This window comes from Desulfobacula sp. (genome assembly GCF_030145145.1).
Taxonomy (GTDB): Bacteria; Desulfobacterota; Desulfobacteria; order Desulfobacterales; family Desulfobacteraceae; genus Desulfobacula.
This window is the reverse complement of the sequence record NZ_JAQYWD010000022.1, coordinates 1-105,610: the sequence shown is the minus strand read 5'-3', so window position 1 is coordinate 105,610 and position 105,610 is coordinate 1. Positions and strand designations below refer to the sequence as shown.

At 42.6% G+C, this 105,610-nt stretch carries 91 protein-coding genes and 2 tRNA genes; 62 read left to right on the top strand and 31 right to left on the bottom strand.

Annotated elements, in window-relative coordinates:
* Positions 1 to 176: 176 nt before the first annotated feature.
* From rpoN to kdsA, 6 genes are read right to left on the bottom strand one after another with little or no spacing between them, the layout of a single operon-like run.
* Positions 177 to 1,463, bottom strand: coding sequence for an RNA polymerase factor sigma-54 (gene rpoN, locus Q1Q15_RS13995; protein ID WP_300461026.1), 1,287 nt, complete (start codon positions 1,461 to 1,463; stop codon positions 177 to 179).
* Between the two features lies 1 nt (position 1,464).
* Entirely contained in the window at positions 1,465 to 2,187 is a 723-nt protein-coding gene (gene lptB / locus Q1Q15_RS13990; RefSeq protein WP_300461023.1) for an LPS export ABC transporter ATP-binding protein, read from the bottom strand.
* Positions 2,187 to 2,738, bottom strand: coding sequence for an LptA/OstA family protein (locus tag Q1Q15_RS13985; RefSeq protein WP_300461021.1), 552 nt, complete (start codon positions 2,736 to 2,738; stop codon positions 2,187 to 2,189). The genes lptB and Q1Q15_RS13985 overlap by 1 nt, the downstream gene beginning before the upstream one ends.
* On the bottom strand, positions 2,716 to 3,324 hold the full coding sequence (lptC, locus tag Q1Q15_RS13980; RefSeq protein ID WP_300461018.1) for an LPS export ABC transporter periplasmic protein LptC: 609 nt from the start codon (positions 3,322 to 3,324) through the stop codon (positions 2,716 to 2,718). Before lptC ends, Q1Q15_RS13985 begins: the two co-directional genes overlap by 23 nt.
* Positions 3,291 to 3,806 (bottom strand): HAD hydrolase family protein, encoded by a 516-nt coding sequence (locus Q1Q15_RS13975; RefSeq protein WP_300461016.1) that lies wholly within the window; start codon positions 3,804 to 3,806, stop codon positions 3,291 to 3,293. The genes lptC and Q1Q15_RS13975 overlap by 34 nt, the downstream gene beginning before the upstream one ends.
* A 5-nt stretch (positions 3,807 to 3,811) precedes the next feature.
* Positions 3,812 to 4,624: a 3-deoxy-8-phosphooctulonate synthase gene (gene kdsA, locus Q1Q15_RS13970; RefSeq protein WP_300461013.1), complete on the bottom strand. Its 813-nt coding sequence runs from the start codon at positions 4,622 to 4,624 to the stop codon at positions 3,812 to 3,814.
* A gap of 156 nt (positions 4,625 to 4,780) precedes the next feature.
* Here kdsA and Q1Q15_RS13965 point away from each other — a divergent pair, with 156 nt between their 5' ends.
* From Q1Q15_RS13965 to glf, 9 genes are all read left to right on the top strand, one after another.
* The gene (locus Q1Q15_RS13965) at positions 4,781 to 6,154 is read left to right on the top strand and encodes a M23 family metallopeptidase (protein ID WP_300461010.1); all 1,374 of its coding nucleotides are present in this window, start codon (positions 4,781 to 4,783) and stop codon (positions 6,152 to 6,154) included.
* 45 nt (positions 6,155 to 6,199) lie between these two features.
* Positions 6,200 to 7,363 carry a homocysteine biosynthesis protein gene (locus Q1Q15_RS13960; RefSeq protein ID WP_300461008.1) on the top strand — a complete coding sequence of 388 codons (1,164 nt, stop codon included), beginning with the start codon at positions 6,200 to 6,202 and terminating at the stop codon, positions 7,361 to 7,363.
* 21 nt (positions 7,364 to 7,384) lie between these two features.
* Positions 7,385 to 8,008: a signal peptidase I gene (gene lepB, locus Q1Q15_RS13955; RefSeq protein WP_300461005.1), complete on the top strand. Its 624-nt coding sequence runs from the start codon at positions 7,385 to 7,387 to the stop codon at positions 8,006 to 8,008.
* A 9-nt stretch (positions 8,009 to 8,017) separates the two neighbouring features.
* The gene (locus Q1Q15_RS13950) at positions 8,018 to 8,956 is read left to right on the top strand and encodes an aspartate carbamoyltransferase catalytic subunit (protein WP_300461003.1); all 939 of its coding nucleotides are present in this window, start codon (positions 8,018 to 8,020) and stop codon (positions 8,954 to 8,956) included.
* Complete coding sequence (locus Q1Q15_RS13945; RefSeq protein ID WP_300461000.1) at positions 8,940 to 10,217, top strand: dihydroorotase; 1,278 nt, start codon at positions 8,940 to 8,942, stop codon at positions 10,215 to 10,217. The genes Q1Q15_RS13950 and Q1Q15_RS13945 overlap by 17 nt, the downstream gene beginning before the upstream one ends.
* Before the next feature lie 24 nt (positions 10,218 to 10,241).
* Positions 10,242 to 11,639, top strand: coding sequence for a sigma-54 dependent transcriptional regulator (locus Q1Q15_RS13940; protein ID WP_300460997.1), 1,398 nt, complete (start codon positions 10,242 to 10,244; stop codon positions 11,637 to 11,639).
* A gap of 448 nt (positions 11,640 to 12,087) precedes the next feature.
* Entirely contained in the window at positions 12,088 to 13,038 is a 951-nt protein-coding gene (locus tag Q1Q15_RS13935) for a glycosyltransferase family 9 protein (protein ID WP_300460994.1), read from the top strand.
* Positions 13,031 to 13,915, top strand: a complete 885-nt coding sequence (locus Q1Q15_RS13930; protein ID WP_300460990.1) for a glycosyltransferase — start codon at positions 13,031 to 13,033, stop codon at positions 13,913 to 13,915. Before Q1Q15_RS13935 ends, Q1Q15_RS13930 begins: the two co-directional genes overlap by 8 nt.
* On the top strand, positions 13,912 to 15,018 hold the full coding sequence (gene glf / locus Q1Q15_RS13925; protein ID WP_300460987.1) for a UDP-galactopyranose mutase: 1,107 nt from the start codon (positions 13,912 to 13,914) through the stop codon (positions 15,016 to 15,018). The genes Q1Q15_RS13930 and glf overlap by 4 nt, the downstream gene beginning before the upstream one ends.
* Positions 15,019 to 15,027: 9 nt before the next feature.
* On the opposite strand, the gene Q1Q15_RS13920 is transcribed toward glf, so the two are convergent.
* From Q1Q15_RS13920 to Q1Q15_RS13885, 8 genes are all read right to left on the bottom strand, one after another.
* Positions 15,028 to 16,425, bottom strand: coding sequence for a glycosyltransferase family 2 protein (locus Q1Q15_RS13920; RefSeq protein WP_300460985.1), 1,398 nt, complete (start codon positions 16,423 to 16,425; stop codon positions 15,028 to 15,030).
* 2 nt (positions 16,426 to 16,427) lie between these two features.
* Positions 16,428 to 17,339, bottom strand: a complete 912-nt coding sequence (locus Q1Q15_RS13915; RefSeq protein ID WP_300460982.1) for a sulfotransferase — start codon at positions 17,337 to 17,339, stop codon at positions 16,428 to 16,430.
* Positions 17,339 to 18,373 (bottom strand): hypothetical protein, encoded by a 1,035-nt coding sequence (locus Q1Q15_RS13910; protein ID WP_300460979.1) that lies wholly within the window; start codon positions 18,371 to 18,373, stop codon positions 17,339 to 17,341. Before Q1Q15_RS13910 ends, Q1Q15_RS13915 begins: the two co-directional genes overlap by 1 nt.
* Positions 18,374 to 18,460: 87 nt before the next feature.
* Positions 18,461 to 19,864, bottom strand: a complete 1,404-nt coding sequence (locus tag Q1Q15_RS13905; protein WP_300460977.1) for a glycosyltransferase family 2 protein — start codon at positions 19,862 to 19,864, stop codon at positions 18,461 to 18,463.
* A gap of 83 nt (positions 19,865 to 19,947) precedes the next feature.
* Positions 19,948 to 20,667, bottom strand: a complete 720-nt coding sequence (locus Q1Q15_RS13900; RefSeq protein WP_300460974.1) for an ABC transporter ATP-binding protein — start codon at positions 20,665 to 20,667, stop codon at positions 19,948 to 19,950.
* Positions 20,657 to 21,430 carry an ABC transporter permease gene (locus Q1Q15_RS13895; protein ID WP_300460971.1) on the bottom strand — a complete coding sequence of 258 codons (774 nt, stop codon included), beginning with the start codon at positions 21,428 to 21,430 and terminating at the stop codon, positions 20,657 to 20,659. Before Q1Q15_RS13895 ends, Q1Q15_RS13900 begins: the two co-directional genes overlap by 11 nt.
* A gap of 148 nt (positions 21,431 to 21,578) precedes the next feature.
* On the bottom strand, positions 21,579 to 21,824 hold the full coding sequence (locus Q1Q15_RS13890) for a hypothetical protein (RefSeq protein WP_300460969.1): 246 nt from the start codon (positions 21,822 to 21,824) through the stop codon (positions 21,579 to 21,581).
* A gap of 399 nt (positions 21,825 to 22,223) precedes the next feature.
* Positions 22,224 to 23,093: a UbiA prenyltransferase family protein gene (locus Q1Q15_RS13885; protein ID WP_300460966.1), complete on the bottom strand. Its 870-nt coding sequence runs from the start codon at positions 23,091 to 23,093 to the stop codon at positions 22,224 to 22,226.
* A 408-nt stretch (positions 23,094 to 23,501) separates the two neighbouring features.
* On the opposite strand from Q1Q15_RS13885, the gene Q1Q15_RS13880 reads away from it, so the two are divergent.
* The 30 genes from Q1Q15_RS13880 to Q1Q15_RS13735 all read left to right on the top strand — a co-directional run bounded on the left by Q1Q15_RS13880 (position 23,502) and on the right by Q1Q15_RS13735 (position 54,801).
* The gene (locus tag Q1Q15_RS13880; RefSeq protein ID WP_300460963.1) at positions 23,502 to 23,720 is read left to right on the top strand and encodes a prepilin-type N-terminal cleavage/methylation domain-containing protein; all 219 of its coding nucleotides are present in this window, start codon (positions 23,502 to 23,504) and stop codon (positions 23,718 to 23,720) included.
* 53 nt (positions 23,721 to 23,773) lie between these two features.
* The gene (locus Q1Q15_RS13875) at positions 23,774 to 24,157 is read left to right on the top strand and encodes a hypothetical protein (protein WP_300460961.1); all 384 of its coding nucleotides are present in this window, start codon (positions 23,774 to 23,776) and stop codon (positions 24,155 to 24,157) included.
* A 93-nt stretch (positions 24,158 to 24,250) separates the two neighbouring features.
* The gene (locus tag Q1Q15_RS13870; RefSeq protein WP_300460958.1) at positions 24,251 to 24,979 is read left to right on the top strand and encodes an ABC transporter ATP-binding protein; all 729 of its coding nucleotides are present in this window, start codon (positions 24,251 to 24,253) and stop codon (positions 24,977 to 24,979) included.
* A gap of 1 nt (position 24,980) precedes the next feature.
* On the top strand, positions 24,981 to 25,796 hold the full coding sequence (locus Q1Q15_RS13865) for an ABC transporter permease subunit (protein WP_300460956.1): 816 nt from the start codon (positions 24,981 to 24,983) through the stop codon (positions 25,794 to 25,796).
* Complete coding sequence (locus Q1Q15_RS13860) at positions 25,793 to 26,647, top strand: hypothetical protein (protein WP_300460954.1); 855 nt, start codon at positions 25,793 to 25,795, stop codon at positions 26,645 to 26,647. The genes Q1Q15_RS13865 and Q1Q15_RS13860 overlap by 4 nt, the downstream gene beginning before the upstream one ends.
* Before the next feature lie 792 nt (positions 26,648 to 27,439).
* The gene (locus tag Q1Q15_RS13855) at positions 27,440 to 28,453 is read left to right on the top strand and encodes a hypothetical protein (RefSeq protein WP_300460951.1); all 1,014 of its coding nucleotides are present in this window, start codon (positions 27,440 to 27,442) and stop codon (positions 28,451 to 28,453) included.
* A gap of 558 nt (positions 28,454 to 29,011) precedes the next feature.
* Entirely contained in the window at positions 29,012 to 29,443 is a 432-nt protein-coding gene (gene pilV / locus Q1Q15_RS13850; protein ID WP_300461030.1) for a type IV pilus modification protein PilV, read from the top strand.
* A gap of 72 nt (positions 29,444 to 29,515) precedes the next feature.
* On the top strand, positions 29,516 to 30,040 hold the full coding sequence (locus Q1Q15_RS13845) for a pilus assembly PilX N-terminal domain-containing protein (RefSeq protein WP_300460948.1): 525 nt from the start codon (positions 29,516 to 29,518) through the stop codon (positions 30,038 to 30,040).
* A gap of 67 nt (positions 30,041 to 30,107) precedes the next feature.
* The gene (locus Q1Q15_RS13840; RefSeq protein WP_300460945.1) at positions 30,108 to 35,204 is read left to right on the top strand and encodes a PilC/PilY family type IV pilus protein; all 5,097 of its coding nucleotides are present in this window, start codon (positions 30,108 to 30,110) and stop codon (positions 35,202 to 35,204) included.
* 364 nt (positions 35,205 to 35,568) lie between these two features.
* The gene (locus Q1Q15_RS13835; RefSeq protein ID WP_300460942.1) at positions 35,569 to 36,099 is read left to right on the top strand and encodes a GspH/FimT family pseudopilin; all 531 of its coding nucleotides are present in this window, start codon (positions 35,569 to 35,571) and stop codon (positions 36,097 to 36,099) included.
* A gap of 33 nt (positions 36,100 to 36,132) precedes the next feature.
* A complete protein-coding gene (locus tag Q1Q15_RS13830) occupies positions 36,133 to 36,807 on the top strand; it encodes a prepilin-type N-terminal cleavage/methylation domain-containing protein (RefSeq protein WP_300460940.1) in 675 nt (224 codons plus the stop codon).
* Positions 36,808 to 36,809: 2 nt separating this feature from the next.
* Complete coding sequence (locus tag Q1Q15_RS13825; RefSeq protein ID WP_300460937.1) at positions 36,810 to 37,259, top strand: prepilin-type N-terminal cleavage/methylation domain-containing protein; 450 nt, start codon at positions 36,810 to 36,812, stop codon at positions 37,257 to 37,259.
* Position 37,260: 1 nt separating this feature from the next.
* A complete protein-coding gene (locus Q1Q15_RS13820) occupies positions 37,261 to 37,779 on the top strand; it encodes a pilus assembly PilX N-terminal domain-containing protein (RefSeq protein ID WP_300460935.1) in 519 nt (172 codons plus the stop codon).
* A gap of 38 nt (positions 37,780 to 37,817) precedes the next feature.
* Complete coding sequence (locus tag Q1Q15_RS13815; protein ID WP_300460933.1) at positions 37,818 to 41,462, top strand: PilC/PilY family type IV pilus protein; 3,645 nt, start codon at positions 37,818 to 37,820, stop codon at positions 41,460 to 41,462.
* A 116-nt stretch (positions 41,463 to 41,578) separates the two neighbouring features.
* On the top strand, positions 41,579 to 42,082 hold the full coding sequence (locus Q1Q15_RS13810; protein WP_300460930.1) for a hypothetical protein: 504 nt from the start codon (positions 41,579 to 41,581) through the stop codon (positions 42,080 to 42,082).
* A complete protein-coding gene (coaBC, locus tag Q1Q15_RS13805; protein ID WP_300460927.1) occupies positions 42,082 to 43,281 on the top strand; it encodes a bifunctional phosphopantothenoylcysteine decarboxylase/phosphopantothenate--cysteine ligase CoaBC in 1,200 nt (399 codons plus the stop codon). Before Q1Q15_RS13810 ends, coaBC begins: the two co-directional genes overlap by 1 nt.
* A gap of 17 nt (positions 43,282 to 43,298) precedes the next feature.
* Positions 43,299 to 43,874 carry a uracil-DNA glycosylase gene (locus Q1Q15_RS13800; RefSeq protein WP_300460926.1) on the top strand — a complete coding sequence of 192 codons (576 nt, stop codon included), beginning with the start codon at positions 43,299 to 43,301 and terminating at the stop codon, positions 43,872 to 43,874.
* On the top strand, positions 43,864 to 44,760 hold the full coding sequence (locus Q1Q15_RS13795) for a tyrosine recombinase XerC (RefSeq protein ID WP_300460924.1): 897 nt from the start codon (positions 43,864 to 43,866) through the stop codon (positions 44,758 to 44,760). Before Q1Q15_RS13800 ends, Q1Q15_RS13795 begins: the two co-directional genes overlap by 11 nt.
* Positions 44,761 to 44,778: 18 nt before the next feature.
* Positions 44,779 to 45,321 carry an ATP-dependent protease subunit HslV gene (hslV, locus tag Q1Q15_RS13790; protein ID WP_300460921.1) on the top strand — a complete coding sequence of 181 codons (543 nt, stop codon included), beginning with the start codon at positions 44,779 to 44,781 and terminating at the stop codon, positions 45,319 to 45,321.
* Positions 45,322 to 45,362: 41 nt separating this feature from the next.
* A complete protein-coding gene (gene hslU / locus Q1Q15_RS13785; protein ID WP_300460918.1) occupies positions 45,363 to 46,736 on the top strand; it encodes an ATP-dependent protease ATPase subunit HslU in 1,374 nt (457 codons plus the stop codon).
* Positions 46,733 to 47,611: an acetylglutamate kinase gene (gene argB / locus Q1Q15_RS13780; protein WP_300460915.1), complete on the top strand. Its 879-nt coding sequence runs from the start codon at positions 46,733 to 46,735 to the stop codon at positions 47,609 to 47,611. Before hslU ends, argB begins: the two co-directional genes overlap by 4 nt.
* Before the next feature lie 45 nt (positions 47,612 to 47,656).
* Complete coding sequence (locus Q1Q15_RS13775; RefSeq protein ID WP_300460913.1) at positions 47,657 to 48,829, top strand: aspartate aminotransferase family protein; 1,173 nt, start codon at positions 47,657 to 47,659, stop codon at positions 48,827 to 48,829.
* Positions 48,830 to 48,843: 14 nt separating this feature from the next.
* Positions 48,844 to 49,761 carry an ornithine carbamoyltransferase gene (gene argF / locus Q1Q15_RS13770; protein ID WP_300460910.1) on the top strand — a complete coding sequence of 306 codons (918 nt, stop codon included), beginning with the start codon at positions 48,844 to 48,846 and terminating at the stop codon, positions 49,759 to 49,761.
* Positions 49,762 to 49,783: 22 nt separating this feature from the next.
* Entirely contained in the window at positions 49,784 to 51,211 is a 1,428-nt protein-coding gene (gene argH, locus Q1Q15_RS13765) for an argininosuccinate lyase (protein WP_300460907.1), read from the top strand.
* Positions 51,208 to 51,639: a hypothetical protein gene (locus Q1Q15_RS13760; RefSeq protein WP_300460904.1), complete on the top strand. Its 432-nt coding sequence runs from the start codon at positions 51,208 to 51,210 to the stop codon at positions 51,637 to 51,639. Before argH ends, Q1Q15_RS13760 begins: the two co-directional genes overlap by 4 nt.
* 1 nt (position 51,640) lies before the next feature.
* Positions 51,641 to 52,150 carry a 2-amino-4-hydroxy-6-hydroxymethyldihydropteridine diphosphokinase gene (gene folK, locus Q1Q15_RS13755; RefSeq protein ID WP_300460902.1) on the top strand — a complete coding sequence of 170 codons (510 nt, stop codon included), beginning with the start codon at positions 51,641 to 51,643 and terminating at the stop codon, positions 52,148 to 52,150.
* A 1-nt stretch (position 52,151) separates the two neighbouring features.
* Complete coding sequence (gene fsa / locus Q1Q15_RS13750) at positions 52,152 to 52,796, top strand: fructose-6-phosphate aldolase (protein WP_300460900.1); 645 nt, start codon at positions 52,152 to 52,154, stop codon at positions 52,794 to 52,796.
* Between the two features lie 89 nt (positions 52,797 to 52,885).
* Positions 52,886 to 52,960, top strand: a tRNA-Gly gene (locus Q1Q15_RS13745).
* Between the two features lie 8 nt (positions 52,961 to 52,968).
* Positions 52,969 to 53,043: transfer RNA gene (locus Q1Q15_RS13740), tRNA-Cys, on the top strand.
* A gap of 561 nt (positions 53,044 to 53,604) precedes the next feature.
* On the top strand, positions 53,605 to 54,801 hold the full coding sequence (locus Q1Q15_RS13735) for an NADH:flavin oxidoreductase (RefSeq protein ID WP_300460898.1): 1,197 nt from the start codon (positions 53,605 to 53,607) through the stop codon (positions 54,799 to 54,801).
* Between the two features lie 323 nt (positions 54,802 to 55,124).
* On the opposite strand, the gene Q1Q15_RS13730 is transcribed toward Q1Q15_RS13735, so the two are convergent.
* A complete protein-coding gene (locus Q1Q15_RS13730) occupies positions 55,125 to 55,598 on the bottom strand; it encodes a tetratricopeptide repeat protein (protein WP_300460897.1) in 474 nt (157 codons plus the stop codon).
* Between the two features lie 559 nt (positions 55,599 to 56,157).
* On the opposite strand from Q1Q15_RS13730, the gene Q1Q15_RS13725 reads away from it, so the two are divergent.
* From Q1Q15_RS13725 to Q1Q15_RS13700, 6 genes are all read left to right on the top strand, one after another.
* A complete protein-coding gene (locus Q1Q15_RS13725) occupies positions 56,158 to 57,222 on the top strand; it encodes an NUDIX domain-containing protein (RefSeq protein ID WP_300460895.1) in 1,065 nt (354 codons plus the stop codon).
* Between the two features lie 836 nt (positions 57,223 to 58,058).
* The gene (locus Q1Q15_RS13720) at positions 58,059 to 59,045 is read left to right on the top strand and encodes a thiamine pyrophosphate-dependent dehydrogenase E1 component subunit alpha (RefSeq protein WP_300460893.1); all 987 of its coding nucleotides are present in this window, start codon (positions 58,059 to 58,061) and stop codon (positions 59,043 to 59,045) included.
* A 13-nt stretch (positions 59,046 to 59,058) separates the two neighbouring features.
* The gene (locus Q1Q15_RS13715) at positions 59,059 to 60,042 is read left to right on the top strand and encodes an alpha-ketoacid dehydrogenase subunit beta (RefSeq protein WP_300460891.1); all 984 of its coding nucleotides are present in this window, start codon (positions 59,059 to 59,061) and stop codon (positions 60,040 to 60,042) included.
* A gap of 53 nt (positions 60,043 to 60,095) precedes the next feature.
* Complete coding sequence (locus Q1Q15_RS13710; protein ID WP_300460889.1) at positions 60,096 to 60,344, top strand: metalloregulator ArsR/SmtB family transcription factor; 249 nt, start codon at positions 60,096 to 60,098, stop codon at positions 60,342 to 60,344.
* Positions 60,345 to 60,499: 155 nt separating this feature from the next.
* The gene (locus tag Q1Q15_RS13705; protein WP_300460886.1) at positions 60,500 to 61,582 is read left to right on the top strand and encodes a DUF4405 domain-containing protein; all 1,083 of its coding nucleotides are present in this window, start codon (positions 60,500 to 60,502) and stop codon (positions 61,580 to 61,582) included.
* Between the two features lie 303 nt (positions 61,583 to 61,885).
* Positions 61,886 to 62,290 carry a hypothetical protein gene (locus Q1Q15_RS13700; protein ID WP_300460884.1) on the top strand — a complete coding sequence of 135 codons (405 nt, stop codon included), beginning with the start codon at positions 61,886 to 61,888 and terminating at the stop codon, positions 62,288 to 62,290.
* A 72-nt stretch (positions 62,291 to 62,362) separates the two neighbouring features.
* Here Q1Q15_RS13700 and Q1Q15_RS13695 read toward each other — a convergent pair whose 3' ends face one another.
* Positions 62,363 to 62,548 (bottom strand): DUF2892 domain-containing protein, encoded by a 186-nt coding sequence (locus tag Q1Q15_RS13695; protein WP_300460882.1) that lies wholly within the window; start codon positions 62,546 to 62,548, stop codon positions 62,363 to 62,365.
* A 193-nt stretch (positions 62,549 to 62,741) separates the two neighbouring features.
* Between Q1Q15_RS13695 and Q1Q15_RS13690 the strand changes: the two genes are divergently transcribed.
* The 8 genes from Q1Q15_RS13690 to dnaE all read left to right on the top strand — a co-directional run bounded on the left by Q1Q15_RS13690 (position 62,742) and on the right by dnaE (position 74,901).
* Positions 62,742 to 63,605, top strand: a complete 864-nt coding sequence (locus tag Q1Q15_RS13690) for an aldo/keto reductase (RefSeq protein WP_300460879.1) — start codon at positions 62,742 to 62,744, stop codon at positions 63,603 to 63,605.
* 408 nt (positions 63,606 to 64,013) lie between these two features.
* Positions 64,014 to 64,406 carry a universal stress protein gene (locus Q1Q15_RS13685; protein WP_300460878.1) on the top strand — a complete coding sequence of 131 codons (393 nt, stop codon included), beginning with the start codon at positions 64,014 to 64,016 and terminating at the stop codon, positions 64,404 to 64,406.
* 88 nt (positions 64,407 to 64,494) lie between these two features.
* Positions 64,495 to 65,424 (top strand): metalloregulator ArsR/SmtB family transcription factor, encoded by a 930-nt coding sequence (locus tag Q1Q15_RS13680; protein ID WP_300460876.1) that lies wholly within the window; start codon positions 64,495 to 64,497, stop codon positions 65,422 to 65,424.
* On the top strand, positions 65,424 to 66,848 hold the full coding sequence (locus Q1Q15_RS13675; protein WP_300460874.1) for a mannose-1-phosphate guanylyltransferase/mannose-6-phosphate isomerase: 1,425 nt from the start codon (positions 65,424 to 65,426) through the stop codon (positions 66,846 to 66,848). The genes Q1Q15_RS13680 and Q1Q15_RS13675 overlap by 1 nt, the downstream gene beginning before the upstream one ends.
* A 98-nt stretch (positions 66,849 to 66,946) precedes the next feature.
* Positions 66,947 to 67,474, top strand: coding sequence for a YqgE/AlgH family protein (locus tag Q1Q15_RS13670; protein ID WP_300460871.1), 528 nt, complete (start codon positions 66,947 to 66,949; stop codon positions 67,472 to 67,474).
* Between the two features lie 60 nt (positions 67,475 to 67,534).
* On the top strand, positions 67,535 to 69,757 hold the full coding sequence (locus Q1Q15_RS13665) for a dynamin family protein (RefSeq protein ID WP_300460870.1): 2,223 nt from the start codon (positions 67,535 to 67,537) through the stop codon (positions 69,755 to 69,757).
* A 153-nt stretch (positions 69,758 to 69,910) separates the two neighbouring features.
* Positions 69,911 to 71,380: an IMP dehydrogenase gene (guaB, locus tag Q1Q15_RS13660; protein WP_300460867.1), complete on the top strand. Its 1,470-nt coding sequence runs from the start codon at positions 69,911 to 69,913 to the stop codon at positions 71,378 to 71,380.
* 5 nt (positions 71,381 to 71,385) lie between these two features.
* Positions 71,386 to 74,901, top strand: a complete 3,516-nt coding sequence (dnaE, locus tag Q1Q15_RS13655; protein WP_300460864.1) for a DNA polymerase III subunit alpha — start codon at positions 71,386 to 71,388, stop codon at positions 74,899 to 74,901.
* Between the two features lie 3 nt (positions 74,902 to 74,904).
* Here the strand turns inward: dnaE and Q1Q15_RS13650 are convergent, their stop codons facing one another.
* Positions 74,905 to 75,483 (bottom strand): BON domain-containing protein, encoded by a 579-nt coding sequence (locus Q1Q15_RS13650; protein WP_300460861.1) that lies wholly within the window; start codon positions 75,481 to 75,483, stop codon positions 74,905 to 74,907.
* Positions 75,484 to 75,496: 13 nt separating this feature from the next.
* Positions 75,497 to 75,754: a hypothetical protein gene (locus Q1Q15_RS13645; RefSeq protein ID WP_300460858.1), complete on the bottom strand. Its 258-nt coding sequence runs from the start codon at positions 75,752 to 75,754 to the stop codon at positions 75,497 to 75,499.
* A gap of 108 nt (positions 75,755 to 75,862) precedes the next feature.
* Here Q1Q15_RS13645 and Q1Q15_RS13640 point away from each other — a divergent pair, with 108 nt between their 5' ends.
* On the top strand, positions 75,863 to 76,627 hold the full coding sequence (locus tag Q1Q15_RS13640) for a TerB family tellurite resistance protein (RefSeq protein ID WP_300460856.1): 765 nt from the start codon (positions 75,863 to 75,865) through the stop codon (positions 76,625 to 76,627).
* 13 nt (positions 76,628 to 76,640) lie between these two features.
* Here the strand turns inward: Q1Q15_RS13640 and Q1Q15_RS13635 are convergent, their stop codons facing one another.
* The 4 genes from Q1Q15_RS13635 to Q1Q15_RS13620 are packed head-to-tail and all read right to left on the bottom strand — an operon-like array spanning position 76,641 to position 80,524.
* Positions 76,641 to 77,705: a 4Fe-4S binding protein gene (locus Q1Q15_RS13635; protein WP_300460853.1), complete on the bottom strand. Its 1,065-nt coding sequence runs from the start codon at positions 77,703 to 77,705 to the stop codon at positions 76,641 to 76,643.
* A gap of 19 nt (positions 77,706 to 77,724) precedes the next feature.
* Positions 77,725 to 79,053: a tRNA (N(6)-L-threonylcarbamoyladenosine(37)-C(2))-methylthiotransferase MtaB gene (gene mtaB / locus Q1Q15_RS13630; RefSeq protein WP_300460850.1), complete on the bottom strand. Its 1,329-nt coding sequence runs from the start codon at positions 79,051 to 79,053 to the stop codon at positions 77,725 to 77,727.
* Complete coding sequence (gene mnmA / locus Q1Q15_RS13625) at positions 79,050 to 80,093, bottom strand: tRNA 2-thiouridine(34) synthase MnmA (RefSeq protein WP_300460848.1); 1,044 nt, start codon at positions 80,091 to 80,093, stop codon at positions 79,050 to 79,052. Before mnmA ends, mtaB begins: the two co-directional genes overlap by 4 nt.
* On the bottom strand, positions 80,090 to 80,524 hold the full coding sequence (locus Q1Q15_RS13620; protein ID WP_300460845.1) for a 4Fe-4S binding protein: 435 nt from the start codon (positions 80,522 to 80,524) through the stop codon (positions 80,090 to 80,092). Before Q1Q15_RS13620 ends, mnmA begins: the two co-directional genes overlap by 4 nt.
* A gap of 152 nt (positions 80,525 to 80,676) precedes the next feature.
* Here Q1Q15_RS13620 and Q1Q15_RS13615 point away from each other — a divergent pair, with 152 nt between their 5' ends.
* Entirely contained in the window at positions 80,677 to 82,839 is a 2,163-nt protein-coding gene (locus Q1Q15_RS13615) for an alpha/beta fold hydrolase (protein WP_300460842.1), read from the top strand.
* Positions 82,840 to 82,920: 81 nt separating this feature from the next.
* On the opposite strand, the gene Q1Q15_RS13610 is transcribed toward Q1Q15_RS13615, so the two are convergent.
* Together Q1Q15_RS13610 and fusA are read right to left on the bottom strand one after the other, a co-directional pair.
* The gene (locus Q1Q15_RS13610; protein ID WP_300460839.1) at positions 82,921 to 83,613 is read right to left on the bottom strand and encodes a hypothetical protein; all 693 of its coding nucleotides are present in this window, start codon (positions 83,611 to 83,613) and stop codon (positions 82,921 to 82,923) included.
* A 29-nt stretch (positions 83,614 to 83,642) separates the two neighbouring features.
* Positions 83,643 to 85,721, bottom strand: a complete 2,079-nt coding sequence (fusA, locus tag Q1Q15_RS13605) for an elongation factor G (protein WP_300460836.1) — start codon at positions 85,719 to 85,721, stop codon at positions 83,643 to 83,645.
* Positions 85,722 to 86,018: 297 nt separating this feature from the next.
* Here fusA and rsmG point away from each other — a divergent pair, with 297 nt between their 5' ends.
* The 4 genes from rsmG to Q1Q15_RS13585 all read left to right on the top strand — a co-directional run bounded on the left by rsmG (position 86,019) and on the right by Q1Q15_RS13585 (position 91,385).
* Entirely contained in the window at positions 86,019 to 86,585 is a 567-nt protein-coding gene (gene rsmG, locus Q1Q15_RS13600; RefSeq protein WP_300460834.1) for a 16S rRNA (guanine(527)-N(7))-methyltransferase RsmG, read from the top strand.
* A 143-nt stretch (positions 86,586 to 86,728) separates the two neighbouring features.
* Positions 86,729 to 87,166: a FecR domain-containing protein gene (locus Q1Q15_RS13595; protein WP_300460832.1), complete on the top strand. Its 438-nt coding sequence runs from the start codon at positions 86,729 to 86,731 to the stop codon at positions 87,164 to 87,166.
* 12 nt (positions 87,167 to 87,178) lie between these two features.
* Entirely contained in the window at positions 87,179 to 87,769 is a 591-nt protein-coding gene (locus Q1Q15_RS13590; protein WP_300460829.1) for an OmpA family protein, read from the top strand.
* A gap of 13 nt (positions 87,770 to 87,782) precedes the next feature.
* On the top strand, positions 87,783 to 91,385 hold the full coding sequence (locus tag Q1Q15_RS13585) for a CHASE2 domain-containing protein (protein ID WP_363320975.1): 3,603 nt from the start codon (positions 87,783 to 87,785) through the stop codon (positions 91,383 to 91,385).
* A 112-nt stretch (positions 91,386 to 91,497) separates the two neighbouring features.
* Here Q1Q15_RS13585 and Q1Q15_RS13580 read toward each other — a convergent pair whose 3' ends face one another.
* Complete coding sequence (locus Q1Q15_RS13580) at positions 91,498 to 92,586, bottom strand: (Fe-S)-binding protein (RefSeq protein WP_300460826.1); 1,089 nt, start codon at positions 92,584 to 92,586, stop codon at positions 91,498 to 91,500.
* Between the two features lie 177 nt (positions 92,587 to 92,763).
* On the opposite strand from Q1Q15_RS13580, the gene Q1Q15_RS13575 reads away from it, so the two are divergent.
* Together Q1Q15_RS13575 and Q1Q15_RS13570 are read left to right on the top strand one after the other, a co-directional pair.
* Positions 92,764 to 93,243 (top strand): YbhB/YbcL family Raf kinase inhibitor-like protein, encoded by a 480-nt coding sequence (locus Q1Q15_RS13575; RefSeq protein ID WP_300460824.1) that lies wholly within the window; start codon positions 92,764 to 92,766, stop codon positions 93,241 to 93,243.
* A 202-nt stretch (positions 93,244 to 93,445) separates the two neighbouring features.
* Entirely contained in the window at positions 93,446 to 94,915 is a 1,470-nt protein-coding gene (locus Q1Q15_RS13570) for a hypothetical protein (protein WP_300460821.1), read from the top strand.
* Here Q1Q15_RS13570 and Q1Q15_RS13565 read toward each other — a convergent pair.
* The 4 genes from Q1Q15_RS13565 to Q1Q15_RS13550 form a co-directional block, all read right to left on the bottom strand.
* Positions 94,902 to 97,505, bottom strand: coding sequence for a hypothetical protein (locus Q1Q15_RS13565; RefSeq protein ID WP_300460818.1), 2,604 nt, complete (start codon positions 97,503 to 97,505; stop codon positions 94,902 to 94,904). The genes Q1Q15_RS13570 and Q1Q15_RS13565 overlap by 14 nt on opposite strands.
* Positions 97,506 to 97,678: 173 nt before the next feature.
* Positions 97,679 to 98,797 carry an ISAs1 family transposase gene (locus tag Q1Q15_RS13560; RefSeq protein ID WP_300461027.1) on the bottom strand — a complete coding sequence of 373 codons (1,119 nt, stop codon included), beginning with the start codon at positions 98,795 to 98,797 and terminating at the stop codon, positions 97,679 to 97,681.
* Positions 98,798 to 99,118: 321 nt separating this feature from the next.
* On the bottom strand, positions 99,119 to 99,604 hold the full coding sequence (locus Q1Q15_RS13555; RefSeq protein ID WP_300460816.1) for a cyclic nucleotide-binding domain-containing protein: 486 nt from the start codon (positions 99,602 to 99,604) through the stop codon (positions 99,119 to 99,121).
* 234 nt (positions 99,605 to 99,838) lie between these two features.
* Positions 99,839 to 100,942, bottom strand: a complete 1,104-nt coding sequence (locus Q1Q15_RS13550; protein WP_300460813.1) for an NAD(P)-binding domain-containing protein — start codon at positions 100,940 to 100,942, stop codon at positions 99,839 to 99,841.
* 268 nt (positions 100,943 to 101,210) lie between these two features.
* On the opposite strand from Q1Q15_RS13550, the gene Q1Q15_RS13545 reads away from it, so the two are divergent.
* The gene (locus Q1Q15_RS13545; RefSeq protein ID WP_300460810.1) at positions 101,211 to 102,878 is read left to right on the top strand and encodes an FAD-binding protein; all 1,668 of its coding nucleotides are present in this window, start codon (positions 101,211 to 101,213) and stop codon (positions 102,876 to 102,878) included.
* 41 nt (positions 102,879 to 102,919) lie between these two features.
* On the opposite strand, the gene Q1Q15_RS13540 is transcribed toward Q1Q15_RS13545, so the two are convergent.
* Together Q1Q15_RS13540 and Q1Q15_RS13535 are read right to left on the bottom strand one after the other, a co-directional pair.
* Complete coding sequence (locus Q1Q15_RS13540) at positions 102,920 to 104,032, bottom strand: PrpF domain-containing protein (RefSeq protein WP_300460807.1); 1,113 nt, start codon at positions 104,030 to 104,032, stop codon at positions 102,920 to 102,922.
* Positions 104,033 to 104,295: 263 nt separating this feature from the next.
* Positions 104,296 to 105,135 (bottom strand): adenylate/guanylate cyclase domain-containing protein, encoded by an 840-nt coding sequence (locus Q1Q15_RS13535; protein ID WP_300460804.1) that lies wholly within the window; start codon positions 105,133 to 105,135, stop codon positions 104,296 to 104,298.
* Positions 105,136 to 105,610 lie beyond the last annotated feature (475 nt).

Genomic DNA, 105,610 nt, shown 5'->3' with positions numbered 1-105,610 from the left:
TTTGATCGAGAGCGCGATCGATGCCATCCATGAGGCTCTTCATACACTTCGACACACCTGAGCACTGGTGACAGAGCCAACCGGGTGTCTCTTCAGCGATCTAGGGCGCACGGCGGAGTTCCGCTCCACTCATCAAGTCGAGGACGACGGGCGACTGACCTCTTCGCCCGACTGCTCTAGGAGCCTTCCTGCACGCTGGCCGAGGCGATATCTTCGCCAAATACCCGTTTGATGGAGCTGTTGAAGAAATATTTGAGTTCGTAGATGCCCTGGGGGGTGTGGGCGTATTTGTTGGTTGTCACACGACTGATAGTGGATTCATGCATTTCAATATCTTCTGCGATATCCTTTAGGATCAATGGTCTTAAATAGGCAATCCCTTTATCAAAAAAATCTTTCTGGAATTTAAGGATACTTTCCATGACAAGGTAAATGGTTTTTTGACGTTGGTGAATACTTTTTATCAACCAGGATGCAGACTGCATTTTTTCATTGAGGTAATTTTTTGCATCTTTTGAAATTTTACGGCCATTGGTAATGGCATTCTTATAAAATTGGTTGATTTTAAGTTTGGGCAGTCCATCATCATTCATAACAATTTTAAAATCGTCGCCCTGCTTATAAACATATATATCAGGTGTGATATAGGCAGGTTCATCCGTAGAAAATTTTCGACCGGGCTTGGGCTCAAGATATTGAATAATTTTTACCGCTGCCCGGACATCATCCAGCGATATTTTCAATGCCTTGGCAATTTTTTTGGTATTTCTATTTTCAATATTTTTTAAATGGTTATTGATGATTTCAGTTATGATGGGATTATCAATACCCAGTTGCTGAGACTGTATTAAAAGGGTCTCCCGAAGATCTCTGGCACAAACCCCAGGGGGATCAAACGTTTGAAGTATGGAAAGAATGTCTTCCACCCGTTCTATTTCAGATCCGGACGTTTTGGCGATCTCGTCAAGATCACTGCACAAATACCCATCCCGGTTCAGATTGCCAATAATGATATGCCCTGTTCTCTCTTCTTCTTCACTGAGGCCATAGAGCATTAACTGCCATTTCAGATGGTCCTGCAGTGTTTTCTTTTCTGAAGTAAAGGCTTCATAGTTGGGGGCTTCTGTGTTTTCGGATTCCGTATAGACCCTTCCTGTGGAATTATATTCATTAATGTAATTTTCCCAGTCCATATCCGTTCTTACTTTTTCTTCAATCGTGACTTCTTTTACGGGGACTTCTTTTTCCGGGGAAGGGGTGTCACTTTCCAGGGCGGTGATATTTTTATCAGACAGCTCTTCTACCCCGGCTTCTTCCAGGGCAGGGTTTTGTTCCATTTCCTGTTGAATCATCTCAGCAAGCTCCAGGCGAGACAATTGGAGTAGCTTGATGGCCTGTTGAAGCTGAGGTGTCATAACCAGCTGCTGCGTCAAAATTAAACTTTGTTGTAGTCCAAGTTCCATATTAGAGTTTGAAATTTTCTCCCAGATAGATTTTTTTAGCTATTTTGCTTGAAATGATTTCATCAGGGTTTCCTGATTCAATAACTTTGCCTTGGTTCACAATATACGCATTATCACAAACCCCTAAGGTTTCTCTCACATTATGATCTGATATTAAAACGCCTATTCCCTTTTTAGTCAACTGATAAATTATTTGCTGAATATCAATGACAGCTAAAGGGTCAATGCCTGCAAAGGGTTCATCCAGAAGAATAAACAAGGGATCTGTGGCAAGGACTCTTGAAATTTCAAGCCGCCGCCGTTCTCCTCCGGAAAGGGAGGCCGCCCGTTGGCCCGCAAGGCGGACAATGCCCAGCTCTTTCATCAGATCCATGGCCTTTTGTTCAATATCAATTCCTCGTTGGGGTAATACTTCAAGTATGGCGGTGATATTTTGTTTTACCGTCAGTTTTTTGAAAATACTTGATTCCTGGGGAAGGTAGCCAACCCCTTTTCGTGCCCGGATATACATGGGATAGTGCGTGATATCATCCCCATCAATCAGAACGGCACCGCTATCGGGTTTGATCAATCCCACCGTCATATAAAAGGTGGTTGTTTTTCCCGCTCCGTTTGGTCCTAAAAGGCCTGTTACTTGTCCTTGTTTCACTGTCAGACCGACATGATCGACAACGGTTTTGCTGCCATATGTTTTTACAAGATTTTTTAATACCAGTTGTGTCATTATTGTTTGTCAGTGATATTATCTTCAGGATTAAAAAAGGCTTCAACTCTTTTGGTACCGTCACTTTCCACTACGACCTTGTCGTTTTCTCTAAAAAGGGTAATCTTTTTCCCGATTACAAAACTGGATCCTGTTATCAATTTTGGCGCATTGCCGGTGAGAACCAATACCCTGTCCCGGGTTGTATAAACGGCTTTGTCGGCAATTGCGTTTCGCTTACCAGCAGTGTATTTAACATTTCCGGTTGAAACAATTTTTTTTACATTGTTTTGCGTCCCGGTGTTTTTACCCCCATCCATAAAATAAATTTTAATGGAATCAGCATAAACAATAGAATCACCGCTTGTGGCCTTGACATGCCCAATGAACTCAACCATGGCGGTGTCTTTTTGTGCCACCATTTTATCGGAGACAACATGAACCTGATCGTTTTTGGAAGGGGGGGGGGGCTGGGAACAAACCACTGATATTCGACAAAACGGTTCAGCCCCAACCAGCAGAAAAGCAATAAGAAAAACAACCCAGTTTTTATTGAACATCAAATTTTTCACTGAAATTTCCCCTGACATGCCCCTTTAAAATGGTATAATTGTCATTGAGTCTGGTGGTCATTGAATCCGCTTCAATGACAGAGTTTCCTTTCTCAAGTGTTACATGCGTATCAGAATATATTATATGTTCTTTTTTATTATAATGCAACTTATCAGTTCTCAGGACAGAAGTTTCATAGGTTACCACGACCGTATCCGAAAAGATCATATCATGGGTTTTGGTATGGAGAATGCCTTCCCTGGACGTCAGCTGAATCTTTTGATTGTCTCGTGTAAAAAAAATGATGGAAACATCAATGAGGACCGCCTTGTCTTCATTTTTTAAGAGCGTGGCAGAAGTGGCTTTCAACGCCCACTCTGTTATCCCGTTTTTTTTCGAGATCTGGTTTAACACATTCAATTTCAAGGCGGCGTTGCTATCTATTTTAACATCATTCATTTGAACAGGTATTGAGAAGAAGGTGTCAAAATAAAAAAAACCGCTGATGATGACAATCATCAATACCAGCAACCCGATCAAGGGATACCTCAGTTTTTGGCTTAAAGAAGATGTCATGACAGGTAGCGATGAAGGATCTTGTCCCATAGGCCTTTTGCTTTCAAAATACGCTCACAGATTTCCCTGACCGCTCCCTGACCCCCTTTCCGGCATGTGATAATGTCAGCATGATCTTGAACGTCTTGACAGGCGTCTGCCACACAAAAAGAGATACCGACCCGTTTCATGACCGGAAGATCAATCAGATCGTCTCCGACAAAAGCGATTCGTTCAGCGGGTGTTCCTGTTTGGGTGGTAATGGTGTCAAGGGCTTTGGATTTGTCACGTATACCGGAAAACAATAAGGTTATTCCAAGGTTTTTACACCGGTATTCCAAGGCCTTTGATGTTCGACCGGAAATGATGCCGACCCCAATGCCTTCATCCATTAACAACCTTAATCCTAAGCCATCCCGTGAATGAAAACTTTTTATCTGTTCTCCTGAGTCTGAATAGGTGATGCGCCCATCTGTTAATACGCCATCCACATCCAGCAGCAAGAGGTCTATGGTTTCAATCTGAGGTTCCATAGGACTTATCCCACCGCTTTTTTAACAGAGACAAGGGTGGATAAAAGTACTTCCATAGCGTTCAATGGCAATGAGTTCGGCCCGTCACACAGGGCTTTTTCGGGGTCCGGATGGGTTTCAACGAACAATCCATCAGCCCCTGCAGCAATGGCGGCCTTAGATAAGGTTGGCACAAACTGTCGTTCTCCGGCAGAAGAATCCATGGCCCCGCCCGGGAGCTGAACACTGTGGGTCGCATCAAAGACAATGGGGGCACCCAATGCCTTAATAATGGGGATGGCCCGAAAATCCACCACAAGGTTATTATAGCCAAAGCAGGACCCTCTTTCCGTAATACAGATGTTTGGATTGCCGGATTCTTTGGCCTTGTTCAAGATATTGCGGCATTCCAGGGGGGATAAAAATTGTCCTTTTTTGATGTTGACGGGTTTGTCGGTATGACAGGCTGCCAGGATTAAGTCCGTCTGCCGGCACAAAAAGGCCGGTATTTGGATGACATCCAGAACGTTTGCCGCTTTTTCAGCCTGGTCTGGTAAATGAATGTCTGAAATAACCCGGACCCCCAGTTCCTTTTTAATCGTGTTAAGAATCCTTAAGCCCTCATCAAACCCCGGTCCCCGGAAAGAGTGAATGGATGTCCGGTTGGCTTTGTCAAAGGAGGCTTTGAAGATAAAGGGAATATCCAGCCGGCGGGTGATTTTTTTCAAATGGCTGGCCACCAGAAAAGTGGTGTCATAATTTTCAATAACACAAGGGCCTGCTATCAAAAAAAATTTGGGATCAGGTCCATCAATCAAATTAAAAAAAAAGTTGTTCATACGTCTGTCCTAAATAATTGGGTTTGAGGCTAAATACTATTTTGAGCTCCCTAAAGTCAAGAATGGAAAATTGCTTGATAAGTTCGACCATAGCTGCTATTTTACTGTCAATTTGTATAATCTTATACTAACTTCCTGAAAAGATAGGTATTATTGATGAAAAGAGGTGTGGTTTTAGTTCTGTTTCTCATTGTTTTCCTTCCCATTGCCTGGGTGCTGTTTAATAAATTTGAAAATCAAGAACCGGTGGTTGATATTCAAATACCATCGTTATATTTGAAAAAATCCTATGAGATGTCTGTTCATGTGACAGATCGGGAAACCGGCCTTCGCAAAATCATGGTATCCATCATGCAGCAGGGCCGAGAAAAGGTTTTGCTTGAAAAAAAATATGCATCTTCCCGCTTTTTAGGGGTACTTTCAGATTCAAAAATAACACAGGACAATTTTATCATACCGGTTCAGTTTTGGAAATATGGAATGACAGATGGTGAGGCCGTCTTCCGAATAATGGTGTCTGATTTTTCATGGCGCGGGTGGAACAAGGGCAATATTTCATATACGGAAAAAAAGGTGATCATTGATTCAATTCCACCCAAGGTCATCGTCTTAACCAAACGGCATAATGTAGAAAGAGGCGGTGCCGGTATTGTCATGTATCGGTTGTTTGAGGAAAATGTAAAAAGTGGTGTCAAAGTAGGGGATAATTTTTTTCCAGGTCATCCGGGGTTGTTTGAGGATCAACAGATCCATACGGCTTTTTTCGCGTTAAGCCACCGCCAGGGCCCGGGCAGCCAGATCGCTGTCATTGCTGAAGATATGGCTGGAAACATAACCCAAAGAGGATTCCATCATTATATTCGGGATAAAAATTTTAAAACAGATGTCTTAAATATTTCTGATCGTTTTCTCAAACGAAAGATGCCGGATTTTGATATTGGAGACAGGAGTGAATCTTTCCAGACGGGGAAAACGCCATTACTGAATAAATTTTTATACATCAACGGTGAACTCAGGACGAAGAACGTTGAAACCATCTTGAAGGTACCCCAAAAAACAGAAAATAAAAAATATTGGGACGGCATATTTTTAAGATTAAAGGGTTCGGCAAGAAGGGCAGGATTTGCTGATCGAAGAATATATAAACATAACGGCCAAGAGATCGACCGGGCGGTTCATATGGGGGTTGATCTGGCGTCAACGGCCAATGCATCCGTAAAGGCTGCCAATTCCGGCAGGGTAATTTTAACACAATTTGTCGGCATATTTGGCAATACCGTGATAATTGATCACGGATTCGGGCTTTGCAGTCTCTATGCCCATTTAAATCAGATTTCCGTAAATGAAGGCGATCTGGTTGAAAAAGGCGATAATATTGGTGCCACCGGATTAACAGGGCTTGCCGGCGGCGATCATCTGCATTTTTCAATGATTGTTCATAATGTTTTTGTCAATCCTGTGGAATGGTGGGATGGTACATGGATTAAAAATAACATTACATCAAAAATTGATTTTGTAAGGGGACAATAAGGGGGCAGTTGTTAAATCTGTCCCCACAACAGAATAAGGGTGATTATGAGTGAATATAAAGTGAACAAAACGATTGAACAGATAAATAAAAAAATTGCAGCCGGCGAGGCAGTGGTCGTGACGGCAGAAGAGATTATTGAGATTGCGAAAAAAGAGGGGATTGTTGAAGCCGCAAAAAAAGTGGATGTGGTCACCACCGGAACCTTTGCCCCCATGTGTTCTTCCGGGGCGTTCATCAATATCGGCCAGTCCAGACCCCTGGTTCGAACCACAAAAACCTGGTTCAATAATGTAGAGGCATACTCAGGGCTGGCAGCAGTGGACTGTTATCTGGGGGCCACCCAGACCTGTGAAGATGACCCGTTAAACAAACGTCATCCTGGTGAATTCAATTATGGGGGAGGGCACGTGATCCAGGACCTGGTTGCCGGAAAGCAAGTGCATATCCGGGCTGAAAGTTATGGTACGGATTGTTACCCCAATCGGAAAATTGAAAAACTGGTTACCTTAAAAGACTTGCCCAATGCCATGTTGTGTAATCCTCGAAACGCCTATCAAAATTATAATTGTGCCATTAACAAATCCAACAAAATTAAATATACCTATATGGGAACATTAAAATCGGACATGGGGAATGCCAATTATTCAACATCCGGCGAGCTTAGCCCGTTATTAAATGACCCGTATTTAAAAACCATTGGTGTGGGCACCCGGATTTTTCTGGGGGGCGCCCAGGGCTATGTCACATGGACCGGTACCCAGCATAAACATCAAGTTGAAAGAGGATTGAACGGCGTACCTGTTACACCGGCCGGAACCCTTTCCGTGATGGGGGATTTAAAAGAAATGTCACCCGATTGGCTTGTGGGGCAAAGTATTCGAGGTTATGGTGTCTCGTTGTCCGTTGGTTTGGGCATTCCCATTCCGATTTTAAACGAAGAGATCCTTAAATTCACATCGGTTTCAGATGAAGACATTTTCACCCAGATCATTGATTATGGGTATGATTATCCGGAAGGCATTTCAAAATCCTACGGTCAGGTCAGCTATGCTGAACTGAAAAGTGGTTCCATCATGGTCAAGGGCAGAAAAATTTCCACCGTCCCTTTATCCTCCATGGTAAAGGCAAGAAAAATAGCTGATCTCTTGAAAAAATCCATCCAGAAGGCAAAATTCTTTTTAGGTCAACCCCAGCACATGTTCTATTAGATGAAGCGATAAGGATATAAAATGGCAGAAAAAAAACCCAAGAGTTCTTTGCGGGAAAATATAGAGGCAATCGTCATAGCGATTATTATTGCCATGTTTATCAGAACATTTATCGTTCAAGCATTTAAGATCCCCTCCGGTTCCATGCTGGAAACGCTTCAAATCGGAGATCAGATTCTGGTCAATAAATTTATCTACGGGGTAAAAATTCCGTTTACGGATGGGAAAACATTGATTCCGGTTAAAGATCCTCAAAAGGGGGATATCGTTGTATTCAAGTACCCTGAAGATCCTTCCAAGGATTTCATCAAGCGCGTGATAGCCGTTGGAGGGGATACCTTGGAAATCATCAATAAAAAATTGTATGTAAATGACACGTTGGTTGAAGGTGAGCCGTATGCGGTTTATAAAACCAACCAAGTATACCCTGGAATGGTCAGTCCCCGGGATAATCTGAGAAAAATTACCGTGCCGGATAACAATCTATTTGTCATGGGAGATAACCGTGACAACAGCCATGACAGCAGATTCTGGGGGTTTGTTGACCTAAAGGCCGTCAAAGGTAAAGCCTTTATCATTTACTGGTCATGGAACAAGAACAAATTCGGGGTCAGGTGGAACAGAATCGGTGATATATTACTATAAGGGTGCCATATGCGGTTTGCAAAAAAAGATATTCTTGATATCGAATCTTTAGAACCCCATGAAATTTCAATGATTCTCGATACAGCCCAGGGGATGAAGGAGATTTCAGAACGACCTGTAAAAAAAGTCCCCACTTTAAGAGGCAAAACCATTGTCCTTTTTTTCCAGGAGCCTTCAACAAGAACCAAGCTTTCCTTTGACACGGCAGCCAAACGGCTTTCTGCAGACAGTCTTTCCCTTTCTAAGAGTTCCTCCAGTATTGTCAAAGGTGAGACGCTGATAGATACCGCTAAAAACCTTGAAGCCATGAAGCCGGATATTATTGTGCTACGTCACCCGTCTTCGGGGGCGCCTCACTTAATTGCAAAACGCGTCAATGCGTCGGTGATTAATGCGGGGGATGGCATCCATGCACACCCCTCCCAGGCGTTGCTGGACATGATGAGTGTCAGGGAAAGAAAAGGGAAAATTGAGGGGTTAAAGGTGTCCATTATCGGTGATATTGCCCACTCAAGAGTGGCACGCTCCGATATTACAGGATTTTTAAAAATGGGCGCTGCTGTTTCCATCTGTGCACCGGGAACCATGATTCCCAAGGGTATAGAACGGTCTGGATGCACTGTATCCCCCACCATGGAGACCTGTATTGATGGGGCCGATGTCATCATGATGCTCAGGATTCAAAAAGAAAGACAGGGCAGCATCCTTTTCCCTACGGAAAGGGAATATGCCACCTTGTTCGGACTGAACAAGGCCCGGCTGAAGCTGGCAAATAAAGAGGTCATCGTCATGCATCCCGGGCCAATGAACCGGGGGGTTGAAATATCCAGTGAGGTGGCAGATGCTGATAATTCCATTATTCTGGAGCAGGTCACCAATGGTGTGGCCCTGCGGATGGCATTATTTTACCTGTTAGCAGGAGGGGGCAGACATGCTGATGCGCATTAAAGGAGCACGGGTTGTTGATCCGGGAAATATAGATGGTAAAAAAGATATCATCATTAATGATCACCTGATAGATGCTGTTGTGGATCCGGAAAATGTCCGGACGGCAGCAGATATGGAGACCATAGATGCCCGGGGCATGATCGTGGTGCCCGGGTTGATCGATATCCATGTTCATTTGAGAGAGCCTGGGCACGAATATAAAGAAACCATTGAAACAGGACTTTTGGCAGCGGCCAGAGGGGGCTTTACAGCGGTCTGCGCCATGCCCAATACACTGCCTGTGAACGATAATCGTCAGGTAACACAGTTTATTCTCCAGCGTGCAAAGGAACTGGGGCTTTCAAAAGTATATCCGGCCGGGGCCATCACCCAGGGATCCATGGGGCAAGCCCTTGCGGAAATATATGACATGAAACAGGCCGGGATTGTTGCCGTCACCGATGATGGCAAGCCGGTTGAAAATTCAAACCTGATGCGGCGGGCCCTGGAGTATTGCAAAGGTCTGGAGATGCCGATTTTTGTCCATGCTGAAGACGTCAGCATGGCCGATGGCGGGTCCATGAACGAAGGTCCTTTTGCGACATCCTGGGGCATAAAAGGCATCCCCAACGCGGCTGAAAGTATTATGGTTGTCAGAGACATTGCACTGTCAGAACTCACCGGCGCATCAGTTCATTTTTGTCATATCAGTACCAGAGAGTCTGTGGAAGCCATCCGGCAGGCAAAGAAAAGAGGGGTGAACATCACCTGCGAAACAGCGCCGCATTATTTTACGTTAACCGATGCGGATGTAAAAGACTACAATACCAATTTTAAAATGAATCCGCCGTTACGTTCCGAGGAAGACAGACAGGCCATTATTCACGGGCTTGCAGACGGTACAATTGATTTAATTGCATCGGACCACGCCCCTCACAGCGTGGTGGAAAAAGATGTTGAATTTGACAGGGCCGCTTTTGGTATTGTGGGATTGGAAACCTCTTTGCCCCTGTCATTAAAACTGGTTCAGGACGGCGTTTTGACTTTGACAGAACTGGTCAATAAAATGGCAAAACACCCCGCAAAAATAATCGGTATGAACAACGATATCAAACCGGGGAATACAGCAGATTTGACCCTTATCGATCCTGAAGATACCTATGAAATTGACCCTGAAACATTTCGATCCAAAAGCCGCAACACCCCCTTTTCCGGGATGAAGATCAAGGGCAGTACTTTTTTAACCATGGTCGATGGCAGGGTTGTCTATCAACGGGATTAAACCTTAACGATTAAAAAGCGTGGTATGATGAACAAAACACCCAGTATTCTTGTTGTTGACGATGAAACAAGCATGTGCGAGTTTCTTGATGTGTTATTATCCAAACAAGGCTATAAGGTATCAGATGCTAAAAATGGCAAACAGGCCCTGAAAAAGATTGAAAAAAATGATTATGACCTTGTCTTGTCTGATATTCGGCTGGGTGACATCACGGGCCTGGACGTTTTACGGGGTGCAAAAAAGAAAAATCCGAATACCGTTGTTATCATGATATCGGCTTACTCAACCACAGAGATTGCGGTTGAGGCCATGAATGAAGGGGCTTATGATTTTGTCCCCAAACCCTTTGATAATAATGAGCTTAAACATACCATCCAAAGGGCGCTGGAACTCAAGACCCTGGATCATGAAAAAGAGAGTACCTCATCAGAGCTTCAGAGTAGTATACACTTCAACCGGATTATCGGGAAAAGTCCGGGAATGCAGGCCATTTATAAACGGATTGAACAAATCAGCCCCACAAAAACCAATGTGTTGATCACCGGGGAAAGCGGTACAGGAAAGGAATTGATTGCAAGAGCCATTCATGAGAATTCCAACAGAGGGGATCAGCCGTTTGTGGTGGTCAATTGCGGGGGGATTCCGGATACGCTAATAGAAAGTGAATTCTTCGGACATGTCAAGGGGTCTTTTACCGGAGCCGTCAGTGACAAGAAAGGATTGTTTGAAGCCGCCAATCATGGGACCATTTTTCTGGATGAGATCGGCGAATTGACCCCTATTCTGCAGGTCAAGCTCTTGCGGGCGGTCCAGGAAACCTCTTTTAAACCCGTGGGGGGGACAAAAGAAATCGATGTGGATGTGAGAATTATCTCCGCCACCAATAAAAAGCTCGAGCAGGAGGTCATTGAAGGAAATTTCCGGGAAGATCTTTTCTTTAGATTGAATGTGATTCCCATTAAGGTCCCCCCGTTAAAGGATAGAAAAGGGGATGTGGAACTGCTGGCCAAGCATTTTGCTGAAAAATATTCTCAAAAAATGGGAAAGGCTTTTGTGAAGCTGTCTTCCTATGCCATCGATTTTTTGAATAAATATAGTTTTCCCGGTAATGTCAGGGAACTTGAGAATTTAATCGAACGGAGTGTGGCCCTTTCTTCCACCAATATTATCCTTCCGGAAAGTCTGACCATCTCCATGCACAAAAAACGCAGATGGGTTGAGGGTATTGATGGGAGACGCTTTGATCTGAATGAAGTGGAACAAGGGGTTGATCTGGATGAGATTATTTCCACCATAGAGCGGGCCTATCTTAAAAAAGCCATGGAACTGGCCGGCGGTAATAAAAGCAAGGCTGCGGATTATTTGAATCTAAGCCTGCGGTCCATGCGCTACCGCCTGGATAAAATTGAGCCTGTTGACTGATTTAGGACCGCAGATGAAATAAGGTGAGCAGAAATTGCTTTTTGTTTTTACCCAAATAGTGAATCGATTATATCGCTATAAGGAGTTGTTTTTCATCCTTATCTGGCGGGGACTGTTAATCCGTTACAAGCTGCCGTCATCGGTGTTTTATGGGCGGCACGGATTCAACCGTTAACTATGATGTTCCTCTTTGTTTTCGTGTTTTTAGACGACCTAGCTCAGACCCCATCAAAACCCGTTGATCTGACTGGCAACCCATGCTGACCTTTTTGATTTTCTTATTATTTTTAACCATAGTGATTTATGAAATATGGAAAAAACGATCTTTTTGATCAAAAAAGTTGACCAGTTAATCGGCCCTTTTTTATTAAAGGTGTTGCCTCAACAACCTCAGAAAAAAATAAACCTTCCAATCAAGGGAAGAGTTCTGGTCATCCGACCGGGAGGTATGGGTGATGCCTTGCTGTTGTTACCAGCGCTCAAAGAGCTTTTCATCCAGAGCGAAATAAGCTTGGACATATTGTGTGAACCCAGGAATGCCAATATTTTTAAAAACTTGGCATTTGTAAACAATATCTACTCCTACCACAATCCTTTGTCTCTATTTTTTGTCTTGCTCAAGCCTTACACTGTAGTCATTGATACGGAACAGTTCCACTTTTTATCTGCTATCATTACTCGATTGTTTAAGACAAAGATCAAAGTCGGATTCAAAACAAATGGCCGGGAAAAAAGCTATACTCGATCTGTGGATTATCATCAGGACATGTATGAAGCAAAAATGTTCTGGCGTCTTTTTTCTTGTGTGGCTGATTTTAAAACACCCTTTAAATTTCACACCGATTATTTTAAAACCGAACCTGTTCCTGGAAAGATACATGACTTGGAGAACAAACTTGTATGCCTTTTTACAGGTGCAAGCATTAAAGAACGGCTATGGCCTGAAAAACGATGGGCTCAAACAATTGACTGGCTTCAAGAAAATAATTATACTCCAGTGCTCATTGGCGGACAAACAGAAATCAAACAATGTAAAAACATTACAAATAAATGCAAAAAGCCACTTTTAAATTTTTGCGGTAGACTTTCTATCGCTCAGACCGTGCAATTATTTAAAAAAACGCAGTTTTTAATCAGTACAGATTCAGGGATTCTTCATCTTGGTGTCATCTGTAATATTCCCACCATAAGTCTTTTTGGACCCGGTATCGCTAAAAAATGGGCCCCAAAAGAGAAAAAGCATATTGTCATTAATAAAAATATTTCGTGCAGCCCATGCACTCTTTTCGGCACCACACTGCCCTGCCCGAATGCCAGAGCATGCCTGCTTCAAATTACACCATTGGATATCACCGAAGGAATCAGCCAATTGTTTAAAAGAGCACAAAATTATGCGTGACACCATTCTAAAATCAATACTAAAAAAGCCACCAAAAGGAGATCTTTTTGATTTCAAAAAAAATCAGGTGGCCTTGAGCTGTGTATTCATATTTTATAAACGATATGACCTGATGGAGACGATTCTTCATAACCTCAATTCCCAGTGTTTCCCCAAAAACAGTTTCCAGGTCGTTATAGTTGAAGACCGGGGCGGTTCAATTCAGGGTGATGCCCTGTCAGGCAAATTCTCTGACTTGAACATCGAGTACTATGCACCGGATCACGGATGGGGGAAAATGGGTTTTATGCGCAACTTCGGCCTTTCAAAAGCCCGGGGTGAAATCATTTTATTTCTCGATGATGATACCGTCATTGGTGACACAAAATTTTTAAAAACACTTTGCTGCAAATTTGATCAAGACCCATCTATTGATGGAATCATGCCAAAGGGACAGGCCTCTTTTGCCCTTATAAAGGGCCAATATTTTTTTCACGATCCGTTTTTTTTCACCAACCGCTGCATGGCATATCGTAAAAAGTGTCTTGAGGCACTCAATGGTTTTGATTCAAATTTTGTGGGTCAGGAAGATGTTGAACTGGCCATCCGGTTCATTGCAACCGGCAAAAAAGCAATTAAGGCAAAAGATTTGATATACTACCACCCACCTCTGGTATATACTGACACCGCAAAAGGATATGCAGTTGGTGCATCTTTTGCATCATCAAAATATAGTTTGATAATAAAATGGTTGTTGTTCATCAACGGCATCCGATGGCTGCCGCTTTATTTCTCACCCGTTTTAAAACACAAATTTATGGCACGGTTTGCTTTGGGTTTTTTCAAAGGGTTTATCTTTAAATTATTTAATAAAAAAACAAGGGTGATCTATCATTGAAATCATTTGATGTCCTAATTATAGGTGCTGGTATCACCGGCATAACGGCTGCCAGTATCCTGGCAAGGGAAAAAAACTTACGTGTTTTGATCGATGAAAAACGAACCCATATTGGCGGCAACTGTTATGATTGTATTAACAAAGACGGTCTGTTAATACACTTATACGGCCCGCATATTTTTCATACCCAGCATAAAAGTGTCTGGGACTACCTGTCCCAATTCACAAACTGGATAGATTATATTCATCATGTTAAAGCTTTTGTTGATAAAAAACACATTTCTTTTCCTATCAATATCAATACGTTTGAACAACTATTCAACAAAACCTTTACCCGGAATGACGTAATTTCTTACCTGGAAAAAGAAAAAATTGATTTGCTTAAAATAGAAAATGCTGAAGACATGGTTATTTCACGCATGGGAAAAACTATTTATAACAAATTTTTTAAAAATTATACTCGCAAACAATGGGGAATGGATGCCAGGCAACTAGCACCTGAAATTACGGCACGAATCCCGATACGTTTCAACCGGGATGACACATTTTTTACAGACCCCTATCAAGGGATACCGGAAAATGGTTATACAGCTATGTTCAAACGCATGCTCGATCACCCGAACATTAAACTGATTACCGGGAAGACTTTTCAGGATATTCAAAAGACTATAAATTTTAAAGCATTGATTTTCACGGGGCCTATCGATGAGTTTTTTAATTACCAGAACGGAGCTCTTCCATACCGGGGTATTCATTTTGATTTTAAAACCTATGATCAGGAATATTATCTGCCTGTAGCGGTTGTCAATTATCCCAACGACCATGAGTACACTCGTGCAACAGAATTCAAGCACATGACTCAGCAAAAGCATCCAAAAACCAGCCTGTGCTATGAATATCCGGCTGATTCAGGATCTGATCAAGTGTCACCCTTACCGTCATACCCTATACTGACACCGGAATCCATCTGTAGGTATAAGGCATATCAAGATGCTGCACATCAATTGACCGACACTTTGTTCATGGGGAGGCTTGGCAAATTTCAGTACCTGAACATGGATATCTGTGTCAAACAGGTCATGGATGAATTAAATGCATTTTAATAAAAGGCTTCACTTTTTCCCACTCTTGTAAACCAGACTTTGATAATAAATATACGGGAAAACCAAGATGGAAAAAATTTCTCCTAGCAGGTTTGAACCAATAATTCGGTGACATTTCAAGCGACCTAATCGAATGACAGAAAATAATCGGGTTTGCTCATCATAAAACATAACTTTTGGTGCTGCATAGATAAACGGTGTTGGAAGTGCTGCTGCCACAACATCAAATTTTTTCTTATGAAGCTTTGCCAACTGCTCTAACAAATAACTGACCCGACTGAGCATTCTATTATCAATCAAAGTTTTTGAATACTCCTTAAAATAATTTTTTCTGTCCCGGGTAATGATAATATGCATAGATGCGCCAGGATATCTAATTTTAATATCACTTAATAAATTCATGCTGTTTTGATAGCTTGTTCCGATAAGGGGGATTAATATTTTTTCTGGATTCAAGAGGTATAAATGTTCGTCTTCAGAAAACCTTTTTTTCTTCCCATTACAATACTCTTGTATTTTCCCCCATCTGGAAAAATAAAAATCTTGAACTGCCTGTTTAATAAGGCCCGCTTTTAACCTATGCGCATGGAACCTGTAAAAAAAATAAAGTTTGAGATAAAACCTGAGACTGTTATAAAAAAGTATGATTCGTTTATTATCGGGCACATGCTTTGAGTAAAACAAAAATGCATTTCGAATGCCATAATAATAATTGCTTAAATCCCCTCTATCCCGCTCAGTAAAAGAGCCATGGAAGACTATGGATTGGCAGACAGCAACAACCCGGTATCCATTTTTTATAAAATACTGCCCCCAGTCCATGTCATCCCAGCATAAAAAAAAACGATCATCCATCAGGCCGGTTATTTTTAATGCACTGATTCTGACCAAGGCGGAACAGATCGCCACATAATCCACATCAATAATGCCATTTAAATTTTCAGTAGAGTTCCGGTTGACTGGTACCACACCCATCATATCCCACCGAACATTTGCACCCGTTTCAACGGTTACCTCTGGTTGATCGATGTCCTGGATCCTTGATCCGGCAATACCGATACCTTCATCGGCATTCATAATCATCTCAAGTTCATTTAAGGTGTTGTTTGTAACTCTGATATCATTATCCAACAGCCAGATATATTCATATCGTTCTTTCTGGATGATATGAAACAGGCCGGAATTAAAACCACCTGTGCCGCCTAAATTTTTTTTATTATGCAAAATTGTAACATCGGGATATGCCTCCTGAATGGCTTTTGCAGAACCATCCGTTGATGCATTGTCAACAACAAAAATATCCGCCCGGCAGTCACTGACATTTTTTATGTCTGCCAGCAGCTTTAAAACTGTTTCCTTTTTATTCCAATTCAGGATAAGGGCAGCCGTCCTCACGGAAGTATTCATTTTTATTTATAAATCCATTGTTCCAAATCTTTACCGATTAGCTGTGACAATTGGTGAATATCCTTTTTAAACGAGCGAGTTAGGCGAATACGTGTATCAAATTCAATATTCCTTTTCTTTTCTGACATATCTTTGAAAAAATTAATCATACCTTCTATTTGGGCGTTTGTAAAAAAAATATTAAACAATGGTTTAGCTGCATTTTTCAATTTATTTGGCCTTACAATCCATTGGTTAATAAACCGGTATTTTGGAACATAACTGCGATGATATACTCTATCCAGATTTGAAGGTAAATATTGATTGTCAATCTCTAAAAAGTCAAAAACATTGCGAACAAACGACGGGCTATCCTTTTTTAAGTCATCAAACAACCCGACAAACACATGTTCAAAATTATCCAGAAAAGCTTTGACCTGACAATAATAACATCCGACTTTCACATGATGCCACATCAAATCAAAATTATTTTTAATTCTAACTTTTTCGTTTGATAGTGCAAACTCAAAACCAGCTGTTTCACGATGATCCCTAACAGTGTGCGAATAACTAGAAAACGCTCTTTCAACCGGGTTCCTTAATAAAATAATAATTTTGGGATTTCCAATATATTTTTTTATAACCGGAATGGATTGATGATAATAATAAAGAGTGTCCGCACTAGCCTCTCCACACAATTGATGATCATCTGCTTCAGAAAATAGGCCTGAGTATTGAGAAAACTCATGAACAGTTTCATCCAAACGAGTATCTCCAGGACCGTTCATTGGAAATTTTATAAACTGGGAAGAAATAAATTTGGGTTCCTTTTTTTCTGGCAAAAAAATTTGTGGATGATTTTTTAAATAACGAAACAATGAAGTTGTCCCGCATTTTGGTGCACCAACGATTAAAAAGTCAGGTCGCTTAGCCATTAGATCATTTCCCAGCTGTCAATCCACTTAAAATACTTAACAATTAAATCATCATCATTTTGCAGGCTCTGCGTAAAATAAGAAAGATGGGATGACACCAACGGCATAAAAATCTGAACATGTTTATTCAATTGATTAGAAAGTTCTGCAGTTAAAAATTTTTCGTCATCCTGACATCTGCTTTTAAGAAATTTTTTAATGCTGTCCTGCTTAAACCCAATAAAATTGATACTGACCCGCGTCCCAATTTTTATATTTACCGGATCAATGACTCTGGCCATATTAATAAAATTTTTACTCTTAGCTAAAAAATAATGATGCAATTTTTCAGACTTTTCCCCCCCATCCCAATAGGCCTCCATGGCAAATCCTGGGATATCGTTATCGCAGGGAAAATAACAGTCACCTATATCATGAGGTATCAGTTTGAATTCTTTTTGCTGATAATACGCGCAAACACCATTATTTACTACATTTGATGACACCAAAAAATGAGAGGATTGAGGTTCATTGATTAATTTTATCTGATGTACAAACTGTTTAAAAAGTTCCTTATCTGTTTCAATAAAAACCATATCATCATCTGACTTAATGAAATTTATTTTTCGATAACAGTCTTTTGTGTAAAAACTATATGCCGTTTTATACAACCGGTATGCATAATGCGTGTATTTACCAAAATTAACTGGAGAAAAAACATATATTTTTTTTTCTGGATCGTTAAGAGATTTCACCCAGTTAAAATCAGAAATATTTCTTGAAAAATTCCAGATATGGATATAATCAACGCTTTTTTGCTTAAGTAGTTGGTTTAGATAAACCATAGAGGCAGACATCCGGTCCTTTCTTCCAGCAAAAACAAATAAAATTGTACAATCAGCTAGAGTTTCCTTACACAACCAATCTGTATTGGCATAAACTCCAGACAGATCCCAATTAAAAAGAACGCTATAATTTCTTGCCTGTAAATAATGCAAGCGGTACCTTAGATCAACAAACATGCTTCGAACTACTTTCAATATTTTAAAAATCATTTTGATACCATTTTAAATAATTCAAACCGATTATCCCCATATCGCCTCACAATTTTCCAGCTTGAACAGCCCTTTTTTTTGCATTTTTTACCGTCGTATATTCTCTTTTGAAAAATATTTATATTTTACAAAAAACACTATAAAAAAAGGCATTGATAACAGACTTATCAACTCTCCCAATACGGAAGCAGTAATAATTTTGAATAAATATGAAACAAATGCATTTTCTTTTACAAGCATATCCGTATCCGATTCGTATTTATATGAACAACCTCCAACAAATGCATATGGGTTTGTGTCAAAATACACTACTCCATTGAAACCATGAAACAGCAACAGTAAAAATTTTATCGAAAAGGGTATATTGTCATTATGAACGAAATCCAAATATTCTGTTTTAGCCTTAAGGTTGTAATATTGTCTCCTGTCAGGCTGAAGAAGAATCTTCGTCCGACAGTTTTCCGCTATCTGTTCTATAACCAGACGATTAGCTTTGTAGTTTCTACCACAAACCACCAATATTTTTCCTTCTAATTTTCTCACCTTGACCTTTTTTTTCAATTTTTCGGGCCTGACAGGATCAGAATATCTATATTTACAAATATACCATCGATTCATAATAAAATCGCTGATTCCCCTTGTAATATATTTGGCTCTTGCTTTCTTACCAGTAAACAAATTAAAAAATATATTTTTAAATAAAGACCGCAACCTAAAATAAGTATTAATAAACCATTCAAGTGCATTTAAGTGCAAGGCATAAACTAGGAATGGGTTTCGAATACCATAATAATAATAGGTTAAATCTCCCCTATCTCTCTCGGAAAAAGTTGGGTGGCACACCACTGCTCGAGTAGAACAGACAACCCGGTAATTTTTCTTTTTAAATGCCAGCCCCCATTCCATGTCATCCCAAAACAAAAAATATCTTCCGTCCATGAGCCCGACTTCTTTAAGAGCACTAATATTGACCAAGGCCGAACAAACTGCCACATAATCGACATCAATGACCTCATCCAGGGTATTCTTTTTTTGGTTTTTTAAAAAAGGGGATAGTCCTGTACGATATCTTTCGATCAAGCCACCCGCTTCCACTATCATTTCCTTGTTATCAACATCCTTAATAATGCATCCGGCAAGGCCAATTTGTTCATCAGCCTCACAGACCTTAACCAACTCTGAAAGTGTTTGGTCCATAATTTGTGCATCATTGTCTAATAACCAAATATACTTAAAGTTTTTTTTCCCCACATATTTTAGGCCTGTATTAAACCCTCCTGTTCCACCCAGATTGACAAGATTTTTAATAATATGGACATCAGGGAATTTCCGGCCGATAACGTCCACTGTGTCATCGGTTGACGCATTGTCAACAACATGAACTTCAATGTTTTTGTATACAAGCGTTTTTAAGGACTTCAGAAGAGATATAACATTTTTTTTATCATTCCAGGTAACGATTACAACTCCGATTTTCGGTTGATCGTTCATTTAACCACCAAATCCAGCATTTTAATTATAGTTAAAAATTAAGTTATTTTTCATATCTAATGTGTAAACATTCCTTCTAAAATTTAATCGAATATATTCCATTTTATCTTGCCTTTTTCCAGTATCAAAATTTTATCTGCCATACCGGTCAACCTCTTTTTATTATGAGATACGATGAACAGAGTTTTCTTGTTTTTTAGCAGTTTTTGGATAGAGTTTAATGATTTTTCTTGAAATGCCTCATCACCCACTGAAAGAATCTCATCAAACAGGAAAATGTCTGCCTCGCTATGGATGGCAATTGAAAATCCAAGACGTAGTTTCATTCCTGATGAATATTTTTTAACCGGTGTTGAAATAAAATCACTCAACTCAGAATATTCAATGATCCGTTCAATCTTTGATTTTATTTCACCAATCGTCATACCCAGGATTGCCCCGTTCATATAAATATTTTCAATCCCGTTCAGATCAGGATGAAATCCTGCCCCTAATTCTATTAAAGGTGCAATTCGCCCATTAATGGTAATCTTTCCCGTTGTAGGAGAAATTACATTGGCAATGAGTTTAAGCAAAGTGCTTTTGCCTGAACCATTCGGACCATAAAGGCCGATGCTTGATCCTTTTGGAATTTTAAATGAAATCTGATCAAGCGCCCAGAATTCATCCGTTTTCAAACAATCAACATTTTTATTCCGTTTGAAAAACATTACCAGATCATCCCGTAGCAGTCCATGCTGGATTGCACTTTTAGAAAATTTCTTGCTCACTCTATCAAATTTAATGCTCAGATCAGATGACATCTGCAAAAGACCTTTCTAATCGAATAAACAATCGATATGACAAAATAAAAAGAAATAGGACAAAAACCGTTTCAATCATAAACTGCCAGCCGACAATCCCCCGGTTTTCAAGCAATACCCGTCTCAAGTTTTCAACTACGTAGGTTAATGGATTTAAAAATAATATCAATTTAAACTTGATGGGCAACGTATCAATTGAATAAAATACCGGAGTTGCAAAAAACCATAATCTCAATAAAAAAGCAGATGCCAGGCGAACATCTCGATAATAGACATTGATCGTGGCCAAAATCATCCCGACTGATGTGGTGAACAATAGCAATAGTATAGTTAACGGGACCGCCCATAACATATCCATGCTAAATGGAATTCGGTATATCATAATCAGCAGGGCCAGCAATATAAAGGTGATAGTAAAATCGGCCAGAAAAATCATGATTCGAGAGAAAATCAATAATTCTCTGGGAAAATAAATCTTGGTTATTAAGTTCCTATGAGCTACGAAGGAGTCAATAGATGCTGAAATGGAAGAAGAAAAAAAAGTCCAGGGGACCAGTCCGACAAAATAAAATAATGGTTTTGGAATTCCGCCGGTATCTATATTTAAAATAATCCCAAAAACCAAAACAAAAAGTAGCATCATGCTCAAAGGCTGAATAAGTGCCCAGAGGACACCAATAGCTGTCTGCTTATACCGAATTAATAGCTCTCGCCAAATTAAAATATAGAATAAATCTTTATATTTATATAATCGTTTATACATTTTTGGGCTTCACATGAACATTTTTTGTCATAAACAGCACCCCAATGATAAATATTGAAATGATCAATCTCGCTTCACTCAAGGGATTTGATTGTTTCGTTGTTACCATACCTTGTATGGATATCAAATTCTATACCAAAAATTAATTTCACTGCGTGTTTTTTATGGAAACAGCAATTTTAAAGCCAGCTAAACTCGGTATTAAAAAATCAGTTGCTCTTCTTTGGACCGGCCACAATATCAAAGCCATGACGCTGATCGATATTGCAAACCATTTTTCATCCGAGCCATAAAGAATATTATGGCCCTTTTGTTTTAAAAGATTTGCCCAAATCATATCAATTTGATTTTTATATTTTTTAGGGACAATTATTGAAGAATGGGCATCCATCATTCCCCGTTTAACAAATTTTAGTCAGTTCTAAAAATCCTGGCCCTAAGGGCCAGGTCAGAGATAAATCGTTTTGCCTTTCAAATATTGGCGAGGTGTTTCGCTAAAGGTAGCTTTGCCATAACCAAAAAGGCCGGAGGCCTTTCTACGTTGTATGGTTTTCATGAATGTTACCTCTCAAGTGGGCTTTGGTGTTGCGATTTCAAAGCTTGGTACAACATTCATTTTGTTTTTGCATAACGATCTTGCACGCAGTCAGTAAACCATGCCCTCCGGGTCTGATAACCAGTATTTTTTTCAATAATGGCCTATTGGGGTCAGCCCTGTATGTTTTGGGCAATAATTTTAATAAAACCGGACCAATGATGTGGTATAGTTGCTTCATCATTTTTATGTTGTCCATCATGAAGCGTATATAACAATGGTTAGAAACAGAAAAAAGATCAGGGCGGTGAGCAGTAATTGCCTGTCCGAAAAGAAGAGTTTGATGGGATCTGATCCTTTGCCAAGATCGCTCAGAAAAATAAACCTGAAAATGCCATAGGTAGCCGGCAGTACGGAATAAACGACCAGATCGCTATGCTCAACGGCATAAAGCCCATACACAACTAATGTCACACTGCCACACGACCAAAGCATGGGGTTTAGAAAGTTCAATGAATATCCAACCTGGCTTTCCCGATGCTTCTCCGCAATGTCTGTACCAAGCTCTTTAAGCTCATTCACCCGTTTGGCAATGGAAATCATCATGGCAATGAAAAAAACCGTTAAAAACAGCCAACTGGATATGGCTACGCTGCTGACGGCACCTCCTGCAAGGATTCTTAAAACAAACCCAAAAGCAATGGTAAATATTTCAAGAATGATTTTTTTTTTCAAATATAAACTGTAGCTGACCGTAAGGACAAAATAGGCGGCCAGATACAAAATGAATTTACCAGGGAAATTAAAGATCAAAAGCATTGATACCAGGATAAAACATAAGGCGCTTGAAAGAACAATGGCGTCACACCCTGTAACCGCACCGGAGCAAAATGGCCTGTTTTGTTTGTCCGGATGAAACCGGTCTTTTTCTCGATCGATCCAGTCATTTAATATGTACCCCAGACCGGAAATCAGACTGAAAACAATGACACCAAGGCAGGTAATATACAAAGAGGGGTCAATGAGGTTCCCTGAAAAAAACAAGGGTGAAAATAACAGCAAATTTTTGATCCATTGGTGGGGACGTAAGAGTCTAAGGGAAATTCTAAATTTTGATTTAGGGGGCATATCAACGGCATCCATTTTTAATATCAGTTTCTTTTTGAGCGTATTAATGATTTCAAGCCTAATGAAGCGCAAATCTTACCATTATCGTGGGGGTAATAAAATATATTTTTTACATGTGATGAAAACACGGTGATGTGATTTTTCGATAATTGACCAAATTAAAAGGATCATACGACAAATTTTGGTAAAGAATTTCAAAAATTGTATGGAAAGAGTAAGCAGGGGCATTAACTTTTAGAATTTTTTTTTCAAATGGTTTAAAAAAACTTTATTATTCAATAAGTTAAGTTTTATTTTATTTTTTTTTAACAGATGGCACCCTTCTTGAAGTGTAAGTTTGGCAAAGACGAACTTAAACCAAACACTTAAGACGAGAACTAAAACAACCATAAATTAGGAGGTAGAAAAATGTTTAGTTGGCTAAGAAAAAAAAGAAATCAGAAAGGCTTTACCTTGATCGAGCTCATGATTGTTATTGCCATCATTGGTATCCTTGCCGCAATTGCGATCCCCCAGTTTTCCAGTTACCGGGCAAAAAGTTTTAACACGGCATCGGTAAGCGATGTCAGAAATTGCAGAACAGATCTTGAAGCATTTTACGCAGAAGAACAACAATATCCAAATTAATTGATCAGGTCACGATTTGGGTTTATTAAATTTAAAAAAATAGGAGATATATAATGAAGATTTTTAAAATGGCCATGATTTGTGTAAGCATACTGACGTTAAGTTCCACAATGGTTCTTGCCGATGCATCTGTAGCAACGACTACAGGGGGAACAACATTAACAATTGCTGCAAATACTACTACTGGGACAGATGCCTTTAATTTCACACCCTCCCCGAGCACACTGTTAGCGATCGAAACAACACCCTTGGCATTTGCATTAACCAGTGCCAGTACAAAAACAACAACCGATAATGGTGTGATGTATGGTGTTCTGTCCAGCGCCAGCCCTGTCTATGAGCTCGCGCAGGCAGCAGATGGCGCTCTTACAGCACCAACCTCTGCAACAAGTCTTGGTTCGGATTGGAAAGACAAATCCGGAAACACAGCACCATAATTTGGATGCTTGAAAAAATCATTTAACGACAAAAAGCAGATCTGCAATGCGGGTCTGCTTTTTGTTGTTATTTTTATAACTAAAGAATAAACCATGCCTGAAATACGCATAAAAAACATATCCAAAACCTATGTTTCCGAGTTTAAAAGAGAGAAGAAAATCGCGGTTGAAAATTTTTCCCTTACTATTCATTCGGCTGAAAGTTTTGGTATCATCGGCAGGAACGGGGCTGGCAAAAGTACCACCATTAAAATGATCATGGGGTTTATCAAGCCTGACAAAGGAGACATCATTATTGATGATAAAAAGCCTTCTGACCCCGACTCCCGTCTCAATGTGGGATATCTGCCTGAAAACCCTTATTTTTATGATAATCTGTCAGCAGAAGAACTTTTAAAATTTTCAAGTTATACGTCCGGCCTTGATAAAAAAACAGCAGAAAAAAGAATAAATACACTTTTAAATCAGGTTGGCCTTTATGCGGTAAGAAAACAAAGATTGCGTACCTATTCAAAGGGCATGACCCAGCGAGTGGGGATCTGTTTCGCCCTGATTCATGATCCGGATATTATTATCCTGGATGAACCCATGTCAGGTCTAGATCCCTTTGGCAGAAAAATGGTCATTGATCTTATTGAAGATTTAAAAAAAAGGGGAAAGACGATTCTGTTCTGCTCACACATATTAAATGATGTTGAAAGAATATGTGACCGCGTTGCCATAATGGATTCAGGAACGTTGAAAGGTATTTTTACAAAACAACACGTTCTTGAAAATGAGGGCATGGAAAAATTGTTTTTAACCCTTGTCAGGGAAAAATAACATGATCCCAAAAATGGTTTCATTAATTTTTTTATCTTTTAAGGAAGGTGTCAGGGAGCGGGCATTGATCGGCATCGGTCTTTTTTCCTTATTTATGATGGGCAGTGCTTTTGTTGGTGTGAGTCTGTTTATGAGAGACTTACATAAAGTGTCTGTTGATATTAATCTTTCGGCCATCACCTTAGCCGGACTTTTGTTGACTTTTTTTGTTTCAATCAACCTGATATCCAAAGATATTGACAAGCATACCATCTATTGTGTGTTATCAAAGCCCTTTTCAAGAAGTCAATATATATGGGGGAAATACCTTGGCATCATGTTGTTGATCGTTACGGCGTTTTGTATGCTTACCTTATGCAGCAGCGTTAATCTTTTTTTAATCAAATCACAATATGACGTTTATTTTCAAACTTTTTCCTGGCTTGAGTTTTATAAGGCAATCTATTCTGAACTGCTCATGCTTTTTTTGTTAAATGCCATTGTCCTTTTTTTCAGTACAATTACAACCAGTTCCTTTATCACTCTTTTATTCAGCCTTTCCATCTATGTTGCAGGGCAGACAATAGAAGAAGTGGTTTTGTTTTTAAAAACAAGGTCTGCTGCTGATATGGCCTTGTCTGAAACGATAAATACAATTATTGATATCACCCAGTATATCTTACCAAATTTGTCTGTTTTTGATCTTAAAGTACACGCTGCCCATGCGATACCCATATCCTATGGTTATCTTTTTTCTATAACGTGTTACAGCCTTGTTTATTCTGTGGTCCTTCTTTTATCGGCTTCTATAATTTTCAACCGGAGGGAACTGAATTGAAAAAGGTGGTTATTATTCATCTGACGCCTTTTCTTCTTATCTGTTCCATTGTTTTGTGTTTTTTTGTTCAACAGAATCTTTCCGTAAAAAGAGAAAACTTCTTAAAAAGAAGTGACATGGATTATATCCTGCCTTCAAAAGTTACCGGTCTTGCTGCAATGGAATTTAAAGGCATTGTATCTGATTTTCTTTTCTTAAAAGCGTCTACTTTTTTTGGTGGTAAATTCATAAAAAATGAGACGCTCAATGCCAAACACGCTGATTATATATATAATTTTTCAGATGTTATTACGGATCTTGATCCATGGTTCTGGGATGCTTACCTGTTTTCAAATATGTTACTTACATGGGATTTTGGCAAGATTGATCAGGCCAACACCCTCCTTTTTAAGGCAAGAGAGTATAGAACAACTGATTTTAAGGTCCCGTACCATATCGGGTTTAATTATTTTTATTTTTTAAAAGATAATATTAAGGGCTCACAATATATGATGGAGGCGGCAAAGCTGCCTGGAAGTCCGACGTATCTTGCCTCGCTTGCCAGCCGGCTTGCCATGTACCAGAATCAATACAAGCCTGCTATCTTGTTTTTAGAGGATATCCTGAAAAAGACCCGTAACCCGATTTTGGCAAAACAACTTGAGACAAGACTTGAAGCATTAACGGTTATGAACAGTCTTGAAAAAAAAATTGATGCGTTTAAAAAAAAATTCGGGGTTTTTCCAGACCACTTGTCTGATCTCATTAACACGGGGTTGGTTGAATCCATTCCTGATGATCCCTATGGGGGAAAATACATCCTGCTTGAAAATAAAAGGGTGTATACAACCAGCAAGCTGGTTTATAAATAGCCATATCCTGTCTTATCCAGATAGATCACTATAATGTTACAAACGGTTTTTATGGTCATGAAGATAAAAACAGAAGCAGTTAAGAATCAATCCTTCCTCATTGGCCTGTTGTTCATCATGGCCCTGTACTTGCCAGTCAATTATTTTGGTTTTGTGAACATGGATGATATGGAGCATTTTAATGCTTTCCTACGTGAAGATTTTAAATTCGATCTTTTTAAATTGTTTTTTCGTGAGTCAGCAACAAAATATTACAGGCCATTGTTAACCCTTTCCTTTTATCTGGACAGTCAAATCTGGGGATTGTCCATGAAAGGATATCATTTGACCAATTACGTGCTTCATGTCCAAAATTCTATACTGGTTTATTTGATTACTTTACGTCTGTTCAAGCAGGATATGAATGGTAAAATTTATGCAAGTCTTGCCATGGTTCTATTCGGTATCCATCCGCTGACCTGCGAGTCTGTGGCATGGGTCTCGGGACGATCGGACATTGCCGGGGCCTTCTTTTTTCTTTTGGCTGTTAATTTCTATTTTATAAAGAATCCTTTTCGATTTGTATTGACACCCCTGGCTGTTTTTCTGGGAATGCTATGTAAGGAGAACGCCCTGGCAGGTATTCCTATCATCATCCTTATGGATATGCTCATCAATCATACCCATAACTACCCGATCAAAGGGGTTATGAGAAATGCAATGGTTTGGTTCATTGTTATGATCATTCCCCTTTTTATATACTCATTTTTGAGGACAAACGGGTGGGAGAGTTCTGCCTATACCCATGCGTCTTTGACACTGTCTAAAGCGGCAGTTTCTGTCAGCGCTGAAAAAATAAATGCCTTTGAACTTTTCCATATTTTCCCAGCCATTGGGTTTTATCTTAAAAAGATGATTATTCCGTTTCCCCTTAATTTTGCCATATCTAATATCAATACAACAATTTATTCAATCGTATTTTTTTCTTTTTGTCTGTTGAGTATTTATTGGGGTATTAATAAAAAAATTTCTTTCCTGCTCGTGAGTATGATCCTGGTAATCTCTTTTGCGCCTGCCTTACCGATTGCTTTTGGTCATATCGCATGGGTCCCTTTTGCAGAACGATACTTGTATTTATCCGTCAGTCTGGCAGCTATCTGTATGGTTGCTTATGGTCGCAGTGTTGTTCAAAGGGGTCTCATCAGCTCTAAAAAGCAATGGATTGTTTTCTTTGCTATCATCTTTGTTTTTTCTATAGCAACGGTCCAAAGAGAATTTGTGTGGAAAAATAGCCAGAGTCTTTGGGCAGATACCCTAAAACAAAACCCTGACTCCAGCATGGTTTTGTTTAAATACGGCCAGGCTTTTGGTGGTGAAACAGAAATATGGGCCTACCAAAGGGCCATTGCGAATTCAGATAATTTTAAATTTCGAGATGTAACTTTTTTAGGGATTGCCCGCTATGAAAGTGCTGTTCAAAATTATGACAAGGCTATTGAAAATATAGATAAGGCATTGGCAATAAAAAAGAACTTTAATAATCTTTGCCAGGCGGCGGAGATTGTTCTATCAATGAAAGCAGAAGATGAACGCATGGGAAAAGAGTATACAGCCCAGGCGATCAAATATTATCAGATAGCATATACAAAACGCAAAACTGCCTTTGTTTTGTATAAAATTGGGACCCTCATGAATCAAACATGCCAGAAGGCAGAGTCTATGCAAATTCTTGAAAAAGTTAGACACAACCATCCAAATTCAAAATATGCCCTTTATGCTGGAACATTGTTAAAAAAAATGTCATCTTATAAAAACACAGAGAATTAATACAGGTAACTTTTGCTGGATAATTGTATTTCGTCATTCTTGTTGTTATTTCAATGATGCTATTTTAATTTAATCAATCGGGTTCCACTTCATGCTTTTATATTAAAAAAAAATATCATGGATCATTTCCTGGGATGATAATCATACCCATGGGATATTTTTTTCTAACTGCTTCATGTAATTATCAAAAGGTGTTGGTATGAATGACAAGTTTTGTAAAGTCAATGCATCATAATTATAAACAATTTGAATGTAGCTAAATAAAATAATGTTCTGTTTTTATGCGCATGCAAGCAGAGTTGGCTATGGAATTCGATTGCAACTGTTATGGCATAAAGAGCTTTTTTTTTGTGTATTCTTAGAAGAATGATCCAAATATTGCATCATTCTTTCATGGTATAGAGTTTGAGTTGAAACATCATAAGTGCAGGATCTACTATTTTTTTATTTGCCGATAAAGCAAGTTTTTCCTCAGGATTAATGAAATAAATTGTGTTAAAGGTAAGAACCGTATCAGATAACCACAATTAAACGCAGAAACCTGGGATTATAATATTGATGGATATACATTTTTTATTTTTTGATACCGTCCGCCGGGTTTTTAAACGCCGGGTTAACTGTTTTCAAAAATTACACAAAAATCATAAGGGGTTCACAATCATTGAAGTGCTGATTGCCATTGTCATTCTTTCCATCGGTATCCTTGGGATAGCAAAAATGCAGATCACAGCAATAAAGGCCAATAGCAGTGCTATGAAATTCACCAAGGCAACGATTGCGGCTCAGGCCCAGATTGAATCTTTATTGTCAACCTCCTTTGCGAATGTCATAACGGGTGCTGCAACCACTACGGACGGCTATACGGTTGTGTGGCATGTGAGTCCGGATAGTGGTGGGAATACGGCGATTAAAAATGTTAAGGTTGTTGTGACGGATCCTGCAGGTAAAAAAAAAGCGGATATCAGTTTTATCAAAGCGGCTGATATATAATAGTTCCAAAGGGAAAAATCCGTTTTTATCCGGATTTTATCGTTATATACGGTTTGACAAGGGAGATACCATATGGTTGAAAAAAATTTTATTATCGGTAATGAGCAGGGGTCTGCCATCATTTATGCGATATTAATCCTTGCCGTATTAACCATACTGGGCATATCCTCCACAAATACCAGCGACATTGAGTTGAAAATTGTGAGTAATGAAATAATTTATCAACGGAATTTTTATATCGCCGACAGTGCCTGGAAATATGGCGCATACTGGCTGGATGCAAAACCAAAGGCGCCTTCTAAAGTCAACAGCCCTGCAGCAGCCAATCCCACGGATGAAGAAAAAGCGATTGCCGCCATGGTGAGAAATTTCGGTGATGGCGGACAGGACATTTTAAATGATACGTTCCCGGATGGCACAAACGACGGTAACATTGATACCATTCCATATTGGTATAATGTTCAGTATGGAAAAAATGTCATTGTGCCCGGCAGCGGCAAAAATTATCGAAAATTTATTTATATCGTTAAATCCAATGCAAACAAAAAACAGGAAATAGAAGTCAGGGCATCAAAGATTTATAAGATCGGATATTAGCACACCTGTCATGATTTTTTAACCCATTAAATTCCAGGTGATGATCGATAAAACGGAGGTGAAGGTAATGAAAATAATCTGCAGACATAAGATTTTCCGGTTCATTTTGTTAATCGGTCTTTTCCTTATTTTGCCTTTTTATGTGTTTGGCGCGGAGGTGAATGTCAGGGTATCCCATGACAATGATGATGCCGAAGAAAATCTTAACAACGCCTGGAATAAAGGTGATATGATCCTGGACAGTTCAGATCTTGAAATGACATGGGATGATTACGAGAGCAAGCGCCAGGCCATCGGTATCCGTTTTTTAAATATTGCCATCCCCCACGGAGCAGTCATTTCTGATGCCTATATAACGTTTAAAGCAAAAGATACGGAAACCGGTGCCACAGATCTTATCATCAAAGGTGAGGATCGGGATGATGCTGCTCGTTTCAGTGATACCGATTATGACATTACTGGAAGACCTGTTACCGATGCCGTCGTAAACTGGAACAATGTAGATGACTGGAATGACAATGTAGTATATAACACACCTGATCTTGCATCCATAATCCAGGAAATCATCAGCAGGGTCGGCTGGGTATCCGGTAATGATATGGTTTTTGTGATCACAGGGTCCGGTCAAAGAAGGGCGGATTCATTTGATGGTTCCCCGGACAATGCGCCTGAGCTGCATGTAGAATTCACGGAAATACCTACGCCCTATATCCAGGTGAATAAAACACTATTAGACCCCTCTTGTTATGTGGGAAACAATCCGATTCCAGATACGTTTACCATTACCAATACAGGGACGGCTGACTTGAATTACAGCTTGGTCTCAAACAAGGACTGGGTCAGTTTATCTTCCAGCAGCGGCGTGCTGTCTGTCGGTGCAACAACGTCCATTACCGTTAATTATGATGCTTCCGCCAAGATACCGGGTTTTTATGATGCAACACTTACCATAGAGGATACGGGAGCATCCCCCATATCCCCGAATAGTCCTGTGGACATAAATGTGACGTTAGACATCCAGGTTCCCACTGTTGAGGTCAGTGTGTCGGCCAATAGTGATGATGCAGAGGAAAGTGAATCCGGTGGTATGGATCTTTACAGTACTGATCTGGAATTAATTACCGAAGATACGGATCAAATCATCGGCATCCGGTTTCAAAATATTGCCGTTCCCCAGGGTGCCATGATAACGAGAGCGTATATTGAGTTTGATGTGGATGAAGACGTGAATACAAACCCGACAAACCTTGATATACATGCTGAAGCAGCTGACAACCCCGGTACGTTTGCGCAAACAACAAATAATATTTTACAGAGAACAAAGACAGATCAATTCATAGAATGGAATAATCTGACGGATTGGCATACCGGTGAACAGCACCAGACGCCGGATTTGAGTCAGGTGGTTCAGGCAATTGTCGGCAGATCGGGATGGGCAAGTGGGAATGCCATGGTTTTTACTATAACGGGTTCCGGAAAGCGCGTGGCCGAATCCTATGATGGTGATGGTGCGCCGCCGCTGCTGCATATCGAGTATATTGAAAATGGGTTTTCTTATATTTCCGTTGACGATAATAATATTGGTGCCATTTGCTATGAAGGGAACAACGCAGCCCAGGGCAGCTTTTCCGTTACAAATACCGGGGATGCCGCACTGACCTATACCATGGCATTGCATACCGCAGATGGGGGTGACTGGATAGCTGTTGCCGGCCAGGACAGCACAGCCACATTAGATCCTGGAGCGTCTGCTGACCATACCATAACGTTCACAAACACGACCCTTGTCCCGGGCAATTATAATGCCACCATTACCATAATCGGAACAAATACACCCAACAGCCCGTATGAAATTGATGTGGTTTTGACGGTTCTGGCGCCCCCGGAGGGATCCAACTGCGGGAATGTGCCGCTGTATGCCGAAAACCTGGTCAGTCCCGCCATCATGGTATTACTGGATGTTTCCTCCAGCATGACCCGCATGATGAATGTGAGCAGTGATGTAAAGCCCCGTACACCGGATCTAAAGAGCATTGTCCAGGAAATTGTCAATCGGGATGGATGGGCGTGTGAAAATTCAATGGTGTTTATTATCACCGGCACAGGACAACGGACGGCCAGTTCCTATGACGGAAATAGCGGTGGTGCGCCACTGCTGCATGTGGTGTATACCGATGGTATAGATCAGGAAATTAATATCCGGGTATCCCAGGGGAAAGATGATGCCGAGGAAAGCAGTTCAGGCAGTGTGAATACAACAGGAAGCAGCGACCTGGAATTGGTCCATGACGGTTCTGATCAGACCATTGGCATCCGGTTTCAAAATGTATCCATCCCCAAAAATGCCATTATCACTAACGCGTACCTGGAATTTGAAATTGATGAGGCCGGCAGTGCGGTGACAAATTTAACGATCCATGGCCAAAGTCATGACAATCCATCTGAATTTACCGAATCAAACTATAATATTTCAGAACGGACAAAAACGAGTGCATCTGTTGACTGGACAAACGTTGACCCCTGGGAAGCCGGTGCCCAAATGAGCCGGATTGACATTGGAAAGGATGTCATCAGTGAACTTGTAAAGGATCGGGGCATTTCATGGGGGTTTGGCACCTGGAGCGGCAAGACGGAACACGGGTATACGTCGGCCATTGACTATACAAAGATACATGTGGGATGCCGATTTAATGATGATGCCCAGCAGACAGCCCTCCAGGATGCGATTGCTGCTACGGTTGCCCATTACGGGACGCCATTTGATCATTCCATAACAGCGGCAAAACAATATTTTAGTGGTAATAAACCAGACCAGGACGGGGCGGGTGAGTCTTATAATATCGTTGACTGTCAATCCAAATTTTTAATTGATATTACCGATGGCCTGGGTAATGGAACCGTGGCAGATGTTGCAGCAGAAACAAATGCATTATGTGATATAAATGTAAGTCCCATCGCCGTGGGTTTTGGCATTGATAATGCCGTGCAAATAGAAGAGATGGCAAAGGTCAGCAATATACGGGGCAATGCGGTTGCCGATGATGCGTTGCATGCCCTGCATGAGGAAAAAGCCGGTGTGGGGCAGCCATTTCTTGCGAACAACAGAGAGGAGCTGATTAACACCCTCTCAAGCATCACCCAGACCATTAAAACACTTGTGTTTCACGGCTCGGCCCCGGCTCCGACAACATCAGTCGATCAGGGAAATCTTGTGATCCTGGCCAAATTTAATGCAGGCAACTGGACCGGAGAACTGGAGGCATTAAAGCCGGATGCGGTCACCGGGGAATGGGATAATGTCCTGTGGCGGGCAAGCGAAGTACTTCCCGCTTCAAGAAACGTGTATACCATTGATCCGTTGAATGATTCAGATGTTATTGACTATTCAAGTCTAAATCTGACCCATGACAATTATTTTGATTCTGCCAGCGATGGTTATTTTTGTAAGCCATTGGGTTCTTTTATTAACTCTATCCCCGTAATCGTCGGAGATCCAGCTTTTTATTATGATTTTGACGGGTATGGTGACTTTGTGCCGGAACGTTCACCCATGGTCTATATTGGTGCAAATGATGGTGCGCTGCATGCTTTTTCCCTTGAAACCGGAGAAGAAATGTGGTCTTTTGTCCCCCTTAATTTTCACGAGAAACTGAACCGTGCCAATGAGCCGGAATATAATATGTGCAGTGAGGATTATTGCTACCAGACGTTTGTTGATGGTTCCCCACAGGTTGGCGATATCTATGACGGAACGGCGTGGAAAACAATCCTGGTATGTGGTGAACGGGAGGGAGGAGATGCTTATTTTGCGTTGGACGTAACCTATCAAAAGAAGGAAGGGCAGGAAACAGATTATACCGATGCGGTCAAGTATTTGTGGCAGTTCAGAGATACCCATTCAGCCTATCTGTTAGATGGCCTGGACAATGATTCAGACGGTAGCGTCGATGAATCCGATGAGCTTGAATATGATAACCAGCTGGGTGAAACGTGGTCGGATGTGAGTATTGATAGAATTGCAGATGGAGAAAACAATACGCTTTGGGGAATTTTCTTTGGTTCGGGTTATTCTCTGGACAACCAGGCGAATAAGCAGGCATATGTGTATGGCATTGCTGCCAAAGATAAATCCCCAATATGGCATAAAGATGGCACCCATATCAATCGGGTAAAATTGTCAGACACTGAATTGCTCAATGATGTTGCATCTCCCGTCATGACGGCCGATTTTGAAGGGGATTATATTTCAGATTGTTTCTATGTGGGAAATCTTTATGGCACCATGTTCCGCGTTTCGAATATCGGAAATGGTGAAACCCCTGTCATATCAACGGTGTTTGACTTTAACCCCTCTCATTCATCCCCCACCCTAAATCCCATCAGTTCCCGGGCGACCTATGCCTATGGCATTCAAACCGATGCGGAGCCCAATCCCATATGGATCTATTATGGAACCGGTATTTATCAAGAACAAGCGGATAAAACCACCATGAACCAACAGTATTTTTTCGGGCTCAAGGATAATCCTGCACCATCATCCTGCTATGTATATCCCTTTACAACAGGGGCTGCAAACCCTTCAGATCCTGATGTCTGCGGAGACCTGGTTGAGCTGGAAGCAAAATATGCAGCAGGCAATGTAATGCTGGCAGACGGGAGTTTAGAGGAAAGGGAAGTTCGATATATTGCCGATACCTGCGCGGATAACCAGTCGTGGGTCATTAAACTCTATAACGGACAGGTAGATTATAACGGCCCCTCTAATTTACTGGGGAGTGAACGCGTTATCCAGCAGCCTCTGGTAGCAGGGGGAGTCGTCTTTTTTACCACCTATATTCCGGATCCGGATATTTGTGGTGGAAGTGGCAAAACATGGCTTTATGCCGTGGATTATAATTCCGGCTGTGCACCCAATGACGCTGTTTTCGATCTGAATGGCGATGGGAAATTTGATGAGAATGACCGGGTAATCGATCCGGATAATCCGGAGAACCCCTATGTTGTCGTTGCGATTCCCATTGAAGGGGGACCCGGCTCAAAACCCGTACTAGGCCCTGATGATACCTTGTTCATTACCACACCGGTTGGCGGTTTAAAACCCATAAAAGTGAATATACCCGGCCTTAAGGTCAAGGTGATGTCCTGGAGAAATAGAAACAAATAAATCCATCCGGAAAGGTGACAGGATTATATTTCAACAAAATCGAACCACAGGGTTTGTTTTTCATTATCCTTAGTGAGGATCACAAACAGGAAATTTGATTGGTAGCGGTTTTAATTTAGTTGCCAATAAATGTTGCCCGCATTGACATCTTTTGTAAAATAAACCGATTCTAATGAAAAATTAATTGAATGTGTAAGAAGAGATATTTTCCACATTCAGGAGATAAAGAACCTTATTGGTTCAATATTTTGATTTGAAAACCGATTATGGTCAAGCAATTTGATAGGTCTGATTAAAAATAAAATTAACAATTGCATCATTTTTGCATAGAACTATTTCAACTAAAAAGTTTAGGGTCTGTCATATGGAATTAAAAGATAATAAAAAGGTTACATCAGGATTCACGCTGATAGAGGTGATGGTGGTTATTGCAATTGTCGGCATTTTATCAGCGATTGCTGTTCCCGGTATTGTTGCTAAATTGCCGGATTACAGGCTGAGAAGTGCTGCAAGGGATATTGTCTCCTGCCTGCAGGAAGCAAAGATGAGGGCGGTCAAAGAAAATGCCACGGCAGCCATTATTTTTGATGTTGCCAATGATCAATATACGGCTTGGGTCGACAACGGATGGAGCGGCGGGGCTGGAAACTGGTGGCCTGACACCAATGTGGGTGAAATTGTTTTTAAACAGATAACGCTGCCTGCCGGTATTCAATTTTATCAGAACACAACGTTTACGGCCAATACATTTGGGTTTAACAGCCGGGGGATTCCCGCAACCACAGTTGGGACTGTATTTATCAGCAACAATAAATCAAATTATAGAAGTATCATTGTGAGTAGCGCAGGAAATATAAGGGTCCTGAAAAGCAGTGATGGTATAAACTTCAATTGATAAAAATGCGTATTCATAAAGGATAGGATGGCTATGTCTCATAAATATAATGTAAATAACAGGGGGTTTACCCTGGTAGAACTGTTAATAGCCATGACCATTACAACCATTGTTTCGGCTGGGATTTTTTCAGCATATCAAAATCAGCAGAAGGCACAGCTTGCCCAGAAACAAGTCATTGAAATGCAGCAGAACTTAAGGGTGGCTTTATACATAATGACAAGTGACATCAGAATGGCAGGGTATGATCCGGACGGTACAAGCGGGACTGGAATCGTCAGTGCCGGAGATGGGAGTAATGGGTATCCGTTGGCATTTAACTTTTTGGCAGATGATGATAACAGGGATAATGATAATGATTCAACAGTGGATGAACCCGGCGAAATACAATACGTCGCATATGACCTGTACGACGGGTATGGTGATGGAGATACAGACATCGGAAAAAAGGTGAGTGACGCAACCGGTGCGATTCATCAGCCGCTTGCAGAGAATATAAAAACGCTTCAATTTGCATACCTTGATGAAGACGGGGCGATTGTCTCTCTCCCACCCAGCCTTCATCAAGTTGCAGCTTTGGATTTACCAAAGATCAAATCGGTGCAGATAACAATTGAGGCGACAATCGATATCAATGAAACAGATTATGTTAAAGGCAAGAACCGTATTCTGACAACCACGGTTAAATGCAGAAATCTGGGGTTATAGCTGTGAAATATAATAATTTTTTATCCAGGAAGATGTGTCTTCGGTTTTTTAACCGATTGATTCGACCGTGCCGGAAACAGAACCAAAATGATAATGGATTCACCATCATTGAAGTGCTTATCGCCATGGTCATCCTTACCATTGGTATCCTTGGTATCGCAAAGATGCAGATAACCGCCATAAAAGGGAATGCATCCGCCAGAGAACTTACAAATACGGTTGTCCAGACAACCAAACAAATTGAAATGCTTTTGTTGCTGCCCTATGACCATGCAGATTTGGTCGCTGGAACGCATACCGGGATGACCCAGGAGGGGGATACCATTTCATGGGAAGTGTCTGATGACACGCCGGTTAATGGCAATAAAACCATCGCGGTTACAGTGACACCATCGAGTAACTTCTCTGGCCGGAGTTTTACCATGGAACAAATCAAATCAGAGATAAATTAATATGATAAAAGAACATAAAAAAGGGATACTTTTTCCATTACACAACCAAGAGGGATCTGCCATTATTTATGCATTGATTATGCTTGTCCTTCTGACTGTTTTAGGTACTTCTTCCTTAAATACGACTACGGTTGAACAGGCAATCGCCCAAAATCATAAGTCTTATCAATTGGCATTCTATGCTGCTGAAGCGGCAAGGGAATGTGTCCCCCCCAATACTCAATTGTACCATGGCAACAATATTACAACAGGGGCAGGGATTTCATTTCCCATTGCCGATGGATTGGATAATGATGCTGACGGCAATATAGATGAATCCGACGAAGTAAAGGTGATTCTATCTTCATCACAGTCTTTTGAGGGAAGCGTTGATTACGACGGTTCGACTAACCCGCCAAGAGGAACCGGGTATGAGGTGGGGAGCTTTAAGGCACATAGATATACACTTACAGCAAAGGGATATGGGACCCATAAGACTGAACACTCAATTGAATCCGGTTTTTACAGGATTGGATTTTAAGGTCAATACATTTCCACAGATCAGAGAGGAAAAGGAATATGAAGACTTTCACAAGGAATAAACAGCTATATTGCATTTTTTCCCTGTTCTTTTTTGTTTGTTGCAGTGCTGTTTTTGCCGATGATACCTGCATATTCAGTGTAACGTCCAATGAAGTGGGGCCCAATATCGTTCTCCTGCTTGACAATGGTGCAGAAATGGAACAGGTCAAGTGGCATAGTGATTATCAAAATGAAACAGATTACACGCCGGCTGTCGGAAGCGCCTGGGATGTCCTGGATAACATAGATTCCGGGGAAGCCCCTGAAATTTTAAACAATTGGACCCTGGTGCTAACGGATGTTGATGAAATTGATTATAACTTTGAAGAAGGGGCCGATATTGAAGAGCTCACTTCGGGTGCGACTGCCAGCGTTATATATAAAACCTATTCCGGATCTACCCTGGAACTGGAGATTGATTCCATCACAGGCTCATTTACTGTAGGAGAAACGGTTCAAAGGTATAAGAACAAAAATAATATAGCCACGGGAAAAATTGATAGGATTATTGAACCGGATGACTTATCAGGTTTGTCAATTGCCACAGGGGCCAATGGGTTTTTTAATGATAATGGCTATGCTGCAGTTGAACATGGCGGAACCTGGTATCTTGTGAAAATTTTGAGTACCCTGCTGCCGGACATTTATACCAATGGCCTGCAAGCAGACAGTGGAAACACATGGATCATAAACGGGAAAACAATAACATTGCCGGTTCAACCGAATGCGGCAACGGTTACAGATGCAGAGACCGGGTTTGAAATAAAGGATAATGCGACCAGGTTCCGATACTCAAAAAACTATCTGAACTGGCTGTTTTTTGCGGAAGATGAGGGCACGCCGCTTTATTCTGGAAACGGCAGTGACCTTTCCGGAAAAAGTCGATTTTATTATGCAAAGCAAGCCCTCATGTCAGTGGCAAAAATCACAGCCAATAAAGCAAACTTTGGTATTTATAATTTTACATCCACCACGGAAGGCAGTTCCAATGTCCAGCCGCTGGGTGAAGTCGTCTCTACGGTGGACGATACTAACTATGATAACAATATTCTTGATCCGAACTATATAAATAATATAAACAACATGGGAACTGTTGACTATTCCCCACTTGCAGAAGGGCTGGTGAGCATCGGGGAATATTACAATTCTTCATCTTCAGGAATTGATGCAGATTATTATTGCCAGGACCAGTATGTTATTGTTGTCTCTTCAGGTATCCCTTCAAAAGACCAGACCTGGAATGGTACTAAGCTGTGTGAGGAATGCAGTCAACCCACAAGCTTTGGTGATTTGGACAGCGATGATGCCGGGATCGGCGAAGGGAATATCCGGACAGATGAATCAACGTTTTCAATCCCCCTAAACACAGAAGGGTCAACCTGGCTGGATGATGTGTCTCATTTCTTTTACTCAAATGATATGGTCGGTTATGTTGACGGGTTTCAACGGGTTTATACCTACACGGTGGGGGTCATGGCCGGCAGGGAAAGCAACCTTTTTTTGATCAACACCAGTAACAATGGAAACGGGTTTACAAACCTTTATGACACAACAGATGAGAATTATGGTAAATATCATTTCACTGCTGACTCAGCCTCGGGTCTGAGCAGTGCAATCCTTGCTGCCGTCAATGCCATCCTCACCAATACCAGTACGTTTACAGCCCCCGTAGTCCCGGTTACAAGAACGCTTAGCGGAAACCGGATTTACCTGGCCTTGTTCAAACCGGGTGAAGGAAATTTCTGGGAAGGGGATGTCCTGAAATTCGGCATTGATTCAACACTTCAGATTGTAGGTAAAAACGGCCAGGCAGCAACCTACCCCAATGGGGCCCTAAAAGATGATGCCGTTCCCTATTGGTCCACTAAAAACTGGTCAAATGCTGATTTTTCAACATCTGATTGCACGGGGGAAGGGTGTAATTATATAGAAAATTCAGACAGACATATTTATACATATCTGGGAGTGGACAATGATTTGACCCATTATTCAAATGCGTTTGACACCTCAAATACCACCGACCTGACGGCAGATGTCCTGGGAAATCCTGCAGATGGAAGGCCCACCATCATTAATTACATCAGGGGAGGCGATGCGCTTGATGAAGATGGTGACGGGAAGATCGAGGAAAACAGAAACTTGTTTACCGGAGATGTCCTTCACAGTGAACCTGCTGTTTTTGAATATCGGTATGCAAATTCCAGTTCAAAAACCTATGTATTCTTCGGTTCAAATGATGGGATGCTGCATGCGGTATATGATCAATATGACCCTGACGTGACAACGCCTGATGATGAAATTGATTATGGCACGGAAGCATGGGGCTTTATCCCCCCTGATCTGCTGGACCGGTTAAAAGAAATGATTGAAGGGTATGGTCATCAATTTTATGTGGATTCCAGCCCTCAAACCTATTTTATAGATAATAATGCCGATGGCAAGGTTGATGCGGCAGTTGATCAGGTCATTCTTGTCTGCGGCCTTAGAAGTGGCGGAGCCAGTTATTTTGCCCTGGATATCACTGACCCTGATACCCCCGAGTATCTGTGGTCGATTGATAATACCAGTATCACTGAACTGGGGAACACGTATTCCGAGCCTGTTTTCGGAAGGGTTAAAACCAGTGATGTGGATATAACCGGAACAACAGTGATGTTTGTGGGGGGGGGATACAGTTCTGACAATTCCTCAGGAGATGCGGTGATTGTGATTGATGTTTCTGATGGATCTGTGGTTAAGAAGTGGAATACAACGGATGATGCTTCCATGGTCTACAGCATACCCAGTACCGTGAAAACGGTTGATGAGAATGACAATGGATTCGTGGATAAAATTTATGTCGGTGACATGGGTGGACAGGTATGGAGAATTGGCAATTGTGATGCTGCTGATTTTCCGGAATGCAACGAAAATATTCAGAACTGGACGGCCCAGGTGATACTTGAAACGGACAATACCACTTACCAGCAAAAATTCTTTTATCCGCCCAGTGTCACATTGGAAAAAGGGTATGATCTTATCTTTGTTGGGAGTGGTGACAGGGAAGACCCTTGTGCGGATGCGACAACAGATCCGGATACAGATACCATATATAGTTTTATGGATTCACATTCCGCAGTGACGTTAACGAAAGAGGATCTGGTTGATGTGACACTGACAAGTGCTTCACCCCCGGACCTTGACGATGCAACCGGCGATGTGGATACCAATTTGTCGGTGGACAAAGGGTGGTATATTGATCTTGATCCGGATGGTGAAAAAATACTGGCCCGGGGTACGATTTTTTATAAAACATTTTATATTACCTCTTATATTCCCAATGATGACCCGTGTTTACCGGGAGGAGAGGGCAGATTATATGCCTTAAACCATAAAACCGGGGAGCCGGTGTTGTCGTTCTCCGGTGTTGATTCTGACGGAGACAACGTCCCGGATCTGGAACGGTTTAAGTCAATTGGTGGGGGGATTCCTTCAAAGCCTGTCATGGTCATCCATGAAGGCAAACAGAAGCTTTTCATTTCAGTGGGAACGACTCCGGTTGAGGATGGCAGTGATTCCGTTGAAGCCGGTATTGTTGCCATAGATCCCAAGGCACCGCTGAAGAACTTTTTTTATTTGTGGTGGAAAGAATTGTTTAATTGATTTTTTGTGTTCAGACTTCAAATATCAGCAAATCTCAGATTTGACATTTCAAATAAATAGTTTTAGATAAGATGAGTTCTAACGAAAATCAAAATCCGTAGCATGTAGGAGGAAAAATGAAAACAAACTGTAATAACAAATTCAGTTTTAATATCCTGGCACTTGTGTTGCTGGCTTTTTTTATTTCCGGATGTATGGGGAATACAGGTTCAAAAAAACCTGAAGACGGTCGGATTTCAGGCGAACAGGCCACGTCCCAAAAAACCACTGCAAGTTATTATGATTTTGAGGATGTGCTGGTTCCCATGGAGCTTTCAATTGTAAAAAACAGGACGGTTGTGGTGTCCACCCCCGGATTTACCTCGGGCATCCTTACACTCAAGGGTCGGGTAAAGCGACAATCCCTGTTTCATTTTTTCAATAATAATATGCAAAAAGACAATTGGACGATTGTCAGCCAGATCAAGTCTCCCGGTGCCACGATCATGGTTTTTCAAAAACCCTCAAGAACTTCGGTGATTACCATTCGGGAGGAGCAGATGTATACCTATGTTGAGGTGGGGGTGGCCCCAACTGTTTTGGGAGGAACCGGACTTTCCGAGACAAATCTGGTTGAATAATGAGGGTTAAAGATAAACATATCCTTCTGGGAGTTACCGGTGGCATCGCTGCCTATAAGGCAGTTGAGCTGTTGCGGCTGTTAAAGAAAGCCGGCGCCGACGTGACGGTCATCATGACAGACAATGCCCAAAAATTTGTGGGTAAAACAACCTTTGAAGTGTTGTCTGAAAATCAGGTGCTGTCTGATCTGTACTTTGATACGGAATCTTCTGTAAAGCACATTGATCTTGCCACCCGTGCAGATGCGGCTATTATTGCCCCTGCAACGGCAAATACCATTGCAAAGCTTGCCCATGGTATTGCCGATGATGCCCTGTCCACTACATTGCTGGCAGTCACGGCACCGGTGATGATTTGTCCCTCCATGAATACGGATATGTATCAAAACATCCGGGTACAACGGAATCTGGATATTCTTGAAACAGACGGATGGCATATTCTTGATCCGGATGCCGGGGTACTGGCCTGTAAAACAGTGGGTGCCGGACGGCTGCCCGAACCCTGGTTTATTTTTGACAGGGTTGAGGCCATGCTGACCCCAAAAGATTTAACGGGTAAAAAAGTGCTTGTTTCCGCAGGTCCCACGGTTGAAGCCATTGATCCCGTCAGGTTTATCAGCAACCATTCGTCCGGAAAAATGGGATATGCCATTGCCCGGGCAGCAGAAAAAAGAGGCGGGCAGGTGACCCTGGTCTCAGGTCCTGTTGCCCTCGCCCCGCCAGTCAATGTTGAACGGATTGATGTGGAAACCTGTGAACAAATGGCGGATCAAATGCTGGCCAACCTGGAATCCGCCGATATTATCATCAAGGTTGCCGCAGTGGCGGATTATAAACCCCTTGATCCGAAAACCAGCAAAATAAAGAAACAAGACAACACCAAAGACCTTTCCATTGCCATGACGGAAAACCCTGATATTTTAAAGCGCATTGGTCAAAACAAGACAAGTGATCAGTTCCTGGTGGGATTTGCAGCAGAAACCGATGACCTTGAAAAAAATGCCCTGTTAAAAATGGAAAAAAAGAATCTGGATATGATTGCTGCCAATCTGGTGGGATCATCTGATTCCGGATTCAAGGCCGATACCAACAAGGTTAAACTTTTTTTCAGGGATGGGTCCTCATTTGACATCCCTTTAATCGAAAAAGATAAGGTGGCGGATATCCTCATTGATCATGTGATTGAAAAAATGGGATAACCCGGATGAGTTCAGGTATGTCAAATGATCGGGATTCAATCAAGACCGACCTTATAAGCGTGATAAATGATTTCTCCCTTTACCTGTCTGCTCAACGAAAGATGGGCAACACGTCTCTGGGTATTTCTAAACCATCTGAAGCCCTGATCAACAACTGGGGCATGAAAAGCCAACCCCAAACGCCTTTTTTTTTTGAAGGCCCTGAAAATGCATCCATTTTTATCTTAGACAGCGGCACCCGTTTTTTTAAAGGTCCGGGGGGTGAGCTGCTCATTAAAATCCTTGCTGCCATGACCCTGTCTTCTGATGCCGTATTCATCTGCAATGCCGGTGATGCAATAGCCGTACATCAAAAGATAGACATTATTTCTCCCAAAGTGATCATTACCCTTGGCACACAGGCCGGGCAGTTTTTGTTGAAGAACCGTCAGCCCCTGGAACAATTTCGGGGAAGATTCCATGATTATCATGGTATTAAAGTGATGCCGACCTTTCATCCGTCCCTGCTGCTAAAACACCCTGAATATAAACGTCAGGTGTGGGAGGATATGAAGCGTGTGATGGCATATGCAGGACTGAAAGATGGTTCTTGATCGGTTTATTGACACGCTCCTGGCCCAAAAAGGATACTCTGTCCATACCAGTCGTGCCTATCGATCTGATATTTTAGGTTTTATCCGTTTTGTTCTAAACGATGAAAGTTCTGATGCCGCCCTTTGCCAGAAATCGTTTTTACCCCTTGTGAACACCCTGGATACCACTGCCATTAGAAATTATCTTGCCTGCCTTGTAAAATCCGGCAAAACCAAACGGACCATGGCAAGAAAATTATCGTCCCTAAAGGCTTTTTTTGATTATCTGCTCCAATCCGGTCAGATCCGGGTTAATCCGGCAGACACGGTGCCGTTTCCAAAACTGGAAAAAACCATACCCCGATTTTTAAGCGTTGATGATATTTTTTATCTTCTGGATTCGATTAAATCAGACACCTGGTTTGATAAACGAAATTTGGCCATGTTTGAAACGTTTTACTCCACAGGCATGCGGGTATCGGAAATGGAAGGCCTGAATATAGAACATATTGACTTTAAACGCCAAATGATTAGAGTCTTTGGAAAAGGGTCCAAAGAAAGGGTTGTGCCGGTTGGCAAAAGAGCTTTGACTGCGATTGAAGAATACAGAAGATCATTAAAAGAAAATTTTATTCCGGTTTTTGTGAATAAAGTGTTTTCACGATTAAGTTCACGGTCCATCCGGCGGATTCTTGATAAAACAGTCCGGGAGTGCCAACTGAATATCCCGGTTTCTCCCCACACACTGCGTCATTCTTTTGCAACGCACATGCTGGACTCTGGTGCGGATTTAAGGGGGATTCAGGAAATTTTAGGGCATGTCAGTCTTTCAACAACCCAGGTGTATACCCATGTAAGTATGGACAGGTTAATGCAGGTGTATGATAAGTCACATCCAAGAAGCTGAAAACATAAGGCAATGAAAATGAATACAGAAACATTTCACGGGACCACGATTCTGGCAGTACGGCATAAAGATGTCGTCGTTGTTGCAGGCGACGGTCAGGTGACGTTGGGCAGTATTGTTACAAAGCACAAGGCCAGAAAGGTCAGAAGAATCTATAATGATAAGATTGTTACCGGTTTTGCCGGGGCCACCGCAGATGCATTGACCCTGTCTGAAAAACTTGAAAAAAAACTGGAACGGTATAACGGAAGCTTGACACGGGCCTGTGTGGAGCTTGCCCGGGACTGGAGAACGGACAAGTATTTAAGGCGGCTGGAAGCCATGATGATTGCCGCAGATAAGGAGAATACTTATCTTTTGTCCGGCAACGGGGATGTGATTGAACCCGATGACGGGGTGATCAGTATTGGTTCCGGCAGCACAGCGGCCCAGTCTGCAGCAGTTGCCTTGATTGAAAATACCGATCTTGCGACCCGGGTCATTGTAGAAAAAGCCATGAAAATTGCAGCTGATTTGTGTATTTATACCAATCATCATATCACGGTGGAAGAAATAAAATAGCATTGAATGAACAGATTGAATAAACAAGAGAACATATAAAAATGGAAGATTTAAAACCAGGACAGATCGTTACAGAGCTGGATAAATATATCATCGGCCAGAAGGATGCCAAAAAATCAGTTGCCATTGCCCTTAGAAACAGATGGAGAAGACGACAACTGGACAAAGACCTTCAAGAAGAGATCGCCCCTAAAAATATCATTTTAATCGGCCCCACCGGCGTGGGAAAAACCGAGATTGCCCGCAGGCTGGCCAATTTGACGGATTCTCCATTTTATAAGGTGGAAGCCTCAAAATTTACAGAGGTGGGATATGTGGGCCGTGATGTAGAATCCATGATCCGGGATATCGTTGAGCTGACCGTCAATAATCTGAAATCCAGACAACAGGATGCTGTTCAGGAAAAGGCCGCCCGGATGGCTGAAGAAAGACTCCTGGATATTTTGCTGCCGCCGTCTTCACAAACCAGTGCCGGTATATCAAATGATCTGGATATTATTCCAACCGGGCAGGGTGACCAGGAGGGTCAGCCAGCGGGGTCAACCCGGGAAAAGCTGAGAAAAATGCTCCGGTCCGGTAAGCTTGATTCACGAAAGGTTGATCTTGAGGTGGCGGATAAATCTTCGCCCATGGTTGAAATTTTTTCCAATAGCGGCATTGAGGAGATGGGGATCAATGTCAAGGATATGCTGGGAAATCTGATGCCCAAAAATACCAAACGCCGCAAGGTAAAAATCAAAGATGCCATCAAACTGCTGACCCAGGAAGAAGCGGCTCACCTGGTGGACATGGAACAGGTAAAGGCGGATGCCGTTACCATGGTCGAGCAATCCGGGATTATTTTTATTGATGAAATCGATAAAATTGCCGGCAAAGAAAAAAGTTATGGACCGGAAGTGTCAAAGGAAGGCGTTCAAAGAGACCTGCTGCCCATTGTTGAAGGCAGCTCAGTCCCCACAAAATATGGCATCGTAAAAACAGATCATATCCTGTTTATTGCTTCCGGGGCATTCCATGTATCCAAACCATCTGATTTGATCCCGGAACTTCAAGGAAGGTTTCCCATAAGAGTGGAGCTGACCTCCCTGGGCGCCCATGAATTTATACGGATTTTAACAGAACCTAAAAACGCACTGATCCTTCAATACATTGCCCTTTTAAGAACAGAAGGCATTGAAATTGAATTTACCAAAGGTGCCATTGAAAAAATTGCCGATATTGCCGTGACAGTCAATTCCACAACAGAAAATATCGGTGCCAGAAGGCTTCATACCGTTATGGAAAAGTTGTTGGAGGAGATCTTGTTTGCGGCACCGGATATTGAAGAAAAAAAGATTGTCATTGATGCTGCTTTTGTGGAAAAACAATTGATGGGCATCGTTGAAAATGAAGACTTATCAAGGTACATCTTATGAAGAACAGTGTTGCTGACATCCTCATTGAGGCACTCCCCTATATAAAACGATTTTCCGGTAAAACCATTGTGGTGAAATACGGGGGGCATGCCATGGTGGATGAAAACCTGAAAAAAGATTTTGCCAATGACATCACCCTGCTGAAATATATCGGAGTGAATCCGGTTGTGGTCCACGGGGGAGGACCCCAGATCAATAAGGTGCTGGAAGCCATGGGGATCACCTCAACATTCATCCGGGGCATGCGATATACAGATGATGAAACCATGGATGTGGTTGAAATGGTGTTGGGCGGCAAGGTGAACAAAGATATTGTCTCAAGGATTAACCGGCAGGGGGGGAAAGCCGTGGGCTTGACCGGAAAAGACGGTATGCTCATCACGGCAGAGAAGATGACCATCTATTCTCAGGCAGAGGACAACAAACCGCCGGAAATTATTGATCCGGGTATGGTGGGGGATGTCTCCCATATTGATCCTGATATTATTCATACCCTTACTGCCAAAGGATTTATTCCCATTATTGCCCCGGTGGGGGTCGGTAAAAACGGGGAAACCTATAATATCAATGCGGACATTGTTGCCTCTAAGATTGCATCAGCCCTGAATGCAGAACGTCTGATGCTGGTAACCGATGTGGATGGTGTCCTGGATGGGGATAAAAAACTCATCTCTTCTGTGGATGCGTCAACCATTAAACAGATGATCAATGCTGGTGGTATTAAAGGGGGGATGATTCCCAAGGTCGAATGTGCCCTGGATGCACTAAAAAATGGGGTGGAAAAGGTGCATATTATCAATGGGAAACTGCCCCATGCCGTATTGCTTGAGCTGTTTACCGATTCCGGTATCGGTACCCAGGTATTTGTGGAATAATGGTTAACTCCGAACGTTGAGTCGTTAAATAAAAGAGGGATAAACATGGATTCGATTAAGCGAACAGATGATTTTGTATTTCAAACCTATCTGAGACAAGGTAAAGCCTTTGTTAGAGGGGAGGGGACCCGGCTCTGGGATGAGGATGGAAAAGAATATACGGATTTTTTAGCCGGTATTGCGGTGTGCAGCCTGGGACATTGTCATCCGAAAATAACGGAGGCCATCAGCAGACAGGCAGCGAAACTTGTTCATGTGTCCAATCTCTTTTATACCCTTCCCCAGGCAGATCTGGCATCACGGCTGTGTGAGAAAAGCTTTGCCGACAGGGTGTTTTTTGCAAATTCCGGAGCCGAGGCCAATGAAGCCGCCATTAAACTTGCCAGGCGGTATTTTCAGAAAAAAGGAGAAAAACAGCGGTATCATATCATTACCATGCAACAATCCTTCCATGGGCGGACCATGGCCACGTTATCCGCAACAGGCCAGGACAAGATAAAAGACGGATTTTATCCGCTGCTGGATGGGTTTTTACACGTCCCCTTCAATGATATTGATGCGCTGGAAAAGAGAATGGATGAAACCGTGTGTGCGGTGATGCTTGAGCCGGTTCAGGGGGAAGGCGGTATCATTCCGGCTGATAAGCACTATTTAAAGGCCGTCAGAGAGCTTTGCAATCAACGGGAAACCTTGTTGATTTTTGATGAAATTCAATGTGGCATGGGCAGATGCGGTACCCTGTTTGCCCACCAGCTTTACAATGTCACACCGGATATCATGACCCTTGCAAAGGCGCTTGGCAACGGGCTTCCCATTGGTGCCATGCTGGCAACCGAAGCTGCGGCAACTGGGTTTGATTTCGGCAGTCATGCCACGACCTTTGGCGGTACCCCCCTTGCCACGGCAGCTGCCCTGGAAGTCCTCAACATTATCAGTGACACATCATTTTTAGCCGCTGTCCGGGAAAAAGGCCTTTATTTTAAAAGCAGGCTTGAAGCCCTCAAGACCACCCATTCCAGGGTTGTGGATGTCAGGGGAGAAGGGCTTTTGCTTGGATTGGAAGTCGATAAGGATGCCGGTTTTTTTGTTGGGGAATTGATGAAAAAAGGCTTTATAATAAATGGAATTCAGGATAAAGTCCTGAGGTTTGCGCCACCCTTAATCATTGAAACAAAAGAGATTGACAGGCTGGTATCCGCATTGGACAGCCTGTTATAAGTTAGGAGATTGTTTTGAAAAAAGATTTATTATCACTCTTGGATCTTGAAAAAGATGACTTTGAAACTCTTTTTAAACGAGCGATCCAGTTAAAAGAAAGATATGCCAGGGGTATCCTTGATACGTTGTTGACCGGAAAAACGTTGGGATTGATTTTTGACAAGAAATCCACCCGCACAAGGGTGGCTTTTGAAACGGCAATGATACAACTGGGGGGTCATGCCATCTATATGAGCGCCCAGGATACCCAGATATCCAGGAATGAACCGGCCAAGGATACGGCCAGGGTTCTGTCAAGATATATTGACTGCCTGGCCATGAGGACCTTTGATCACGCCCTGGTGGAAGAATTTGCCCAAAGCGCCACCATACCGGTTATTAATGCCCTCACGGATTCTTTTCACCCGTGCCAGATATTGAGTGATATCATGACCATTATCGAATATAAGGGCGGATATAAGGACGTAAAAGTTGCCTGGGTAGGAGATGGGAATAATGTGGTCAATTCATGGATCAATGCAGCAAGTGTCCTGGGATTTGACCTGGTGGTGGCCTGCCCGGAGAATTACCAGGTGAACCCCCGGATTATTGACATGGCATCCCTGGAAGCCAAATCCAATATTGTATTTACAAATGACCCCAAAGATGCGGTAAAAAATGCAGATGTGGTCTACACGGATGTCTGGGCCAGCATGGGGGAAGAAGATGAATTGTCCAAACGGATCATTGCCTTTGAGGGGTTTCAGGTGAACAAGGCGCTTTTGTCCGGGGCAAAGGATGATGTGATGGTGATGCATTGCCTGCCGGCTCACCGGGGGGAAGAAATTTCTGAAGCGGTTCTTGAAGATAAAAACAGCGTGTTCTGGGATCAGGCAGAAAATAAAAGACATATGCACAAAGCCATTCTGGAAAGTTTGATATTGGGCAATTAAAAAAAAGGAAATTCAAGAGGTCATGAGTCAGAGCGGTGGGAATAAAAGTGCTGGAAATCAGAGTGGCGAAAATGAAAAACTGTGGGGGGGAAGATTCTCCCAAAGCACAGATGAACTGGTTGAAAAATTAAATGCCTCCATTGATGTGGACAAACGGCTCTATGACAGTGACATTGAAGGCAGTATCGCCCATTTGAAAATGATGGCCGAGGTGTCCATCATTACCCGGGATGAGGCAGATATCTTGATTAAAGGGTTGGGACAGGTAAAAGCGAGAATTGAAAACAATGAGATGCAATTTTTAGCCAGCCTTGAAGATATTCATATGCACATTGAAAATGAACTGGGAAAGGTCTGTGGGGATGTGGCGCAAAAACTTCATACCGGACGAAGCAGGAATGATCAGATTGCCCTGGATGTCAGGATTTATTTAAAAAAAGAAACCCGTATCATTATTGACTTGTTGGCGGGGTTTCAACGATCCCTTGTCAGAATGGCGCAAAGCCACCCGGATGTGATCATGCCGGGATACACCCATCTTCAACGGGCCCAGCCCGTGCTGTTTGCCCATCATCTGATGGCCTATTATGAAATGGTCAAGCGGGATATCCAGCGATTTGAAGATTGCCTCAAGAGAATTGATGTAATGCCCCTGGGAGCAGCAGCCCTTGCCGGTACCACCTATCCTCTGGATCGTGAATTTACCCGGGAGGTGCTCGCGTTTTCAGCGGTCTCTGATAACAGCATTGATTCCGTGTCAGACAGGGACTTTGTCATGGAGTTTATCTCCCATGCTGCCATTGCCATGATTCATTTTTCCAGACTTTCCGAAGAATTGATTCTCTGGTCTTCTTCTGAGTTCTCATTTATTACCATTTCAGATGCGTTCACCACCGGGTCAAGCATCATGCCCCAGAAAAAGAATCCTGATGTGGCAGAACTGGTAAGGGGAAAAACCGGCAGGGTGGTGGGCAACCTTGTCAGTATTCTCACCCTGATGAAATCATTGCCCATGGCCTATAATAAGGATATGCAGGAAGACAAGGAACCCTTGTTTGATACCGTGGATACGCTCAAGATATGTGCGGATGTGTATACCCGGATGTTTAAAAATATTGAGGTCCATAAAGACAGAATGCTTGATGCCTGCACCCAGGGATTTTTAAATGCAACTGACCTTGCCGATTACCTGGTCTCAAAAGGACTGCCGTTCCGAAAGGCCCATGCGGTTTCCGGGAGAGCCGTTGCCTATGCCGTGAATCAAAAAAAAGAACTCCATGATCTGACCCTGGAAGAATTTAAAGAGTTAAGTGAACTGATAGGGCCGGATGTTTATTCATTTATTACCCTGGATAAAATGATTTCAAGACGAATCTCATACGGGGGAACCAGTTTTGATAATGTTCGACAGGCGGTGAAAAAAGCTGCCGGAGAACTGGGGTTACAATGACACATAAAAGAATCGGCATTAAGATTTTGATGGTGCTGTGCAGTGCCGTTCTCCTGGCTTTCACGGGATGTGGGAAAAAAGAATCCCCATTGCCGCCTGAGATTAATGGAAACAGGATTGCCGCCCCTTTTAATTTAAAATACAGATCTTATGATACAGAAATTGTACTGTCATGGGACCATAAAATTAACCAAGAGACTGCCGCTGTAACACCTGAAGGCTTTGACATTTTTATGAACAAAAAAACATTTGACGACTGTGAGGGATGTCCGTTTGAGTTTGAGAAGATTGGACATGTTGTTATGCCGTCCATGGCATTTGTGAATCCAATAGAAAAGGGGTTTAAATATTATTTCAGGGTTCAGGCAACAGGGGATGGCCAGATGAAAAGTGAATTTTCAAAAACAGTCCAATTTGAGTCTCCATAAAATGGATCAGCATATTGTTTATTTAAGCGTTGGTTCGAATATCGGAGACAAGAAAAAAAACCTGAAGCATGTAATACAACTGTTACGCCATCATGATCAGATGGCGGTGCTTGGGGTGTCTTCGTTTTATAAAACAGAACCCCAAAACTATACAGATCAGGACTGGTTTGTGAACGCGGCCTTGAAAATAGGGACCCCATTGACACCTGATGGTTTGCTCGGTGCCCTTAAGGCCCTGGAAAAAGATTTGGACAGGGATGGTAAACCCTTCCGGTTCGGTCCCAGAATTATTGATCTGGATATTATTTTTTATGATGATCTGATTCTCAAAACCGACCACCTTGAAATCCCCCATCCAAGAATGCACGAAAGATGTTTTGTATTGGTCCCTATTTGTGATATAGGTGCTCAAGTAAACCATCCTGTTTTAAACCTACGATCACATGAATTGTTAGAAAAATTAAAAAAACAAGAACCCCAGAAGGTAATCCTTCTGGACGAGGAGGCGTAAAGTGAAATTTTTTATTGATACGGCAAATATTGAGCAGATTAAAGATGCCAATGATATGGGTATGGTTGATGGTGTAACCACCAACCCTTCCTTAATTGCAAAGGAAGACGGAGAGTTCAAACAGATCATCGCAGATATTTGTAAAATTGTGAAAGGTCCTGTCAGTGCGGAAGTGATCAGCCTGGAATACGAGGGCATGGTAACAGAAGCAAGGGAGCTTGCAAAAATAGCGGAGAATATTGCCGTTAAAGTCCCCATGACGGTGGAAGGGTTAAAAGCGGTCAAGACCCTTTCTGCAGAAGGTATAAAAACAAACGTAACATTGGTTTTTTCAGCACTTCAGGCATTAATGGCAGCCAAAGCCGGTGCAACATTTGTCAGCCCGTTTATCGGCCGCCTGGATGATCTTGCCCAGGAAGGGATCGGACTGGTTGAAGAAATTGTTCAAATTTACGCCAATTATGATTTTGATACCCAGATTATTGTGGCCAGTGTCAGAAACCCCCTTCATGTGCTGGACTCAGCCCTTCTAGGGGCTGATATCGCCACCATTCCGTACGGAGTGTTAAAGAAACTGGCATCCCATCATATGACCGACAAAGGGATTGATGCCTTTCTGGCAGACTGGAATAAAAAAAATGGATAACGGGTATTAACGCCGGAAAATTACATTGATTTTGATTTTTATATTGACAAAATCAATGTTCGAGTATATAACTCATTTTTGTTTGCTGAGCGGGAATAACTCAGTGGTAGAGTGCGACCTTGCCAAGGTCGAAGTCGCGGGTTCAACTCCCGTTTCCCGCTCCAAAACACAAGGCGGCTTGGCCAAGTGGTAAGGCGACGGCCTGCAAAGCCGTTATTCTCCAGTTCAAATCTGGAAGCCGCCTCCATAAAAAATTCAAGGACTTAGGATCAAATCCTAAGTCCTTTTTTTTATGGCTAAAATTTTTATTCCCCACACTATTCCCCACAAAAAGTTACATTTTTGGAAAATATTGATTATTTGAGCTCCTATCCGCAAAATTCCAACCTTTAAACCCTGGAATAAAGGGGATATACTCTCATCCCGGCAAGACGATTAAGAGTACAATAAACAAACGTAGTGCCATAACAAAGCCTATAAAAATATAAATTACTATAATTATGGGTCATATGAATTTTGGTTCAAAAAGATGGGCTAAGAAAAATTAAGTTGTCTCCTTGACAAATAAGCAAAAAACATACTAAACAAATATTGTTTTCAAATCTGATTCATTTATATCTTTGAGTTGATTTGATTATTAAGAATCTACTCTACAACCCTTGAATTCCGATTCTCATTCGCTGGTTAACTTTTGAGCACATTAATTAACAAATACGTATGTATGAAAAGATGGATAATCCATTTTATCACTATAAGCATGTGCTATAGGAGAAAATTACTGAACAGGAATTACATATAAAGGTGACTTATGAACGTATTGTTTACACAACAGATGATTGGAAACGTAGAACTCAAAAACCGGTTTGTTCATTCTGCTACCTATGAAGGTATGGCAGATCCTGATGGCAAAGTTACGGAAGATCTAATAAAACGTTATCGCCTCCTGGCACAGGGGGATGTCGGTTTGATCATCCCCGGGTTTATGTATATCCATCCTCTAGGTCGAGCATATAAAGCCCCCATTGGCATTCACTCCAACGAGATGATTGAAGGGCTGAAAAATTTGGTCAAAGCAGTCCATGAATTTGATTCCAAAATTTTTTTCCAGCTTAACCATGCCGGACAACAGACCAGTTCGGCAGATATTGGTCAGACACCTTTGGGACCTAGCAGTTCGGTCAGAGATCCGATTAATTTTTTTAAACCAAAGCAAATGAATGAAAATGAAATTAAAGAAGCTGCTGATGCCTACGTACACGCTGCAGAAAGAGCAGTAAAAGCTGGTGCCGATGGCGTTCAGGTACATTGTGCCCACGGATATCTGATCAATCAGTTTTTGTCGCCTTTTTTTAACCGTAGGCAGGACAAATGGGGTGGCTCTTCAGAAAATCGATTTAGATTTCTTAAACAAGTGATTCAAGCCATACAGGCAAAAGTGCCAAATGATTTCTGTATAACGGTCAAGCTAAACACGAACGACTTCACACCCAAGCAGGGAATCACCCCTGAACTTGCTGTTGAATACGCTGGAATGCTGAAAAAATTGGGTATTGATATGATCGAGGTCAGTTGCGGCTCATCAATATTTTCATACATGAACATGTGCCGGGGGGATGTGCCGGTCAAAGAGATGGTCCAGAGCATGCCTCTTTGGAAGAAACCGGTTGCTTGGCTAATGATCCAAAGTCTGAAAGGCAAATACGATCTTGACGAAGGATATAACATAAAAGCAGCAAGAGCAATCAAGCCTGTGATAGGAAATATCCCATTGGGCATAGTGGGCGGGATGCGAACTTTGGATAAAATGTCGCAGGTCATCACAAATCAGGATGCAGATTTGATATCTATGTGCCGTCCGTTTATCCGAGAGCCGTTTATCATTAAAAATTTCAAAGAGAATAAAAAGGATAAGGTCTCCTGCATATCGTGCAACCGTTGTTTGGCGGCCGTTCCCAACGGTTTCCCCATCCGTTGTTATAATAAGGATTTCCCAAAAAAAATCTAAGAACAGCACGGTTTTATAAAACAATGGTTTGCCCACAATGGAAAAAAGGACTGAATTCAGAGCTATAGTTTAGCTTCGCAAACAAGGGGGCAGTCATACACCAGATATAGGGTTGTGCAAAAAACGTTAAAACATCCAGACTATAATTACAAGTCGTCGTTTTCTGGTGCTCGGTCAAACCAGAGACTGATACTTTGATTGAAAGCCTCCAGAGAATTTCAAATTGGTAGGAATCTAAAAATATTCAAATCGACACTTCATAAAATTTAGCTCGAAGATTCAAGCACCTCTTTTGTTTGTTTCAGGAACATTTCGGCTTCATTTTACTTAAATATTTCAATTGCCTTGGATAAACACTTCCGGGCTGGATTAATTTTGTTTCTTGGTTTGTACAATTGTCCTAAATTGAGATAGGCTTCACCCGCGATACCGTTCGCCCCGATTTCTTCTGCAAGTTCAATTGCCCTTTTAAAATGAGCTTCCGCCTTCTTTGCTGCAACCGGAACATTCTTAATAATAAAACCAATATTTTTTGCCATCCCCGTCAGTGGTTTAGTAACCAGGTAGTGATCTGACTTAATAAGCTTGGAAATCTCATAAGTTCTCTCACCAACTCTGAAAACTTCTTCAAACTTTCCCAACTCAGCTGAGTTCCATGTCAACCATGTGCAGGCATATCCAACAAGTTCCTGATTTCCTGTATCTTCGCCTAAATTCAAGGCTTCGCGAAGAGAAGAATACGCTTTGTCACAAGTGCCGCCCAACCAGTAGGCAAAGCCAAGCCAGGCGTTAAACATGCCATATTTTGCCCTGTTCTCCAGGGATTTGGCCAAATCCATATGGGTAGTGAAAAGATCAATGAGGCCGGAAATAAGACCGTGGATCGTAGTGGATATTTCAATTTCAGAAATTTTTTTAGCGGTTTTCCAATTACCTTTTTTTTAAAATGAAAAAACCGAAATATGGAACAACAATCTAAACCCAGAAAAAACGTAGCAAAGAGAAAAGGAAGCTTAAATTATTTTAGCAGAATAAAAAGTTAAATTCAAATTTATAGTTGACTATTTTGTTTAGCAGAAGGATCAGTTAGATATTTCCTGTTTCATAAAATTTTATTAAGAATAGAGGCGATACTTATGTCTATTGAGGCTTTCTGACCGTGAATCCAGAACAGGCATTACTGGAAGAAATATTGCGGGGTGATCTACCCCGATGCCTGGCCGTCTCTTCTTTATCTTTTTGTTGGGTTGTTCTTTTATGCGTGGGCGGCGCCTTTCCATATAAAAACAGGACATTCCCAAAGAAGACACCGCAATTTCCTTTACACCCCCTGTCGGGACTGATATTTTCCCATTCATGATTATCACACATCTTTTACTGGCTGTCCTGTGGATCAGCTGGTGTACATTACACAGCGCTATGATCTCCCTCTCCGTCACCTGTTATCTGGAACACCGCCTGGGACAGGGCTATCGGTTTTATCGACTGTTTTTCAATGCCGTGGCAGTGGTCACCCTTTTACCGGTTTATCTATACGGCCAGGGGATCGACAGTCCCCTGTGCCTTATTGTGCAAGGCCCCTTGCAGACAGTCAGAATCGCTTTATTGCTCACCTCACTGCTGCTGTTCGTGATGGGTGCCAGGGTGTACGATTTGAAACATTTCACCGGACTACGCCAAATCCGGCAAAAGCCTTTTTCATTATCTGGCGATACCATCCCCTTTAAAACCAGAGGCATTCTCACAGTTACCCGCCATCCCTGGTACCTGGGCGGCATTTTTCTGATCTGGACTTACCAGGCGCGGATGACCATGGCAGATGTCATGGTCAATGCCATTTTAAGCCTTTACTTTGTGGTGGGGGCCATGCTGGAGGACAGAAAACTCAAAAAAACCATGAAAGGCACCTATGATCAATATGCTTCCATGGTGTCCATGCTTTTTCCAGTCAAATGGTTACGGTACCTGCTTAAACATTGCCGTCTGCCCGTCAGCACCCGGCTGTATCCGGCCCACCCCGTGCTGGCCGTGGGAGCTGTTGTTTTCAAGGCAGATCATGTGCTGTTGGTAAAGCGTAAGAATCCCCCATCACAAGGGGTCTGGGCTATACCTGGCGGTCGGGTACGACTGGGTGAAAGCATTCAGGAGGCTGCCCAACGGGAAGTCCTGGAAGAGACCGGTGTGATCATTACCCCCCGGGAGATGGTATTCGCATTTGATTCCATTGAAAGGGATGGCTTTCACAATGTCCGGTATCACTACCATATTGTTGATGTGGTGGGAGATTACGTCAGTGGCGAGCCCATGGCCGGAGATGATGCCTTGGATACCCGGTGGGTATCCCGGCAGGCCCTTGCCACAATCCCGGTGAATGAAAAAACAAAGCTGCTGCTGGAAACAAAATTTGATTTTCAGGGTTAGGAAAAACCTTTCGGAAGAGATGTCCATGTTTCCCTTTTGATTAGGGTGGCCCTCTTAACCCATAAACGTTCCAGACTTTGCATATAACCGTCTTACCCAGGGTCTTGCCCTGGACTATTCTCCCTGGGGGGTGCAATAAGCGGCTGATGTGTTTTTTATAAAGAAATGAGCAAGTTTTTCATTAAACTCTACTTGAGGATGGCGGTTAGTTTCCTTTTATATTTGTTCTTGGGCATGGAAGCACCTTTAATTATGAAGGTTCCATTATGCAAAAGAGGGAGAGATTGAACGGAGAGCTAAGATCATTTTGAACTGACTCTATCTGCACGAACGAGGATACAACAGATTGTTGTGGAAGACAAATGATATCACAGAAGTGAAATTACGTTATATGGGAAAGATCAAAATCAAATTTCCAAATCTTCCATTACGTTTTATTGGAGTAACCGGATTTTGGCCCAGGCCCCAGAAAAAACTTTTCAAGAATCTGCCAAAATGTGATGTATATATCGTTGAATATCGAAGATCAATTTCAGTATGTGTTCCTGGCACATATGATTGAATTTTTTCTCAATGCTAAAAAAAATCCATATACCATACATGGGGTTGCGCAAAACTTGTAAGGACTGAGCCTTATTTGCACAAGTTGTGCCCGGCCACATTTTGATTACAGGCACTATTGCCATAAGAAATCAACACCTTTGGGTACCCAGGGACAAGACAGCGGAACAGACCCCAAAATTATAATGACTTTTTTGTATTTTATGGTAAAAAGGTCTTAGTGATTTAATGTTTCTATCAATTCAGTTCTCTTTGCGATAAAAGGGAGGCCCCCGATGAAAGAAAACCAAATTGTTCCAGATCTTCAGATACGTCTCTATACAAGTATGATCCTGACACGCAAGTTCGAGGAAAAGATCGTGGCCCTCAGTCAGGAGCCCTATCGAATGCCGGGTATGCAGATTCTGGCCAATGGCCAAGAGGCAGTTGCCACGGGCATAGTTTCGGCGCTTGAACTTGAGGACGTCATCATTAGTAACCACCGCAGCCACGGTCATCTGCTGGCCAGAGGCGCGGACTTAAATTCTCTGATGGCAGAGATCATGGTCAAAGACAAAGGTGTTAACGGTGGCAAGGCTGGAACCTTGCATCTATCCGTACCAGATCTCAACGTACTGATGACATCCACAGTAGTAGGTGCAGGACCACCTCTGGCCATGGGTGCAGCTTTTGCCCAACAGTACAAGCGTGCCAAAGGAATAACCGTGGTTTTTTTCGGCGATGGTGCAGCGGCCGAGGGGAGCGTGCACGAAGCCATGAATCTGGCAGGCGTATGGAAGCTGCCTCTTTTATTCGTCTGTGAAAACAATTGCTGGGCTGGAGCGCAGCGGTCTGAAGAGCATTGTGCTGCCCAGCACATTTTTCAGCGGGCCAAAGGATACGATATGCCCGGCCAGAGCGTGGATGGCAATGATGTGGAGGCGGTTTACAATCTCGCCCTCGAGCTGGTTGAGTATTGCCGTTCGGGCAAGGGACCTGCGTTGATGGAAGCTTTGACCTATCGTATGCGCGGCCATGGTGAACAGGACCAGCAGCATTATGTGGACCCCGGGGAGCTTGCGATTTGGGAGGCCAAGTGTCCCATCCGTCTCTACCGCCAAAAGCTCCTTAATGATGGCGTGCTCAACCAAGCTCAGATCCAGACCATTGACCAAGATGCCGAGACGCGTGTGTCCGCTGCTGTGGCTTTTGGTGATGATAGTTCGTATCCAGGACCCGAGACCGCCCTGACCGATGTATTTGTCCAACCACCCAGTGCCTGAAAGGAGTTGTACCATGAGTCAAAAAACATTCGGACAAGCCTTAAATGATGCCCTTACGATTGCCATGGAAATCGATGAGAATGTATTTATCGCTGGTGAAGGCGTGGGGGTTTCCATCCACCAGGACCCCAACATGGCCACCCATGGTCTTTTGAAAAAATTTGGCCGAAAGCGGGTGAAGGATACGCCGGTCAGCGAAGCGGCCATTGCCGGGCTTGCCGTAGGTGCCTCCTGCATGGGTCTGCGGCCTGTAGTGGAAATCATGTTTTTTCCATTCATTACCCTGGCAAGCGACATGTTGGTCAACCATGCTGGAAAGCTAGGCTATATGAGTGGTGGTAAATCCAGCTTCCCCCTGACAGTAAGGGTCAAGGCCGGAGTCGGTTTCGGTGCTGGCAGTCAGCACTCCCACAACCTTGAATCATGGATAGCACACAGCCCGGGTCTGAAAATTGTCTGGCCAGCCACACCGGAAGATGCCAAGGGCTTACTGCTCACTGCCATTTTTGACCCGGACCCAGTCATCGTGGTTGAGGACATGATGCTCTATCGGATGTCCGGTGAAGTACCGGCAGGCGACATTCGTACGCCACTTGGTAAAGCCCGCATGGTTACATCGGGGACCGACTGCACAATAGTGGCCTATGGCGTAGCTCTATACACGGTAATGAAGGCGTTTAAACCCTTGAGTGAACAGGGAATCTCCTGCGAGGTAATTGATCTGCGATCCCTGGTACCCCTGGACAAGGCCTGCATCCTCGACTCGGTTCGCAAGACCGGTCGACTGGTAGTTGTGCACGAAGCCAATCGCTTCTGTGGATTCGGTGCGGAATTGGCCGCTATGGTTGCCGAAGAGGCATTTGAAGCTCTAAAGGGTCCGGTTAAGCGAGTTGGTGCGCCTCAAATCCCGGTACCCACGGCACCCACCCATGAAAAAATTTTCAAGCCGGGTCCCGAAGACGTGGTTTTGGCGGTTCGGGAGACCATGAAAAAGTAAATGGCTCAATGATACGCAGCATTTAGTTATGAGTCGAATATTCTTTCTTTCTGATGAAGGACGAATGCCCGGTCAGTGAGCTCAATCAAGCTGTTCCGTTAAGTCAATCGGCACTGTCTCAGCATCTGGCAAATCTACGCCAGGCAGATCTTTTGGACACCCGGCGAGAAAGTCAGGTGATCTACTATCGTTTAAAGAGTCAGGCTGTGCTGGAAATATTAGCGGTTTTATACAAAATCTATTGCAACACAAATGATAAGGAGAATGTAACCAGAGAGCAAATTCGGTTACAGCAGCTCTAATGCATATCTGAACAAGGGGGGCGGGAAATATGCAAAAAATATCGCCAATCCAATTAACTACAGCTTTATTTTTGTTTTGGCCATGGTAGCAGGGGCATTTTTATCCTCCCGTCTGGGTGGACCGCAAGCCACGGCGCTGGATCGAAGCGCCCCTTATGAAAATGAAACTTAGAAAAATAACATCTTTGACAGCAGGACTCACTTTTTTGGTAACGGTGTTAACCAGCGTTATTTTCTACATTGTTCCCCAGGGAAGGATTGCCTACTGGTCAGACTGGCACCTTTGGGGGCTTAGCAAAGAACAGTGGGGGAATATCCATATCAACACGGGCATATTATTCGTTCTGGCCCTGATCCTGCATATATATTACAATTGGAACCTTATTTTTAAGTACCTTAAAGACAGAACCAAAAAAGTGAAGGTATTCACCGGGGATTTCAATGTCGCATTGGTACTGACGGTGGTCTGCATACTGGGAACAAATTTTATGATTCCTCCATTTTCTTTAATTCTGAATATCAGTCAGAACATCAAAGATGCTGCTGCCATAAAATATGGAGAGCCCCCTTTTGGTCATGCAGAGGAAGCGCCATTTGATTCCCTGGTTAAAAAAACAGGTTTGGATTTCAAGCAGAGTGTGGCAAAGCTTAAAGAAAAAAGAATAGAACTGGATGCACCCAACCAGATATTTTTAGACATTGCCCAAAAATATAACATGACACCGCAGCAGGTGTATAACATCATCAAGATAAAACCATCGCCTGGGGATACCAGCGAACTGCCTGAGGTGCCACCCCCAGGCACCGGGACTCGGTCATTATCCCAATTGTGCCAGGGATTTACACTGGATTGCGATACTATAACCAAAGGACTTGTTCAAAAAGGCATGAAAGTGGATTCTGAAATCAGCCTGAAGGCGCTTGCCAATGGAAACGAACTCACCAGCATCGAGCTGTATGATTTTATTAAAGAGATTGTCAAAACAACCGGGCCTTCTCTAACACAAAGAGCATCTGCAAATGTTCCTTTGCCTGATTTTCCTGAACCGGGCACTGGCAGCGTAAGCATTGAACAATTGTGTGAAAAATACGGATTGAATACCGAAAAAATAATGAATCAATTAGAAAGTAGCGGCCTGAAAGTTACAGCAAATAAAAGTATTAAGTCGATTGCTGAACAAAATGGTCAGACCCCCTTACAGATTTATGAGGCCATAAAAAAAGTCGCCTCAAATTAAGCTGTCACAAGAGAAGGCATCCCTGTCCGATGCTGGGTCTTACTCGGGAACCAGAACGATGCCAAGTGCGTTGACCAGGTCCAAAAGGATTTGAACGACCGGAAGCTGGGTACCGTTATCTGGGCCATGGACCGTGGCATGACAAGTGGAGAGAACCGGCGTAACCTGCAAAGAGCTGGAAGTCAAAAGATAAAATACAATTTAATGAAATTTTTTTCGTAACCTTTTTGTTCGACAAACGTTATGAAAATAACATAGGACGCAGTACGATTAAAAATAATATTCATTCAAATGGAGGAAATTATGAAAAAACTAAGACTGACGTTATTCACCCTTGCTGTGTTTTCACTTATCTGCACGCTTTTCATTACACATAGTCATGCCTTTGATATCGAGATTGATGTTTCACCGAATGTCCTCAATATTCAGAGTCAAAGCACCATCGTCACCGTTCATACCGACATTGCCTATAGCTTGGTGGTTGGGGCGAGTGTGTTTCTCAACGGTGTTGCCATCGATTGGTGGAAATCTGATGATCGGGGTAACTTTGTTGCCAAGTTCGTGTCAGATGAAATAAAAACATTGGACGGGCTGATCATCGGTGACTATAATACACTGACATTAACTGGATACGATACAGATGGAGATGCATTTATAGGAACCCAAGATGTCATGGTGAGAGACAACATTCCTGAAGGAAAGGAATAAGGCGAACGAACAAATTGTAATTTTATTTAAAGCGGTGTCAAAATGGCGCCGCTTTTTTGTTTGTGTGTTTATTTATTTCTTGCATGTGGAGATCCCCAATACCTGGTAAGGCGGGCACCACCCGCTCAGTCCCGTCAGAATTGGCAAAATGCCTATCAGACCCCATAAGGATTTGGGCCCCACAAAAACGAGGGAAAAAATAATAAGTCCGAGGACAACACGGATAACCCTTTCAATATGATGTATGTTTTGCTTCATGAAAGCTTCTCCTATCTTAGGGATTCGTCCTATTAAACCTGTTCAAACCTATTCAAACATAAGCATTATTTTGGTCTTGAGAAGATGACGGTTCCCCAAAAAAAATGATTATTTCCGGGTGAATTTCAACAAAACAGGGTATAATTGTGGTTCAGGTGTTTTAAGAAAAATAATTCCATTCAGGAGGAATCTTATGGCGAATGAAATCGTATTCCCAAACGCCACCAAACCACTTACGCGGGTGGGTCTGGGCGGAGAAGGGGTACTTCGGACAACCGGGAAGGCACAAGCGGCCCAGCAAGTGATTAAAACGGCTATAAACCAGGGGATCACCTATTTTGATTCAGCCAGAGTCTACATGGACAGTGAGGTCTATTATGGTGCATACTGGAAAAATCACCCGGAGAAAAGAGAGGCCATTTTTCATACCAGTAAGTCTGCAGACAGGACAAGGGCTGGTGCACTGGCCGATTTGACTCAGACCCTGGAACGATTGAACACGCCATATCTTGATCTGTGGCAGATCCACGATGTGAGGACTGAAAAAGATCTGGCGCTTATTTCACAAAAAGGCGGGGCCCTGGAAGCATTTCTGGAAGCCAGAGACATGGGCCTGGTAAAACACATCGGTGTGACCGGACACCATGATCCTGAGATCTTGGCCAAAGCGATTGAGCAATGGCCAGTGGATGCGGTACTCATGCCGGTTAATCCAGTGGAAGAGATCATCGGAGGCTTTTTGACGCGTACGCTTTCAGCTGCCCATAAAAAAGGGATTGCCGTGATCGGCATGAAGGTGCTGGGTGCCAAACACTATATTGCAAAAGATTTGGGAATCACGGCCGGTCTATTAATCAGATTTGCCCTGTCTTATGATATAACCCTTGCCATTGTCGGCTGCAGCACGCCGGATGAAGTCATCGAGCTGGCCGTTGCCGGAAGGAATGATCACCGCCTGACCGATGTCGAGCGAAAAAAGATCCTGGAACCATTTCTGCCCATGGCCCAGAAATTGGCTTTTTACCGGGGCAGTGTCTTTAATCCGCCTGGATCATGACATATCTTTTGCCCATGTTCAGGTTTTAAAGTGCGCCGGTAAGACCACTGTTTTCAGTACCAATGAAACATTACGTTAAACATCCAAAGCTTTCCTCTGCTGATGGATAATTGTCTTTAATTGCTGTGGGAATGCGATACTTTTTTATGGTTTTTTTTCGATTTTTCATAAATGTATTGAAAAAAAGGGCAAACTCATCATATTATCAATTCAACTTTCGGTCTTCCGGCTTCATGGACGGGGTCAGGCTTGTTTTGTTGTGCTTTTTATCACTGTTTCATGACCCGAAGGTAAAAAGTGCCATAAAGAAAGTCTGACCCCAAGCACAAATGGTCAACCCCGAAAGTTGAGTTATCAACCAATGGCTGAGGGGTGGTGTTACAAATTACGAAAAAAGAGGTGTTAACTATGAGAATTCTTGTGGGATATAAGGGAACCAATGTGGGTAGGGATTTGATGGATATCGCAGTAAAACATGCCAAAGCCTTTGATGGTGAAATTCTGATAGTAACGTCTATGGTCGGTGGCGATAAAACCGAAAAGCTCAAAATTATTGAGGTTGAAGAAAATCTTGAACAGGCCAAAACCTATTTTGACGATCTCGGTGTTAAGAGTGAGACACACCTGCTGATCCGGGGGCTTGAGGCGGGTGAGGATATCGTTAAGTTTGCCGAAGAAAAGCGGGTTGATGAAATTATTATTGGTGTTCGCAGTCGGTCAAAGGTTGGAAAGTTGATTTTTGGATCTACCGCCCAGATGGTTATCCTTGAAGCTCACTGTCCCGTCTTGACCGTAAAATAATCGGTTGAAAAAAAGGCCCAAAGCGATGGGATCGCATACCCTCAAGCAGGCAATAACACTATTATGAACAATGAAAAGCCGTTGTTAAATGGAATTGATTAAATGTTTTAAGGCGCTGTCCGATAGAACCCGTCTTCGGTTGTTATATGTATTGCACCAGTATGAACTCAATGTGAATGAAATTGTTCTGGTTGTGGATATGATACAGTCGGGTGTTTCAAGACATTTGAAAATTCTTATGGAATCAGGACTTTTGACCTCACGGAAAGACGGTAGTTTTATCTACTATTCTGCTGCAAAAAATGATGTGGTAAGAACGTTTATTTCTTTGGTGGATCAGGGTATTGAACGAAAAGAACTTGCTGGGCAGGATTTGAAAAAAGCCCGGGAAATGATCAAGATTCGTCAAAACAGAACAAAACGGTTCTTTAGAGCGGTTGCACCCCAGTGGGACCGGTTGAAAAAAGAGGTGCTGGGCAATTTTGACCTGAATGTCATGATGCTGGAAAAAGTATCTGCTCATGGAAATATTTCAGATCTGGGTTGTGGAACCGGCGAACTCATGGAAAGACTATCCAAAAACGCATCCCATGCCCTTATTGGCATCGACAGTTCGCCTGAAATGCTGGAGCAGGCACGGTTAAGGCTTTCGGGGAAAGACAATGCAGAGTTAAGGCTGGGCGAACTTGAACATCTTCCCATGAAAAATAAAGAAATTGACACCGCCATAATGAATATGGTGTTACACCATATCTCCCAGCCAGAATTACCCATTGCCGAGGTCTACAGGGTTCTCAAACCGGGAGGCATTTTTATTCTGTCTGATTTTGAAAAACATGACCAGGAAAAAATAAAAAAAATCATGGGCGGGTCATGGCTGGGATTTGAAAAAGAGAAAATAAAAACCTGGTTGATTGATACAGGGTTTCATCTTAAGGAAATTGAATCTTATCCTGTAAATTATGGATTGACCATTAATGTGTTTACCGCAAAAAAACAACCATTCAAGGAGAAGTGATGATTATTCCGGTAATTCTTGCAGGCGGATCAGGAACCAGACTTTGGCCGTTATCCAGAGAGCTTTATCCCAAACAGCTGATTGACCTGTATAATGACAAGACCATGTTGCAAAATACGGTATTAAGACTCAACGGAATTAAAGCGTTGGGGTCTCCCATTGTTGTCTGCAATGAAGAACATCGGTTTATGACGGCGGAACAATTAAGGCAAATAGACATTGATCCCCATGCCATTATCCTGGAACCTGTGGGCAGAAACACGGCCCCTGCCATCGCGGTTGCCGCATTAAAGGCAATGGAAAACAAAACAGATCCCCTGCTGCTGGTATTACCGGCAGATCATGTCATTGAACGGGTGACGGATTTTCACATCGCCATACAGACGGGACAGGAATATGCGGAAAAAGGCAATTTGATCACCTTTGGCATTATCCCGGAGTCTCCTGAAACCGGATATGGGTATATAAAAAAGGGAGACGTGCTCAAGAAGGATACCGGCGCCTGTAGAATAGCGACATTTGTTGAAAAACCGGATCTTCTTACTGCCCGGAAATATGTGGAATCCGGTTCGTATTGCTGGAACTCAGGAATGTTTATGTTCAGGGCATCTGCGATTATCAAGGAGCTTGAGACCCATGCACCGGAGATGATGATGATGTGCAAAGAAGTGATCGCCGAAGGTGTTCAGGATCTGGATTTTTTCCGGTTGGGCCTTGAAGGGTTTAAGCGCATTCCTTCTGACTCCATTGATTATGCTGTCATGGAAAAAACCGCAAACGGCATCGTGATTCCCTTTGCGGCAGGATGGAATGACCTGGGCTCATTTGATGCCCTGTGGCAGACGGGTAAAAAGGATGAAAACCAAAATGTTATAAAAGGGGATGTGTTGTTCCATGATGTCAAAGACTCTTATATTAATTCTGAAAGCAGCTTGATTGCGGCTGTTGGAATTGAAAAATTTGTTATCGTGGAAACAAAGGATGCTATTTTGGTTTCCCCAAGAGACCGGGTCCAGGATGTTAAAAAAATTGTCAAGCAGTTAAAGGATCTGAAACGGGAGGAATCGGTTACTCACCGGAAAGTTTACAGACCCTGGGGCAGTTATGAAACCGTTGATATTGAACCCAGATTCCAGGTAAAACGCATTACGGTTAAACCCGGGGCAAAACTGTCGCTGCAAAAGCATTATCATCGCGCAGAGCACTGGACCGTGGTATCGGGTGCGGCAATGGTCACCAAAGGAGAAGAATCCCTGCTGCTGAAAGAAGATGAATCAACCTATATCCCCCTGGGAACACTGCACAGGTTAGAGAATCCGGGTAAAATTCCTCTGGAGCTCATTGAGGTTCAATCCGGTTCATACCTGGGGGAGGATGACATTGTCCGGTTTGATGATGTGTATGGAAGAAAAGAGACGGAATAAAAACTATTGCAAATCAAACAAAAATATTTCAAACTACTCATTTAATAAAATGATCTAAACTATAATTGTAATACCAATATAAATGACGGAGCTGGTTCATGACGGATGACATCTCGCAAAGTATGAAAGGACATTTTTTACTGGCCATACCCGGGCTTCCCGATCCCAATTTTTCCCAGACAGTGACTTGCATGTGTGAGCATAATGAATCCGGCGCCCTGGGATTCATTGTGAATAAAGTGCATCCACTTCTCACCGGAAGAGAATTGTTTGAAGATTTGAATATTAAATGTGACAAGAGTGTTGATACATTAGAAATCTATTTGGGCGGGCCGGTCCAGCCCAGTGGGGTATTTGTCCTTCATGGATCTCCCTTTAACTGGAATGAAAGTTTGAAGATTTCAGACTGGCTGGCCTTGAGCAATTCAAGGGATATCCTTGAGGCTATCGCCCTTCAAAAAGGGCCCGAATCTTTTATGATTATACTGGGATGCGCAGGATGGGGCCCCATGCAACTGGATAATGAATTGAATGATTCAGCCTGGCTGACCTGTCCCATCTCAGAAGACATCCTTTTTTCCACCAGTACTGAATTAAAATATGATAAAGCAATGATGATGATATAATGATGATGATATAATGATGATGATATAATGATGATGATATAATGATGCTTTCCCTCCCAGATGATGACAAATAAGACGCTCCCATTAGATTCCCTTGAAAAGATAGTCGATGATACGCTAACCCTTCTTCAACGGGTTGAAGAAGTGCCGCAAATGAGTGATCCCTCATTTGGAGCGTATAAAACCATCTGCCGGAGAATACCGGGGCAGATTCGGACGGGACGATTGAATATAGCCGTTGTCGGTGTCATTAAATCCGGGAAGAGTACGTTTGTCAACGCATTGATTGGAAAGGAACTGGTGAAGAGAGGTGCCGGTGTTATCACCTCCATTACCACTCGAATTCGAAAAGGAAAAAAAAACCAGGCCCATCTTTATTTTAAATCATGGGATACCATTAATTCACAAATCCAAAAAGCCCTGCTGTCATTTCCCGAAGACGGATCAGGGACCGGCATCATTGATACCTTCGACATCAGACGAAAAAAGGATCGGGAATATCTGAATAAAGTATATCAAACCCTGATTACTGATTTTCCCGTCACAAATGATAAAATAAGGCCGGAAACCCTTTTGATGCGATATGCGCTTCAAGGATTTGACGTCTGTAAGCACCTGGTCCAGGCAGATGAAACCACCCTGTGCTTCGAATCAAAAGAATTTGACAAGCACAAGACCTATACGTCTGATCCGAATAATGCCTTTTACATCAAGGATGTCTGTCTTGATGTATTCGGCAAAGCAATGGATCCCAACATTGAAATTGCCGACTGCCAGGGAGCGGATTCAACAGATCCTGACCAGTTGGCGAAGATTTTAACCTACTTGGAATCCGCCAATTTGATTGTCTATTGTATCAGTTCTAGAACCGGTTTAAGGCAGTCGGATATAACGTTTTTAAACCGGATTAAAAATTTAGGGCTTCTGGAGAATATCCTTTTTATCAATAATTGTGATTTAACTGAACATGAAGACCTGGATGATCTGCTTAAAATTGAAACCAGTATTTATGATCACCTTGGGTTTTTAAACATACACCCCAGGGTTTTCTCCTTTTCTTCGCTGTACAACCTGTTCCTAAAGCGTGAATCAAAATTATCCCAAAAGGAAACAGGTCAGTTAAGACTCTGGCAGAAAGAAACGGAAATAGTCGCATACTGCGATGCGAAAACAATGGAATTCAACGCTTTCTTCAAACAGGGGATGGATAAGTATCGATATGATTTGTTGATTTCAAATCACTTGAAACGCCTGGGCATTATCATTGCCCGGGTGGATCGGCAAGCCAATATTTTTCTTGATTTGTTGTCCTCGGATACATTAAAGGAAAAAAAGGCCCTGGAGACGCTGGAGAATCTGCATCAAACTGCCGCCCGCCTGGAATCCATTGTGGCAAATTCCACCGATGGTGCTGTCAGGGGTCTGAAAGATGAGATAACGGCAAATATTAAAAAAGCGTTTGTCCAGGATCAGGCAAGTATTTTAAAAGATGTCCGGAACTATATCCAGACGGTTTCCATTGATATTGAAGCCTACAGAAAGGATACAAAAGAGTCAGGATTTAACCAGATTTTATACTTGATGTTTCAGGAGTTTAAACGCAAGTTAGACGTCTATGTGATTGAAGCGGTTACCCCGAAATTAAAAAAAATTGTTTTGGAGCAGGAAGAAAGAATCAGCGCGTATTTTCAGTCTTTGTTTGATTCCTACCAGATTGATTTATTAAAAGCGGATCATTATTCCGAATTTGAATCCGTGTCAAAATTGACATTGAAAAACATTCCGCTTGTTGACGCTGTTGATATTGACACGATAAAAAAAATACTGGGTCTTCAATTGCCCACAGCCATTTTTGAGGCAAAATACACCCCCAGAATCAGGGCAAATGTGTTTACCGATTTCGGGCTGCACACCGTGTCACAGATCGTGTCTTCTTTTGTTCATAAAAAGAGTGGGTTTTCATTTTCTCCAGGATTGAAAAGGGCTGCTGTAAAAATAAAAAAAGAAAACCAGAAATTGCTTAAAAATCAATTTGAACACTACCACACAAGCTTGCGGTCAACCTATTTTTTGCCGTTGATTGAGGCTGCCACAAGGGATTTTAAAGAAAAAATAAATGAGCGGTTCAGCCGGTATCATTCTTTCAAGCAAGAGATTGAGCACCTTTTTTCTTTAACCCACGCTGAAAAAAAAGATCAAAAAGAGCGAGTATTATTCCTGAAACAGCTGATTCAAAGCATAGCCCGTGACATTGCCGCCCATGCGGAAATATCATGGGAGTAAGATCTGAATTTGACCTTGCCAAAAAATCTGATTTTTGGTAAGAGTACGTGTTTATATACTCATTTGCTTTCAAATAGGGCTGGCGGTTTAATACCCCATTCAATTGTCAGTCTGATAGTATCAATAAACATTTCCCTTTCTGGAGGTTAACTTATGTCTAAAATATTATCCGATGAAGGATTGTCATTTGATGATGTCCTTCTATTACCCGATTATTCAGCCATCCTGCCGGATGCAGTCCAGACCCGCACGCGTTTGACCAAAGGACTTGAATTAAATATCCCCATTGTCAGTGCTGCCATGGATACAGTTACCGAAGCCTTGACCGCCATCAGTATGGCCAGGGCAGGGGGGTTGGGGTTTATCCACCGAAATCTGAGTATTGAAGAGCAGGCCATTGAAGTTGATCGGGTTAAAAAATCAGAAAGCGGAATGATTGTTGATCCTATTACGATCCATCCGGATGTGTCTATTTCAGAAGTATTAAATATTATGGCCAAATACAGGATTTCAGGTATTCCCGTGACCGAGGGGGATAAACTTGTCGGCATTGTGACCAATAGGGATCTACGGTTTGAGACTCAGTTGGAAAAACCTGCCAGAGCAGTGATGACCACTGAAAATCTTGTGACGGTTCCGGAAAAATGTACCCTTGAAGAATCCAAGATCATGTTGCACCGGCATAGAATTGAGAAGCTCCTTGTCGTGGATAAAGAAGGCAAGCTCAAAGGGTTGATCACCATCAAAGATATTGAAAAAATTAAAAAATATCCCAATGCCTGCAAAGATTCTCTGGGCCGGTTAAGGGCTGGTGCCGCTATTGGTGTGGGGTCTGATATGATGCAACGGGTAGAGGCATTGTTGCGGGCAGGAGCAGATGCGCTGGTCATTGATACGTCCCATGGCCATTCACAAAATGTCATTGACGCCATCCAGAAAATTAAACAGGCCTTTCCGGATTGCCAGCTTGTTGCGGGAAATGTGGCCATGGAGGCTGGGGCAAAAGCCTTAATAGATGCGGGCGTGGATGCTGTTAAAATCGGTATCGGGCCGGGATCCATTTGCACCACCCGGATTGTTGCCGGGGTCGGTGTGCCTCAGTTGACAGCCATACGGAATTGTAACGAAATTGCAAAGGCCACCGGTGTTCCGATTATTGCTGACGGGGGAATCAAATTTTCCGGTGATATTGCAAAAGCCCTGGGTGCAGGGGCGGATTCTGTCATGCTGGGAACACTTCTGGCCGGTACCCAGGAAAGCCCGGGTGAAATTGTTCTCTACCAGGGGCGGTCCTACAAGGCATACAGGGGAATGGGGTCTGTTGAGGCCATGAAAAAAGGCAGTTCAGACCGCTATTATCAGAAAGATACCGGCGAAGATGACGAATTGGTTCCCGAAGGGATTGTTGGCAGAATCCCCTACAGAGGAACCATTAAAGAGAACATTACCCAGATGATCGGCGGTCTTAAAGCCGGTATGGGATACCTGGGAGCCGCGACCATTGATGAACTGCAGAAAAAGGCAAAATTTATTCGAATCAGTTCGGCAGGGCTGAAGGAAAGCCATGTGCATGATGTGATTATTACCAAAGAAGCACCAAACTACAGGGTTGAGAGTCGCTAACAGGAATGACCAACATCACGTCACCATTTTATCATCTTCATCTTCATACCGAGTATTCGCTTCTTGATGGTGCCATAAGGCTGGACTCCCTGTTCAAGAAATGCCATGAATATGGTATGGATGCCGTATCCATGACCGATCACGGTACCATGTTCGGTGTGGCTGAGTTTTATGAAAAAGCCCGGAAAGAATCCATCAAACCCGTCATTGGATGCGAGGTCTATGTTGCACCACGGACATTGAATGACCGCACCCAGATGGATGCCAAGGGATTGAGCCATTTGGTTCTTCTGGCCAGGGATCGTGAAGGATATGCCAACCTTTGCAAACTGGTTTCCATTGCGCAACTCAAGGGCTTTTACTATAAACCCAGGATTGATAAAGACCTTCTGGTCAACCATTCAAAAGGGTTGATCGGGCTTTCTGCCTGCCTTAAAGGGGATATCCCCAAGAATATTCTCCAGAACAAAATGGATGCAGCAGAGGATGCTGTCAGGTTTTACCAGAACACCTTTGGTGAAGATAATTTCTTTCTGGAAGTCCAGGAAAATGGAATGGATATTCAGCACAAGGTGAACGCCGGTATCCTTGACATCAGTCAGCGACTGTCCATTCCCATTGTGGCCACCAATGACTGTCACTATCTTTCCAAGGGCGATGACAAGGCCCATGAGATACTGCTGTGCATCCAGACAGGGGATACGGTTAACAATCAGAATCGGTTTAAATTTGACTCTGACCAGCTCTATTTTAAGTCTCCCCAGGAGATGATCCACTCGTTTGGCGAGTATCCCGGTGCCATTGAGAATACAAGAAAAGTGGTCGATAGATGCAATGTTGAATTTGATGACAAAACCTATCATTTCCCGCGATACGCTCAGTCTGAAGACGTGTCTGAGGATGATCTTTTTCAGCAGAAGGCCATGGAAGGGTTTGAAGAACGGCTGAAAGTCATCAAGGCATCAAACCCGGACATTGACGAACAGGCTTACAGGGATCGAATTGCCTATGAAATCGGTGTCATTCTTGACATGGGATTTCCCGGATATTTTTTGATTGTTGCTGATTTTATCGAATACTCAAAAAAAATAAATGTACCGGTGGGTCCTGGAAGGGGCTCTGCTGCCGGATCCATGGTGGCCTATGCCATGGGAATTACAGCACTGGACCCCATTGAACATGGATTGATATTTGAACGATTCTTGAATCCATCCCGTATCAGCATGCCGGATATTGATGTGGATTTTTGCATCGAGGGCCGGGATCAGGTGTACAAATATACCATAGACCGGTATGGCGGTCCTGAGTATGTCTGCCAGATTATTACCTTTGGGCGGCTGAAGGCCAAGGCGGTCATCAGGGATGTGGGAAGGGCCATTGGCGTTCTTTTATCCGAGGTGGATGAAATTGCAAAAATGATCCCGGATAATGCCAAAAACCTCACCCATGCCATTGAAGACGTCCCGAAGATCCGGGAAAAATGTGCTGAATCCGAAGAAAAGACCCAGATGCTTGAAGTTGCCCTTCTGTTAGAAGGACTGCCAAGGCATGCATCCACCCATGCAGCCGGTGTGGTGGTCTCAGATAAACCCTTGAATGAATATCTCCCCTTGTATAAAGGTAAAGAGGGGGAGACCGTGACCCAGTTCGATATGAATTATGTTGAAAAACTGGGGCTGGTCAAGTTTGATTTCCTGGGGTTGAGGAACCTTACGGTTATCAAAAATTGTATCGAGTTGATCGAAAAGCAGGGGAAAACACCCCCAGACCTTTTAAACCTTGATTACACAGATGCCAAAACCTTTGAGCTGTTGCAGAACGCAGACACTACCGGCGTTTTTCAGCTTGAAAGTTCCGGCATGAAGGATTTGATTTTAAGACTTAAACCGGCAAGCTTTTCCGATATTGTTGCCCTGGTGGCCCTGTATCGGCCCGGGCCCCTTGACAGCGGCATGGCCGACACCTATGTGGAACGAAGACATGGGCGGGAAGAAGTGGTGTACCTGTTTGAGGAACTGGAACCGGTATTAAAAGAAACCTATGGGGTGATTCTGTACCAGGAACAGGTCATGAAAATTGCCAGCGTACTGGCCAATTATTCAATGGCAGATGCAGACGGGCTTCGAAAGGCCATGGGAAAAAAGATTGTGGCCATGATGGAAGCCCATCGTGAACTTTTCCTCAAAGGGGCCAAAGAGAACAATCATGATCTTAAAAAGGCAGCTGAACTATTCGATTTAATGGAAAAGTTTGGCGGGTACGGTTTTAATAAATCCCATAGTGCGGCATATGCCCTTATTGCCTATCAAACCGCTTATTTAAAAGCCAATTTTGCCCTTGAGTTTATTGCCGCCTTAATGACCAGTGAAAGAAATAATTCTGATGCAGTGATTAAGTATATGGATGAATGCCGGAGCCATGGCATAAAGGTGCTGCCGCCGGATGTGAACAAGAGTGATGCTCATTTTATCGTGTCTGACGGGTGTATCCGGTTCGGTCTGGCAGCCGTGAAGAATGTCGGTGAAGCCGCCATTGATTCCATTGTTGAATCCAGAACTGAAGCGCCTGAATACGAAAGTATGTATGATTTTTGTGAACGGGTGAATGTCAGCAAGGTAAATAAAAAAGTCCTTGAAGCCCTGATCAAGTGTGGTGCATTTGATTCAACCCATACCCGGCGCAGCCAGATGATGGCGGTTTTAGAAGATGCGCTGGAGCATGGATCACGAATGCAAAAGGAACGAGCAGATGCTCAGCTGGATTTGTTTGCAGATTCAAATATGGGAACGGCACTTCCCGTGAGCACGCCCAGGCTGCCGGATATTGAAGAATGGGATGACAACATGCTGTTGTCCCTGGAAAAAGAGTCCCTGGGATTTTATGTTACCGGGCATCCCCTTGATAAATACCAACAGACCCTTCAAACGTATACCACTGTGAATTCCATCACTATCCAGGATATAGCGGATGGTCGAATGATCCGCATGGGTGGATTTCTAAAAATCCTTAAGGTTCACAAAACCAAAAAAGGGGACATGATGGCATTCTCCGCCATTGAGGACCAGTCCGGCAGCATTGAAGTTGTGGTATTCCCAAATCTTTATGCAAAAACCCACATCCTGCTGGAAAATGAGGAGATTGTTATTCTTGAAGCAGAGGTTCAAAAGAAAGAAAACAGTGTAAAGCTTGTGGCCGAAAAAATTGTCCCCATTGAACGGGCCTCTGCCGAGTGGACCAATGGCGTATTGATCAAATTGCCCGCCCAGGATGCGCCGCCGGATATCCTGGAGAAACTCAAGTCCATTATTGAAGCATTCCCAGGGGAGTGTACTGCGTGTTTAAAAATTGAATTAGAGGATAAACCACCGGTACTGATCAAACTTTCGGATGACTATAATACCTCTTCTGATCCTTCCTTTTTTGCCCGGGTGGACGACCTGTTGGGCAAGGGTGCCAGTGAAACCCGATGCGCCCCGGTTAAAGAAAAACAAAAGAAAAAGAAACCCTGGCTGAAAAATTAAACTTTAGTTGCCCAGGGTCAAATTGTCAACAATCTTCCGGTCTCCAGACACGCGTCGCACAATATTCAGGATCTTGTCTTTTTCCATTTGAGATTTAACAATACCCGTCAATGTGACCACATTATTGTTGGTATCGACGTCAATATTGGTTGATCTGATATCCGGGGTTTTTAACAGTTCTGTTTTGATTTTACTGGTCAAAAACGTATCATCGAAAAGCTTTCCAGCACTGGTTTCACCGATAACGAGCTGGTTTTCAACGCGCCTTACCCCCTCAACTCCCCGGGCGATATCTGCTGCCATTCTTCGTTGAAATGAAGAGTCAACCACGCCGATCAGGTAGACCACACCATTCAGTACATCTACATCAATATGTCGGGCTTTGATAAATTCATCAGCGATCATTTTGGATTTAACGGTTGTGGAGATAACCGAATCATCCACCATGGTACCAATGGATCGTTTGTCTGTCGCTCCTTTATACCCCCCATAGGCCGCACCACCAACCACTGCAGCACCACATCCGGTAAGCATCAAAAGGGTTGCCACTGCAAAAGGGAAAAGCAAATATCGGGTATTCATTTTTTATCTTCCTTTATTCAAAGTCATCAAATTTTATATTGTCCAGATCTGATAAATCCATATCCTTTAACAAATCATCTTCGTCCGGTATTATATCATCATTTACAATTTTAGGTTCTTTTTTTTTGCCAGGGGGTTGTCGACTTTTGATGATGTGTTTTTTGGATAGATATTTATCCTTTAGTATCCTGCCTGCGCTATAGAGTAAAAATCCAAAACCTGCTATATTAAGAAGAATGATAGTCAGTCCAATAATTTTTTTAAGCAGCATAACACTCAATTTTGTTGGGTTAATCGTTTGACGCACAACGCATTCGTGTATATATATAATCTTTGAAAATGAAACAAGGAATTTGATTTTTTTTTGAAAGGAAACTAAATGAGCTGGCTGGGCAAAATGATCGGGGGAACCATCGGTTTCGCCTTGGGTGGTCCTTTGGGTGCTGTTGCAGGTGCGGCATTCGGCCATGCATTTGTGGATAAACAAGAGCAGGTCTATCTTTCTTCAAGACCTGGAGCACAGGTGTCACTCTCTTCAAATGAGGAGGCCCAGCTTGTTTTTTTCACGGCCGCGTTTTCCATGCTGGCCAAAATTTCCAAGGCAGACGGTACCATATCTGAAGATGAAATTTCTGCCATTGATACGTTTATGAAACGGGATCTTCAACTGGATGTCAACAGTCAACAGATGGCAATTAATATTTTCAGACAGGCAATCAATTCTACGGAAAGTTTTGATGCATTCGCCATCCAGTTTTATTCGGTATTTAAGACCCAACCCCAGATCATTGAGCTGATGATGGATATCCTTTTAAGGGTGTCTGCTGCAGACGGCGGTATTTCAAGTAAAGAAGAATTCATGCTCTTATCCGCCACACGGATTTTTAATTATTCCCCGTCAAGCTTTGCACGGCTTAAATCAAAGTATGTTAGAGAGACCAATAAATATTATAGTGTGTTGAAATGTGATGAGACCTCATCCAACGAAGAGATAAAAAAACAGTATCGAAAGCTTGTTACCGAATACCATCCGGACAAAATTGAAGCCAAAGGGCTTCCTGAAGAGTTTATCAAATTTGCCAATGATAAATTTAAAGAAATCCAGGAAGCCTATGACAGTATAAAAAAAGAACGGGGAATCTAAGGGACCCGGGCGGTTAAAAAAGGCCTTTTTCCATGGCAATGTTCATGTAGGTTTCTACCAGGTTTGCCGGGGGTTCTATCCGTTCCGTTTCCGACTTGTCTTTGAGAGACACTGCATCAAACTCACAGGCAGTGACACACAGCCCGCATCCAATACACCGGTTTAAGTCGACCCTGGCAACTATTTTCTTTTCATCCATTTCTATGGCATCCATGGGACAGATCTCTTCACAGGCCTGGCATCCTGTACATTCCTCTTCATCGACCCTGGCCTGGAAATTGGAACTGACGATTTTGGCCGGTGCCTCAAATTCTTTTATGTTTTTCAGGATCTGGCAGCAGCAACTGCAGCAAAGACAGATATTTAACGGTTTTTTTGCATTGGATGGCTGGGGAACAAGGCCTTGTTTAACCCCTTCTTTGACAATATTCAATGCCTCTTCCTGGGAAATGGTTCGGCCAATCCCCCGGCTTTCATAAATATAGGCCCCCCCACCAAAAATCAAACAGGATTCACTGAGTTTCCCGCAGCCCTTGCCTACCATGGCGTGTTCTCGCCTGCAGATGCAGGGAGCCACAAGAATTTTGGATTGAGATTTGATAATGTTTTCAACTTGTTCATAATCCATGATATTCAGCTCTGTGTTGACGGCCTTGGCAACCGGTACGACCCGCAACTGCTGGGTTTTGTTTTGATACTGGCTTTTGATCAGGTGGGGAACATATTCATTAAAATCCTTGATCAGTTCCCGGGTAAGTCGGTTGACCTGGTATTCCCATATCCCGACGACAAAATGGAGAAGCATGAAGGTGTTCACCCCATTTCTGTGCACATGGATAATCAATCCTTTTTTACCCATTTCAATGAGCAGGGGCTCAATCTCTTTGGGGTCTTTTTGGGCTCTTTGGCCGATGGCTTCAGCCGTTTCAAGCATCAAGACAAGGGACAGGGCAAGGGTTGCCTCTTCCTTTGTGAACAGCTGTTTTAAAATCCTCAGTTCAACCCCTGATTCAGTTGCCGGAAAACCACTGGGCGTGTTATCAAGGTGGATGGCCAGTTGTTTGTAAATATCTTCCATTGTGTACATCTCCACTATTTTATGATTCTGCTATGATTTTTCCCATAGGGTTCATCTGACTATCACACTGTTCAGGGATAAGATCAACAATTTTTCCTTTAAGGTCATGGCTATTGTTCAGGAAGACGGTTAAATAGTTGGATGTCACTGCCTTGAGCAGGCCGGTTTCCGGGTCAGCCGTATGCTGGACAAGGCCCTGGAGGGTCCGGTTCAGGTTGCTTTCAAGAAAGGCCTTTCGCTTGGTTTTGTCAAGCCGTCGCATTCTTGCACACCGGTCCTTGATGACCGTGGCATCCACCTTGTGATCAAAATGATAGGCAGCAGTTCCTTTCCTGGCAGAAAAGGGGAAAACATGAAGATAGGAGATGGGAAGGCTTTCAATGAGTTTATAGGTATTTTCAAACTGTTTGTCGGTTTCTGAAGGGAACCCGATTAATGTATCCACCCCAATGCCAACAGTGGGTATGGTGTCATAAAGTTTGTGAATCATGTCTTTAAAATACGCGACATCATAGGGCCGTTTCATTTTTTTTAAGATATCATCATCCCCGGATTGCAGGGGAATATGGAAATGATCACATAAAATATTTCCAGGTCTGGCAAGATTTATAATCCCCTCATTGATCTCACCGGGTTCAATGGAACTGAGTCTGATCCGGTGTACCGGTTTCTGGTCATTTATTTTTTCCAGCAATTGCAGCAGGGATGATTTTTTTTCAAGGTCAAGGCCATACATACCCGCATGGATTCCGGTAAGAATCACCTCTTTGAATCCGGCATCATTCAGCTCGTTTAAATGATGAAACACCTGTTTTTCCGGCATGCTCACTGAAGATCCCCTGGCATAGGGCACAATACAATAGGTGCAAAATGCATTACACCCATCCTGTATCTTAAGATATGCCCGTGTCATATCGCCTTTTACCGCCGTATCAAAGCTGTGAAAGGTATTTGTGTTGCTGTGATCGGTTTTTTGAAACCTCAGGGGGGATGTGTTTTCACAAAGAGCAGTAATATGGCTTGGAATTTGAGTTTTGTCTTTATGGCAGATGATCTGGCCCTGCTGGGCCATCTGGACAATTTTTCGTATTTGGTCAGGGTCGGTCTGGGCATGGCATCCCGTGGCAATAATGGTGGCATCTGGATTTTCCCTGATCGCTTTACGAATGGCCTGCCTTGACTGCATACCCGCCTTGGATGTGACCGCGCAGGTGTTGATAATGCAAACATCTGACAGTTCTTTTTTTTTGCCTTTTACCCAGCCCTGTCGTTCAAGGCTCAATGCAATGCCATCACTTTCATATTGATTGACTTTGCACCCTAAGGTTGTGATATAAAATGTTTTCATTGTATCATGCCCGCTCCCAACACCCGGGTATCTTTATAAAATACAGCCGTCTGACCGGGTGTAATGGCATTTTGAGGTTCATCAAATACCACTTTTCCTGAAGATCCGTTCAAATAAAGGGTGGATAAGGCACCCTTGTGACTGTATCTAATTTTCGTCATAATATCAGGGATGATTTTTTGATCTGAAAAATTCCAATTGATGTGACGGATGGTGAATGCTTTGCCGGACAGATCTCGTTTAAAGCAGACTTTCAACAGATTGTTTTTAACATCAATCTGTTGAACATAATAGGGTTCACTTGCAGGACAGTCGATGCCGCGTCTTTGTCCAATGGTAAATTTATGAAGCCCCTTGTGGCGACCCACTATTTTTCCATTCGGGTCGATAATATTACCGGGTATCGGAGAAAGGCGTTTTTTTTGAAGAATAAAACCCGGAAAATTGTTGTCATGTATAAAACAGATATCCTGGCTTTCACTGGGGTGACAGGGGGTAAGATGGTGTGCATCGGCAAATTGCCTTACCGCCTCTTTTGTCATGCCTGCCAGGGGCAAAATGATGTGTTTCAGTTGGTCAGAGGACAACAGGGAAAGAAAGTAGCTCTGGTCTTTTAACGGGTCCGTCCCTTTTTCAAGATAGCAATGGGATATTTTTTTGTCTGGACAAGAAATGGAGTTGATGACGGTGGCATAGTGCCCTGTGGCCAGAAAATCCGCCCCCATTTTCCGGGCCTGCCTGAGCAGTTCACCGAATTTTATTTCTTTGTTGCAGACAATACAGGGGTTTGGGGTTTTTCCTTCAAGATAGGTCTGGATAAAATACGCCACCACCTTTCGTTCAAACGCGTCGGAAAGATCAATACCGGTAACCGGAAACCCCAACTGTTTCTCGAGCAGGTCAAGATCTACCGGCTCTCGTTCATATCCGGTTGTGAAATGCAGGCCAAAAATATGACTATATTTCTGTTTCAGGCGAAAGCCCGAAACAAGGGAATCAACACCACCACTTAATGCAACCGCAATAACCGGGCATTTCATCCGACAACTTCTTGGGTGATGTCTGAGAACAATCCCATGGCCCTTGTGGGGCAGGTCACCACACACAACTCGCACACACTGCACTTGTCTTTATCAAAGATCACTTCCATTTCAGGTCGTTTGATATACAGCGCGTCCGTCGGACAAACCGCTGTGCAGGCACCACAATGGGTGCAGATTTCCTCATCTTTATAGATTTGATGTTCCGGACTGGAAACTGAAACACCCTGGTCTTTCAGGAAACCCACCCCTTTTTTGAATGCGGTTTTGGAATCTGATGAAATTTCCATAACCATATAGCCTTCTTTTTTATTGGATATTTTGGCACTCAGGATATTAAACAAAAGATCATATTTTTTTGTTAATTGACAGACCAGTGCTTTTTGGGCAACTTCTGCAGGGAAATTCAGTATAATTATTTTAGAATACAATTTAAGCCTCCGATTTTTAACTGATAGCCATAATTTTCTTTGACAAAGCCTTCTTGTTAAGTATTATTTCTACCAGGTCAATGGGTATATACACGTCTGTTGATTATATAATAATTACGATAGATAAACAATGTTGTTTTAAAGGTTTGGTCATGAACAGATTTGCTTTTGCATTATCCAGTTATACGCTTAAAACTTTTTCCGGTTTTTCAAAAGCCCATATTAAAATATCAGGAAAAAAGAATATCCCGGAGGGGTCTGTTATCTTTACCGCCAACCATTTCACACGAATAGAAACGATTTTCCTTCCCTATCACATTCATAACATCACCAAAAAAGAGATCTGGTCCCTTGCTGCCGAAGAATTGTTCAATGTGCCGGTTTTACAAGACGTCTTAAAGAACCTGGGAGGCGTGTCAACAAGAGATCCAAACAGGGATGACCTCATTTTAAAAACCTTATTGTCAGGAGATGTTCAGTGGATCATTTTTCCCGAAGGCATGATGGTGAAAAATAAAAAACTTGTAAAAAAAGATCAGTTTGTCCTGATGGATGATCAGGTCGTCAGACGGCCCCACACCGGTGCCGCCATCGTGGCATTGCGGTGTGAATTTTACCGGGAACGACTCCGGCGCCTGAAAGAGATGGGGGTGCCTGAGTTTGAACGGCTGGTTCAACATCTTGAAATCAAACATATTGACCAGGCCCTTGCCCGGGAAACCAGTATTGTTCCGGTGAACATTACCTATTATCCGGCGAGTCCAAAGGAAAATGTGTTAAGCAAAATGGCCCAGATCGTCATGAAAGAACCGTCAAAAAGGGTCATGGATGAGTTAATGACGGAAGGCAGCATGCTGTTTTCCAATGTAAATATTAATATTCGATTTGGTGATCCCATTAACATAAAGGGATATCTGAAGGATGCGTATCTTGAAAGCATGCTGTCGGTAAAGCGGAGAATTAACTTTGATACGGATATCAGTTCCAAACAAATTACAAAAGCGCTTTCCATTACCATCATGGAAAAGTATATGTCTGCTGTATATGCCATGACAAGTTTAAATTATGATCATGTTCTGGCATGTATTCTCAAGCATTTTCCTTACAGGCGGGAAGGAATTGATATCTATGAATTTAAATGTAAGGTCTATATTGCCATTTCATGGCTGGTGTCCAATAAAACCTGTTTTGTATCAGATAACTTTCATGAAAACCAGATCCATCTGTTAACCGATGATCGGTACCATCGATTTGCAGACTTTTTTACCCTTGCGCAAGACACAGGGGTCATTGAAATAAAAGAGAACAAACTCATCAAAGACCAGACCAAGTTTGTTACCCCATCTGATTTCCATACCATCCGGATGGAAAATCCCATTCTTGTCATGGCCAATGAAGTTGAACCGGTTAGCGGGGTCGAGGATTTTTTAAAACAAGTGGCCCAAACATCCCGGGAAGACATCATCAGCCGTGTAAAGGACCTGATTGTTGAAAAAATGGACAAGGCGTTTGTGCAGGATTATACCGACCACTATATTGAAGGGGAATCAAAGGAAAAAAGAATCGGAAGGCCCTTGTTACTCGAGCAGGACAATGACATAGCCGGCATCTTACTCATCCATGGATATATGGCGGCTCCGGAAGAGATGAAAGCCTTTGCACACTACCTGCATGACAAATCGTTCACGGTGTATGTCCCCCGGCTCAAAGGGCATGGGACATCGCCTGAAGATCTTGCCCAAACAAGGTTTGAACAATGGATAGAATCAGTGGAAGAGGCGTTTGTGGTCCTCCGGCACTCGTGTAAAAAAGTCATTGTGGGGGGATTTTCTACCGGTGCAGGCCTTGCTTTGGAACTGTCCACCCGCATGGATGATATCGCAGCTGTTTTTGCTGTTGCCCCTCCCATGAGACTCAAGGACCTGGGCGCTTATTTCGTCCCTGCCATTGATACATGGAATGCCATGATAAAAAAAATTCATCTGGATACCATTGCAAAAGAATTTGTTGAGAATCATCCTGAAAACCCCCATATCAATTATACCCGGAACCCGGTTGCCGGCATCCATCAGCTGGAAAAACTCATGGAATATCTTGAACCGAAATTGAAAACCATCCATAAGCCGACCCTGGTGGTTCAATCCAGAAAAGATCCAGTGGTAAATCCCAAAGGGACCCTTAAATTATTTGAAGGATTAGGACCGGATATTAAAGAGTATTTTATTTTTGATTATGACCGTCACGGGATTTTAATAGGGGAGGGGGTCATAAGAGTTTATAAGGCCATTGAGCAATTTATCGAACAATGGGTTTGATGATTGGTCTTGCCCAGAGGGCATATAAAAAAAGGCTGCCATAAAAACAGGATATGACAGCCTTTTTATTTTTAGGGACGTTTATTTAACTATGGTCATAGTGGCGGGATCCAGTCGGTTCCTTTGATGGGTTCGATTGCTGTCTTTTAAGATAACGGCCTCTATTTTATCTTCCACCGGCTGGAGAAATACCGCTTTTTCAAACCGGTCTTTATAGGTTTCCAGCTGGATTGGGAATCCATCTTCACAAAGGTCTTCTTCCCGGTGACTCCTCATGGAGAACCAGGTGAAAATGGAAAATTCCTGGTTCAGTTGTTCAAGTTCATCAAGAACCGTTGAAAGATTGTTATCAAAATTCAATCCATCGATAATCATGAGGGAGGGCAGGGCAAGATTTGCTTTTTTAAAGCTTTTAAGATAATCCTTGATCTTCTCGGTATCAAAGGTGGCTTCCGTATAGCTGATGCCCACTTTATTGAGGTTGATATCTTCCCATAACCTGACCGCTTTCTGGGGATCGACATACCCGATACTGTCCACAAGGTTGGTGTAGCCGTCACTATATCTTAAATTTATTTTTTCTATGGAGTCATCAAGACTGATGTGAAGTATTTTTTCATCACTTAAAAGTTGTGTGAGTGCAATTTGCACGAGAAAACTGGTCTTTCCGACACCGGCTCGTGAAAGGACGGCTCCGAACCTGCCATCCTTTACATTTTCAATCCCAATGGTTTTTGAAACCGGGCTTTTATGAATGAGATCTGTTTTTAACATGTTTCCTCTCTCTTTATATAAAGGTCTTATTATTTTGCTTTTTCTTCTTGTTTTTTTCTGGCAATTTCTTCGGCAACAGATTGCGGGACCTGTTTGTAGGTGGAAAATTCCATCGTAAACTGCGCCTTTCCCTGGGTTGCAGATCTGAGCACAGTCGAAAAGCCGAACATGTCGGATAAGGGAACCTGGGATTCAACAACAGACATGACACCTTCTTCCTGGGACCCCTGGATAATGCCGCGCCTCTGGTTGATCAGACCCATACAGGAGCCCTGGAACTCATTGGGAGTTTCAATGACAACCTTCATGATGGGTTCTTTGATAACCGGCTTTGCTTTGGCATAGGCTTCAAGAAATCCTCCCCTTGCCGCGGATTTGAACGCCATATCAGAAGAATCCACCGCATGGTAGGCACCATCTTCCAGGGTGACTTTAATACCGGTGACAGGGAACTCAAGTTTGGGGCCTTTATCCATGCACGCTTTAAATCCCTGTTCACATGCTGAAATATATTGTGTGGGGATTCGACCACCGGTAACCTTGTTTACAAATTCAAATTCTTCTTCACACGGTTCCAGGAACCCGGCCACGCGACCGTATTGTCCTGAACCACCGGTCTGTTTTTTGTGGATATAGTTAAATAGGCCTTTCCGGGTGATGGTTTCGCGATAGGCAACCCTTGGCTGACCCGTTGACACTTCTGCATCGTATTCTCTTTTCATTCTTTCAACATAGACTTCAAGGTGTAGTTCACCCATGCCCTGGATAATGGTATCACCGGTTTCATGATCCACATAGGTTTTGAATGTCGGGTCTTCCTTGGTGAACCGGTTTAATGCCTTTGACATGTTGATCTGGGCCTTATTGTCCTTGGGCACAATGGAAAGAGAGATTACCGGTTCCATAATGTGCATGGCAATCAGGGTATAATTGATTGTTGGCGAGACAAAAGTATCACCGGACGCACAATCAATGCCAAACATGGCACCGATATGGCCGGCAGGTATGGCCTCGACTTCTTCCATCTGAGACGAATGCATCCGGATCAGACGACCGGCCTTGAATTTTTTGCCGTCCCTTGAATTTATCAGTGTATCCCCTTTATTAATACAGCCTTGATAAACCCGGATATAGGTCAGCTGACCATATTGCCCGTCTTCCAATTTAAACGCAAGTGCGACAGTGGGTTTGTCAAAACGACTTTCCAGGATAACGCTTTCTTCATTATTATCCATATCAAGGGCTTCATTTTCAATATCAAGGGGCGAGGGAAGATAGTTGATTACAGCATTCAAAAGGGGTTGAACCGCCTTGTTTTTATACGCAGACCCTAGAAACACGGGGGTCATCTGTCGTGTAATGGTTCCGGTTCGGACGGCCGTCATGATCAATTCTTCAGTGATCTCTTTTTCTTCCAGAATGGCATCGGTGAGGTCTTCTGAAAAAAGAGAGACCGCATCAATCATTTCTTCCCGGGCGGTTTGGGCATCCGCCATCATCTGCTCGGGAATATCTTTGATCACCATTCGTTCCCCATGTTCCCCTTCAAAATAATTGGCTTTCATGGTAACAAGGTCAATGATGCCTTCATGGTTATCTTCAAGTCCAATGGGAAGCTGCAGCATAACGGAATTATGGCCCAGCTTATCTTTCAGTTGTGAACTCACTTTAACGGGGTTTGCACCGGATCGGTCACATTTGTTTACAAAGGCAATGCAGGGAACCTTATACCGTTTCATCTGCTGATCAACCGTAATGGATTGGGACTGTACCCCGGATACGGAGCATAGAACCAGAACAACCCCATCTAGAACCCGCAAAGACCGCTCAACTTCAACCGTAAAGTCAACGTGGCCCGGGGTATCGATAATATTGATGTTATGTTTGTCCCATTCGCAATAGGTGGCAGCCGAAGCAATGGTAATGCCCCGTTCTCTCTCAAGTTCCATGGAGTCCATGATAGCACCGACGCCATCTTTACCCCTGACTTCATTGATCTTATGAATTCTGTCTGTGTAAAAAAGAATTCTTTCCGTCAGTGTGGTTTTACCGGAATCAATATGGGCACTGATTCCAATATTTCTTACTTTTTCTAGATCTCTGATCATTTTAAAATCATCCTTATGAATATAAACTTTGCCGTTGTACAATTTAAGAATGCAATTGTTACCAAGGGCCTTCCCGTATTTTTATATTGCTAAATTATTACGATTTTGTTAGTGTGAGTCCGAACTTAAACTTAGCTCATGAAAGCGGTTATAATATATTTAAACTACTAAATTGTCAAGTTAAAATTATAAATTTTGCATATTTTATTAGAAAAATTCATTCAAGAATTTAACCATCACCTAAATAACGGCTCAAACGCCCTGAACATGAAGGTGTCAGAAGATCAGGCCGAACAAATGATGCTGCATGCAAAAGAGCTGATGGCCTGGAACAAAAAAATAAACCTTACGGCCATTAAAGCACCATTGCCGGTGGCAGAAAAACATTTTATTGATTCCATTGCAGCGGCATCTTTTCTTGAAAATGAGCAGTTCCTCATGGACATAGGTTCTGGTGGCGGGTTCCCTGGAATCCCCATAAAAATTATGAACCCTTCATTAACTGTTGTTCTGGTGGATTCCTCCCGGAAAAAAGTGAATTTTCTCAAGCATGTGATACGGTTGTTACACCTGAAAAATATTGAGGCCATCCATTCCAGGGTTGAGGATCTTCAAAAAAATGAACCCTATACAAATAAATTTGATGCAGTCGTATCCCGGGCCTTTACTGAGCTTTCAGGTTTTGTTGACCTGGCAGACCCTTTTTTAAGTAAAACAGGTAAGATTTATGCCATGAAGGGAAACCATGCCGACCAGGAGATTACCCCGGGCATATTAAAACGGTACCACATAGAGACGGTTCATTACCAGCTGCCCTTTGAAAAATCTCATCGGTATGTGATTAAATTATCCAGGAAATCCTGATCCCCTTTTTTATATGTCCCCCCGTAAAAGGCATTGGCACATGGCGCAATTGGAAAATCATCATCAGAAAAATCTTCTTGACACAAATAAAATGGCAGAATAAGTGTTTTAATACTGGTTTTAAAAAAATCAAGGAGTCGTCAATGAAAACGATTATTCAATTTTTAATTGTAGCCTTGTTGATGTTTTCTGCTGATGTGTGGGCCCAGCAGCACGCAGGTCTATTAAAAAGTGTATCCGGTGACGTCACAATCCAAAGAGGTGACACTCTTATAAAGGCGCATCAAGGTATGCAACTCATGAGCAGTGATATTATCATCTCAAAGGCCAAAGGATATACCGGTATTATCTTCATCGACGGAACTACTATCGCAATTGGGCCGGATACCCAATTCAATATTAACAGCTATCAGTTTGAGCCCGGTGTTGGAGAATATGCTTTTTCAATGTATCTGAAAAAAGGGTCTGCCATCTATAATTCAGGAAAAATAGGAAAGCTTTCTCCAGAGTCTGTTAATTTTTCCACACCAAGGGCATCCGTGGGAATCAGAGGAACACGATTTATCATAGATGTTGAATAACGGGAGGGTGCAATGATTCGATATATCTGCATTTCATTATGTTTGATCGTTCTTTGTTCATGTGGTTCAAAAACAAGGGTGATTCTTTTACCGGATGAAGCTGGCAAAACAGGCAGCCTGGTTGTAAAAAACCAATCTTCTTCAACAACGCTCAATGAACCCTATACACTTACAAACATCAGTGATGACAAATCAATTATTTCCGTTAAACTCATTCACCCAAATAAAGTAGAAGACAAATACCGGTTGCTCTTAGATGCTGAGCCTGCAAAACCCGTTTATTTTATACTCTTTTTTGAGCATGATTCTATCCAACTGACACAAGAATCACTGGCGCTTATCCCCCAAATTTTACGAACCGCAAAAGATCGAGAACCTTCAGAAATAAGTATCATTGGCCACACTGATTCTATGGGATCTTCAGCGTATAATTATAAATTATCAGTACAACGCGCAAAAATAGTGGCAAAAATTTTAAGAGAATCAGATACAGCGCTTAAAACGCTTTATGTCGAATCCCATGGTGAAAATGATCCTCTGATTGTAACGAAAGATGATGTGTCTGAAAAGAAAAACAGAAGAGTTGAAATAATGATAAGATAATATTGAGATATCTTTGAAAACACATTTCAAAATTGATCGTCAATCAAAAATAGCCAATTTGCTTATTCTAATAACGGTACTGCTCATCACCCTGGCTGTTGGCTCTGGATCATATTCCAATCATTCCTTCTTTAGAAAGTTAGACCATTTTTTTTATGACCAGTTCATGAAAACCTTCGCCGCCAAAGAGATATCAGATAACATTACAATAATAGATATTGATGAAACAAGCCTTTCAGCAATCGGGCAGTGGCCGTGGCCACGCTACAGACTGGCCAATCTTGTTAAAACAATTCATGAAATGCAACCCCGGGCAATGGGGCTTGATATTTTTTTACCTGAACCGGACCGTACGTCATTAAAAAATATTAAAAAACTGTTTCAAACCGATTTTGATTTAAATATAGGATTCACAGGCGTACCCTCATCTTTAAACGACAACGATGGCTATCTGGGCCATATTTTAAAAAAAAGCGAGGTTGTCGGTGCAAGATATTTTTATTTTGATCATTTCAACAAAAAAGAAGACTGCAAATTCAAGCCGTTTAACATCCTAGATCGTTCCGGGTTACTTTCTTTGAACAAAGCAACCGGCGTGTTGTGCAATACCTTTCAAATCGAAAATTCACTTGAATTCATCGGATTTACGAACAACCAGTATGATGAAGATGGTATCTTACGTAAGGCGCTTTTATTGCTTGAATTTAAGGGGGACATCTATACGAGCCTCTCTTTTTCAACTTTCCTGAAAGCACATCGAATAAATCAAGCTCAGATTTTAAACAATTATTATGGCTTATACATTAAGGCAGGCAAGTATAACATCCCTATTACAAAAGATGGGTTTGTTCGAATACGATTCAATGGTCCGAGCAGGGCTCATAATTTTATATCTGCTTTGGATATTTTTAATAACAATTATTCACCATCGGATATCCAGGATAAAATTATTCTCATCGGCTCTTCTGCGGTTGGGTTAAATGATATTCACCATACAATTTATGATCCGCAGTTTCCAGGTGTTGAAATCCAAGCAGTGATCATCGACAATATCCTTAAAAGCCAGCAGATTATACAACCCATCTGGGAAAAGATATTCATTTTCGGCGGTTGCATGGTCACAGGCATTTTTATGGCATTCCTGTTCTTTCATTCATCCGGTCCGACATCCCTTTTTTTGGGTACAATTGCCTGGATTTGTATCCTCTTTATTTTAAGTATCGTCTCCTATATGAAGTTGTTAATATTTATCTCTCCCGGTCTGCCTGGCTTAATTGCCATCTGTCTTTTCTCTTTTTTTTCTTTTGTCCGATTTTCCTTTGCGAGAAGAGCCTCAGTCCGCTGGTTAAAAGAACTTGAGGCCAGTAAAAAAGCACTCCAAAAAGCCATGAAAAATCTCCAGACCGCCCAGGTAACCAACGGGGTCTACTGGATCCAGATACCGGAAGCAGGACTGAATATTTTGTGTGGATGCCCCGGGGAAGTCGTAAAGCATTTGATGATTAAAGGATATATAGCAACGGTGTGCCAGGGGGATACGTTTTTTGAAACCGGCCCCAATGCCATCCTTTTGTCTGATGTATTGATCCAGAATGGCGGGTTTTCCAATCTTTCTGAATTCCCGGTGTTACAAATGCTTTACAGGCAGGGGTTCATCATCCCCAACCACCCCAATAACACCGGAGAGAAACCTATTTTAATCGGATCCAGAGAACAGGTGAACTCCCAGAAGCAATATATTTTTCGGGGTAATTTTGGTCTGGCAACAAAGCAGGAGATCCTTGAAACAGGTATTAGCCAGGCGTTAGCCGATGAAATGATGCGATGGAAAAATAAATTCAGGTTTGGAATAGAACCTTCCATTGAGGATCTTATTGATTCCGTCATTGTGGAAAAAGAACCTGTAGAAATAAAAAACAAGGTGTTTGTCCGCCGGAATGGGCTCAATATCTATGAATTTTCATACAAAGGCAGAACCACCCAGATCAATTTGAATCTTGATTCAAACGATCCCTATACCTCTCCCTATTCACTGGGATATCATAAGATTAAACGGGAAGACTTTGCAGTAATTCACTCGGGTGAGGGGGATGGGTGGAACACATCCAAGCCCAGTATGGGAAGTATTCTGACCTTTCAAGGGGGTATTTATCTGATTGATGCCCCCCCAAACATTATTTACATACTGAGGTCTCTGGGAATTGATATCAGTGAAATTATTGGTATCTTCCATACCCACGCCCATGACGACCACTTTGCCAGTCTGCCGTTTCTTTTACAATCAGATCACCGGATTAAATATTTTGCAACCCCGCTGGTCAGGGCATCTGTCAGTAAAAAATTTTCAGCCCTCCTGTCGCTGGATGAAGCGACCTTGTCCAGATTTTTTGATTTCCATGACCTTGATTTTAATCAGTGGAATAATTGTGACGGGCTGGAAGTCAAACCGATTTTTTCCCCCCACCCGGTGGAGACCAATATCTTTATTTTCAGGGCGCTTGGGAATGCCGGCTATAAGACCTATGCGCATTATGCCGATATTATTTCCCTTGATCTGTTGTATGAAATGGTTGGAGATGATCCGAACAGTATCAGCCTGGATACCTACAATCATATCAAAGAGGCATATCTCATACCGTCAACCTTGAAAAAGATTGATATCGGTGGGGGTATGATCCATGGGCAGGCCATGGATTTCAAACACGATACGTCAGAAAAAATAATATTGGCACACACGGAAAAAGAATTAACAGATGAACAAAAGGAAATCGGATCAGAATCGAGTTTCGGCCAGTGCGATGTCCTGATCCCTGGTAGCAGGGACTATTTGAAAAGCTATGCTGCCCAATACTTTGAATCGTTTTTCCCCTTTCTTGATACAACAGATTTTAACATGCTTTTGAACACACCGGTTATTGATTTTAACCCGGGCTCCATGATTCTGAAAAAAGGGAATTTCCCCGCGCATCTATACCTTGTTTTGACTGGCACTGTTGAATACATTGATTCTGGTTCGGGCATTAAAAACAATCTTTCCAACGGTTCTTTTATCGGTGAATTCAATTTGTTTCAAGCGAGACCGTCTCCAGGCGTATACAGGACCCTTTCCCATGTTGCCACGCTTTGTTTTTCCTTTGATTTTTTCCGTAGCTTTCTGGAAAAAAATCATATTTCCGAATTGACCAAAAAAATGTTTGAAAGGATTGATTTTTTAAAGTCAACCTGGCTTTTTGGAGAAGAAAGTTCCTACGCCGTTCAATATAAAATTGCCCAGACCATGAAGGCCATGGAACTGGATGAAAACTGTCTTGTTTTTGAGCAGCAATTTTCAGGTCTCTATTTAATAAAAAGTGGAGAAATTCAGGTTAGAGACCATGAGGATTTCCTTTTGGAAACCCTGAAGTCAGGCGCTTTTTTTGGGGAGAATCATTTTTTTGAGCCGGAGAAAACCGGCTTACACTTTGTGACATCTGAACCCAGCCAGCTCTATGCGGTGAATGATCCCGGATTACTGGAGATACCAATTGTCCATTGGAAATTGCTAGAGATATATGAAAAACGCAGGAAAAAAATGGAATGGATGAACCCGAATATCGTAAAAAATAATCCGGTATAGTCGTCCGGTTTTGTGGTTTACACGTCACCTGAGAAGCCGTTTGAGGACCCGCACCCACGATTCTGCAGACGCAAGGAGGTCACTTGGACCTCCTCCAATCCGAGTTTCTTCATTACGTCAAAGCATCAAGAACGATACGTGTGAAATATATAATCTCTTTTTCAAGATTTCTTTTTTTCGACGCATAACTCAAATTAAACGTACAAAACGGACATGAGGTTGCAATCGTTTTTGTGCTGATTGAGTTTAAAAGTGATTCCGCAATGTCAATGGAGAGTTCAGGGAATACAGACCGTATACCTGCTCCTGCACCACAGCAGATGGCATTTTCTCTGTTTTTTTCTGCCTCTTGTAATGTTGAACCGCACATCTTTAAAAGCGCTCTGGGTTCTTCTGTTATTTTTTCACCCCGTGCAAGACGGCATGGGTCCTGATAAGTGATTGCCTGTTCGACTCGATTTAAAAGCTCAGGCCGTTGTTTCAAAAGCGCATAAATAATTTCAACGACATGGGAAACTTTAAAGTCCATCCTACCAAGCAGATCAGGATAAAAATATTTAAAGCATTTTAGACAGCCATTACATGGCACAACAATATGCTTTATTCCAAGGTTGGAAAATTTTTCTACATTTTTTTCAAAATATTTTTTTGCAAGATCTGTTCTTCCAGATTCATAAAGATAGGTATAACAACACCCTTCTTCTTCTAATATCATAAAATCAAAATCAAGCTTTTTTAATACATGATAGGTTGCATGTGCCGCATCCTTTACAAGATATGCGGGAATACAGCCAAGATATAAAAGCGTATCAGATTTTTTCTGGACAAATTCTTCATCAAGCCAATCAAGTCTCTTCCCCGGATCACCGCCAACCGAATTATCCTTTTTTTGGATGCCTTTAATTATCTTTTCATGTTTTTCCAGAGGACCGATACCCTTTTTTGCAAAAGTGGCTCTTGCTTCATGAACAAGTCTGGTAATTTTTATTTCTTCAGGGCAAACGGATTCGCACTGCATGCATTTAGGACAATTGTAAATACTTTCTTTTCTGGTGTCATCTATTTCTTTGTTGTAAAAAATCATTTCAGCAGTTTTAAGCCGATTCATTGCAGAGAATAACGGTTCCCCGGTGATTTTAAAAACAGGACAAACTTCATCACAGGCCCCACATTCAGTACATTTGTCAAATTGATCTTTCATTGGTCACCTCTTTGTTTTGCGATATTATTTTCCTTTCTAAATCCAGGAATCCATTATATGGTAGAAATCAAAAGAAGGAAAAGTAAAAACATAACTGGAGATAAAAATAACTCTGGAAATGTCGTTTTTTTGAAAAAAACGACACCATCATTAAAAAAATAAAAAAGGAGACAAATTATGGGCTTTGCACCATCTGCAATGCAGTTAAAAAGCGATGTATTTGAGCAAGACGGTTTAATTCCGTCCAAATTCACAGGTGAAGGCGCGGACATATCACCTTCATTATCATGGACCGATCCACCCCAGGATGCAAAGGCTTTTGCGGTCATCTGTCATGATCCGGATGCGCCTCTTGTAACCAGTGACGGCACCTATGGATTTGTACACTGGGTGTTATACAATATCCCTGGGAATATCACCCGCCTGGACGAAGATACCAAACAGTATACCAGCGGCAGGAACGACGCTGGACAAATGGGATATAATGGTCCCATGCCCCCCAATGGACATGGGGTTCACAATTATTATTTCTGGGTCCTGGCACTCAAAGAGCCGGTTGAACTTGAAGCGGGACTGACACTATGGCAGCTTTTAAAAAAAATCGAACCCCAGCTCATTGGAATGAATCGACTGGTCGGTCGGTATAAGAGAGATTAGGACCGCAGAGGAAATCAGTTGAGCAGAAACATCCGAGTGTTTCAATTCATAAGCCTTAATGGACGGGGTCAGGCTTTTTTATGGTGCGTTTTATCACTATTTCATGACCAAATGAATAAAAAGTGCCCTAAAGAATGCCTGACCCCATGAAAAAATGGCCAACACCGAAAGTTGAGTGATTATAAAGGATATCAAAATAAAGATGCCTGACACCCGGCTCCGAGAATATAATCCGTTGATTAATGGATTCAGTGATGCCCAGGGACCAATGGATATTTCCTTAAATGAGGCAAAAGATCGATTTGGCCAGTTCCCGAGCATTTACGGAATTGTTTCTGAAAAAAAAAGCGAACAAAATCAAAAACGGCAGGAAAACAAAGTCCTGAATCTTAAAATCGGATATTTTATAAAGGATCTTCTTGAAAGAAAAAAAATAAACCTGAAAGGAGAAGTTCATCAGTTTTTCAACACCTGGCACAGGGATCTGGAAAACGAGTTTGGAATCTGCACGGCGCCTTTTTTCAACATCCATGATACCCGTTTGTTAAAAGGGCTGATACGGAAAAATAAAGCCATTATTGACCAGTTTTCTAACGCTGATATTCGACAACACCTATCAGATAGCGGTTTGATCAGAAAAGATATCTTAAATTCCATTCACCCTGATGTTTTCTTGAAAAAAACCGCCCTGATTTTACAAAGAAAGATTAAATCATCCGTTGGTAAAGGCACTCAGCAGATACAAAAAGTCCTGAATGATATCAACTGCCATGCCACTATGATGGCGATTAAACAACTTACAGGAGAGCAATTATTATCATTGAGTGAAGAGATGATCCAGGGATTTACCGATGAAATCTGTTCTTATCTGCTTGAACTCAACACATTTAACCCTTTAAAACAAATCAAGGGATTAAAGGCAAGAAAAGGAAGCGGGATTGAATTTGAATATGCCACAAGGGATGAATCTTTTTTGAAATTGGGAAAAATAACCAGCGATTGTACGGCAGATAAACGGGGTTTCCAGTCGGATATCAATATTGAGAATATATTCTGGACAGTTTTTTCATGGATACTGGACCGGAATTATCAAATATTAAAGGTATATTTTAATAATGAATTTGTAATGAAAGTTCACCTGTTACCCCTTTTTGTTTCAGCGTCAGGATGTCTTGAATTTCAGAGTATCACTCCCGGTCGCTCGGATTATATTATTCTGGCGGTGGATGCCATTGAAACGACGGTGGCCTTCCGAGGCCAATTAGAAGGGACAGAAAACAATTACCTGGACAGATACAGGGATGAAATTTTTTCAAAAACCATGGACTGTATAACCGGCCTGGCAGATAATATGAACATCAATGATATTTATGCTGAAAAATTTTCCAATACGCCGTGGGTCAGGGAGAAGCTCAATGTCTATCCTGAAATTTTTCTCCATGTGGATCATATGATTAAGATTGATCAACTTGAAGACGTTTATTATCTGGCTAAAAAGTTAAGCGCGCGTCATGGATACGATATGTCCGAAGAGGTTTTTATGGAGATTCAGATGAAAAACACCTTTTTACAGCCCGGTTATATTAATAAGGCACCAAGAGTGAAATCTTTCGGGTTGATCCGCGGAAATGCCCGTGACGGAATACCGATGAAGCAAATTATCGGGGTATAAGGGATCTTGTCCTGGATTTTTTTGATGTTTCCATTCTACGGCCGATCATCTCATCCTGATCCGAGTTCAAATATCCCAGGGTTTCTATCCTGGATATGCGGACATTGGTGCCGTATATGATCCCCCTTTTAATCCTTATATTCTCAAAATTCTCTTTAATCCAATCTTTTACTGCTTCAAGGTATTTCATATGTTTCTGTTTCAAGATCAAAGACGGATTTATTGCGATGCCGGCAAAATAATTCATGGTCAAATAGCCAATGATAAATTGCGGCCAATAGGACTCAGCGATAAATTTCAGATTTTGCATCTGGGATGTATCCCCTCCGGCAATAATGGCGCATAATAAATCAATATTGGCATATTTTCTATACTCTGACCGTGCTTCTTCAAACCATCCCTCTCTCTCATAGGACTTCAGCATTTCAAGTCGGGCCACCAGAGGATACACACCGATGATATAGTTTTCCGTTGATCCGGTAATCACTTCAAAAGCACGTTTGGAAAAATAGATTTCACCGCCTTTAAAATTCAACGCCAGGTGTGCTTTGGCGCATTCAATATAAATTTGATACAATTCTTTAAAATATAATTGTCTATCACTGTAATGATCGGGCAGATCAGAATATTTCAGAAAATGCCCGCATAATTGAATATAGTTTTCATATAAATTGTAATAATCCCGTTCTCGTGGATTCCTCAATTCTTCGGCTGGATAGCACTTTAATGATTTTTTGTAATTTTCAAGGGCGGCAACCATACTGATATCAAAATCATCATTACCTGATTTGAATTCCTCCTGCCCTTCCCACCTGCAACTGTTGCCAAGATACTGATATAGGGTCCGCATAATCAGTGCCAGTTCCGGCACGCTTTTTACAATATAGTTGAACATCCGGTCATCCAGGTTTCCCACAAGGCCTAATTGTGTTTCCATGTAAACACTCAGCAGAAAATTTTGTTGATTCACATCAGATGTTTTACGGCCCAACGCCTGTAAATTATAATCTTCTTTGGTGAGCATTCTCAGAAGGTTTCTGTATATTTCATAAATATGGAACAATTTCTTTGTCTTCACAAGTTGGGAAGGGGGGTGATCTTTTAACTCAAGATTCCTGCCGGCATCCTGCAACTGCTTTTGGGCGTCATTAAATGCACCAAATTCGATCAACGCCTTGGCAAAAAAAAATTGTTTTTCCTGAATATACCCGGGCATCCTTTTGGAAACTTCATGACTTGAAAAAGAAAGTGTTGTACTGCAGGTGACTTTTAACACCTTAATATCACCGGACAAACCGATATGGAGGACAGACAAGGTAACACTGGAATAATCATCCTTAAACTCAGGGGCATCCATGCCTTTTAACCAGAAATTACAATTTTTGACCGCCACAACCCACATCCCCCCGTCACAACCCGGCACCAATACTTTATCTGTAAATTGTTCACTCCATTTCATGAACTCACTTTCGCCGGAAACATCCACATCATCCGCGACAATTCCATATCGACGCATTTCTCCCCTGTCTATCATCGTGGGGGAGTTTTCCCCATATAGATCCGGCCATTTCTGTCGGTTATTTCGGCGGTCCCGTAGTCTTTCCCGTGATACAAATCGAAATTTTGCCTCCCCTTTGCCAAACGCTTTGATCACAAAGGATATCTGGGCGTAACTGATGGACCTGTCTGCCCCCACAAGAAGATGGGCACCGCCTTCCATCAATTTAAAAATTGCCATAAACATATCACTGACAATCAAGACATTTCCATTTTCAAAATATCCGTTTTCATTGACTTCTTTAAAAATTCTTTTGTGATCCCTGGTTTTCACAATGATGCCTTGCTCTTTTAAAATATCCAGAAGCCTTTTCCGGGGATCATCCTTATGGCTGATATGGCATTCTCTTGATGGGATAATCACCTTTATTTCGTCCGGTTGTTTGTTTAATTCCCGGGCAAATGACCGGATAAAATATCTATCCAGTTTTAAATCATCATAAACCGGCAACGGGTCAAAGGATTCTCTGATGATACATCCATTAAATAAAACTTCGTCCGGTATCTTTCTCAAACCGTCTTTTTCAGTGGCACAGATTGCTGACATCACAGAGGCACTGTCTGCATTGATATGGTCTACTCCGGCAAGTGCATTTATGGCGATATTTATTTCTTTTTGCCCTTTCCCTAAAACGGTTCCTTCGGGCAACACCCCGGCAATGCCGCCATATTGTTTCCTTGCCCAGGTGATGCTTGATCTTGTTCGCTCAGAGAGCACCTTATCCATTGCAAGATTTAAAAACACCCCTTTGGCCATCTTTGTGGACATATTGACCAGAACAGGATTTCTGTTGGTCGAAACAAACTTATGCGTTGCAACAACGGTTTGAATGACATAATGAAATAAACGGGGGAGAATCTCTGATTCAATTTCTCCGGGAACATTGCGGGGATGGGACAGCCGATTGGCAACCCGCAAACCGGTTATATCGCCAAAAAATGGTGTGATTTTTTTAGAAAAATTTTTGCGGATGTTATCAAATTGTTTTTGTTCCCAGTCCAAATACCGATCTCCATTGGCCTTCTCAGGCATATCTTTTTCCAATTGTTTCCAATATTGCCAGGCGTGCCCGAGCAATTCACGGGTGAACCAGCTAACTTTAACACGGATCTATACGCTTGCCAAGATGCTTGAAATAATGGGGCAGGGCTAACGCATGTAAACATTCTGAAGTGCCGATCGTTTCAGCTATAAATTTTTATCACTCACGGTTCAAACACGACATCAGACAAATATTTCGTATCCATAGCAGCATTCAACCTTTTTGTTTTAACACTCCCTTTAAACGTTTTATTATTCCGTAATAAATTTAAGGCAATGTGTCGTATAGCAGCAAAATTTTCCGGCGCTGATCCTTTCCTTACCCGGCTTTCATCTTCCCTGAATGCAATATCCAAAACCCAGTGTACTGAGTTCTCAATCCCCCAATGGGCTCTAACCGCATTGCCAAATTTTTTAGCATCACATTTAAGGCTCGATATATAATACCGCTTATCGTGGCTGACTTCACCCTGAACATTACGGGTGCTTTCCACCATACCAAGGCATTGCAGTCCGGGCCAATTAGCTTTATCCTGTAACCACCCAATATCAGGGGTTATTACATATTTGCGTGTCTCAATCCGGCCATGATCCCCATCAACCGTTTCATACTCATCAAAATGAAATCCTTCCAATTTCATTTTTTCCATTTCGTTAAAAAATAATACTGTATCACCATAAAGAGTTTTATGATTTTCTTTCAGGGCGAGGATATAGTCCGCATCCTTATTTATGATTGTCTTGGCAATCTTTTTTTGTGTGCCCATGGCATCTATTGTGATGATACATCCTGATATATCAAGAAGCTTTAACAGATTGGGAATGGCGGTAATTTCATTTGATTTCTCCCTGGTCTTCAATTGACCCAGTACCACTTGATTGGATGAAGCCCAGGCACTGATCATATGAATGGCCTTTTTGTCATTTGAGCGATCATGAGAGCGCCTCAGGGTTTTACCATCAATCGCAACTACTTGGCCTTTTGTCCGTTCTGTTACAGATTCAATCCAACGTTTAAAACTGTTTTGAAATTCATTGGGGTTCATTCGTTCAAAAATCCTACCAAATGTATCATGAGATGGTATCCCATGCGGTAGTTCCAAAAATGTTGAAAGCCAGTTCTTACGCTTTTTACCAAAATTTTCTATTTGTTCATACGTATCTGCCCCGGCTACCACTCCACAAATTGCGATGATAATGATATCGATTAGTTTATGAAGCTTATTATGACGTCGCTGGTCCTCTATTTTTTCAAAAAACGATGTTATCGATTTGTCTTGCATTGGCAACTCCTTGTTTTTGCTGCTAATACTTACAATAAAAATAACGAAAAGTCTAGACAAAAATATCTTTAATAATATCAATTACTTATGTTTTTTTTACATGCGATTGCCCTGAATAATGGGGGGGAGGGGGATTTGAAGTGCTAAAACCACGGGGTATAAATGTTGAACTCAACTGATTTTTCGGTCTTCAGCGTTAATGGACGGGGTCAGGCTTTTTTATGGTGCTTTTTACCATGACCAGACGGGTAAACCGTGCCATGAAAAAAGCCTGACCCAAGGCATAAATGGCCAACCAGTTGAGTGATGAATACAACCCTTTTATTGCCTGGGAAAGGATGTCATTGCTTTCAGGGTCTGAACCACCCCGTAAAGGTTTCTTGAAGCATCCCTGTACCGGTTGAAATAAATTCTGGTAAATTTTTTCATCAACCAAAATCCCATTTCAGGATCTTCTTCGCATAACACCTTGAGTTTTTGCGCATCCATTACCAGGATCCTGCAGTCTTCAAGACAAACCGCTGTCAGCGTGTATTTTTGTGGTACCATGAAAGATGCAGCCCCAAACAGGTCACCACTTGAACGGACCTCAAAGGAGATGCCCACATTGTCTCCGGATTCAAATTTTCTCATACCCACCAATCCCTGGTCCACGATGAAAAGATGGGTTGCTTCATCACCGCTTTCATAAATATAATCGTTTTTTTTATAGGACCTCATTTCCGATATTTCAGTAATCAACATCTTTTTTTCATCGGAAAGCCCTCTGAACACCTTATATTTTACCAAGTCATTTACCGTTACCATCGCTATCTCCTTTCTTATCGTAATCCCTGCTTCTCTGTTATTGTTAAATAGCAAGAAATGCGCCAGGATCTCTTTGTGCTGCAGAACAATCAATTTTTACAATTGAGAATAGATTAAGTGCCTAAAAAACAAATCGTTACGATAGGTTCAAAAAGAATAGTCAAATTTTTTAGTATTGGCTGAAAATAAAAAGGGTATCCCTCATGTATGATTTTTTTACAAAGTGATAAGTTTTCAGTCCTGTTGTATTTTATTCATCACTTTTTTTGCATCCAGAACGGCGGTGTAAATCAAGTTTGAGTGTTTTTTTTCCTTGATCATTCTGTCAGAACCAATTTCCATGTAGGACGGGCTGATGGCGCCACCAATGGCATAAATGCCGTTCATATTTGTTTCAAGGTGGCGGGAGAGCATGAGCAGCCGTTCCCCTTCCTTGGCAATTTTACATATGGCACCGGTGCAGGTGATCTGCTGGAGATTCAGGGCATCAAATATGGCAGAAGGCCCGTGGGTACCGATGCAGGCAATGACGTTTTTCATGGGAAAGCTCATGCCCTGGTACATGTACAAATCATTGCCCATGCTTGAGGAGGTGGTCTGGTGGATATAGAGTCTGTCAATCCCATCTGCACCAACCTCACCGATTTTGGGTATGGCTTTTTGAAGAATTTTAATATGCCCGCCCAAAAGGACTTCTTCTCCCAAATCCCGTGCTGTATCTTTGTTGATTTCAAAGGTCTCTTTAATATGCGCCCAGAAAACTGAGGTTGCATCATCCTTTGCCTCTCGTTTGATTTTAGAAAGAGAGGACACCACATCTGCAGCTGCATTGCCGCCGCCAATGACCAGAACATTTATGCCGATATAATCTTCACCATTTTCAATATTCCTGGCAACGGTTTTGGCTTCGCCGTAAATCCCCAGGTCATTGGGGATGTTACTGCCAAAGGCAAGGATAACATTTCGGGTCAGATAAGATCCTTTATCGGTTTTAACAATATAATCCGGAAAAGTGCCATCAATGGATTTGAATTCCTCATTAAAATGAATCTGAAGGTCATTTTCAGACACAACGGCCTGGGCCTGCTCAATATATTTTTCAACCGGAATTTTTTCTTCCGGTGGTTTGATTTCAAGCACTGGGAAAGGGTCTGGATAACTTTTCGGTATCGTCGGGTAGACTTTTTTCCCTTTGGGATAGGTGTCGATGATGCCCTGCATAGTCTGGCTTCCCTTTTCCAGGATAACAAATGATTTTTTCTGTTGTTTTGCTAATAAAGCAGCAGAAAGACCTCCCGGGCCCGATCCGACAATGACCATATCAAGTTTTGCAGGCATGATATACAACTCCTTAAATAAAATTCATTGGGTATGATTATTAGGATCGGAATTTGGTTTTTGTCAAGCAGAATATACAGAAAGCCAGACCTAAAGCATTAAAAATCATCTGCTGAATAAAATTTTTATAGACCATAGACTCGTTGAAGACGCTACTAAAAGGTGCTATTATTTGACCTGTTATTAGATCAAAAATTACGGGATATTGACAGAATTGGAATTGTCAGGGTTTGGCCTAATGAAAATTTGCTGAAAGAACACCATTAATATGAATGAAAAAACCTTAACCACGGATGTATTGGTTATCGGTGCCGGTGGTGCTGGTTTACGCGCTGCCATAGCCGCCAGGAACAAAAATGTGGACGTTCTCGTGGTTTCAAAGGGCCTTTTCCCCGAGGGGTGCAACACCCATGCTGCCGGCGGTGTCATGCTGGCCCCATTGAACAGTGAGGACTCACCGGAAAAATATTTTAAGGACACCATGACTGCCGGCGGCGGAATGAATTATCCCGGGCTGGTGAAGATATTAACGGACAATGCCGCACAAAGGGCTCTGGATCTCGAGCAATACGGCATCGACTATGCCAGGGATAAAGGAAAAATCCGGGTCTGGCCCACCCCCGACGGCACGGTCCCCCGTGCTCTTCCGGGAGGCCAGCCTTATTCCGGGGACTGGTTTAAATGCCTGGTGGATGAAGTGGCCCGGCTCAACATACCGGTTTTAGATCAATTTGTTGTCATGGATTTGATAAAGGACCACAAATCCCTTGCCGGCGCTGTCGGTTTTGAAAAAGAGACAGACACATTTGTCACTGTTTTATCCAAAAGCATTGTTCTGGCCACTGGCGGGGCAGGAAGCATATACGCGTTCACTTCAAATGATCCGGGTATCACAGGAGATGGCCTGGGAATGGCCTATCGAGCCGGGGCGGCGCTGTCCCATCTGGAATTTGTGCAGATGCGCCAATGCATCATCCATCCGGAGGGCCTCAAGGGGATGCTGCCGCCATTTGACGGTTTCGTGGCAACGGGGGGAAGATTTTATAACGGAATCCATGAGCGCTACATGAAGCGCTATCATCCGGACAGGTCGGAAGCCGTGACCCGGGCGGAAATGGCAACATGCGCCCAGCTTGAAATCATGGCCGGAAAACACGGCCCCCACGGCGGCGTCTATGGTGATCTTTCCGATGTTCCCCCGGACACCCTGATGTCGACAAAAAAATTCATGACTGCCTGCCGTAAGGCCAATTTTGATCCTGCTTTCCAAAGCTATGAATGGGCGCCGGCATCCCATTATTGCATGGGGGGGGTTGTGATCAGTGAATCCTGCGAAACCAGTGTGCCAGGGCTTTTTGCGGCAGGTGAGGTGGTGGCCGGTATTCAGGGTGCCAACCGGATGGGGGGAAATGCCTTGACTGAAACCCAGGTGTTTGGGGCCATTGCCGGTAAAACCGCTGCCGACCGATCGCGTGTCGTCAAAAAATCATCTCCCGGTTCCCAGACAGCGGACAGGGCTAAACAACGGATTTCCACCCTATTGAAAAAGGACAGCGGCTCTGATCACGAGGCGGTCCGGGTAACGATCAATGAGATCATGAGCCAGCATGTGGGGGTTATTCGAAACGAAGGCGGACTTGGCAAGGCTGAAGCAGTTCTTGAAAAAATAGAAACCGGACAGATCCATGACCTGTGCCTGACCCGGGACCGGTCGCTTAACAGCATGTCAAGGCTGCTGGAAGTGGAACACCTGCTGACCCTGGCGCGGCTTATGGCACGGGCGGCACGGATTCGAACCGAATCCCGGGGTACACACCAGCGCCAGGATTTTCCAGGAACAGACAAGGCCTGGGAAAAACATCTCGTGTTTCAGATCAACAACATTGGTCCGGCTTTGGTGCCCGTGGCACAGGGTTTACCCATGAGCGATACCTGAACCTTGCAGTTTTTATTTGCAACGGCCATTTTCCCACCTTTTTACAGGTAAACACTGCCGTCCATGATACGGCGTGCCGTAAGGAAAACTTCGGCGGTTTCCAGTTCAAATTCTTTGTCCTTAAGCCGTCCGCCCACCCTCATGGGCAGCAGGCCCGAGAAGTGACCGATGACGACGTCATGCCCTGACCCCTTGTCATTGCAGACGCATTCATGGGCAATGGTTCCGGGAATTCCGGCTGCAGCCCCCGTTGCAATGGCCCCTGTAACAGGGTAGGCCTTGTGCATCATGCCTGCTGCATACACCTTGGCCATGATATCAAAGGTCTGAGCCGAAACAAGCTCGCCAGACACATACGTATTATAATCCATGGGCGGGCATACCAGGGCCAACATGGGCAGAAGCGGGCTTCTTCCAGCCAGACCGGCCAACTGGGCGACCCTGAGCCGTATGGCCTCCATCCTGTTGATCAGGTCTTTATCACCGTCATGTTTTTCCGGGGACTCACTGCCGTCAAGGCCCAGGTCCCGTGCCCGTACAAATGCCACAACCGTTGAGACATCCACAACAGACACCTCGATCTTCCCCACTCCATCCACGGATATTAAATCCATGGGATGGCCCGTTGGCAGAAGGCGGCCCGTGATCAAGCCTGCTGTATCTGAAAAATCAATGGAGATTTTTGAACCCGTACCGGGTACACCATCCATCTGATAATCCCCATGGTAAACTGCCCTGCCATTTTCTACCGCAACGGTGGCACCCAGGTATCGCTGGACAGAGGGGCACCACATTCTCACATGAGTGAAGGGTTCAACACACTCTACAAGCCCTTCATCAACGGCAAACGACGCAACAGCAGCCGTCAAATTACCGCACAGGGTATTAAAATCCACCGTAGGCTTGGTGATTCCCACCTGGCCGAAGGTATAGTCTATGTCTGCATCAGGGCGGCTTGGCAGGCCGACAATGACCGATTTTGAGCTCAAGATATCCGCTCCGCCCAGTCCGTCAACCTGGCGCTTGTCCGGACTTCCCATCACCCGGAGGATTGTCCGGGTTCTTTGCTCAATATCCCTGGGCAGGTCGTTTTCATGAAAAAAAACCCCCTTGCTTGTACCACCCCGCATGATAACACATCGTAATCTCGTCACGGGGATGTCCTTTTAAAAGCAAAATGTTTCAGCCGGGTCGTTTTTTCCATTGATTCTCCTTCACCATCGGTTTTACCGGACCTGTTTGCCGGGAGTGAACAGGGGTAATTTTTTTTGCGCCACATCTCCTGTTTGAAATTTTGTACACGCTGGGCGAACTAAAATCAATTTATTTGTTGGTTGCTTTTTCCGTACCTTGCTATATCCTTTCCAGGACCGGTTAAAACAATACAGGATCATTTTAAATCCTGTATCAGGATTTATTATCTGCCTGATCGGTTTGTATAAGATTTCCTAAGCCAGTGCAGATATAAAAAGAGGCCCCAGCCCAGGGCTGGCCAGTAAAACCAGATACTGCCATGGTAGGTGAGAATATTAATAATGAATAAAAATCCTATCACACCCAGGTAAGCTTTTAAATGAAACATAAAGCGCTGTTTCGATTTGAGGCGTTTCATCTGTTTTTTTGCCTGGGGATCTTGTTCCTGCATTTTAAAAAGACTGGAGACCTTTTTAATTTTTCGGCTGGCTTTGGTCATACCCGTTTTTAATACTTTTGAAGTATGGGTTTCCGGCCAGATATTGACCTTATATGCCCGAACTGGTTTGGTAATGTTTTTAGCAAATTTTTCTCCCAGGTATTCGTACCCAAACGGCAATTTATCTTCTATTTGATCAAAAGCGGTTCGAGATATACAAATGCCACCTGGATCAGCCATTCCCTCAAGTCTAGCTGCGATGTTGACACCATCTCCATAGATATGATCATTTTCTACAATCACATCACCAAGATTGATTCCAATCCGGAATTCCATTTTTCGTTTATCCCGTAACGTATCGTTTTTGACCTTTAGCTCTTTCTGGATGGAAACCGCTCCCTGCACTGCATCAACCACACTGGCAAATTCCGCAAGAACATTATCACCAGGAGAATCCACTACTCGGCCATGGTGCTGGTGGATCAGGGTAGCCATCAACTCACGGTAGATTTTGAGTGTCTGAACGGTTGCAAGTTCGTCATCTCTCATAAGAAGGCTGTATCCCTTGACATCAGCACTGAGGATAGCTGCGAGCTTTCTTGTAACGTTTTGTTCTGTGGTCATTTAATCATCTCACTGCTCAGATTGAGGGTTTGACATATGGGCTCTTTGATGCAACTCAGAAGACGAACTGAAAGACAGGCAAGATTGAGTCATTATTTATTTTCGAGTCCCTTAACATAATTTGACAAGTAAAAAGGACAGAATGGATCGGAATTTAGAATTTAAAGCGATTGCAATATCAAATCAGGGTATGCCTTAGTTTTCAAAACTATACAAACTGCTTGCTGATGGGTCAAGAGATTATTTGCATGATTTTCCATATAAACCCACATGCTGGCCTGCCGACACAACGAATAACGAAAATGGAATTATGCCGCCCCGGACGGGGGATCGGATCGGCCCCGGACCGTCAGCGGCCCATTTGCCCTACCGGTCTAAAGCGCAGGAACTGCGGGCAGGTGTGTCCTCAAACAGCCTGCGCTTCTTAACGCCCGGCAGGGCAAATGGGCTGATCGCCTTTGGGTCCGAACGGGCC

Bases quoted from the DNA above. Each gene is read 5' to 3' on its own strand.
- rpoN (WP_300461026.1), bottom strand. From the start codon at position 1,463: ATGGAACTTGGACTACAACAAAGTTTAATTTTGACGCAGCAGCTGGTT.
- lptB (WP_300461023.1), bottom strand. From the start codon at position 2,187: ATGACACAACTGGTATTAAAAAATCTTGTAAAAACATATGGCAGCAAA.
- lptC (WP_300461018.1), bottom strand. From the start codon at position 3,324: ATGGGACAAGATCCTTCATCGCTACCTGTCATGACATCTTCTTTAAGC.
- Q1Q15_RS13975 (WP_300461016.1), bottom strand. From the start codon at position 3,806: ATGGAACCTCAGATTGAAACCATAGACCTCTTGCTGCTGGATGTGGAT.
- kdsA (WP_300461013.1), bottom strand. From the start codon at position 4,624: ATGAACAACTTTTTTTTTAATTTGATTGATGGACCTGATCCCAAATTT.
- Q1Q15_RS13965 (WP_300461010.1), top strand. From the start codon at position 4,781: ATGAAAAGAGGTGTGGTTTTAGTTCTGTTTCTCATTGTTTTCCTTCCC.
- Q1Q15_RS13960 (WP_300461008.1), top strand. From the start codon at position 6,200: ATGAGTGAATATAAAGTGAACAAAACGATTGAACAGATAAATAAAAAA.
- lepB (WP_300461005.1), top strand. From the start codon at position 7,385: ATGGCAGAAAAAAAACCCAAGAGTTCTTTGCGGGAAAATATAGAGGCA.
- Q1Q15_RS13950 (WP_300461003.1), top strand. From the start codon at position 8,018: ATGCGGTTTGCAAAAAAAGATATTCTTGATATCGAATCTTTAGAACCC.
- Q1Q15_RS13945 (WP_300461000.1), top strand. From the start codon at position 8,940: ATGCTGATGCGCATTAAAGGAGCACGGGTTGTTGATCCGGGAAATATA.
- Q1Q15_RS13940 (WP_300460997.1), top strand. From the start codon at position 10,242: ATGATGAACAAAACACCCAGTATTCTTGTTGTTGACGATGAAACAAGC.
- Q1Q15_RS13935 (WP_300460994.1), top strand. From the start codon at position 12,088: ATGGGTGATGCCTTGCTGTTGTTACCAGCGCTCAAAGAGCTTTTCATC.
- Q1Q15_RS13930 (WP_300460990.1), top strand. From the start codon at position 13,031: ATGCGTGACACCATTCTAAAATCAATACTAAAAAAGCCACCAAAAGGA.
- Q1Q15_RS13920 (WP_300460985.1), bottom strand. From the start codon at position 16,425: ATGAATACTTCCGTGAGGACGGCTGCCCTTATCCTGAATTGGAATAAA.
- Q1Q15_RS13915 (WP_300460982.1), bottom strand. From the start codon at position 17,339: ATGGCTAAGCGACCTGACTTTTTAATCGTTGGTGCACCAAAATGCGGG.
- Q1Q15_RS13910 (WP_300460979.1), bottom strand. From the start codon at position 18,373: ATGATTTTTAAAATATTGAAAGTAGTTCGAAGCATGTTTGTTGATCTA.
- Q1Q15_RS13905 (WP_300460977.1), bottom strand. From the start codon at position 19,864: ATGAACGATCAACCGAAAATCGGAGTTGTAATCGTTACCTGGAATGAT.
- Q1Q15_RS13900 (WP_300460974.1), bottom strand. From the start codon at position 20,667: ATGTCATCTGATCTGAGCATTAAATTTGATAGAGTGAGCAAGAAATTT.
- Q1Q15_RS13895 (WP_300460971.1), bottom strand. From the start codon at position 21,430: ATGTATAAACGATTATATAAATATAAAGATTTATTCTATATTTTAATT.
- Q1Q15_RS13890 (WP_300460969.1), bottom strand. From the start codon at position 21,824: ATGATGGATGCCCATTCTTCAATAATTGTCCCTAAAAAATATAAAAAT.
- Q1Q15_RS13885 (WP_300460966.1), bottom strand. From the start codon at position 23,093: ATGCCCCCTAAATCAAAATTTAGAATTTCCCTTAGACTCTTACGTCCC.
- Q1Q15_RS13880 (WP_300460963.1), top strand. From the start codon at position 23,502: ATGTTTAGTTGGCTAAGAAAAAAAAGAAATCAGAAAGGCTTTACCTTG.
- Q1Q15_RS13875 (WP_300460961.1), top strand. From the start codon at position 23,774: ATGAAGATTTTTAAAATGGCCATGATTTGTGTAAGCATACTGACGTTA.
- Q1Q15_RS13870 (WP_300460958.1), top strand. From the start codon at position 24,251: ATGCCTGAAATACGCATAAAAAACATATCCAAAACCTATGTTTCCGAG.
- Q1Q15_RS13865 (WP_300460956.1), top strand. From the start codon at position 24,981: ATGATCCCAAAAATGGTTTCATTAATTTTTTTATCTTTTAAGGAAGGT.
- pilV (WP_300461030.1), top strand. From the start codon at position 29,012: ATGGATATACATTTTTTATTTTTTGATACCGTCCGCCGGGTTTTTAAA.
- Q1Q15_RS13845 (WP_300460948.1), top strand. From the start codon at position 29,516: ATGGTTGAAAAAAATTTTATTATCGGTAATGAGCAGGGGTCTGCCATC.
- Q1Q15_RS13840 (WP_300460945.1), top strand. From the start codon at position 30,108: ATGAAAATAATCTGCAGACATAAGATTTTCCGGTTCATTTTGTTAATC.
- Q1Q15_RS13835 (WP_300460942.1), top strand. From the start codon at position 35,569: ATGGAATTAAAAGATAATAAAAAGGTTACATCAGGATTCACGCTGATA.
- Q1Q15_RS13830 (WP_300460940.1), top strand. From the start codon at position 36,133: ATGTCTCATAAATATAATGTAAATAACAGGGGGTTTACCCTGGTAGAA.
- Q1Q15_RS13820 (WP_300460935.1), top strand. From the start codon at position 37,261: ATGATAAAAGAACATAAAAAAGGGATACTTTTTCCATTACACAACCAA.
- Q1Q15_RS13815 (WP_300460933.1), top strand. From the start codon at position 37,818: ATGAAGACTTTCACAAGGAATAAACAGCTATATTGCATTTTTTCCCTG.
- Q1Q15_RS13810 (WP_300460930.1), top strand. From the start codon at position 41,579: ATGAAAACAAACTGTAATAACAAATTCAGTTTTAATATCCTGGCACTT.
- coaBC (WP_300460927.1), top strand. From the start codon at position 42,082: ATGAGGGTTAAAGATAAACATATCCTTCTGGGAGTTACCGGTGGCATC.
- Q1Q15_RS13800 (WP_300460926.1), top strand. From the start codon at position 43,299: ATGTCAAATGATCGGGATTCAATCAAGACCGACCTTATAAGCGTGATA.
- Q1Q15_RS13795 (WP_300460924.1), top strand. From the start codon at position 43,864: ATGGTTCTTGATCGGTTTATTGACACGCTCCTGGCCCAAAAAGGATAC.
- hslV (WP_300460921.1), top strand. From the start codon at position 44,779: ATGAATACAGAAACATTTCACGGGACCACGATTCTGGCAGTACGGCAT.
- hslU (WP_300460918.1), top strand. From the start codon at position 45,363: ATGGAAGATTTAAAACCAGGACAGATCGTTACAGAGCTGGATAAATAT.
- argB (WP_300460915.1), top strand. From the start codon at position 46,733: ATGAAGAACAGTGTTGCTGACATCCTCATTGAGGCACTCCCCTATATA.
- Q1Q15_RS13775 (WP_300460913.1), top strand. From the start codon at position 47,657: ATGGATTCGATTAAGCGAACAGATGATTTTGTATTTCAAACCTATCTG.
- argH (WP_300460907.1), top strand. From the start codon at position 49,784: ATGAGTCAGAGCGGTGGGAATAAAAGTGCTGGAAATCAGAGTGGCGAA.
- Q1Q15_RS13760 (WP_300460904.1), top strand. From the start codon at position 51,208: ATGACACATAAAAGAATCGGCATTAAGATTTTGATGGTGCTGTGCAGT.
- folK (WP_300460902.1), top strand. From the start codon at position 51,641: ATGGATCAGCATATTGTTTATTTAAGCGTTGGTTCGAATATCGGAGAC.
- Q1Q15_RS13735 (WP_300460898.1), top strand. From the start codon at position 53,605: ATGAACGTATTGTTTACACAACAGATGATTGGAAACGTAGAACTCAAA.
- Q1Q15_RS13730 (WP_300460897.1), bottom strand. From the start codon at position 55,598: ATGTTTAACGCCTGGCTTGGCTTTGCCTACTGGTTGGGCGGCACTTGT.
- Q1Q15_RS13725 (WP_300460895.1), top strand. From the start codon at position 56,158: ATGATTATCACACATCTTTTACTGGCTGTCCTGTGGATCAGCTGGTGT.
- Q1Q15_RS13720 (WP_300460893.1), top strand. From the start codon at position 58,059: ATGAAAGAAAACCAAATTGTTCCAGATCTTCAGATACGTCTCTATACA.
- Q1Q15_RS13715 (WP_300460891.1), top strand. From the start codon at position 59,059: ATGAGTCAAAAAACATTCGGACAAGCCTTAAATGATGCCCTTACGATT.
- Q1Q15_RS13710 (WP_300460889.1), top strand. From the start codon at position 60,096: ATGAAGGACGAATGCCCGGTCAGTGAGCTCAATCAAGCTGTTCCGTTA.
- Q1Q15_RS13705 (WP_300460886.1), top strand. From the start codon at position 60,500: ATGAAAATGAAACTTAGAAAAATAACATCTTTGACAGCAGGACTCACT.
- Q1Q15_RS13700 (WP_300460884.1), top strand. From the start codon at position 61,886: ATGAAAAAACTAAGACTGACGTTATTCACCCTTGCTGTGTTTTCACTT.
- Q1Q15_RS13695 (WP_300460882.1), bottom strand. From the start codon at position 62,548: ATGAAGCAAAACATACATCATATTGAAAGGGTTATCCGTGTTGTCCTC.
- Q1Q15_RS13690 (WP_300460879.1), top strand. From the start codon at position 62,742: ATGGCGAATGAAATCGTATTCCCAAACGCCACCAAACCACTTACGCGG.
- Q1Q15_RS13685 (WP_300460878.1), top strand. From the start codon at position 64,014: ATGAGAATTCTTGTGGGATATAAGGGAACCAATGTGGGTAGGGATTTG.
- Q1Q15_RS13680 (WP_300460876.1), top strand. From the start codon at position 64,495: ATGGAATTGATTAAATGTTTTAAGGCGCTGTCCGATAGAACCCGTCTT.
- Q1Q15_RS13675 (WP_300460874.1), top strand. From the start codon at position 65,424: ATGATTATTCCGGTAATTCTTGCAGGCGGATCAGGAACCAGACTTTGG.
- Q1Q15_RS13670 (WP_300460871.1), top strand. From the start codon at position 66,947: ATGACGGATGACATCTCGCAAAGTATGAAAGGACATTTTTTACTGGCC.
- Q1Q15_RS13665 (WP_300460870.1), top strand. From the start codon at position 67,535: ATGATGACAAATAAGACGCTCCCATTAGATTCCCTTGAAAAGATAGTC.
- guaB (WP_300460867.1), top strand. From the start codon at position 69,911: ATGTCTAAAATATTATCCGATGAAGGATTGTCATTTGATGATGTCCTT.
- dnaE (WP_300460864.1), top strand. From the start codon at position 71,386: ATGACCAACATCACGTCACCATTTTATCATCTTCATCTTCATACCGAG.
- Q1Q15_RS13650 (WP_300460861.1), bottom strand. From the start codon at position 75,483: ATGAATACCCGATATTTGCTTTTCCCTTTTGCAGTGGCAACCCTTTTG.
- Q1Q15_RS13645 (WP_300460858.1), bottom strand. From the start codon at position 75,754: ATGCTGCTTAAAAAAATTATTGGACTGACTATCATTCTTCTTAATATA.
- Q1Q15_RS13640 (WP_300460856.1), top strand. From the start codon at position 75,863: ATGAGCTGGCTGGGCAAAATGATCGGGGGAACCATCGGTTTCGCCTTG.
- Q1Q15_RS13635 (WP_300460853.1), bottom strand. From the start codon at position 77,705: ATGGAAGATATTTACAAACAACTGGCCATCCACCTTGATAACACGCCC.
- mtaB (WP_300460850.1), bottom strand. From the start codon at position 79,053: ATGAAAACATTTTATATCACAACCTTAGGGTGCAAAGTCAATCAATAT.
- mnmA (WP_300460848.1), bottom strand. From the start codon at position 80,093: ATGAAATGCCCGGTTATTGCGGTTGCATTAAGTGGTGGTGTTGATTCC.
- Q1Q15_RS13615 (WP_300460842.1), top strand. From the start codon at position 80,677: ATGAACAGATTTGCTTTTGCATTATCCAGTTATACGCTTAAAACTTTT.
- Q1Q15_RS13610 (WP_300460839.1), bottom strand. From the start codon at position 83,613: ATGTTAAAAACAGATCTCATTCATAAAAGCCCGGTTTCAAAAACCATT.
- fusA (WP_300460836.1), bottom strand. From the start codon at position 85,721: ATGATCAGAGATCTAGAAAAAGTAAGAAATATTGGAATCAGTGCCCAT.
- rsmG (WP_300460834.1), top strand. From the start codon at position 86,019: ATGATGCTGCATGCAAAAGAGCTGATGGCCTGGAACAAAAAAATAAAC.
- Q1Q15_RS13595 (WP_300460832.1), top strand. From the start codon at position 86,729: ATGAAAACGATTATTCAATTTTTAATTGTAGCCTTGTTGATGTTTTCT.
- Q1Q15_RS13590 (WP_300460829.1), top strand. From the start codon at position 87,179: ATGATTCGATATATCTGCATTTCATTATGTTTGATCGTTCTTTGTTCA.
- Q1Q15_RS13580 (WP_300460826.1), bottom strand. From the start codon at position 92,586: ATGAAAGATCAATTTGACAAATGTACTGAATGTGGGGCCTGTGATGAA.
- Q1Q15_RS13575 (WP_300460824.1), top strand. From the start codon at position 92,764: ATGGGCTTTGCACCATCTGCAATGCAGTTAAAAAGCGATGTATTTGAG.
- Q1Q15_RS13570 (WP_300460821.1), top strand. From the start codon at position 93,446: ATGCCTGACACCCGGCTCCGAGAATATAATCCGTTGATTAATGGATTC.
- Q1Q15_RS13565 (WP_300460818.1), bottom strand. From the start codon at position 97,505: ATGCCTGAGAAGGCCAATGGAGATCGGTATTTGGACTGGGAACAAAAA.
- Q1Q15_RS13560 (WP_300461027.1), bottom strand. From the start codon at position 98,797: ATGCAAGACAAATCGATAACATCGTTTTTTGAAAAAATAGAGGACCAG.
- Q1Q15_RS13555 (WP_300460816.1), bottom strand. From the start codon at position 99,604: ATGGTAACGGTAAATGACTTGGTAAAATATAAGGTGTTCAGAGGGCTT.
- Q1Q15_RS13550 (WP_300460813.1), bottom strand. From the start codon at position 100,942: ATGCCTGCAAAACTTGATATGGTCATTGTCGGATCGGGCCCGGGAGGT.
- Q1Q15_RS13545 (WP_300460810.1), top strand. From the start codon at position 101,211: ATGAATGAAAAAACCTTAACCACGGATGTATTGGTTATCGGTGCCGGT.
- Q1Q15_RS13535 (WP_300460804.1), bottom strand. From the start codon at position 105,135: ATGACCACAGAACAAAACGTTACAAGAAAGCTCGCAGCTATCCTCAGT.